The sequence below is a fragment of the Rossellomorea sp. QJM3NY_18 genome, assembly GCF_056173145.1.
Genome location: NZ_CM149659.1, coordinates 4,035,344 through 4,150,686, shown reverse-complemented (window position 1 = coordinate 4,150,686; position 115,343 = coordinate 4,035,344). Strand labels below are relative to the sequence as shown.

Genomic DNA, 115,343 nt, shown 5'->3' with positions numbered 1-115,343 from the left:
GTACAAGCCCAGATGGCCGCCTTGTGGAAATCATCGAGCTGAGCGACCACCCATGGTTCGTCGCATCTCAATTCCACCCGGAATTCACATCACGCCCGACACGCCCGCAGCCTCTATTCAGAGACTTCGTGGAAGCGTCACTTGCGTATGGTGAAAAATAAGATTTGATTGAAAGCTCTCCCTGGTTTGGGAGGGCTTTTTTGTGTTTGAATAATCCCAAACCAACCCCATCAAAAAAAGCCCATCCCCAAAAAGGGAACAGGCTCCATTCATTACTCCTCATACTCCTCCAGCATTTCACGGATCACAAACCCCAACGCGAAATAGAGATAAAGAGCAGCCATGCTTGACGGGAAGCTCACGCGCTCACCGATTTCATCGCCGGGGAGCATTCCTTTGATCACTTTTGTATCCAGGTGAATGTCGGCAAGGTCCAAAAGACTCTCTTCCCCTTCCACCATACCGGACACCGCTACAAATGGTACACCGTCAGCAGAAAGCTTCTTCGCGAACGCAACGGCGTCTTCATCCGTGGAATAGCGGGTGACGATCAGCACACGATCCGCTTCTGTCAGTTCAATGGTAGAATCATATCGTTTAGCGGATGGAAGGGGCTCGGCACCGAAAAGGGCTTCAGCGGTTACGGCTTCCATTTCCCGGTAGCCTTTTATGTAGATGCTTCCTTGTCCGATGGCGGCCTGGGCAAGGAGGCGTGCGCCGTCCTCTATTTCGAATTCCTGTTTATCATAAATCCGTTTGAACAGTCCCGTTAACTGAGTGGTGAACATTTTAATCATTGAGTTCAGTTCTCCTTCCATATTCATCTTCGACATTTCTCATCATAACGCTTATTATAAAGGGGAAAAAGGTCTCTAGCAAAATCTTAAGAATAAGCAGGATTTTTTTACAGAAAAAGAGAATAAGTAATAAATATACAATTATTTACCGTCGGAATACATAATTTATTAAAATGTGAAGGGGACTGAGGTATATGAATGAGAAGATTCTGATTGTGGACGATCAATTTGGTATTAGGATTCTATTAAATGAAGTGTTGCAAAAGGAAGGCTACCAAACATTTCAAGCTGCCAACGGCATCCAGGCTCTTGAAATCGTAGATAAGCATTCCCCTGATCTGGTTTTACTTGATATGAAAATTCCTGGAATGGATGGAATTGAAATCCTGAAGCGGATGAAGCAGAAAGATGCGGATATCCGCGTCATTATCATGACCGCATACGGAGAACTCGACATGATTCAGGAGGCAAAGGACTTGGGAGCGCTTACCCATTTTGCGAAGCCGTTTGATATTGACGATATCAGACAAGCCGTCAGACAGTATATTCCAGTATAAGGAAGTTATTTGAATAGTAAAAATAGTAGTATTTTTAACATTTCGCCTCTGCAGTTGGTAAAATCAATTCTGTTTTGGTATGATACAAGTGAATTTGTTAACTATGTCACAAGGTGTTATCCATAACGCCGCCATTTATACCAAAATGGTCGACTGACTGAATAAAAGGAGGAAATAACTATGCCTTTAGTTTCAATGAAAGACATGCTTATTCAAGCAAAAGAAAAAAGCTACGCGGTAGGTCAATTCAATCTGAATAACCTTGAGTTCACCCAAGCGATCCTGCAAGCGGCTGAAGAAGAAAAATCACCTGTCATCCTTGGTGTATCTGAAGGTGCTGCCCGTTACATGAGCGGCTTCAAAACAGTTGTGAAAATGGTTGAAGGTCTTATGGAAGACTTAAACATCACAGTTCCTGTTGCGATCCACTTGGACCACGGTTCAAGCTATGACAAATGTAAAGAAGCCATCGATGCAGGATTCACTTCTGTTATGATCGACGCTTCTCACGGTCCTTTCGAGGAGAACATTGAAATCACTTCTAAAGTGGTTGAGTATGCTCACTCTAAAGGTGTTTCTGTTGAAGCTGAGCTTGGAACAGTTGGTGGACAAGAAGATGACGTCATCGCTGACGGCGTTATCTATGCAGACCCTAAAGAGTGTCAAGAACTAGTAGAACGTACTGGTATCGATACACTTGCACCTGCTTTAGGTTCCGTTCATGGTCCTTACAAAGGTGAACCAAACCTAGGATTCAAAGAAATGGAAGAAATCGGAGCTGCTGCCGGAGTACCATTAGTACTTCACGGTGGAACTGGAATTCCAACAAAAGATATTCAAAAAGCGATTTCTTACGGAACAGCTAAAATCAATGTAAATACTGAAAATCAAATCACTTCTGCTAAAGCAGTACGCGAAGTATTAGCGGCTGACACAGAAGTATACGATCCACGTAAATACATGGGTCCAGCTCGTGAAGCAATCAAAGCAACAGTAATCGGTAAAATGCGCGAATTCGGTTCTTCTAACCAGGCGTAAGAGACAGGTAATGTTTGGAAAGACCTAGCTGGTAGATTAGGGGCTTTCCTTATGTGGTAGAAAAAGAATGAAGCTGTAGGATGGGACTGGCACCGGGAGAGGTTTGATACCTTTTGGGTCAGTCCCTTCCGTTCATTAAAAGATGATTGAAAATTTTGTCGAAAATGGGGTAGAGGAAATGAAATTTTTCATAGACACAGCAAACATGAGTGAAATCAAGGAAGCATTTGAATGGGGTATTCTTTCAGGAGTGACGACGAATCCGTCCCTTGTAGCAAAAGAGAAGGGCGTAACATTTGAGGACCGATTAAAAGAAATCACGGATCTTGTTCCTGGTTCTGTAAGCGCTGAAGTCATCGCATTAGATGCTGAAGGCATGATTAAAGAGGGAAGGGAGCTTGCGAAGATTGCGCCTAATATTACGGTGAAGCTTCCCATGACACCCGACGGTCTGACGGCTGCATCTACTTTTGCTAAAGAAGGAATCAAGACAAATGTCACGCTGATTTTCAGTGCGAACCAGGCGCTTTTAGCGGCTCGTGCTGGAGCGACGTATGTTTCGCCTTTTTTAGGAAGATTGGATGATATCGGTCATGACGGACTGGAGCTGGTTTCCCAGATTGCCGAGATCTTTGCGATTCACGGCCTGGAAACGGAAATCATCGCGGCATCTACCCGTCATCCGCAGCATATTACGGAAGCAGCGCTCCGAGGGGCCCATATCGCAACCGTCCCTCTTAAAGTATTGAAGCAATTATTCCAGCATCCCCTAACGGATAAAGGAATCGATGCCTTCTTGAATGACTGGAACAATCGCTGATTTTAGGTCAATCGGTCTAAAGGAAAAAAATTCGTTTATCCTATACATGTTTTGACGAATTATGTATACACTAGTAGACAATACTTCTTAGAACGTCTTCTAATGGAAAAATAATCCTTTTTGTTTGAGGTATAGGGAATCATGCCCTAAATCGATGAACAGTGGAAGGGAGTTTAATATGGAAAAGCTAAAAATTGCAGGAGGGTATCCCCTTGAAGGTACCATTAAAGTCAGTGGGGCCAAAAATAGTGCGGTAGCCTTGATCCCGGCAACCATTCTTGCGGATTCTCCGGTCACAATCGAAGGGTTACCGGATATCTCTGATGTAAGAACGCTGAAAGATCTCTTAGAAGAAATCGGTGGTTCCGTCTCATTGGAAGATGGGGATATGAGTGTAGATCCAAGTCAAATGGTGTCCATGCCTTTACCAAGCGGGAAGGTGAAGAAGCTTCGTGCTTCCTATTATTTAATGGGTGCGATGCTCGGACGTTTCAAAAAAGCGGTCATCGGATTACCGGGTGGATGTCACCTCGGGCCGCGTCCGATCGATCAGCATATTAAGGGCTTCGAGGCTCTTGGAGCAGAAGTCACAAATGAACAGGGCGCGATTTACCTCCGTGCCGATGAATTAAGGGGAGCCCGCATTTACCTTGATGTCGTGAGTGTAGGCGCAACGATCAACATCATGCTTGCAGCCGTTCGCGCGAAAGGCAGAACGATCATTGAAAATGCGGCAAAAGAACCTGAGATCATTGACGTTGCCACATTACTGAGCAATATGGGTGCAAAGATCAAAGGGGCAGGAACAGACGTGATCCGTATCGATGGAGTGGACGAGCTTCACGGCTGCCGTCATACCATCATCCCTGACCGCATTGAAGCAGGAACATTCATGATCCTTGCAGCAGCAGTCGGTAAAGGTGTGCTTGTCGACAATGTCATCCCGTTACATATGGAATCGGTTATTGCCAAGCTCCGTGAAATGGGAGTGCCGGTTGAAACAAACGATGATCAGATCTATATCGGCAGGGCGGACAAGCTCAAATCGGTGGATGTGAAAACACTCGTGTATCCAGGTTTCCCAACGGACCTGCAGCAACCCTTCACCACGTTATTGAATCGTGCAGAAGGTTCTGCCGTCGTAACGGACACGATTTATTCAGCCCGCTTCAAGCATATCGATGAGCTGAGAAGAATGAATGCCACGATCAAAGTCGAAGGACGTTCCGCCATCGTCAACGGTCCTGTCCAATTGCAGGGCGCCAAAGTGAAGGCAAGCGACCTCCGGGCAGGGGCCGCCCTCGTCATCGCCGGCTTAATGGCCGAAGGAATCACAGAAGTCACCGGCCTCGAACACATCGACCGCGGCTACAGCGACCTCGTAGCCAAACTCGAAGGCCTAGGAGCCACCATCTGGCGCGAAAAAATGTCAGCTGAAGAATTGGAACAGATGAAGTCGTAAATTCTTGAGAATATGGTAAAGATGTTTGTTCAACTTGTCTTTTAGATTAAGTGAAAATATCTAAGTTGATTGAAGCGGAAGGTGCTCGACTCCTGCGGGAAACGCTGGACAGGTGAGACCCCACAGGGCTTTAGCCCGAGGAGGCTCACCGCCAGCCCCGCGGAAAGCGAGCACCTGCAGCGGAAATCAACAACTACTGGCTTTTTTTAACATTTTGTTAGCGCTTTTCTACTCAAACAAACCATTATGTCCTACTTTTTTCGAAAAAAAGTCTCTCCAACCGCCTTAATGTGTTACAATAAATCTGTCAATATGTTATACAATTTAAGAATATTGTAAAACAAAAGGGAACACGGGAGGCTATATACATGGAAAGAAGTTTATCAATGGAGCTAGTTCGAGTAACAGAGGGGGCTGCCCTTGCATCGGCCCGTTGGATGGGTCGCGGAAAGAAGGATGAAGCGGATGACGCTGCAACTTCTGCCATGCGCGATGTATTCGATACCGTACCGATGAAAGGAACGGTCGTCATCGGTGAAGGGGAAATGGATGAAGCTCCAATGCTTTATATTGGTGAAAAATTAGGGACAGGCTACGGTCCACGCGTCGATGTAGCCGTCGATCCGTTGGAAGGAACGAATATCGTTGCTTCCGGAGGCTGGAATGCACTGGCGGTACTCGCAGTGGCAGACCATGGAAACCTACTGAATGCACCAGATATGTATATGGATAAAATCGCAGTCGGACCGGAAGCAGTCGGGGAAATCGACATCAACGCTTCTGTCATCGATAATCTGAAAGCCGTTGCGAAAGCAAAAAATAAGGATATTGAAGACGTGGTGGCGACAGTCTTGAATCGTCCACGTCATGAACATATCATCCAGCAGTTGAGAGAAGCGGGAGCCCGCATCAAGCTGATCAATGATGGAGACGTGGCAGGCGCCATGAACACAGCATTCGATCATACGGGTGTAGATATCCTGTTTGGATCCGGCGGTGCACCAGAGGGAGTTCTTGCAGCCGTTGCCTTGAAGTGCCTAGGCGGAGAAATCCAAGGGAAACTTCTGCCGCAGAACGATGCAGAGCTCAAGCGTTGCATCGGAATGGGGCTGGATGTGGACAAGATCCTTCGAATGGAAGACCTTGTATGCGGTGACGATGCCATCTTTGCAGCAACAGGTGTAACCGACGGAGAACTGTTGAGAGGTGTTCAGCTTAAAGGGACATACGGCCTCACTCATTCTGTCGTTATGCGTGCGAAGTCCGGTACCGTCCGATTCATCGACGGGCGCCACAGTCTTCAGAAAAAACCAAACCTGGTCATGAGATAATAGAACCAAGCAATACAGAGAGAGAAACCAACTCCTCTTAAATAAGAGTAAAGGATGGGCAGGACTTCTGCCCGTCCACGCTCTTATCACTCACTTTTTTTCTTCATAGCGGAAAAAATGCTGCCTATCTACCAAATCTACCTTCCTTTTTTTACCCAGTCATTGATTCTTAATGAAAAGTATGGTTACAATAGATAAGGTTTTTATCTTCAGCGTTTTTTCTATATATATGCTTCAACTATTTCTTCATTTTTAAGAAAATCTACCCGATTTTGCCTCTTTTCTAAAAGAGAGACAATGACAGTTTTTTCAAGTAAGACAAATTAATAAAGCGTGGTGTCATAATGGAAGAGTTAACAATCTCTAGCTTAGAAAATATGAAGCTGAAAGAGCTTTACGAGCTAGCCAAACAATACAAAGTTTCTTATTATAGTAAATTAACAAAAAAAGAACTGATTTTTGCCATCCTTAAAGTTCGTGCAGAACAAGAAGGCTTCTTTTTCATGGAAGGTGTCCTTGAGATCATCCAATCAGAAGGCTTCGGTTTCTTACGTCCGATCAACTATTCTCCGAGCTCTGAGGATATTTATATTTCTGCGTCACAGATCCGTCGTTTCGATCTACGTAACGGGGATAAAGTATCGGGAAAAGTACGTCCTCCGAAAGAAAACGAGCGTTATTTCGGACTGCTTCATGTTGAAATGGTGAACGGGGAAGAGCCTGATTCGGCGAAAGAGCGCGTGCATTTCCCAGGATTGACGCCTTTATACCCTGACCGTCAAATGAAGCTTGAAACAGAACCAAATAAAATTTCTACACGTATCATGGATCTCATTGCACCGGTTGGATTTGGACAACGTGGTCTGGTCGTGGCACCGCCTAAAGCCGGTAAGACGATGCTGATCAAAGAAATCGCCAATTCGATCACAACGAACCATCCTGAAGCAGAACTCATCATTCTTCTGATTGATGAGCGTCCAGAGGAAGTAACGGACATCGAACGCTCGGTAGAAGCAGAAGTCGTCAGTTCGACATTTGATGAAGTGCCGGAAAACCACATCAAAGTGGCCGAGCTCGTGCTTGAGCGCGCCATGCGTCTGGTTGAGCACAAGCGTGACGTCATCATCCTGATGGATAGTATCACTCGACTCGCACGTGCGTACAACCTCGTCATCCCGCCAAGTGGACGGACTCTCTCCGGTGGTATCGATCCTGCTGCGTTCCACCGTCCGAAACGATTCTTCGGGGCGGCCCGTAACATTGAAGAGGGCGGAAGCTTGACGGTTCTTGCAACGGCCCTTGTCGACACAGGATCACGTATGGATGACGTCATTTATGAAGAATTCAAAGGAACAGGTAACCTTGAACTTCACTTGGACCGTTCCCTTGCAGAGAGACGCATCTTCCCGGCCATCGACATCCGTCGTTCCGGAACGCGTCGTGAAGAACTTCTCATCAAACCGGATCATCTTGAAAAACTGTGGGCGATCAGAAAAGCGATGTCCGATCAGCCTGATTTCGCTGAGAAGCTTATGCGCAAGCTGAAGCAATCGAAGACGAATGAAGAGTTTTTCAATGTGTTGACAGAAGAGTCCAAGAAGCGTTAATCTAATAATCGAATGATTTTTCAAGGAAAAGGGAGACTGTAATTTCCAGTTTTACAGGTTGCAAAAATACCTTGTCCTTGTTATAATGATATCAATGTGTTTTTTAAAAACTGGATGTGGTAAGGGGCTGGCTATTACTCTCATGCTTATGCTCATATCACATATATCTTCGTAATAAATTACTCTGTCTCAGATGATTCAGGGCGGAAGGAGATGAAAGAAATGAAATCAGGAATTCATCCTAAGTACAACACGATCAAAGTTAGCTGTGCTTGCGGTAACGAATTTGAAACTGGTTCTGTAGCGGAAGAAATGCGCGTTGAGGTATGTTCTGAATGCCATCCATTCTACACAGGACGTCAGAAATTCGCTGACGCTGGTGGACGTGTTGACCGTTTCAACAAAAAATACGGTCTTAAAAATCAACAACAATAATGAAGAGCCAGAAGGCCGCATCGTACGCCTTTGTGCGTAGATGCCATTCCTTCTCTTCTATTAGAAAAACAGGCAAGGATCTTCATGCTTGCCTGTTTTTTATTACGTTTAAAGCAAATGGTTGAAGAAATAGAGGCAGTTCCAATTGAGCTGTGCCTCTTTTTTTCTGCCAAATTACCGGATTTTAAGCATTATTCCCGTACATAAAGGAATGCTTTATACTAATGAATCGTCCGTTCTCACTAACAGCCAGGCTGTTTTTTTATAGATCAATGTGTAAGGAAGGAGAGGCGCTTTCGTGTATGTCATGAAACAAACGGGTTGGGTAGAAGTCATTTGCGGCAGCATGTTCTCAGGAAAATCCGAAGAACTGATCCGCCGGGTCCGACGCACTCAATTTGCCAAACAAGAAATTGCTGTGTATAAGCCAAAACTAGATAATCGCTACAGCGATGAGTCGGTTGTATCTCATAATGGTACCTCTGTCATCGCCAAAGCAGTCGAGGAGTCAAGTGTGATCCTTGATGACCTGAATCCGGAGGTGGATGTCGTTGCCATCGATGAGGTTCAATTTTTTGACGAAGGCATCGTCGACGTCGTACAGAAGTTAGCGAACAGCGGATACCGTGTCATCCTCGCAGGACTTGACCAGGATTTCCGCGGAGAACCATTCGGCCCGATGCCGGACTTGATGTCCATCGCTGAGCAAGTGACAAAGCTTCAAGCCGTTTGCGCCGTCTGCGGCTCTCCGGCAAGCCGCACGCAGCGCCTGATCAATGGTGAACCGGCTTGTTACGACGACCCGGTCATCCTAGTCGGGGCATCAGAAGCCTACGAGCCAAGATGCCGCCATCACCATGAAGTACCGACCGGAATGAGCGTCACTCCGGATATGGTGAAGGAAGTTTAAATTTGGAACAAAGTCCCGAGATTGGGGCTTTGTTTTTTTATGTTTTTAAGGAAAATGGAGAGAAAATCCGATATTTGTGCTCATATGCAGTCGTGTGAAGCAGGATTTAGCTGTGCTTTTTTTGAAAAGGTGTCTGCGGGCTAGAATTGCGTCATTTTCGACCGGGATTGCGTCATTTTATGATTTATTGCGTCGTTTTCAAAGTAATTGCGTCATTTTTTTGGTTAATTGCGTATTTTTACAAATATTCCCTCTAAACTTATTTACTTCTTAAATCTGCCATGTGCATAACCACCATCCTCCAGGAAAGCCTAAAAGCAGGAGGTGTGAAAGTATGAAAAAAGTAGCATTAGCTTTAACTTTTACCGTTTTCTTTCTTTTGATTACAGCATGTGGTGTGAATCAAGAGTCGGAATACGGTGTGCATAATGACAGTGGCGGGACCCGTTTCATCGATAATCGAAAGGCGGAAATGGATAAGCGCCAGGATAAAAATGTGCGGGAAATCACTGATCAAAATCCCAATTTCCCTAACCTGACCAATTCTCAAGGTACGACTTCCACGACAACCGGTGTGTATGAAGACAAAGCCCGTGAAGTGGTAAGGGATTATTCAAAATTCCAGCCTGATGAGGTATGGATCAATGGGAATCAAATGTGGGTGACGGCCCACACGAAGAAGGAAATGACCATGGCGGAGACCGATAAAGAGGAAGCCATGCTGAAAGACAAGTTGCAAAGAGCGATTCCCCGCTATGATATCAATGTGAAAATCACCGAAAGATAATGAAAAGGGGGAGCATATGGGCTGCCCCTTTTCACGTGAAATCCTCCCCTCTCAATTCCCGCTCCTCCTTGTGTTTACATACACCATATAATATAATTGTACTGTTATGGACTAAAATTGAGGTGAATAGCTGTGTTCGATCGTTTACAAGCAGTGGAAGATCGCTATGATAAGTTAAATGAACTATTGAGTGATCCAGAAATTGTGAATGACCCAAAGAAGCTAAGAGATTATTCAAAGGAACAATCAGACATCCAAGCAACGGTAGAAGCATATCGAGAATATAAAGAATTGACCGGGCAGTATAAAGACGCGAAGGCGATGCTGGATGATAAGCTTGATGCTGATATGCGTGAAATGGTGAAGGAAGAAGTTTCCGAGCTTGAAGAGCAAATCGAAGCGTTGGAAGCCCGTCTGAAAATATTATTGATCCCGAAAGACCCGAACGATGATAAGAACGTCATCATGGAGGTTCGTGGTGCTGCAGGTGGAGATGAAGCAGCCCTGTTTGCCGGTGATTTATACCGCATGTACAGTCGATTCGCAGAAGCACAAGGCTGGAAGATCGAAGTCATGGAAGCGAACTCCACTGGTGTCGGTGGATACAAAGAGATCATCTTCATGATCAACGGAAATGGCGCATTTTCCAAAATGAAGTATGAAAACGGGGCACACCGCGTGCAGCGTGTACCTGAAACAGAATCCGGCGGACGGATCCATACGTCGACAGCAACGGTTGCCTGCCTGCCGGAAGCGGAAGAAGTCGAAGTCGATATCCACGATAAAGATATCCGTGTCGATACGTTCGCATCCAGTGGCCCGGGAGGACAAAGTGTTAATACCACCATGTCTGCCGTGCGTCTGACGCACATCCCGACAGGTGTCGTCGTGTCATGTCAGGATGAAAAATCGCAAATCAAGAACAAAGAGAAAGCAATGAAAGTATTGCGTGCCCGCGTGTACGATAAATTCCAGCGTGAAGTCCAAGCGGAATACGATGCGAATCGTAAATCTGCCGTTGGAACAGGTGACCGTTCTGAACGTATCCGTACGTACAATTTCCCACAAAACCGCGTCACGGATCACCGCATCGGCCTGACCATCCAGAAGCTTGACCAAATCCTTGAAGGAAAGATGGATGACGTCATCGATGCATTGATCATCGAAGATCAGTCCAAACTTCTTGAAAGACTGGAAGAATAGTCATGGTGACGGTATTTGAAGCCCTGAAATGGGCTTCTTCTTTTTTAGTCGAAAATGACCGCGATGAGAATGTGGGAGAAATCTACTTGCGGCATTTGCTGGGCATGTCACGTTCCCACCTGCTGGCAGAACAGCGGAGGTCCGTCCCTCAAGAAAAATGGGACGAATTTCAGGAGGGGATCCGTCGGCATGTCAGGGGCGTCCCGATTCAGCACATCATCGGGTCAGAGGAGTTTTATGGCCGGGAGTTTGTGGTGAATGAGCATGTTCTGATTCCGAGACCGGAGACGGAAGAACTCATTTATTATGGTCTGCAGAAGATGAAGGATTTGTTTAGTTATTCGGCCGCTCCTTTGCAGGCAGCCGATGTCGGGACGGGAAGCGGTGCGATAGCGGTGACGCTGAAACTGGAATCGGAGCGGGTACCGGTTGAGATGATGGCTGTCGATATTTCTCCGGAAGCACTGGAGGTTGCCAGGGAGAATAGCAAAAGACTTGAGGCAGATGTGTGCTTTTTTGAAGGAGATTTGATACAACCTTTGATCCAAGCCGGAATGAAGCTGGATATTCTTTTATCCAACCCTCCATACATCCCGCTGACAGACCGTGAAACTCTATCCGATGTCGTAATCGGACACGAACCTGAACTCGCATTATTTGGCGGAGAAGATGGCTATGATTTATACAAACGCTTTATGGAAGAACTTCCTCTTGTCATGAAGGAAAGATGCCTGATCGGTTTCGAAGTCGGCGTCGGCCAGGGAGAAACGGTTGCGGATCTGCTGCGAGCGACCTTCCCGGAGGCAGAAACAGAAGTCGTCCATGACATCAACGGGAAAGATCGTATGGTGTTTTGTGTAAGAAAATAATAGTGTTTAGCCCCCGATTATGGTGATTGGGGGTTTTTTTTGAAGAAATGTAGCCGATTTAGAATGAATCTGTGCGAATATTTAGCCTCGTACCTGTTCCAATCTACTAATGATCACGTTTATTCTCAAAACCGACTAACTTATTTTCAAAACTAAAGATTTATTTTCAAAACCACCCCGTTTATTATCAAAAACAAGATTTTATTTTCAAAAAGCCCCACCAACCAATTTTCCAAAACAAAAATGTTATTTTACTAGTTTAAGATTTCCCCCTTTTGACCACACTGTTTACCAAGGGGGAGAGGACATGAAAACAAAACACACAGTACTATTGTATATCTTGATTCTATCATTAGGAACGATTCTAAGTTTATATATACCGAAGCAGGAAATGGCGGCACAGGAGACGATGGTGATTCCGGAAGAAGCGATTCGCCTGCGGATCCTGGCCAATAGTGATCTGGATGGGGATCAGAACGTGAAGAGACTTGTCCGGGATGAAGTCAACAAAGAGATCACAAATTGGGTATCGAATCTGACGTCACAAGACGAGGCGAAAGCAGTCATCAAGGAAGGATTGCCGCAGCTTCAGAAGATTGCGGAAGATGTCGTCGCGGCAGAAGGTATGGATCAATCAGTGAAAGTGGAGTTTGGTAAAGTGGACTTTCCGACGAAACTATATGGTCAGTATCTTTATCCGGCTGGTGAGTACGAAGCGGTGTTGATCACACTTGGTAAAGGGGAAGGCGCAAACTGGTGGTGCGTCCTGTATCCGCCATTATGCTTCCTGGATTTCTCTACTGGAAATGCAGTAAGAAGTACGGGCTTTGAAACGAAAGTGGCGGCTAGCGGGAATGAGGTAACGGAAGTGGATCCTGAAGATGCAACTCAGGTGAGCGAAGATGAATCTGTAGATGACGTGATTGCGTATAAGCAAGTCGAAGTGGATGCAGTAGAAGCCGGTGTAATCGATGAGGAAGAAAAGGTAGAGGTGCCGGTTGGAGAAGAGGTGAAAAAGAAGGAAGTACAAGTTGAGGAAAAGGTAGAAAACCAAGAAGAACCGGTCTTCGTTGAAGATCAGAAAGAGGAAGAAGTCGAGGTCCGTTTCTTCGTAGTCGATCTTTTCAAGGGGTTATTCAATAAATAAAGTAAGAAGCTTCATCCGCTTAGGATGAAGCTTTTTCTTATTTCAAGAAAGTCTATCTTTCTAGCATTTTTTGTTCTATTCTCCTTCTCCTCTCATACATTGATACTAGAGGATGATAGAAAAGGGAGGATGAAAGGATGTTGAAAGTGATCCGCCAGGCAACGAGTGAGGATATTCATGAAGTCGTGGCCTTCTTGATGAAAGCAGGATTAAGCACGGAAGGCATTAAACATAGCATTGATTGTTTTTTAGTAGTGGAAGATTCGGAAAACCGGTTGATTGGGACACTCGGAATCGAGGTGAAGGAGAAGATCGGCCTCCTTCGGTCACTCGTGGTCACGTCATCTTTTGAAAGCGAAGAGTTATTTGCCCTTTTTCAGGAGATTTTAAAGCTTGCGAAAGAAAAAGATCTGACGCGTCTATATTTGATTTCCAATCGGAAAGCGTCCCTCGCGTTCTTTGATCTATTAGGTTTTAAGCAGGAGACAGATTCTGTTGTGGATGAGTTGAAGCATTTTATTCATGCGAAAAAGTTATCCACTGTGGATAACTGCATCACCATGAAATTGGATTTATAGATTTTTCGACAAGAATATTGTCGGTGAATTCAGGACTGAACCATTCTCAAATAAATGGTTCAGTTTTTTCGTTGGGAATTCGACAAAATAAGAGAAAGCGGTAACTATTTCTTTTTTCAGAATTATTCACATCATCCACAGGTTTATCCACAATTCTCGACGTTTTATCCGCAGTTTGTGGATAATACTTGAGAATTTACAGAGTTTCTTTTATACTTTCAAAAGAAAAGGAACTCGTCAATTCAGTATTTGTACACAAAAAGTGAACAGATTTAGTTTGGATAGATAAAGGTGGATGACATAGATGATGAAACATTGGATTGTGGAAAGTGATGTGGATAAAAACAAAAGTTATCCACAAATTGTGGATGCAGCGAAGATTCTTCAAAAGGATGAGGTGGTAGCCTTCCCCACGGAGACGGTTTATGGACTGGGGGCAAATGCCACATCGGATCGTGCGGTGGAAAAAATCTTCAAAGCGAAAGGCAGACCGTCGGATAATCCACTGATTGTCCACATATCAAATAAAGAGCAGTTAGAGGGACTGGTGGAAGAGATTCCGGCGGATGCCGTGAAGCTCATTGACGCTTATTGGCCGGGGCCTTTAACGATCATTTTTAAAAATAAGGAAAACGTATTTTCCGGAAAGGTGACCGCTGGACTCGATACAGTGGGAATCCGGATGCCGGACCATCCCGTGGCGCTCTCCATTATCGAGGCAGCGGGACTGCCGATTGCTGCCCCGAGTGCGAATCGGTCGGGTAAACCGAGTCCGACAACGGCTCAGCACGTCATCGATGACCTTGAAGGCCGGATCGCCGGAGTGGTGGACGGTGGCGAGACGGGAGTCGGGGTGGAGTCGACGGTGGTGGATTGTACGGGAGAAATCCCGGTCATTTTGCGTCCCGGGGGCATCACGAAAGAGCAGCTCGAAGTTGTCGTCGGGAAAGTGGAAGTGGATCCTTCCTTAAAAGATGGCAAGGGTGCCCCGAAATCACCCGGGATGAAATATACTCACTACGCACCGGATGCCCCTGTTTATCTAGTAGACGGGACGAGGGAAGATGTGCAGCGATTGGTGGATGAAAAAAAGGCAGCGGGGCTCAAGGTGGGGGTTTTGACGACGGAAGAATTCGCGGGGGAGTATCAGGCGGATATCATTCTTTCCGTCGGAAGAAGAGATGATTTGAAAACCGTAGCCCAGCATCTCTACGACACGCTGCGTGCTTTTAATAGAAGTGATGTGGATATTATTTTTGCCGAGATGTTTCCGGAAGAAGGAGTCGGGCTTGCGATCATGAATCGGCTTCAGAAGGCTGCCGGTTACCGCGTGATAAAAGGATGAACGCTTTCCCCTATGGTCTTTCATAGGGGTTTTTGTTTTGTATTCTAAATCTCTTTGGACGTGCATAAGTTGTTTTGTAGGCATGTCCGGAGGGGGAAATTACAAAATGACAACGATTATCGGCGAACTGATGACCTTGATGTTAATGGCATTTGCTCTTGGGATGGATGCCTTTTCGATCGGGATAGGAATGGGGATGTTCCAGCTGAGATTAAAGCAGGTCTTTTATATAGGATTGGTTGTCGGGGTCTTTCATGTATGGATGCCGCTGCTCGGAATGATGGCGGGGAAATTTTTATCGGAAACGTTCGGGTCCTTTGCCGCATACGCAGGGGGTGTGCTGCTTATCGTACTTGGAATCCAGATGTTCGTGTCGAGCTTTAAGGATGAGGAAACGACCCTCATCTCACCCGTGGGATTTGGATTGATCCTTTTTGCGTTAAGTGTGAGCCTGGACAGTTTTTCAGTCGGATTGACCCTCGGGATCTTCGGGGCACGAACGGCCGTCGCCCTCTTCTGTTTCGGGATCGCCGCTACCGTGCTGACGTGGGCGGGATTACTCATCGGCCGGAAATTCCAGGGTGTGCTTGGAACGTACAGCGAGGCACTTGGGGGAAGTATACTGTTTGCGTTTGGTGTGAAGCTTTTGTTGCCGATTTGATTGGAGAGAAGGTCCGTCCCTCGGGGGGGCTTTTTTTGTCTGGCTACGGCAGGTTGTCGCCCGATGACGAGCCGGGCTAGCCTTTCTTTTTGTATTCTTTGTGAATGGTCTATGGTCGGATTGGAAAATATTTTATAATAGGTGGTAAGGAGGATGACGTGATGAATATTTTGTTTGTTTGTACAGGAAATACGTGCCGGAGCCCTATGGCTGAGGCGGTTTTGAAGCATAAAGGGGCAGATAAGTTCGATGTGAAGTCGGCGGGTGTTTTTGCCATGGAGGGAAATGATGCGTCATTTCAGACTAAAGAAGTGCTGAAAGAGAACGATATAATACATAGACATCAATCAAGTTCGCTCTCAAAAGAGAACCTGGATTGGGCTTCCTATATTTTTACGATGACATCGAATCATAAGCGGTCGATTGTGGATCAGTATCCACATGTGGCGGACAAAACGTTTACACTGAAGGAGTTTGTCCTTGAAGATCCAGCTGATTTGGATGTAACGGATCCATATGGTGGAAGTGTGGACCTCTATAGACATACATACAGAGAGTTGGATTCATTGATTGAGGAGTTAATGAAAAAGTTGGGCTAAAGACAGGGAGAGAGAAAGATGGGGAAAGTGAAGAGCTACAAGTCAGGTCTTAGAAAAAAATTGGTCTTCTTTATCACGCTTCTGGCGTTGGTAACGTATACCACAAGTGCCTTTTTTATTTATGTGATCAAACCTGCTTTTGCGCCTGATATGAATGAGCTGTGGTTCACGATCATGACCCTTGGCATGGGTGTATTCTGGTCGGCGGTTCTGGCCTTTTTTGCAGCGGGATTCATCGTCAAACCGCTGCAGCGCTTGGAGCAGGTTGCACTGAAAGCGGCGGAAGGGGACATCGCCATCGAAGTGGATGTACCGAAGTCCGATGACGAAATCCGTTCACTGGCACTGGCGTTCAACCGCATGCTGCATAATTTGCGTGACATGGTATCAAGCATCGATGACAATTTTAACAAAACCAATCGTAATGTCATCGAGCTGTCGAAATCATCGGAAATCGCTTCTACACAAGCGGATTCAATTTCCAAAACGATCAGCGAAATTTCAGCGGGTGCCGAAAGCTCTGCTACGGCGATTCAATCGACGGCTGAATCCGTGGAGGATGTCATCAGGATTGCCCGTGAGGTACAGGATCATTCCAAGTCATCCGAGCATATGTCGAAAAACATGGTGACGGAGCTTCAGGGAAGTAAAGAAGTGATCCATTCCCTTGTTGAAGGCATCAATCGACTGGCAAAAGGGAATGAAGATTCGTTGGACGCCGTGCGCCGACTCGAAGACAACGCGAAAAAAGTGGAACAGATCATTCAATTGGTAGGGGATATCGCGAATCAGACCAATCTTCTCGCCTTGAATGCCTCCATTGAAGCGGCACGTGCCGGGGAACATGGAAAAGGGTTCGCAGTTGTCGCAGAGGAAGTCCGGAAACTTGCCGATGAAAGTGGAAAAGCGGTTCAAGGTATTTCGGAACTGATCAAGAATATCCAGACTGAAGTCGGGAACGTGGTTGGACAGATCACGACCCAGGTTGATTCTGCTAATTCCGAAGCACAAAAAGGAACGCAAACCAATGAAATGATTGAAACCATGACGACAACGATTCATGAAGTGGCGGACGCAGTCCAAAATATCTCGGTCCTCGTCGATCAGCAGATGGACAGCATTCAGCTCACTTCCCAGCAATCACAGGAAGTCGCCGCCATTGCTGAAGAAACTTCAGCGGGGGCCATGGAAGTATCGGCTTCAACGAAAGAGCAGGCGGTCGTCATGAATGACGTCGAGAAGCTTGCCCTTAACCTGAAAGAACAGGCAGAAGCACTAAAAAGCACGATTACACGTTTTCATTTATAAAAGATAAGCGGGCATGAGGGACGGACCTCATGCCCGCTTTTTCATGCTGAAATGCTTTATATAATGAAGAGGATGTGGCAAAATAAACGTATCAATGGTTATGGGGGAGTGGGAGAATATGAAAATTGCGATTGCGTCGGATCACGGCGGAGTGAATATCAGGGAAGAAATCAAGTCATTAATGGAAGAAATGGGTCTTGAATATGAGGATTTCGGCTGTGAATGTGGCACATCCGTCGACTATCCGGACTATGCCGTTCCCGTTGCAGAAAAAGTGGCAAGCGGTGAATTTGACCGGGGGATTCTGATCTGCGGGACGGGAATCGGCATGAGCATCTCGGCTAACAAAGTAAAGAGGATCCGGTGCGCCCTTGTGCATGATGTATTCAGTGCTAAAGCGACCCGCGAACACAATGACAGCAATATGCTTGCCATGGGTGAGCGCGTAATCGGTCCGGGACTGGCACGCGAAATCGCCAAAACGTGGCTTGGAACCCAATTCGAAGGCGGACGCCATGCAAATAGAGTAGGAAAGATCACGGCATACGAAGACAAACAATAAGGAGTGGGTTTCATGGAAATCGCTCAATTGAAAGATGAACTGCAGACGATCCTGCATGATTTCAGCCGTCAGGTTACGCTAAAAAAAGGACAAGTATTTGTCGTCGGCTGTTCAACCTCTGAAGTAATGGGAGAACGGATCGGCACGGCGGGGACCATTGAAGTGGCGGAAATGATTTATGACGAGTTGAAGGGCTGGGCAGATTCTCTTGGCGTTTCGTTGGCGTTTCAATGCTGCGAGCATTTAAATCGTGCCCTTGTCCTTGAAAGGGAAGTCGCGGAAAAGAGGGGACTCGACGAAGTCACCGTCGTTCCTGTCCGGAAAGCAGGAGGGGCCATGGCGACGAAAGCCTATCAATCGTTCGACGACCCGGTCATGGTCGAGCACATCAAAGCCGATGCCGGGATCGACATCGGGGACACCTTCATCGGCATGCACCTGAAACACGTAGCCGTCCCGATCCGAGTATCACAAAAAAGCCTTGGCGAAGCCCACGTCACCCTCGCCAAAACCAGACCAAAACTTATCGGCGGAACCAGGGCCGTATACGAATAAACCATTTGAATTGGGTCCGTGCCTTTTGTGAGGGACGGACCTTCATTTTGGTTCTGTCTCTAAACCGGTTGTCAAACCCGAACGATTAACGGGGACAAGGGGGAGATGATTCCCTTGGCAGTGTGTCGAATAGGTGGGGAAGCAGAGAAAAGGGTTTGCCGGCTTCTTCTGGAGTCGATAAAAGCGGGGTGTAGTGCTCCTTCGTTGTGATTGGCGTAGGGCGGAAACTGTTTGTGAGCAGTGTCACAAGAGGTCCGTCCCTCGAGTGAGGTCGAAAACACGAACGTTACGTTTTGACTAGAGGTTTTTATTTCGCCTTTTGATGAATCGTGTTAGAATGGGAGTGAATGAATCAATGGGGCGCCGCAAGTTGGGCCTATGAATTAAAGGGGGATATGTATGAGTAAGATTGCCAAGCAAGATCCGGAAATTTATGCAGCGATTCAAGATGAATTAGAGCGTCAACGAACAAAGATCGAATTAATTGCATCTGAAAACTTTGTCAGTGAAGCCGTTATGGAAGCACAAGGCTCTGTTTTGACAAATAAGTATGCTGAGGGGTACCCAGGTCGTCGCTATTATGGTGGCTGTGAGCATGTGGACGTAGCCGAGAATCTGGCCCGCGACCGTGCGAAAGAGCTTTTTGGAGCGGAGCATGCCAATGTTCAGCCTCACTCAGGAGCTCAAGCCAATATGGCAGTCTACTTCACCATCCTTGAACAGGGCGACACGGTTCTTGGAATGAACTTATCTCATGGGGGACATCTGACTCACGGAAGTGCGGTCAACTTCAGTGGAATTCAATATAACTTCGTCGAGTACGGTGTGGATGAAGAAAAGCACCTCATCAACTACGAAGATGTTAGACAAAAAGCATTGGAGCACAAGCCGAAGCTGATCGTAGCGGGGGCAAGTGCGTATCCAAGAGCGATCGATTTCGCGAAATTCCGTGAGATCGCAGACGAAGTGGGAGCTTACCTGATGGTGGATATGGCTCACATCGCCGGTCTTGTAGCGGCTGGACTTCACCAGAACCCGGTTCCGTATGCAGACTTCGTAACGACAACGACTCACAAAACATTGCGCGGACCACGCGGCGGGATGATCCTTTGTAAAGAAGAGTTTGCGAAGAAGATAGACAAGTCTATTTTCCCTGGTCTTCAAGGTGGCCCACTCATGCACGTCATTTCAGCTAAAGCTGTGTCATTCGGTGAAGCTCTGCAGGATTCCTTCAAAGAATATGCACAGAACATCATCGACAATGCGAAACGCTTAGGAGAAGGTTTGGTGAAAGAAGGGATCGATCTTGTATCGGGCGGTTCTGATAACCACCTATTACTGATTGACACTCGTTCATTAGGCTTGACTGGTAAAGTTGCTGAAAAGGTTCTTGATGAGATCGGAATCACCGTTAATAAAAATACGATTCCATTTGATCCGGAAAGCCCATTTGTCACAAGCGGTGTCCGTATCGGAACAGCAGCGGTCACGTCCAGAGGATTCGGACTCGGAGACATGGACGAAATTGCTTCCATCATGGCATTGACATTGAAGCACCATGAAGACGAGGCTAAACTGGAAGAAGCACGCAAGCGCGTGTTGGATTTAACAAGCAAATTTGAATTATATCCTGAAAGATAATCGATGTTGACCTCTTCATTAGGGACGGACGTTCCTGGTGGGGAGGTTTTTTTAGTTGGAGGGTTTCCATATTTTGTTAAAAAACGCAATTGATTAGTAAAATGACGCAATTAACGAAAAAACGACGCAATAAAAATAAAAATGACGCAATTACAACGAAAAATGACGCAATAATCATGAAAACGACGCAATCACCTCCACCCCAAGCCTCCTGGGCAGTACTCACTCAGTCAAAATAAACAAAAACCTCATTGAAGAGATCTATCTCAACTCAAATCTTCTCAATTCTAACGATTCCATTACACTTCCCAACTCATGTTGCTCTTAAATTGTCTTTTATGTACAATAGTCTGAGGTGTAAATGAAGTGGACAAACCATTTTTACATAAAACTGAATTAAAAGGAGAGAGTCGTATGGGCAAAGTATATGTATTTGATCATCCGTTGATCCAACACAAATTGACGTTTATCCGTGATAAAGAAACAGGAACAAAGGAATTTCGTGAGCTGGTAGACGAGGTTGCAACACTGATGGCCTTTGAGATCACACGTGACCTTCCTCTTGAGGATATCGACGTTGAAACGCCGGTAAGCAGCGCTAAAGCGAAAACCCTTGCAGGAAAAAAATTAGGGATCGTCCCTATTTTACGAGCTGGCCTTGGAATGGTCGATGGAATCCTTAAATTGATCCCGGCTGCGAAAGTGGGACATGTCGGGTTATATCGCGACCCTGAGACTCTTAAACCGATTGAATATTACGTGAAGCTTCCAAGTGATGTGGAAGAGCGTGACTTCATCCTGGTTGACCCGATGCTTGCAACGGGGGGATCTGCTGTTGAAGCCATCAACTCATTGAAAAAGCGCGGTGCTGTAAGCATCAAATTCATGTGCCTGGTTGCTTGTCCTGAAGGTGTGGACGCCATCAAAGAAGCGCACCCTGATGTTGATATCTTCATCGCCGCTCTTGATGAGAAGCTGAATGAAAAAGGCTACATCGTTCCTGGACTTGGGGACGCGGGAGATCGTTTGTACGGAACGAAATAATCAATGAACTCCAAAAGCCGGATTATCGAAAACGATAATCCGGCTTTTTCTATTTGACTGGAAGTATTTACATTTAATTCAAGGGTTACTGAGTAAGGGATTCTTCTATATAATGGAGGGGCATGCGAAGTAGGATATCTATGAATTTGTTAATATATTTCAAAGTTGTGCGTGTGGGGTGGGCAGTCGGATGGGCTTTTCGACGGATCCAGCTCCGGGGGCTTGGGGCTCGAGGTCATAAGTCAAGCCAACCAAAAAGGCAAAGGACGCCTTTCCAGTCCATTCATCTTATGCTTGTCGCCTCTGCCCAACCCGCCTCCGCTTTTCTGGTAATTGTGTTGAAAATGTGAACAATCTGGAAACGCGTGGATAGGTTGTGAACTTTTTAACTTGAACGCATTGACATAGATTAAGCCCTATTGTATGCTTACAAAGGATGTAAAATGATAAGGTTTTCACAATGCGGAAACCCTTATGCAATCGGTTTTACATCATGTCTGAAATGCTTGCCTCATGTTCAAATTTCGTTTGAATGGGAGAGGTTGAAATGGGTCAAAAAAACGAAAGCCCATATAAAGCGATGGCGATTTATTCTGCCATTCTAGCACAGCTTGTCGGGTCTATCTTAGTCGGGATTTTCCTGGGGAGATGGATTGATCAGCAGGTTGATTCAGCACCACTCTTTTTAATCATCGGTTTGCTCCTCGGCCTTGCCGCAGGGATTTATGCGATGCTTCGAACAGTACGACATTTCTTCTTAGGAGAATAATAAGATATGCCGGAACTCCATCAAATGTTTAATAGACAGCGGAAATACATAATTTACGTGCTTTCTATTTACGTCCTGGGTTGGGGATTCACCACCCACAAATCAGTATTCTTAGGGTTAATTTTAGGGACAGTTTTAAGTCTTTATATGCACTGGGGCATGACCAAGCGGGTCTCGAAGTTCGGGGACGCCGTTGTTGAGGGGAAAAAAGTGAGATCACTAGGAACCACTTCCCGTATGGCCGCAGCCGCCCTTGGAGTCATCATTGCCACACGATTTCCAGAAACATTTCATCTCCTAAGTCTTATTATTGGATTAATGACGACCTATATTGTCATTATGATAGATTATTTTTTCAGCAGCTTCAAAACTAATAAATAGCGGGGAAGAGAGGTGAAGTATTTTGAATCATGGAGCACCTACAGCCCATTTTCTGGGTTTGACTTTTAACCTTGCGAACGTTTTGATGATCACGGTCGCAACGGCCATAGTGTTTATAATAGCCCTCTTATCTACACGTCGCTTAGCCCTGAAACCGACCGGAATGCAGAATTTTTTCGAGTGGGTGATGGACTTCGTCAAGGGGATCATTAAGAGCAACATGGACTGGAAGACGGGTGGCCGTTTTCATATCTTAGGTCTCACGATTATCATGTATATTTTTGTATCGAATATGCTGGGTCTTCCATTTTCTGTCGTATATGACGGCGAATTATGGTGGAAGTCGCCTACAGCCGATCCTGCCATCACGATGACCCTGGCGGTTATGGTCGTGGTACTATCCCATTTCTATGGAATCAGGTTGAAAGGGTTTGGCGAATATGGGAAAGACTTTTTCAAACCTATGTGGTGGTTATTCCCGCTAAAAATCATTGAAGAGTTTGCAAACACTCTTACATTGGGTCTTCGACTTTACGGTAACATCTATGCCGGTGAAATCCTGCTTGCACTACTTGCGGGTCTTGCCGTTAACGGTGGTATCGGCGGAACGATCGGAGCAATCGCACCAATGCTTGCTTGGCAAGGATTCTCGGTATTTGTCGGATCGATCCAGGCGTTCATTTTCTGTATGTTAACAATGGTTTATATGGCTCACAAAGTTAGCCACGACCATTAATATATACCTGTTCATTACGGTGGACAAACATATATGTAAAAAATATTTTTCTTATACATTAAAGGAGGAACTTTAGAATGAGTCTTATCGCAGCAGCAATTGCAGTTGGTTTAGCAGCACTAGGAGCAGGTATTGGTAACGGTCTTATCGTAGGTCGTACAGTAGAAGGAATTGCACGTCAACCGGAATTACGTGGTACTTTACAAACAACAATGTTCATCGGTATCGCATTAGTTGAGGCACTTCCAATCATCGGTGTAGTTATCGCTTTCATCGCACTGGGAAGCTAATAAAACGGACAGGTTGAATGGCGAAGTTCGTCTTGACGATTATCTTCGCCATTCCTATGTATTAGAGAATAGATTCTTTGCAAGAACGGTTCATTTATAAAAAATACGATCCAATCGATTCTTGAAGGGAGTGAGTCGAGTATGTTTACTAACGCATTCGTTATAGGTGAGGCAGCAGGTCACGGCGGCCTTAACACAGGGGATATTGTCTTTCAGCTGATTATGTTCCTGGTCCTTATGGCGCTACTAAAGAAATTCGCCTGGGGTCCATTAATGGGAATCATGCAGCAGCGTGAAGACCACATCGCCGGTGAAATCACGGCAGCCGAAAAGAGCCGCACTGAGGCAAACAATATTTTAGAAGAGCAAAAGAAACTTCTGAAAGAAGCTCGTCTTGAAGCTCAAACAATGATTGAAAACTCTAAGAAACAAGGTTCTGAACAACGTGAAGAGATTATCGCAACTGCTCGTCAAGAGGCAGAGAGATTGAAAGAATCTGCAAAGCGCGAAATCGAAACTCAAAAAGAACAAGCTGTTGCAGCACTACAGAAACAGGTTGCATCTTTATCAGTACTTATTGCTTCTAAGGTCATTGAGAAAGAACTTTCTGCTGATGATCAACAGAAGTTAATTAACGATTATATTCAAGAGGTAGGGGAAGAGCGATGAGCTACTCTACAGTTGCAAAACGCTATGCGTTAGCTCTTTTCGAGATTGCCCAGGATCATAATCAGCTTGAAGGAATCGAAGGAGAGCTGCGTACAGTGAGAGCGGTTTTCCTTGAGAACACCGAATTAGCGGTTCTCTTTGAAAATCCTAAGCTTACGTTAAATAAGAAGAAGTCATTGATTCAGGAAGCATTTTCCACGGCTTCCCCTTATGTCTTGAACACATTGATGCTGATGACGGACCGTCACCGTACGGGCGAGATCACAGGGATGGTTGAGGCATTCATCGAATTGACAAACGAAGCACGCGGGATTGCAGATGCGACAGTGTATTCTGTACGTCCTTTAACAGAAGATGAGCAAACAGCATTGTCGTCTTCTTTTGCTAAAAAAGTCGGAAAACAATCATTAAGAATTACCAATGTGACAGACGAAAATTTACTGGGCGGCATCAAGGTCCAAATCGGGACCCGCATCTATGATGGAAGCCTGCAAGGTAAATTGACTCGTCTTGAGCGTGAACTAATTCGTTAACTTTCGTATAAATGAGGGGTGAAATTCATGAGCATCAAGGCGGAAGAAATCAGCGCGCTGATAAAAAAGCAAATTGAAAACTATCAGTCTGAGATGAAAGTAAGCGACGTAGGTACAGTTATCCAAATCGGTGACGGTATCGCTCGTGCTCATGGCCTCGACAATGTCATGGCTGGAGAGCTTGTTGAATTTTCTAACGGTGTCATGGGTATGGCACAGAACTTAGAAGAAAACAACGTTGGTATCATCATTCTCGGACCATATACTGACATTCGTGAAGGCGATGAGGTTCGTCGTACTGGACGTATCATGGAAGTACCAGTAGGACAAGAACTAGTTGGTCGTGTAGTAAACTCACTTGGACAACCCGTTGATGGATTGGGTCCAATTGCAACAACAAAAACGCGTCCGATTGAAAGTGGGGCACCTGGTGTCATGGATCGTAAATCCGTACACGAGCCACTTCAAACGGGTATCAAAGCGATCGATGCGTTAGTTCCAATCGGTCGTGGACAACGTGAATTAATCATCGGTGACCGTCAAACAGGTAAAACATCTGTTGCCATCGATGCGATTCTGAACCAAAAAGACCAGGACATGGTATGTATCTACGTTGCCATCGGTCAAAAAGAATCAACAGTACGTAACGCGGTAGAAACATTGCGTAAGCACGGTGCATTAGATTACACAATCGTTGTAACGGCATCAGCTGCTTCACCGGCTCCGATGCTATTCTTAGCACCATACGCCGGTATCACAATGGCTGAAGAATTCATGCACAGTGGCAAGCACGTTCTTGTCGTGTACGATGATCTTTCCAAGCAGGCTTCTGCTTACCGTGAGCTTTCCCTATTATTACGTCGTCCTCCAGGCCGTGAAGCATTCCCTGGTGACGTATTCTACTTGCACTCTCGTCTACTTGAGCGTGCGGCGAAATTGAGTGATGCAAAAGGTGGAGGTTCCATCACGGCATTACCATTCGTTGAAACACAAGCAGGAGATATCTCCGCTTATATCCCGACAAACGTTATCTCCATCACGGACGGACAGATTTTCTTACAATCTGACCTATTCTTCTCCGGTGTACGTCCGGCGATCAATGCAGGTCTTTCCGTATCACGTGTTGGTGGATCCGCACAAATCAAAGCAATGAAGAAGGTTTCCGGTACGCTTCGTCTTGACTTAGCCGCTTACCGTGAACTAGAAGCATTCGCTCAGTTCGGATCGGATCTTGATAAAGTGACACAGGCGAAACTGAATCGTGGTGCGCGTACAGTAGAAGTACTGAAGCAGGATCTTAACAAACCACTTAAAGTTGAAAAACAAGTCATGATCTTCTATGCACTGATTAAAGGTCATTTAGATGATATTCCAGTTGTAGATATCCGTCGTTTCGAGTCTGAACTTCTAAGCTGGTTAGATCACAACCATACTGAACTGTTAGACCATATTCGTACGACTAAAGGTCTTCCTGAAGATGATGCAATGAAAACCGCGATCAATGAATTCAAGAAGACATTCATCAAGTCTGAATAAGGGAATATAGGGGGAAGGGCTTATAAGCATGCTCCCTATACTTAACAATATGTAAAGGGTGGTGAGAACCAGTGGCATCGTTACGCGATATACAAACTCGTATTACTTCTACCAAAAAGACAAGTCAAATCACCAAAGCAATGGAAATGGTATCGGCTTCTAAATTGAATCGTGCGGAGACGAATGCTAAGTCATTCGTACCTTACATGAATAAAATTTCTGAAGTGGTGACATCCGTTGCAGCGGGCAGTCAAGGTGTGAGGAATCCGATGCTAGTCTCCCGCCCCGTTAAAAGAACCGGGTATCTGGTCATTACATCAGACCGTGGTTTGGCGGGGGCATATAACAGCAGTGTAATCCGTGCTGTTAGCAATCGAATTAAAGAGCGTCACAGCTCAAATGATGAATTTGCCATTATTGCTCTGGGCCGTGTCGGTGCTGATTTCTTCCGTAAAAAAGGCTTTAATGTCCTTGAGTCGGTAACGGGTCTTCCGGATCAACCGAATTTCGCAGACATTAAAGATATCGCAAACAAAGCGGTGGGTATGTTCTCTGCAGAGGCATACGATGAACTGTATATGTTCTACAACCACTATGTAAGTGCGATCCAACAGGATGTTACGGAGAAAAAAGTGTTACCATTAACGGATCTGACTCCTTCAGGAAAGCTTGCTTCATATGAATTCGAGCCTTCTGCAGAGGAAATCCTTGAGGTATTGCTTCCTCAATACGCTGAAAGCCTGATTTTCGGGGCTCTCCTTGACGGGAAAGCAAGTGAGCACGCCGCCCGTATGACAGCGATGAGAAATGCAACCGATAATGCAAAAGAAATCATCGGTGACCTTACACTGAAATTTAACCGTGCGCGTCAAGCAGCGATCACTCAGGAAATCACGGAGATCGTCGGCGGGGCAGCGGCACTCGAATAGAACATTAACGGTATTTAAACCGTTTATACTTCATAAAGTTTTTGTCAAAAGCTAGTTAGGAGGGAAAGAGATGAACAAAGGACACGTTCTTCAAGTAATGGGTCCAGTTGTTGACGTCAAGTTCGCCAGCGGGCAACTTCCTGATATCTACAACTCTTTAAAGATCCAAATTGCAGATAGAGCTGAACTTACATTAGAGGTTGCCCTTCACCTAGGTGATGATTCTGTACGTACGATCGCAATGGCATCTACGGATGGTTTACAACGTGGAGCCGAAGTACTCGATACAGGAGCACCAATCTCTGTACCAGTAGGGGATGTAACGTTAGGTCGTGTATTCAACGTTCTGGGTGAATCAATCGATTTAGACGAGCCTCTAGCAGCAGGTATCCGTCGTGATCCGATTCACAGACAGGCACCTACATTCGATCAACTTTCTACAGAAGTTGAGATTCTTGAAACAGGTATCAAAGTAGTAGACTTACTTGCTCCATACATCAAGGGTGGTAAGATCGGTCTATTCGGTGGTGCCGGTGTTGGTAAAACCGTATTAATCCAGGAGCTTATCAATAACATCGCCCAAGAGCACGGTGGTATCTCTGTATTCGCCGGTGTTGGAGAGCGTACTCGTGAAGGAAATGACCTTTACCACGAGATGAGCGATTCTGGCGTTATCAAGAAAACAGCGATGGTATTCGGACAAATGAACGAGCCGCCTGGTGCGCGTATGCGTGTTGCCTTGACGGGTCTTACAATGGCTGAATACTTCCGTGATGAGCAAGGTCAAGACGTACTTCTGTTCATCGATAATATCTTCCGTTTCACACAAGCAGGTTCAGAGGTTTCTGCCCTACTAGGCCGTATGCCATCTGCCGTTGGTTACCAGCCGACACTTGCGACTGAAATGGGTCAACTGCAAGAGCGTATCACGTCAACAAACGTAGGTTCTGTAACATCGATCCAAGCGATCTATGTACCTGCCGATGACTACACGGATCCGGCTCCTGCAACAACTTTCGCTCACTTGGATGCAACAACGAACCTTGAGCGTAAGCTTTCTGAAATGGGTATCTATCCTGCGGTAGATCCATTGGCATCGACTTCCCGTGCTCTTTCTCCAGAGATCGTTGGAGAAGAACACTACAATGTTGCACGTAACGTTCAACAGACGTTACAGCGGTATAAAGAACTTCAAGATATCATCGCGATCCTTGGTATGGATGAGCTTTCTGATGATGATAAGCTGACAGTACAACGCGCACGCCGCGTACAGTTCTTCTTATCTCAAAACTTCCACGTTGCAGAACAGTTCACCGGCCAAAAAGGTTCTTACGTAGAAGTGAAGGACACAGTTAAAGGCTTCGTTGATATTCTTGCAGGTAAATACGACCACATTCCAGAAGATGCATTCCGTCTTGTAGGTCCGATCGAGGACGTACTGGCTGCAGCTAAAGAAATGGGCGTAGAGGTATAATTAGGGACCAGGAGGGAAGAAAATGAAGACATTAAAAGTCAATATTGTCACTCCCGATGGCCCAGTGTACGATTCAGAAGTGGAAATGGTGAGCACGAAAGCTCAAAGCGGTGAGCTTGGAATCTTACCTGGACACATTCCGATGGTTGCTCCACTACAAATCGGTGCGGTTCGCCTGAAAAAAGGTGGCAACACTGAGCTTGTAGCTGTCAGTGGCGGATTCTTAGAAGTACGTCCTGAACAAGTGACAATTCTAGCACAGTCTGCTGAAACAGCAGAAGCTATCGATGTACAACGCGCGAAAGAAGCAAAAGGCCGTGCTGAAGACCGCATGCAGGCACAACAGGACGACGTAGACTTCCGTCGTGCCGAACTCGCTCTGAAGCGTGCCATGAACAGAATTAACGTTTCCGAACGTAATTTCTAATAACGAAGAAACCACCTTTCCTTTGGAGAGGTGGTTTCTTTTTTTATGGTAAATGGACGGTTTGAATATGCTGCATATTCAAGTAGGTCGATTCGCCCTTGGCTGTGATCAATTCCATGATATTATCTGACACTCTCTCGATCTTGCCTATCATTTCTTCCTGGACTCCAAGGTTCAAGACGACGAGGTGCCCGCTCAATTTTTCAAGTTGAACCTCGAAGCTTCTGGCCAGTGTGATGGAGTTCGACGGATTAACAGGCAGATTTTCCTTGCTCAAGCGGTAGGGAGAAAGATTGGTAGAATAGGGGATGAGCCATTTTAAATGTTGCAGGGAGATGAACATCGTTTTGTAAACGGGGGAGTAGAATGCGAAGTAATTGTTCATGATCCCTGTTATATAACCGTGTATCGGCTGATTGCCCGTTGTGTAGATTTCTAGGAATACCCCCTTGGCCGTGGTCAGGATTTTTCGCAGGGATAATTGATCTTCCTGTTCGAGCTGTGGACTCACAGACGGTTCATCGATCCCGATGGAGTCTTTCGATACAACCGACATGTTTTTAATATGAGAAGTGGAGATATAAATATAGTCGACTCCGTTATAGACGATCAGGACCTCGCTGCCCACCTCGATCAAATATCCATTAATGGTTTTTTTTCCGGTCAGTTCGATGATGACTGCTTCACCGGTAAATGCAGAATAAACATTTTTCATAAGCTTTGACACTCCTTCCTAGTTTAAAATAACCACTCTATCCAAAGGTACAAACTGTATAATCCGACTAATAGGCTGACTGGGACAACGAATATGGTCACCCTCAGATAGCGGCTCCAGGAAATGGTGATTCCGTGGGTCTTTAAGATGAACATCCAGATCAATGTGGCAAGCGTGCCCACTGGTGTCAATAAAGCACCAATGTCACTCCCCATCACGTTGGCTAAATAAGCGATCTGCAAAATGTGGGGGTCCAGTCCCATCTCCGTAATGGATAAGGTGCCGATCATCACAGCCGGCAGATTGTTAAAGAGATTGGAAATCACGGTAAGAAAGATTCCCATCAAGATACTGGCATTGAAGGGCTGTCCGACAATATGATCCCTGAATTGCTCGACGATGAAGTCGCTTAACCCGACATTTTTCAGTCCATACACGAGCACGTACATATTGAAAGCGAATAATAGAACATGCCAAGGCGTCTTTCGGATAATATCCATGACCCCCATCCTGGTCCGGGTGTACCGGAGGAATATCAGGGTGACGGCCCCGACCATCCCGATGATTTCAAGTGGTACGCCAAAAGGGGTCAGGGCAAAAAAGGCGGCCCGGGTGAGAACGACGATCAGCAAACAATACTTGATCAGGGTAAAATCGATTTCTTTCTTCTGCTCATTCGAGGAAAGAGGATGGGAGTAAGAGTAGGCTTGGGCATCTTTTTTCCAATTGATCGAGACATCCAGGATTTTTTTCGGGATTGATTTGCGGAAGTAGAGGTAGAGCAGATAAGCGATGACGAGGATGGCGACCATGGAAGGCACAAACATCATCTGAACGTAGTCCTGCAAGGTGAGACCGACGATTTTCAGTGCTATGAGATTTGAAATATTGCTGACGGCGATGGGCGCACTGGCTGCAGTGGCAATAAGGGCACCTGATAGAAGATAGGGGATTTTCTGATGATTCTTGAGCTTCAATAGGGAAGTCATATGGATGATGATCGGAGTGGTGATGAGGATGCTGCCGTCGTTATTAAAGAACATGGTCATCATAAAACATAATATCATCACATAGATATACAGCCTGAGCCCCGACCCCCTCGACCTGTTGACGATATTCACGGCCACCACCCGGAAGAAACCAATACTCTCAAGGACGATGGACATCATAATCGTCGATAATATGGTAAGAGCCGCCCCGCTCACAATATCCACGATGGTAAACACATCGCTGAAGGGAACGATTCCTATAAGAAGGACGATGGCAGCCCCGATGGATGTAGGGATGGTTTCATTGATCCCGAACGGTCTCCATAACATGACGATGATGGTAAGGGAGAAAATGATCGTCATAAACCAAAACATATTATCGGGCATGTGATTTCGCCTCATTTGTGATAGAAGAAGGCGAAGCATCTAAATGCTCAAAGAGTGGATGTTTGTCCACCTTTTTAGAAATAGCGGGTTTAATAAAAAGAAGATGAAAGATACTTCCCAAAAGTACAAAATAGATGATCAAGAACATGATCATTCCTCCTTTCAAATCGCAATTCTTTATGAATCACCCCAGCATCTTCTTCAACTGCAACAATCAATCAGGAGGATGCTGAGATTTTTCATGAATATCATTAGCCTGTTCATCCGTTATGACCAACTTTTACTCAGATTCTGCCGTCTTTACTTGGAGGTTCTCTTTTTTGAGGAAGGGGATTTTGCCCCTTCAAGTTCATCGTAATAGAAAGCAGGCTGTTGTTTTTTCTTCGTATTTTTAGAGGAGGATTTTGTAGAAGATTGGTTTTTAGAACGTTGCTGTGATGATTTTTGGTTTGAATTGCTCTTGTTGGATGATTCCTGGTTCTTTGAAGAGTCTTGTTTCTGTGAGGAACTATCTTTACTGGATGAGTTGTCTTGACTATCCGAAGTCGTTTTCTTTGTTCCGTCATAAATGTTCAGAACGGAGGCATGCTGCAGATACACCCTGTCCTTCCCTTGAGTCAACACGATGTGGTCTTCTTCCACGGCTGAAAGGATCCCTGAGTAGGAAGCCTTTCCGGATCCATTGATCGTCACCCAGCTGAGTAAGCTCTGGGACAAAACATCGGACATTTTTTCACCCTTCAGGTGGTCGTCCGTAATAGGCAACGCTTCTACATCCTTGGAATTCTTCGTGACTGCCTGGATTTGTGAAATCGGGTAATATAATGTTTCGTTTTGACTGGAGTAGACCGTCAGATAATCCGTACTGACCTCCGCTAATTGACCTGACAGTTTTGTACCGTCATTGAGAATGATATTGACCTGATAACCTGTTAATCCCTTTAATGAATCGGTGAAATTACTCATTCATGATTCTCCTTTCCTTATATAGAAGATTACTTCTCTTCTTCTGTTTTCTCTGCTTTTTTAGCCTTCACGCCGTAGCTGATGCTTTTGACATGGAATGCAGCCAGGCGGACAACCTCTTCATTCAATACGAGTGTGATGAATTCATCATTCGAATTCTCAAGTATTCCCTCGAGTTTCTCAGGACCACCGCGGTTGATGCTCACCCATTGATATTTCAAACTGGTGAGTAAAGCTCCAAACGTGTCTTCCTTCATAAACTCCAGACCTTCTTCAGAAAGCACCTCCACATCAAACGGAAGACCGGATTTAATGTTCTGGGAAATGCTCTTAACATGGGATGTATTGTAGTAAATCACACCATCTTTCTCTGTTAAAAGAGCGAAATGATCATCCCCTCCATAAAGAAGCTTTCCGGTACGCGATTCAGGACCGCCGCGATTCACCTTGACAACCTTCCCGACTAGCGAAGACATTAATTCTTTATTCATACCTGTTCCCTCCAGTTGTATATAAACATTTTCACTATATGTATATGTGACATGCCGTGACGTCGTACTACTACAGACGCCCTTTTTAGTGGACTAGTTGCCATTGGAGGCGAAATGGGCGGGGGATTGAGGGGAAACGTACATGATGATGGGAACAATGACGGTTCTTTTCCTATTGGGGTTTAAAAATAGGCTCTGATTTAGGCGGGGACAACCCAAACGCGGGAGGGGAAGGGAGCGTAGACTATAGGAAAGGACAAAAGGAGGATGGGAAAATGAGTTCGAAAAAAGGACAAGGAAAAGGGAAGCAGGAGTGTAAAAACTACGGCGAATATCAGTGGATGATCGGTGATATGGGTCAGCAGGATGCCAAAGGCGGCAAAGAGAAACAAAAGGGCCAGGGCAAACAGGCAAAATGCGGCTGCCAGGGATACTACTACGAATGCATGGAAAAAGGACAAACAGGCAAAAAGAAAAAGAAATAGAAATAGAAATAGAACCTCCAACCAACACCTCCCCGGTACACCTCACGTACCTAATGGAAACCACCCATTACAATCCTCAGTAATGGGTGGTTTTGTTGAGGGACGGACCTCTGCAAAAAATTTGCAAAATACATATATAGTTACTGAATAATGTGTTAAAATGGTCTATGTGTGTCGAATTTGGTCATTTGAAGGAGTGAGAAGAGTGGTGGAAAGCTTTGGTCAACAGGCCCTTGTCAGCATGCTTGTGCATCTATTTGTATTCGGGATTACGTTCTGGGCATTGCAAGCCATTCAGCTGGACAAGCTCCTGAAGAAGAATCGAGTCGCACAAGGGAGACTATTGTATATCCTACTAACGGTCGCAATCGGGTCAGCCGTCAGCCGTTTTTTACTGGATTATTACCTATGGTCTCAGAGCTTGCCGGTTTTCTTTGAATAAGTAGAGATCTGACAAAAAATAGGCCTTCCAGCATGTTTTCAAGGGGCACTGTTTTGAGTAAGATTAATTTTGTGTTCGTGCCTTTGTGAAAAAGTTTCAAAGTGAAACCCTTTTCATAAGACTCGCTTGAAAGCTCAATAATTGTAAAAAGATGACGACAATTTTCAAGTATGTTCTCCCCCTATTCGGACAGACTTTTAGTAAGGGGAGGAATGAAAAATGGGTCGGTATTTTTACATTATTTTAATCTTTTTGGTTGGATTAGGTTTTCTTCCTGTCATTAATGGGAACAACACTATCGTAGCCAAGCATTTATTAGACATTGAAAAGCTTGATCAAGCCATTGTTCATTCTCAAGGTCAGATAACTGAATGGTCTCTATATGCAAGAGAAAACAAAAAAAGCTTCACGAATAAAGGGTTTGCCAAATATAGTACTACTATGCAGGAAACATTTTCTGATTTTGACTGGGTGACAGAAAAGTCAGCTGAAGGAGTAGTGGTTGTGGGACAACGTCAGACGTCTCACGGGGAAGAAACCATTAAATTGCAGCATACCCCCACAAACGGGCATTCGGTATCGTACATTATGTATGAAATGCGCGGAAATCAGAAAACGTTGGGAGAAAAGACCAAGCAGCATATCAAGTCTGAATTTATCCCAAATATGGAAATCATTTTCACTTCTAAACCTATGATTTTCTCTTGTATAAAAGGCGAATTCAATGATAAGCTTGAGAAAGTTTTGTCGAATCAGGCTGTCGAACTAATGTCGAAATTAGACGCGAAAGAATTGGAATCACTTAAAGAAGAAGACTTTTATTCCATTTCAGCTTACTCGGAACAAATGTCACGGACTATACCAACAAAAAATGATGATATGAACATACAACTAGGTCTACGGAAAAGCGGAATGGGCGCTAAGACAACCTTTGTGATTGGCACACCCATCCTAATTATTGAATATTAATATAGAGAAATTGGACGCGGAGGGGAATACTCTTGGAAAAAATTATCGTCCGCGGCGGTCAGCGTTTAAGCGGTACAGTGCAAGTTGAAGGAGCAAAGAATGCCGTTTTACCAGTCATCGCTGCTACATTATTAGCAAGTGAAGGAAACAGTGTCATTAAAAATGTACCACCACTCTCCGATGTATATACGATTAATGAAGTATTACGTCATTTAAATACAGATGTAGAGTTTAACAATGGTGAAGTCATCGTGAATGCATCTAGAGAGTTGTTTGTAGAAGCACCATTCGAATATGTACGTAAAATGCGTGCATCCGTTCTTGTAATGGGTTCACTCTTAGGCCGTACGGGTAAAGCGCGTGTCGCTCTTCCTGGTGGCTGTGCGATTGGATCAAGACCGATCGACCAACACTTAAAAGGCTTTGAAGCAATGGGAGCCAAAGTGAAGGTAGGAAATGGTTTCATCGAAGCTGAAGTAGATGGAAGACTGAAAGGTGCCAAGGTGTATCTGGACTTCCCAAGTGTTGGGGCAACAGAAAACATCATGATGGCAGCCGTTCTTGCAGAAGGAACAACCATCCTTGAGAACGTAGCAAAAGAACCTGAAATCGTCGACTTAGCGAACTTCCTGAACAAAATGGGAGGAAGCGTGGTAGGTGCGGGAACCGGCACGATCCGTATCGAAGGTGTTGAACGCCTATACGGTGTCGAGCACAGCATCATCCCTGACCGTATCGAAGCAGGAACCTTCATGGTAGCTGCAGCAATCACTCAAGGTGATGTCCTTATAAAAGGTGCGATTCCTGAACATCTATCTTCATTAGTGGCGAAGATGGAAGAGATGGGCGTTACGATCATCGATGAAGAAGAAGGTCTTCGTGTCATCGGACCGGAGAAACTGAAATCCGTCGATATCAAAACAATGCCTCATCCAGGTTTCCCGACAGATATGCAATCCCAAATGATGGCATTGCTTCTGGCAGCTGACGGTACCAGCGTCATCACGGAAACCGTATTTGAAAATCGTTTCATGCATGCGGAAGAATTCCGCCGCATGGGAGCAGATATCAAGATCGAAGGACGCTCTGTCATCATGAACGGACCAACACCTCTTCAAGGGGCAGAAGTGGCTGCAACGGATCTTCGCGCTGCAGCAGCACTTTCCATCGCTGGTCTAGTGGCAGACGGATATACTCGCGTAACAGAACTGAAGCATTTAGATCGTGGATATGTGAACTTCCATCAGAAGCTTGCAGGCCTTGGAGCCGATATCGAGCGTGTGAAAGAAGCGGAAGAAACTCCTGTTTCTGAGCAGCAAGACATGATCAAGGATGCGTAAATAGATAGTGGAAAAGGTGAGCTCTTTTTGGAGGGCTTGCCTTTTTTGTTTGGGGTTTTTGGTGTGGAGGGCGACGGGTATTTGGTAAAAAAAGGAATTTGACTGGATTAATGATTGTTTCGGCTGGATTATGTTCGGAATCGGCCGGTTTTTTCAGGAAAGTGGCTGGATTGTACTGGGGAACTGCTCTATTTCAGAAGAAAACGGCTGGATTCGGAAGTTGAGAGACCGAGATCCGGGTGTCACCAGTATATATTTTCAAAAGCACCACACTTATTTTTAAAAACCCCATTTTATTATCAAAACCACACCATTTATTTTCAAAAACCAAAGTCCCCCTGCACGCTATCATTCCCTGCCCCAAAACTCTCCCAATTCACACTCATAATTGCTTGTCCACTACCATACATATGAAAGAGAGTGGAGAAGTGTGCTAGGACATTCTCCTATTTAATCTTTCATTGGAGGCCGCGAACATGAAGCAGTTGAAACCCGTAGTGATCATCTTCTCAATCTTTATCAGCATCATCTTTATTGTACCTACTCTGCTGGTACTCCCATTTTCATCAGACAAGGAAACGGCCAACCTGGACGAAAAACTGAAAAACTCACTATCCGTTGAAGAATTGGCAGACTCGGTCGAGGTGGCGGTGTATCGATCCAGTCAGGATCTCATCGAAAAGCTCCCCCTTGAGCAGTATGTCGTAGGGGTAGTGGCGGGTGAAATGCCGGCCGATTTTGAAAAGGAAGCATTGAAGGCACAGGCCCTTGCAGCAAGGACGTATATGGTCAATCAGCTTCTGTCAGATGACCCTTCTGTGCCGAAGGGAGCCGATGTGACGGATACGGTATCCCATCAGGTGTATAAAAACCATAAGGAACTGGCCACTCTATGGGGCTCTGACTACGACTGGAAAATCAAGAAGATTTCAGAAGCGGTCCTTGAAACGAAGGGGAAAGTTCTCACATATGATGATAAACCGATTACGGCCGCCTTCTTCTCGACAAGTAACGGCTATACGGAAAACTCAGAGGCATACTGGACAGATGATATCCCGTATTTACGGAGTGTGGAGAGTCCTTGGGACAAAGCATCACCCAAGTTTGAAGATCAAAAGATCATCCCGATCAATGAATTCAAACAGAAGCTAGGTGTCACACTGCCTAAGGACGGGTCGGTGGGAACGATCACATCAAGGACCGAAGGCAAAAGGGTGGCGAAAGTAGAAATCAATGGGAAAGAATTCACCGGGCGGGAGATCAGGGATAAATTAGGCCTCAGATCGTCGGACTTCACCTGGTACTTGAAGGATGACCACATCGTCATTGCCACAAAAGGGTTCGGCCACGGAGTCGGAATGAGCCAGTACGGGGCAAACGGGATGGCGAAGGAAGGGAAGAATTATAAAGATATCGTGACCCATTATTATAAGGATGTAAAAATAACGGAATCGAGCAAACTCCTGCAGAAGGTGACGGCACAAAGATAAGAAAAAGGATTGAGTATGGTCAGGGTGACCGACTCAATCCTTTTTTACATAAGCTTCAAACCTCTTCATCGCCTTCGTCAACCTGTGATCCGGATTTCGGAAATAAGTGCGGTTTACGATCCAAAACAGGACCGTGACCCCGATCAGATCCTTGGCGGCATCAATCATCGTGGAGGACCGATACGGAACGAAGGACTGATGGATCTCATCTATGAATCCATAAAAGATGGCTACTAGTGCAACAGTGAAATTCAATGTGAACCGAAGCCTTCCGTGTGCGAGCAGTGCGACGACAAACAATGCATATAAAATCCCGAACTCCACCAAGTGGAGGGATTCCTTGATGAACCGGTCCACCCCATCATCAGGAAACCGCAGCACCGCATCATCGGGATTGCTCGACATGATCCAAATCAGAATCATATAAAGGAAAGGTGCAGCCGTCAGCACATATTTAAGTAACGTTTTCATATTGGACCCGTCCTTTCAGTTTATAGTATTGTACCATGGGGGACCGGGATTTCGTTATCATCACTCTATAGTTTCGAAGTTTGCCATATTTTTTTCGAGGAAAATCTATAGTTCATACATATTCCTCCCCACTTTGTCGAAACATAAGAAATTAAAATTTTTTTGCCAATGTGTATATATTTTCAGAATTCTGTTCAGAATGATTGCTGAGGTGATGAAAATGAGAGAGGAAGAAAAGAAACAACCTTCTCAAAACTTTTTGAAAAGACGTTGGGCATACCCAGCAATCTATTTAGCAAGTGCAGCAATCATTATCACGGGGATTCTGTGGTACCAGGCAGGAAATGATGTAAACGAGAAAGCCAAGGATTACAGCTATGATGGAGTTCCTACTGACAATGAGTTCAACCAGCCTGCAGAAGAAGTCAATCGTTCATTGGAAAACTTTGTAATGCCTGTTTCAAGCCCTGAAGATACAGTGATCGAAAAACAATTCTACGACACTGAAGCTTCAGCTGAAGAACAGGAAGCTGCCCTAGTCGTGTATGGAAACATGTACTACCCGAACCAAGGAGTCGACATCTCGAAAGACGGGAAGGAATTCGATGTTCTGGCTGCCATGAGCGGTACAGTCACAAAGGTTCAGGAAGATTCCTTACTTGGTAATACGATTGAAATCGAGCACAGCAAAGGCATCGTGACTCGTTATCAATCAGTGAAAGATTTTGAAGTCGCGGTTGGAGATGTAGTCGATCAAGGACAAGCCATTGCGAAATCAGGAAAGAGCTTATTCAATGAAGAAGCCGGCGTTCACGTACACTTTGAAATCCGTAAAGCGGATGTTGCCGTGAATCCAATGGAATACTTCAATAAGTCTCTTGCCACTCTTCAAGAAGCACAGCTTGAAGACAAGAAAGTTTCAGGTGAACAGCCGGATGCAGAAGCTGCTGAAGAAAATGCCGTAGAAGACCAAGCTAGCGAAAACAAAGCTACCGAGGACAAAGCTACGGAAGAAAAAGACGCAACTGAAGAAAACAAGTCCACTGAAGAAAAACAGGACCAGGCCAAGCCGAAACAAGAAAGCAAAGACAGCGCTGACGTAAAAGACGAAGAGTAACACCTATAAATGAGGGCTGACCGAAATAACGGTCAGCCTTTTTGCTTGTCCAAAAAAATTTCCTTGGAAATTCGACAGGGAGGAAGGTTTACTGGAAAAGCATTTCCAGTGTCATTCTATTAATCAATCTAACCATATGTTCAAATATCTTTATTTTAGAAAAATGAATGGGGAACATATGTCGCATGGTTGTCGTTTTTTCTTTATTGACCAGGCTTTTTTCAGTAAAGATAATGATGGCATGAATAAAATTTCAGAAAATTAAGTCTTTGTAGAGCGGGAGGTGAAACGTTGATCTACTTCATGCTGTTTTTACTCATCACAGGAGGGTGCATCATCCTTGCCCTGAGAAAGAAGCGGGCATTCTTTCTGACCATACCATTCGTGTCTTTATTCATTTATTTTATTGTGCAGATTGCCATTGTCCCGGTGCCGTTCTTTGAAACAGTGAAATTTATTTTCAGTTTAAAATAATGAGCTAGAAAAGGGGTTATGTACATGAAGAAGATTGATAGAGCGAAAGCCGATCAGTATTTTAAAGAAAAAAATCGATATATGGCACTGTATTTAGTAATCTGGCTCCTTTCCTCCTTTGGTATCGTGCTGTTTGCCGAAAGCTTCTCCACCTTCACCATTAACGGATTTCCGTTCCATTATTTCATGGGCGCTCAAGGATCGATCATCATTTTCATTGTTTTGCTTTATGTGAATGCGAAGGTGAGTGACGGGATCGATAAGAAATATGGTCTGGATGAAAGCCGGAATGAGCAGATCAGCTACGGAAAAACGCTGGATCATTAAATCAAATAGAGAAGAACTAGGGGGAAAGAATGAATGGATACTCAGTTTATCGTATCGACGTCTATTATACTGTTGACGTTTGCGTTATATATCGGAATAGCGGTTTATAACAAAGCGAAAGCGACATCGGATTTCTATGTAGCCGGTCGCGGGGTGCCGCCGATCTTTAACGGGATGGCAATCGGGGCTGACTGGATGAGTGCGGCATCGTTCATTGGACTGGCTGGTACTGTCATGATTCTCGGTTATGACGGGCTTGCTTATATAATGGGGTGGACAGGAGGATATTTATTGTTGACCTTCCTCCTCGCACCACAGCTCAGGAAGTATGGACGATATACCGTGCCGGAATTCATCGGGGACCGGTATAACAGTCATACAGCCCGGGTTATCGCCGCGATCTGTACGATCATCATCAGTTTCACGTACTCGATCGGTCAACTGTCAGGTTCGGGTGTGGTCATCGGCCGTCTATTTGAAATCGATGCCAAGGTCGGAACGATGATCGGGGTCGTCCTCATTGCCTTTTACGCTGCCTTCGGCGGCATGAAGGGGATCACGTGGACTCAGGTAGCTCAGTATATCGTATTGATCATTGCGTACTTGATCCCGGTCATCTTCATGTCCCTGCAAATAACAGGAAACCCTGCTCCGTGGATCTCTTACGGGGAGCTGGTCGGGAAAATCGGTGAACTCGACCGTGAGCTCGGTGTGTCGGAATACTTCGCTCCTTTTACAAACGGGACGAAGTGGCAGTTCATGGCCCTCATGTTCACACTGATGGCCGGTACCGCCGGGCTTCCCCATGTCATCGTCCGGTTCTATACCGTTTCCACGATGAAGGCGGCGCGCTGGTCAGGTGCGTGGGCACTCCTTTTCATCGGGCTTCTTTATCTATCAGCGCCAGCTTATGCAGCCTTCTCCCGGTTTATTTTGATGACAAAAGTAGCGGGAAGCAAAATCAGTGATTTGCCTGCCTGGACGGCCTCATGGGTCGACACGGGGAAACTGCAGGTGGCTGATGCGAATGGAGACGGGATCCTCCAATGGAAGGAAATCATCATTTCGAATGATATCGTCGTCATGGCGACACCGGAGATCGCGAACCTTGGCGTATTCGTCATTGGGCTCGTGGCGGCAGGTGCCATGGCAGCGGCGTTATCAACGGCAGGCGGATTGATGATCGCGATTTCGTCTTCCTTTGCACACGATATTTACTACCGCGTATTCAAACCGAATGCGACCGAGCGGAATCGTCTGGCGGTTGCACGCTGGTCGATTGTTGTGGCTACTGTCCTGGCCGGAGTGGTGGCGCTGAATCCTCCAGGGGTCATCACCCAAATCGTCGCCTGGGCCTTCGCCCTGGCGTCAGGGACGTTCTTCCCGGCCCTCTTACTTGGAGTCTGGTGGAAGCGCTCCAATGCCCAGGGGGTGATCGCAGGGATGCTTGTGGGGCTGGCGGTGACTCTCACCTACATCTTCCTGGCGCGATCAGGCATTACCCTGTTCGGAATCATTGACACAGGAGCAGGTGTGTTCGGGGCAGCCTCAGCGGCCATTGCCAATATCGTCGTGTCCCTCATGACGAAGGCACCTTCACAGAAGATCCAGGAAGAAGTAATGGACCTTCGATATCCGGAACAGATGACCTTTAAAGACGGGGAAGTCTGGGTGGATGATGAGGTTGATTTTAAAGCATGATGGATGGAAGCCTTAGAGGGGTGTAATATTGAAAATAAGCGGAAATTTTCCGGTTAAGAGTTTAAGAATGGAGCTTTGTTCGGGATATAAGCGGAGTTATGAGACCGTCGATTAACTACTTTTAATAAATGCTCCATATTTTAGACAAATAAAAATTTAAAATTTCGTTAGGTTTCAATGATCAATTTAGTATTACCCAGAGTATCTTGACCCCTTTTTTAGCCTTAACTGTCTGAAAATCGATTTAAATGCGTCTCAAGGGGATTTTTGTAAACGATCGTGACTCTCTAGTGCATTAAAATAGCAGTTGAGATTCAGTGAGGTCAAGTAAAAGTTTCACATTTTAATTAATCGACAGTCTCGTTATTCCGGTTAAGCAAAGCAAAATGGAGCATTTTTACGTTTATCGAGTAAATAGCCGGAATCTTCGGCTATATAAGATATTTTCAGTTCTATTTGATAAATAACCGGAATTCCTCCGCTTATTTATCAAACTGGCTTTAGCATCTATTGAACATGTATAGAAGAAAATTCGAAAAAGGCTTAGGGATATTTGCATCTCTAAGCCTTTTTGATTGTGATATAAACTGTAGATTATGCTGTGGAAGTGTATGTGATTGCTATAACCGTTTTGCACCTCAAGTAAATCCGTTCGGGGAATCCCGGTACGGATTTTTCCTTTGAACAGAGAAAATTAGACATTTTCACAGATTCATCGACTCATTTCTCAGGAAATAGTGAGGGAAGGGGAAATGATTCAGATGATGTCGAATGGCATCGGATCATTCGTCATGTCAGGAATTCGGGTCCATTTAACCATGTAGAGGTCCGTCCCTCACAGTCATTTTTCAGAAAATTCAATCGAAACCTTGTCCTTATTGTGTTTTTTGTGCATATATGTGGGCACAAGCTAATAAAATGAAACAAACCTATCAAAAAGAGAGTGTTTGAGGTGAGGAATCGTCATTACACCATTGATCATTAGCTGAATAAGTTGTTTATACGTTGTAACATCAGGAAGCTGCCGTCCTAAATAAGGCTTTCTGCCGCTTGCCCATGAGCAAGGGGTCTATACTATATCATTGATGCGAAAGCGAGTCTCATTTCACACTTCTCACATCCAATTTAGGGAGGTCGAGTGGTGTGCACGATTACATCAAAGAGAGAACAATCAAGATTGGTAAGTATATCGTGGAGACGAAAAAAACTGTTCGTGTAATTGCGAAGGAGTTTGGCGTATCCAAAAGTACTGTCCATAAAGATTTAACAGAACGACTGCCAGAAATCAATCCGGATCTCGCAAATGAAGTCAAAACCATACTTGATTACCATAAATCAATCCGGCATCTACGAGGTGGAGAGGCAACCAAGCAGAAATACAAAAAAGAAGAGCTCCACAGTTAACACAAATACGCCAAGCCCCAGAATGATGGGTTGTGCTTGGTGTGTTTTTGTGTTTGGGTGAGTGGTTGTTTGGTGTACCATGTGTTGTTGTACCAGGTACAAATGGTTAAAAGTGTACCAGGTACAAGAAGAAGTTGTTGTACCAGGTACAAAAAGAAGTTGTTGTACCAGGTACAAAAAACCATGAATGTACCAGGTACATTTTATGCATCCGACTGATTTTTGACTGCTGATTTCAAGATGAAATTCACCTGTCAAAAAACCAGAAAAAATCAGCAGGTGAAATCACTTAACTATTCAGCAGCTGAACCCCAAAATCCCCCCCCACCAACACCCAATTTAACACTCTTGTAACATCCCTCTCCAAAACGCCTATCTTTTTCCAAAATAATAACAATATCAATACATTTTTTTGACAAAGAATATCGCCATTCGACATATTTATGGTAAAATAGTTAATTAGGTGAAAGTTTTACCTTAACGTTTTTGCGTAATGACATAAAGATGAAACCATAGATGAAATACAATGTTGAAATTGTAAAAGTAGAAGGGAGAAACATAAGATGTTCGCGAAAGATATTGGGATTGACCTTGGTACGGCTAATGTATTGATTCATGTTAAAGGAAAAGGAATTGTCTTGAATGAGCCATCCGTCGTGGCACTGGATAAGAATACGGGTAAGGTACTAGCTGTAGGTGAGGAAGCGCGCCGCATGGTTGGACGTACTCCTGGAAATATTGTGGCGACTCGCCCGCTGAAAGATGGAGTCATCGCAGACTTTGATGTGACAGAAGCGATGCTGAAACATTTCATCAATAAACTCAATGTAAAAGGATTCCTTTCGAAACCGCGCATTTTGATTTGCTGCCCGACGAACATCACGAGCGTTGAGCAAAAGGCGATCAGGGAAGCGGCTGAAAAGAGTGGCGGGAAGAAGATTTATCTGGAAGAAGAGCCTAAAGTGGCGGCGATAGGTGCCGGAATGGACATCTTCAATCCGACTGGAAACATGGTCGTGGATATCGGTGGAGGAACAACGGATGTAGCGGTTCTTTCCATGGGTGACATCGTGACGAGTCAGTCCATCAAAATGGCCGGGGATAAATTTGACCACGAAATTCTGAATTATATTAAAAAAGAGTACAAGCTTCTGATCGGGGAGCGTACAGCTGAGGATATCAAGGTGAATATCGGGACGGTATTCTCTGAAACACTTGACGAAGATCGCAAGGAAATGAGCATCCGCGGACGTGATATGGTATCAGGACTTCCACGTACGATCACTGTGACGTCCAAGGAAATCGAAGGGGCTCTTCGTGAGTCAGTGGCGGTCATCGTACAGGCAGCGAAAAATGTCCTTGAGAAGACGCCGCCGGAATTATCAGCGGACATTATTGACCGCGGAGTTATTTTAACAGGTGGTGGAGCCCTTCTTCACGGAATGGATACGCTTCTTGCAGAAGAACTGAAAGTACCGGTATTGATTGCGGAGAACCCGATGGATTGTGTAGCAATCGGAACGGGATTGATGCTTGAGAATATCGATAAGATTTCGAGAAGAAGAATCGGGTAAAACCCATGCGCCATTGATCCGATATAACGGTTAAGAGGTGAAAGTAGATGTTTCGAGGATTTTATACAGTAGCATCCGGCATGCTTTCTCAACAGCGGAAGACCGAGATGCTGACGAACAATATGTCGAATGCCAATACACCGGGCTACAAAGCGGATCAGGCTTCGATGCGGGCGTTTCCTGAAATGCTGATGGATAGGATGGATTCCACATCGATCCCGACTGAAAAAAAGCTGTCGCTTCCTTTTAATCAAAGAGTGGGGGCACTCAATACAGGTGTGTATATGCAGGAAACGATCCCTTCCTTTGTGCAGGGTGATCTTCAGGAAACGGGTCGCGGCTTGGATGTGGCGCTTCTGGATGGTTCCATGCCTGTTGATGAAGAGACAGGAATCCGTGGATCGGTGTTCCTGACGGTGGAAGGAACGGATGGATCACCACGCTATACGCGAAACGGAAATCTGACAGTGAACGGCAACGGTTTCCTCACCACGAACAGCGGTTTTTATATGCTGGATGAAAATGGTGACCGGATTCAACTGGCAAGCGATCAGTTCACGGTCGGGGAAAATGGTCAGATTGTCGTGGATGGGAATGCCGTCGCAACATTGGGAGTAGGTTACTCGGATAACCCGAACCTGTTAGTCAAGCAGGGAGATGGGCTGTTTGCCACAGAAGGTACTGCAGTTCTTCCGGACGCGTATGAAGAAGAGAATGTTTCTTTTGCTGCCAAGCAGGGCTTTCTGGAGCGATCCAATGTCGATGCTTCCCGTACGATGACCGACATGATGTCGGCGTACCGGGCTTTCGAAGCCAATCAAAAAGTGCTTCAGGCGTATGACCGGAGTATGGAAAAGGCAGCCAACGAAATCGGCAGGGTCAACGGATAGTAAGTATTGTAAATGAATTTCGTCACTGAATACCTTATAATAGGGGAGAACGTGTCATGAATCGGACGATGATTACAGCAACCAACACATTAGGCCAATTGCAGAAACAGATGGATATGATTGGTCATAATCTTTCGAACGCAGATACAAATGGATACAAGCGCAGGGATGCAACTTTCTCCGAGATGCTTGTGCAACAGGTGAAAAATCAGAGCGTAGACAAGTTCGAAACAGGCAGGTTAACCCCTCTTGGAGTCAGGGAAGGGAACGGTGCCAAACTTTCACAGGCGCAGCTGATCCTGAATCAGGGGTCGTTGAAAGCTACAGGCCGCTCCCTGGACTTCGCGTTGACCAGCGACCGTCAGTTCTTCAAGGTGCTGGCGGCTGATGAAGACTCGAGTGCCGTACGCTACACGAGGGACGGAGCATTCTCTGCGAGTCCTACCGGGAACGGGGAAATGATGCTCGTGAACGGAAGCGGGCTGCCGGTACTGGATGAGAATGATAACTATATTACGTTTTCTGAGGATGCCTCTTCCTTTCAGCTTGGTGATAACGGGGTTCTGACCGTTACAGGTGCCGGTGGGGGAGAAGAACGATTTAACCTCGGCGTTGTGACCGTTGAAAAATCTCAATTTCTGGAGCAATTTGGCGGGAACCTGTTAGGTTTTGCAGACAACCTGGATGAACTAGGCGTCACGGAAGATGAAGTGGTGACCAACGTCACGGGTGGAGCACGATCTGATATTTCCATGGTTCAGAATTCGTTAGAAGGATCGAACGTGGATATCAGCAAAGAAATGACGGACATGCTGAGTGTTCAACGATCATATCAATTCCAGGCGCGATCCATCTCCCTTGCAGATCAAATGATGGGCCTTGTAAATGGGATACGCTAAAAGGAGTTAAATGCTATGAGTGAAAAAGAGCTACTGCAAGAAAAAGTGACAAGAGAATCAGTAAAAACAGAAAAAAAGGCAAAGCAAAAGGACGAAACTAAGCCATCACGCTGGGTGCGTGTTCGCATGCTTCCCATCTGGCTCAGAATCCTTCTGTTCATCCTTCTTCTTGCAGGAAGCCTCGTCCTCGGTGCCGTCATCGGCTTCGCTGGCATCGGCAACGGCAACGCTGCCGACGTCTTCAAAGCAGAAACCTGGCAGCATATCATTGATATCGTAGTGAAGAAATAATTTTTGAGGGACGGACCTCGAAATCGTTAGCTTTTACGACAGTGAACCTTGATATAAAAGGGTTTCGTTGCGAATGGAGCTTGTGATTCGAGGTCCGTCCCTTTTTTTACGTAGATATCGTTGCAAATTTGGAGTTGGGAGGGACGGACCTCGAATTTGATGCCTTTTTTGAGGGGAAATGTTGATTTAAAGGGATTTCCTTGGGGGATTAGGGCGGATTTCGAGGTCCGTCCCTCCCATCCTGTTGCTATTACAACCACAGTTTCTGTACAATAAAGTGTACATACATATTGGTAGGAGGAATTATTTATGCTTGATATTAATGAGATTAAAGAGATTATTCCCCATCGTTATCCGTTTTTGCTGGTGGATCGGATTTTAGAGGTGGAGGAAGGCAAGAAAGCGGTCGGGATCAAGAATGTGACGGCGAATGAGGAGTTCTTCAATGGTCACTTTCCTGATTACCCTGTGATGCCGGGCGTGCTGATTGTCGAGGCGCTGGCTCAGGTCGGAGCTGTGGCGATGCTGAAGGTCGAGGATAACCGTGGACGTCTGGCGTTCTTCACGGGCATTGACAAATGCCGTTTCAAGCGTCAGGTAAAGCCTGGTGATCAGCTCCGACTTGAAGTGGAAATGATCCGCTTTAAAGGACCGATCGGTAAAGGAAAAGGTGTTGCAACCGTTGATGGTGAAGTTGCTTGTGAATTAGAGATGATGTTTGCTCTTGGGGATAAGCAAGAGTAATCAGGTATAATGCGGCCGGGTTTGATGTGATTCATTTCACGTCAAATCCGGCTTTTTTTACCTTGAAAAAATGATTCCATATGCAAGTTAATTCATTTTCCGGGAAAGCTAACAAAAGACCAACGTAACGGTCTTACATTAACCAACATAGAAAGGAGTCATACATCATGAGCAAAAAGTTACTATCGATCCTTGGTGGATCTGCACTTGCCGCTTTCCTTCTTGTAGGATGTAACGCCAACCAGGAGCCTCCTCCGGAAGACGAAGCACCAGTGGAAGAAAACGACAACATGGATGAGAATAACGATATGAACGACAACGGGGACATGAATGAAGAGAACTACCCTGAGTCAGAAGACAAGAACAAGCAAGGCGACAAAGATGCAGCGAAGGATAACAACACACCTGAAGAAGACGCTGTAGAAGATGATATTGATATGAAGGATAAGGATAATAAGGACGAGTAATGGGGTAAGACAGAGGCGACTATGAGTTGCCTCTGTTTTTTTATAAAATAAAAAATCCAGACTTTCATTTTTATGGAAATTAGACTATAGTTAATTTATAAAGTTCTTTATAAAGAACAAAACGAATATATTAATAAGAACGAAGTGATCATAACATTAGAGAGGTGGATAAATGTATAAAAAAGTTTGCAATCGATGTACTCGCTCTTCATTCAGTAGCACTGAAACAGGTGATTGGATTTGCCCATCTTGCGGTCATGACTTAACTGAAGCACCATTTTATACGCCCTTCTTAAGGCATAGTGATTTTATCCCACTCCGAAAAAAGTTAGAAGCTTATGAAAAGAATATGAACAAAAAATATCTTTGAATTTCGACAAATATCTTTATGCTTATGAAGAATACAACAATTTATTTAGTAATAAACTTGGATAATGTCGAATAAAGCATTCACTTGTAGGAAAAAAGTGTAAAAATTTTCTTTGAATAGACAAAAAATTTTGAAAAAAGATGGTACTATTGATATAACGAAAAGCGATGAAGAGTGAGGGCAGAAAAAGGCAAACCCATTGAAAAATGGGGACGCAAAGTCACAGGTCTAAAGTATTAATAGTAAATCAATTTCCTGGAAGACTACATATGAAAGACATCAACGTGAATTTGAAACGCATATTAATACGATGGCGGCTGGATTGCCTGGAATACGTTTACTGTATTTTAGGAGGGAAACAATTTGGGGAATAGAGAATTGGACCAAGAATGGGTTGAGCTAGTGAAAGAAGCCTTGGAAGCAGGAATATCTAAGCAACAAATCAGGGAGTATTTACAAAAGCAATCCCAGGAAGTAAAGGCCGGATATAAAATAATGTAATATAAATAAAGTCTTGCGAACTCTTCGCAAGACTTTATTTATTGCCTAATTTCCATTTATTAAATTCAATGAACTCCCGGAACTGTTCCTTGGTGATTCCAGAATCCATTGCTTCTTCTGCAATCTTCATCCATTCGTGATCAATGTTTTGATCCTCGGGTTGATCGTATAATAGAGCATCCATAGGAATTCCTAAAGCCGCTGAAACTTTCTCCAGAAACTGAATGGAAGGGTTTTGTTGAAGGTTACGTTCAATTGAACTCAAATATGACTTAGCTACGCCTGCTTTTTCAGCGAGCTCCGTCATGGACATTCTTTTTTCTTGTCTGTATTTCTTAACTCTCTCTCCAATCATCAGGGACACCTACCTAAAGACTTCATGTTTGAAGTCACAATATTAAATATAATTATATCATAAATAATTCGACAAGAAATTACATATTTTCGTATTATTAAATGCTCGGTTTTGCCGTTGCCGGAATCCTTGGCTTAGACACCATCTTCTCACGGAACTCACGAACAAGTTCATCCCCGGAGTACCCTTTCTGGACCAAGTCATCAAGCAGTATTTCCGCATATTCATTCCGTTGTTTCTTCAATTTTCCTTCAAACATAATGCTGATATGTTTATCCATTTCTTTGATACAACGGATGGATGTCATGAAGGCAGCAGGATCATTGGCTGCATGGGAAATCACGACCTGGATTTCCAAGTCTTCTTTGCTTTGCTGAGCCTTTTGGAAAAATTCGATGTATTCATTCGACATATACGTTTCGACAAGCCATGTTTTCTGACCGTCTTCTTTATTGATGATCAGACCGTCCACAAGCTCGAAGTCATGCAGTTCCTCGTTCTCCACTACTTGAAGGGAAATCACTTTAAAGGTTTTCATGAACGAACATCTCCCATTTAAAGGTTTTATCAAATTATATCACAGGGGGGATTTGTTTCCCTAATACATTTATAAATGAAAAAAATGACGAAAGATGCAATTTTGTGTTTTTGACCATGATTTTAATGAAAAAGAGGAAAATCTCCCTAGGCGAATTTCCGAAATTCAAGCCGTTTTTGCCTCGAATTTCGGAAATTCACGATTTTACAAGATTTGCACATAGAAGTAAGATGATATCACCTTAACAGAAAGGAGGAGATGAACCCAAGTGATCAACCAAGTGACCCTGGTGGGAAGACTGACGAAAGATCCGGAAGCGAGAAAAACAACGGAGGGAAAATCAGTACTTAGCGTGACGATTGCCGTGAACCGGCCTTATAAGAATCAGCAAGGCCAAACTGATGCCGACTTTGTACTCTGTACGATGTGGAACCGTGCAGCGGACAATACGGAGAAGTACTGCAGGAAGGGTTCCGTCGTTGGGGTGACCGGCCGCATCCAAACACGTTACTTTGAAAATGATCAAGGGAAGCGGACGTATATCACCGAAGTCGTCGCTGAAAACGTCCGTTTCCTGGACAGTAAGCACGCATCCCCGGTTACACCTGAACCGAGCAAGAAAGAACCAATCGAATTGCCGTTCTAATTTTTTAAAAGGGAGATGGAGTTTTGGTCACACTGCAAGAACTTGAACAAAGAATCGATCGACTGGAAAAAATGACGGAAGATCTCATTAAAAAAGTAGCAAGAGTCAATGTCGAAAACTTCTACTTATCTCAACGGGTAACCGCCCTTGAACAAGGATACGAATATCCAAACCCGGTTTTGAAAACCTCATCTTGATCTTTTATAACCCTCAACCAGATTTCTTTCCATAAGCGTTAATCCAACCTATAAGTACTCTGTCTCAAATTCCAATGGTCACCCGCACGATGCCCCTGATTTGCCTCATTAGACATAAATATGTATAGCGGTTAGTAAGTGAAATATTCCCCTTTTTGTCTTCATATTGAGCCGGTTTCCTTGAGGGGAGGCTGGTGTTTTTTTTATTAGTTATGGTTGTTCACGATTTGGAACGAGTTTCACAGTACAAAGGAGAAAAAGCATCACTTTTTAAATGGAAATCCTATTATATTTGTACAAAACACTGATTTGTCCAACCCCTTTTAAAAAAAACCCCTTTCCCATAAAAGGAAAGAGGCAACAACAACATCTATTCCAACACCAGCAACGATTCCAGATCCTGATCCGACAATTCCGTTACCCACTGGTCACTGCGGATGATTTCGTCGTTCAGAGCCTGCTTTTTCATGAGCATGGCATCGATTTTTTCTTCAAGGGTGCCTGATGAAACGAGCTTGTGCACGTGGACGAAGCGTTTCTGGCCGATCCGGTAGGCACGGTCGGTGGCCTGGTTCTCGACGGCCGGGTTCCACCAGCGGTCGTAGTGGACGACGTGGTTGGCAGCGGTCAGGTTCAGACCGGTACCGCCTGCTTTCAGTGACAGAAGGAAGACAGGGAAGTCGCCGTTTTGGAATTTCTCGACGAGTTCATCCCGTTTTCCTTTAGCCGTGCTTCCGTTCAGGAACGGGACATTAACATCGAATTCTTCCTTCATCACTTCCTGGATCATCTCGCCCATTGAGATATACTGGGTAAAGATCAGGCAGGCTTCGCCAGATTCTAGGGCGGTTTCAACGATGTCCTTCAGTTTCTGCATTTTTTCAGAGCGGGACAGGATCGACTTCGGGTCCGGTTCTTTTAAATAGAGAGCCGGATGGTTACAGAGCTGCTTCAGCTGGTTAAGCATTTGCAGGATCAATCCTTTGCGCTCAAATCCGCTCAGTGTTTCTATTTTAGCGAGCGTGTCTTTCACAAGCTGCTCATACAGGGCCGCCTGCTCGGCAGTCAGATGACAATATTCTTTCTGCTCGAGTTTTTCAGGCAGATTCAATTCGACTTCAGGGTCTTTCTTCGTACGACGCAGTAAGAACGGTTTGATTTTGGCCTGAAGCTCTTTGACTTTTTCTTCGTTCTCGTCTTTTTCGATGGGAGCGATGTAATTTTTCTGGTACTGGGTGAACCCACCGAGATAGCCGTGGTTCAGGAAATCAAAGATCGACCACAGTTCTGACAGACGATTCTCCATCGGGGTCCCGGTGAGAGCAATATGATGCTTGCCGCTCAGCTTACGGATCGCACGGGACTGCTTCGTATTGGCATTCTTGATATTTTGGGCCTCATCAAGAGAAATCGATGTCCATTCGACGAGTGATAGCTCGTCATAATCGATATGGGACAAGCCGTAAGAGGTGAGCACCACATCGACATCTTTGATCGCAGCAGCAAAATTTTCTCCCTTTGCACGGGTTGGACCGTAATGTAGATGAACCTTCAAGTCCGGAGCAAATTTCTCCAACTCACGCTGCCAGTTTCCGAGCACGGAGGTAGGGGCAACGATCAGGGAAGGGGTTTCCGGTTTTTCGGTATCCCTCACATGTTGCAGATACGTGATCAGCTGTACCGTTTTCCCGAGTCCCATGTCATCAGCAAGACAGGCGCCAAAGCCAAACTTCCGTAAAAAGAGCATCCAGCTCATCCCCAGCTGCTGGTAGGGACGGAGCTCACCGATAAAACTATCAGGCGTTTCCGTAAGCGGAATCGATGACACATTCGTCAGCTGATGAACCATTTTTTTCATGGAGCGGTTGAGCTCGAGTTGGATCCGAGCGTATTGATAAGGATCATGCTCATCGTCATTGGGGTCCGTTTCCGACTCATCGTCCTCACGGGGGACAAGCTCCTGTTCGAGCATATCCTGGATCGAGATTCCTTCCTGTTTGGCTTTCGTCATCATCTGTTGAATCCGGCGAATCATGGCAGGATCGAGCTTCATCCACTGACCGCGGATTTTGACCAATTGGCGTTGATCATCAACGAGCTGATTGAAGTCATCCTCAGAAAGATTGACACCGTTCATGGAGAGACGCCAGTCGAAATCGAGCATGGCGTTGAGTCCCACGAAGGATTTACGATAGCTCGTATCCGTGTTTTTTAGCTTTGCTTTCACGAGTACTTGGGCATCCTTCATCGCTTCCCACCAGGATGGGAGGAGGATCTCAATGTCGAGATCGATGAGCTTCTCACTGAGCACGGATAGAAAATCCCATGCGTCGTGTTCACCAAGTGAGGTCCTGAGAGAGCCATCCGTGTCACGGAGGATCGGCAGCATTTTCATCCAGCGTTTCTGTTCAGCAGATACGTCGTTCAGATGTTTTTTCCAGGAAGGGGGAACCGTGTCTTCAGCAAGGGATATGATCCGATTCTGTTTCTTTCGGTCTCGTAAAATCGTTTCTAGTTCCCAGGACTCATCCTCATCGAGGGGCTCTGTAATCCGGAGTCCGATTGAAAAGGGCAGCTCTTCATCGCCGCCAGCGATCCATTCACTCCAACGCTTCTCATCAAAGTACGCATCAAGCTCCTCAGACGTCAGCGTACTCTCCTTCAGCTTCTGAATCCGCTTCATCGCACTCGATCCACCAGACGCCATCGCCTCATTCAACGCCCCCTGAAACCAGTTTTCCGTTAACGTTTTGAGGGACGGACCTCCACCGGGCAGCTCTTCCTCCCAGAATTCGTCGTTGAAGTTCGACCAGACTTCATCGGGGATGTGAAACTGGAGTCCCTTTTCCTGCCATTCTTCAAAGCGAGGCAGCCAGCGTCCGGCTTCAACGGCCTCATAGATCACCGGTGCAATCGCAATGCATGCCTGCCCGGTTTCATCCCAGTCCCACTGGATCATGCTGCTGAAATGCTCGCCGGCAAGAAGGGTCAGGAACTGCCATTTCGTGACGGGGACTCCCTCGTTCGATTCCTCGATAAGGGTTCCGTAGTAACTTTCTTCATGCCAAAGAAACAGCTGCCCCTTCCATTCTTTCGTGGGAAGGAGTTCGCCTTCATCGTTTTCCGCAGTGATGTAGAAACGGTCTTCATATTCAGTTGTATGGACATTGATTTTGACGGAAGACAGTTTAAGCATCGATTAACTTACCCTTTCTGCACTCTTCTTGGAACGCGCGTAAACGCTTATATTTCTCCAGAATATAGGGGAGATACACATCCCACTTATCGGTTTTCTTCGTTTTTTTATAAATCGTCCTGATCTTCTTCATATAACGGACCGCGAGCTTGTAGCTGTCGCGGTTCTTCTGATCGATCGCGGTGATGACGCCGGCGTAATAGATGGGAAGGGCGAGTTCGGGTGCTTCCTTCGTCACGTCACGGAGACCCATGCCTTCCATTTCCGCAATGCTGTAGCTCATATATTTCTGCAACTCAACCCACTCTCGGTAAGCTTTCGCCGTGATGAGATACTCGTTGTATGAGAAAAAGCTGTACGGAAGCATGGAGAGGAGAAGCTCGTTCACTAGCGTGCTGTCCTTTTCCATCAGCCAATCCATCGGCAGAATCCGCACGAACCAGCGGACGAACCGGGTCGCTTCATAATAATCAAGGGTCTCGAGATGGTCCGGCATTCTCGACAAGATATTCCGCACCAGAAAGAAGCCGACTTCATACCGCTTTCCGACGAAGAATTTTCGAAGCCAGAATTCGCTGTAAGCGACGAGTTCCGTCCCAAGCTCATCCACCACTTCACTCGCTTTATTCAAATCTTCAAGGAGGAGGTATTGATGAAGGATGGCCACGTTGTGAAAAGTGGGATCCTGGACTTCTTCCGCTTCCAATCGCGTGACTTCTTCGCGGCGCCAAGACTTCTGCTTGAACAAGTAGTACCATAGGAAGCGGTACACCTCAGCCTTCATCATCGTACTGTTCTCCGTGGAATCGCTCATCTCGATCGTCTGCTTTTTCAAAAAAGCAATATACGGATCGAAGCTGAACGGCATGGCATGGATCGACAGCTTCTCTACGGCGTCTTCCATTTCGCCCAGGAGAAAATCGTACATGCTATACTGCTCACGGCTCAGCTCGACATTCCGTTTTTGTAGAAAAAGGTCGATTTCAATCGAGAGGTAAAAGGTCGCAAACAGCTGATAAAGGGGCTTCCATTCCCGTTCGAACGGCGCTTCCTTCATAAATCGCTTCGTGATATTCTGAACGAGGACGTCCATTAAATAGGGCTGTCTTTCCAGTAACTCCAAGTCTTCTTTTTTTAGAAGAGAGTCAAAGAACTGCCACCATTCCTCTGGGCTGTTGCCCCGTGTTTTCCGTTCGTTCAATAGATCGCTTGCCTTCTTTAAGGCACCGTGTTTTTTCATTAATTCATCCAGTGACTGTGCTTCCTGACTGGCAGGCTGAGATTGACTCCGCCAACTCTGGATCCACTCACTGACCCGTCCAACTTTGTTATAGAGCATAAAAAAGGTCGCCATTTGATGCCGGCACCATTTGTCCTGAGGGCATGAGCACTTGCTTAAAAGGGGGAATAATAAATTCAGCTCTAGGGTCACAGGCGTCACATCCTGGACCTCCGCCGTCACTTCATCTTCCCGGACCTTTACGTTCGAAACCAGATTCTGACGGAACAATAGAAGGCCCTTCGAAACGACATTCTTGCTCTCGTCCTGATTCGGGTCCAGCTCACCCTGTATCGACTGACTCATGGGAAGCAACTTATCCTTCAACTCCTGAATACGAATCGACATCAACCAACCTCTCCAATCTATAAAATCGCATTCTTTTATTATAACGCAAAAGGAGGGGGAAAAGGAACTTGGGGGTGGGGGAAGTGGTGGAAAGGGGATGTTGGGTTTGTCGAATTGTGTGGTTTGGGGAGGTGGTTTGGTGGCTCGGATCGCGATTTGTAGGGGAAGCGGGCGGCGGGATAGGTCGATAATATAATTGAGGACTGTTAAAAAGATCCCTGGTGAGGTGCCAGGCACCGGCCGCTGGAAGTGGTTTTGAAAATAAATCTATGGATTTGAAAATAAACTCAAGGGATTTGATAATAAATCATCTAAATTGAAAATAAATCACCCATTATTGAAAATAAACCCAACGTTCCCCTTTCAAAACCTGCCCAATCCCCACCCTACTCCTCCACATGCACATAAAACGTCTCCCCATCATACACATTCACGCTCTTCAACCCCACTTTTTCATCATTTCTCCAATAAAAATCCTTATTTTCCGGAAAACGAAGTACCAAATCATCACGCTTCGCCACCATCACAGGATTTTTAGAGGTCCGTCCCTCAAACGACACCTCATAGCCTCTATCCCGGTAATATTTCACTCCATCCACATACCATGAAGCAAACGTGCCGTTCCTTAGGGGAAATCCCATATAAGTAGAAATCATCCTTGGGATGTCGGTGTTTTCGATCAGTCCTACCGGCTTACCTGGTCCATAAGAGTATAAAAAGACGTCTTCACCGGTATGGCCTTGGGTGGTGAAGCCGAGATGTGCCCGCTTCGCCATCAGTTTCACCATTTCATTCTCAAGATTTTCAACGCTCTTTGCGGCTTCCATCGTGCCAAATTCTTTCTCGCTCAGTTCACCCAACCCATAGCTTGAAAGAACCTCTTTTAAATTCGAACGATCCTTCTTCAGCTGTGATGTAGCGCCCTTGACGGTAAGCCTTGCTTTCTTCAGTGGCTTGATGAACCTATCGGCAGGCATATTTTTATAATCACCGTTTGTCCCGTGATTCCCAAGCGACAATCCGCTATTCCCATGATCGGTCACGGCAACCACCATGGTGTTTCCGTCCTTCCGGGCAAACTCGAGAGCCTCACTTACTGCATCGTCAAAGCTCAAGACCTCACTGATCATGCCGACCGGATCGTTCTTATGAGCGGCCCAGTCTACCTTGCTTCCTTCGACCATGAGGAAGAATCCTTTTTTACCTTGAGAAAGTCGGTCAATGGCTGCACGGGTCATCTCTGCAAGGGAAGGCTCATCGGGATTCAGCTGGGGACGGTCCAATTCATAGGAGATATCTTCATCAGCGAACACTCCCCACAGCTTTGGTGATGATGTCCCCCTTAGAAGGCCATCCCTCTTCAGAACCAGCTCATATCCTGAAGTATGGATCTCTTTAAAAAGGTTTTCTCCGTCTTCACGGCTGATCTGTTTTGTTTTCAGCATGCCGTCATCGTCTTTGGTGGGTTCCTTGGTTTGCGGCTTTAGCCATGCGCCGCCCCCTCCCAACACAACATCAAGCCCTTGGTACACCTGCTGTTCACCGATATCCCCGAACTCATTCCGGTTCAATACATGGGACGTGAAGGCAGCGGGGGTGGCGTGCTGGATGGGGGAGGTGGACACGATGCCAGTGTTGTATCCGGACAGTTTAGCGCCTTCAAGGACGGTCAAGACGGGATGTCCATCGGGGTTCATCCCTATAAAATCGGCTTTCGTCTTCACACCTGTCGCCATGGCGGAACCTGCTGCAGCGGAATCGGTTATCGCGGACTGGGCGGAATACGTCCGGACGCCGCCTCTGAGAATCGTATCAAGCTTGAGGTCCGTCCCTCGATACCAGCGGGAGAGGGTGAGGATGTCGGAGTTGGTGCCGTCCATGATCATGAGGATGACGTTTTTGTGGGGTGGTGGGGCGGCTGTTGTGGAGGAGGCGGGCAGGGTGAGTGTTAGTAGGGATAGGAGGATGGTGAGGCGTTTGAGTGTTTTCATGGTGGATTTCGTGCTCCTTTTCTTTTGGTGTAGGTATAGTATTTGTTGGTGGGGGAGGAGTATGTATGAAGAGCTAAATGAATTAAAAAAGCGACTCGTCAGTTAAACGAATCGCCTAAAATAATGTTCCGGTAGAATGCTATTTCTGCTCTAATACTCCAACCAAAAGGTTCTCTAATACAGTTGCACGGTCCAATTTTTTTAATCCCTTCAAGTTGATCCTGCTCCAATCAATTCCTGTTATGAATGGCGTCCCATGTTTCAATGCCGTGATGTCATCAGGATAAACAATATAAAATTCACCGGCTTTGACGCCTGTTATAATTTGCTGCTGACCATTAACTTTCAGTCCTGTTTTGATTTTTCTCTTTTCAACTGTTCCGTTCTTTGTAAGGAGCCAGACAAATTTTCCCGAACTGTCTTTGTCAACGGCTGTGACAGGGAGCACAATGGATCCGTTAATATTCTCTGTAATGATGGATAAAAACACATGATGCCCAGGTAGAAGGTTATTTTCATTATCCTGAAGCTTTACCTCAACAGGATACATACTGTCTGTTTGCAAGTGCGGATCATTTTTGGGAAGGGTGGAAACCTTTGTGACGATGCCTTTTAGGGTTGCTTTCTCCACATCCGATTGGACAGTGGCACTCATGTTTTCTTTCACTGTGACGATTTCTTTCTCAGTAAGATCGGTCGTAACGATGGTAGACTCTGAAGCGATCGTGATTAAAGGGTTGTCGATCTTATGTGAGAGATGTTTGATCGTCCCATCCACGCTGCTTTGAAAGGTCAAGGTCGTTTCATACGAATCAATATCCGAAATTTGCCGTTCCAAATTATCAATCTGACTTTCATTTCGTTCCACTTCAAGCTCTTTTGCAGCGATTTCTTTCTTTAATTCTACTTCGGACTGAAGTGCGCTTGCCGCCATGGGAATCTCCTTTTCATCGGATGATACCGACGGGAGTGAAGATTGCAGGGCTTTTAAGTCGCCGATAGTATCTTCAATACTATCGATCTCATCCTCCAGTTTTTCCACTTCGGATTCTAATACACTTTTTTGTTGTGTTTGATCGGTTACTTCATATTCGTAAAGGGGGGTTCCGCTCGTAATCTGATCTCCTTCCTTCACTAAGAATTTCTTGAAGGATCCAAACTCGTCATTAAAATAGATGTAGCTCTCATTTTCGGCTGTAACGACACCGGGCTTGGGGAGCTCTTTGACCAAATCATCTTTTCTGCTGACTTCCCAGTTGTCCACATGCACTTCACGGTCAACCTTGCTATTTGCTTTTTCGATCAAATAGGTGTTTGTACCAATAAACAATAGAGAGAACGTCAGTGTGCTATAAAGTATGGTTCTTTTCTTCATTTATGTTTCACAGCCTTTAGAAAGTTAAATTAGGGTTGATATGTTTAAAAAAGCTAATAACGCATTTAGAGCCCATAAGAATAAATTGGTCAAAAGAATGACCAGCCAGATGATCCAGTTTTTTTGATTGGTTAAACGTTTAATTCCTTTGTATTGAATATAGAAAACCCATATTTTAAAAAGAGAGAAGCTCCCCATTAAATAAATCACATACGATTTTGATGTTAAATATTGGATAAGTACCCCTAACGAAAGCGGGGAGGAGTACCATTCAAGGGAAAAGAAGAGTGATAATGGTATGTAGGTCAGTTTTTCAAGTAATAAAATGATCAGGACCAGACCTTGAGTGATAACCAGTTTCCGGTACTCACCGTCGTTTGAGATGGTCCAGAAAATAAGTGATGAAAAAAAGAGAATAATGGCTGCATAAAGCAATCCGGCTATTAGTCTGCCTAAGAAAAATAAAAATTTCTCCAACTCGAATGCAGTCGGGGGCAGCTTCGTCAATTCTTTAGACAAAGGGTCCATTCCTATTCCGAAAGACGAAATCAAACCAAAAATGATAATGGACATTAAGAAGAGAATTGAGACTCTTTTCTTGTATCCGTTTAGTGCCTCCATCTCGTTAAGTTGATAAAAGAAGGTTGATGGATGTTTCAAACCCTTGAAAAGTCTGACTTCTCTATGCATAAAATGTTGTCCTCCAACTTGAATAGATTCCATCTATTATTCTATCGAAAATCATCGAACTTTTCCATAAATTGTAGAACGAATTAAGAAATAAAATAAAAAAAGCGTCGAATGGACGCTTTTTGGTCAGTTTATGCTTGATAGGTTAAGTAGGTGGTTCCTGCTATTAGTAGAATCGTAATAATAACGAAACTTACATATGTAATTACTTTCTGCGTTTTCTTCTTTTTCATTGCCTCTTCCGGTGTTAAAAATGCCATTCTAAATTTCCCCCTTTTCCTGACTTGAAGCTGCTGGACAATAACGAACGTATGTATTTTATTTTTATCGATCGTTAAGTATTTCCCCACACCATCCTATTATCGGAAATATATGCTGATTGTTAATGGGCTAAAAGTCCTATTCATTTAGGAGGATGTCGAAAAATATTTTGTTGAAAATTGTATTAATATGGTAATATACCTAGTAATTGATGTTTGAACTTTCGTATAATAGTGTAATAAAGTGATAGAAACTGTTCGATATTGTAGGAGGTTGTCTGTTTGAAAGGAAATATAAGCAAGGATCAGCATGTACTCTCTGTAATCCAGAAAGCATATGACAAAGGTCAGCAGGGCAATATGGATACGGATAAAATGATTGATTGGTTGAAGCAAGAGTTGCAGAATGGTTTTTCATTAAATCAAAGCGAAAAAGCGCTGTAGAATCCTTGATGGGGAGTCACAGCGCTTTTTGGTTTTAGTGCTTTAAAATCGGAACGACACCAATTCTTTTCTTTTTTGAATCAATGATTGAATGATATGATCCAGTTCTTTTATTTGAAGGGTGAGCGTTTTGTTTCTGATTTGAATCATTCTTGTTACTTCGTCAGGGCTTGGACCTCCTTGGATATCCCTTATTTTAATGAAATATTCAGGTGAGATGATTTTCTTCCATTCTTTATCGGTCAATGAAATAGTGGCATGTTCCTGAATTATTTTATTGATTTCTTCAACATTCCAGTCGTAAAGTTCTTTTCTTTCCAGAATCGTTTTTCTGGAAATGAAACTGGCGATGGAATGTGCTTTTCGGAATGGGATGCTGTAATCCCGGGACAGGGTGTCGGCAAGCTCAGTAATCGTAATACTGGATTTCTTGGACATTTCTTTGGCATGATCTTTGTTGACTTTTAATGTGGCGATGACGGCATACATAAGCTTTAAGACACGGTTTGCGTTGTTGAACGCACGATAGAGGTGTGGCTGCAGATCATCCTCAGTATCGACGATGTCACCGAACGGGGTGTTATGCACCATGTTCATCGCGGCAAGGGCATCTCCATAAGCGCTGCTTGCGATGGAGCGGGAATGTTCGATGGACACCGGGTTTCTTTTTTGGGGCATGATGCTGCTTACCTGTACATATGGATCGGCCACCAGAAATGTTCCGAACTCCCTTGTGACATGTTGGAGGAAATCCTGGATCCATCTTCCGGTGTTGACCATGCATGTCATCAAGGCGGTAGATGTTTCCAAGAGGTAATCAGCTCCTCCTATCGAATCATAGGAGTTTTCTATGATTCGATCAAATCCCAGTAATTCACGGGTGCGCTCCCGATTGATGGGAAAGCCGGTTGTGGTCAGGGCAGCGGCTCCCAAAGGTGACTGATTCACTGTTTCATATGCTGATTGAAGCCGTTTAATATCTCTTTGCAGGACATCGTAAATGGCTAAGAAATAATGTCCCAGTGTGGTTGGCTGAGCGGGCTGGGTATGCGTATACCCTGTCATGACTGTTTCTGTATGCTGATCGGCTTGAGCGAGTAATACTTCGCTTAATTGGTTGGAAGTCTGCAGAAGCCGCAGGAGGTGTTCTCTTAGTACAAGCCGGTACATGGCAACCCCCATGTCATTTCTGCTCCGGCCGATATGGATTTTCCCGGCTAATTCGTCTCCGATTTCCTCACCGATTTTGGCTTCCATCATAAAGAACAGGTCTTCAAATTGTGGCTGGTAGCATACTCCGACTATATCCGTTTCTGCTACACGATTGATCCCCTCTAACATCTTTTCGGCTTCGGGCTTTGATATGATATTTTGTTCGGACAGCATGATGACATGGGCCCTGTGAATATCGAACATGACATGAAATAGATAGTCCCTTTGATCATTGAACACAGGCATCAGCAGCTCTTCAGCATAGGTCTTACCAGGGAAAGAACTGCCTTCACTTTTAATGAAATCGTCTAAATTGACCATTCTTTCAACTCCGATTCTAAGATAATGATCTTTCAGCTTTCACACCGAAAAACTTATTTGAAATGAACAGAATGATGGCGATGATCGCGATTTGAATCATTCCGTAAGCAGCAGCCTGCCCCATATTAAACATGCGAAGCTGGTTCATGATTTCAATGGAAATAGGGCGGTTGGATAGGGTGTAAAGTAAGACGGACGTTGGAAACTCCCCGACGGATTCCACGAAAGCAAGGAGTGTCCCGGCAAGCACGCCCGGCATGATGATCGGCAGGATGACTTTCCTAAAGGTATAGAACCATTTAGCCCCCAAGCTCCTTGCAGCTTCCTCAATCGAGTCATCAAGCTGTTCAAGTACTGCATTCGTTGAACGGACCACCAATGGGATATGCCTGATGAAGTAGGCGAGTGGCAGAATCCAGAACGTGCCGACAAGAATATTCCCGAAAGAAAAGATTGTCGGCTCGTTAAAGGCGAAAATCAGGTTCATCCCGATAACGGTTGCCGGAAGTGCCCAAGGGATCATCACTAAAATATCAACAAAGCTTTTTCCGACAAATTTGCGTTTTACTAATAAGTAAGATGTCAGAACCCCGAAAACGAGGTTCCCCGCTGTTGCAATGAAAGAAAGGATCAGACTGTTTTTGAGCGGTTTAAATATATTCGGGTCCTCAAAGAGTAACCGGTAATTTTCGAAATTAAACACCGAAGGGTACGTTTGCCATGTCCAAGTACCATCCGGAACGAGTGAAAGAAGCAGGATGGTGAAGTGGGGGAGGAGAAGGATGATCACCCCAATGATACCTGCAGCGACCAATGCCCACTTCATAAATGGATTTTTTACTTCACTTCGATGGGCACCGATCCCCTTCGAAGCCATGCGATAATCTTTGCGATTTTGATACCATCTCATGAAAAGTAAGAAACTGATTGATACAATCGATAGAATGACAGATTGTGTAGCGGCGACTTCCATATCACCGTTGATTTTGGAAAAATAGATTTGTAAACTCAGGACGCGATATCCGCCCGCTAATAGAAACGGGGCACTGAAGGATGCCATTGAAATCATAAATACGAGCAATGAAGCAGCGACAATCGCTGGAGTCAATAATGGAAAGGTTACCTTCCAGAATACCTTGAATCGGTTGGCCCCCAAGTTAAAGGCAGCTTCCTCCAGGGATGGATCAATTTTATTGATGGCTGAGGAGACAGTCATATAGAAATACACATACATGGTGTATGCGTGGACAATCAAGATACCTGATACCCCGCCGATTTTAAAGGGTACGTCCTTTAATCCGAACAAATCTTTGATGGCGTTCGGAATTAATCCCGTCTCACCGTATAAAAACATGAATGCCATGACCCCGACCAGGGAAGGGAGGACGATGGGCATAATAGCTGCCGTTGAAAAGAAATTGCGACCAGGAAAATCATAGCGATTAAAAATAAACGCCAATGGAATTCCGATCAGGGCAGCAACGAAAACACTTAACACTGAAATATAAACGGAGTTCCATAGAGCTTCCAGATTGGTTTTCGATTCTTGAGTGAAAAAGTCTGAGTAATTTTCAAATCCTATGCTGCCGTTTTTGTTCAAACTTTCCAGGAATGTCCGCAAAGAAGGATAAAGTACGTAAGCAATCAACACCAGGAGGACAGGGAGAAGCAACCATAAAGTCAAACGATGATCACGGTTTTTGATCATGGGGCATCACCGCTGATCACTGGGATGATACGCATATGTTCTTTAGGTAATTCAATCCGGATTTCATCACCCGGTTGAAGTTTACTGGAAAGAAGTGTATTCAAGGTGTGCACTTGTAAGAGTTGTTGCTCTACTTCAATTTGTACATTGATGACGGACCCAAAGAAGTGAACTTCCTTTATAGTTGCTCTGAAAACATTTTCCCCTTCGTTATCCACAAGTTTAATAGCTTCTGGACGAATCGAGAGGGCAATGTCACCTTGCTCATTCATTTCACCGATGTCAGGGTGGTTATGTACAGCGATTTCTTGGGTGATGGTGCCGTTTTTTGCGGAGACATACACGCTGTCTTCCTCGACACGGTTGAGGGAAACGGGTAATAGATTAATCTCCCCGATGAAACGTGCGACAAAGTCATTGGCGGGTGAATTATAGATTTCAGTCGGTGTCCCTATCTGATGGCATACACCGAAGTTGAAAACGGCAATCCTGTCACTCATGGAGAGGGCTTCTGCCTGATCATGAGTCACGTAAATGGTGGTGATATTATATTCTTTCTGTAACCTGAGGATCTCGCTTCTCATTTCGTCACGAAGTTTCGCATCCAGATTACTCAGTGGTTCATCTAACAGAAGGATTTCAGGCTCGATCACCAATGCACGGGCTAACGCGACACGCTGTTGTTGACCTCCACTTAATTGACTCACTTGACGGTCGGAATATTGTTCAAGTCTGACTTTATTCAAAACCTCTCGAACCCGGGCCTTTACTTCTTTAACAGCCAGCTTCCGGACTTTTAAGCCGAAAGCAACATTTTCAAATACCGTCATGTGAGGAAAAAGGGCATAGTTCTGGAAAACCATGCCCGTATTTCTTTTTTCAGGAGGTACACGCGTCATGTCCTTTTCACCAAAACGAACGACACCTTTAGTAGGATAGTAGAATCCGGCAATCATCCTGAGGGTGGTTGTCTTACCACAACCGCTTGGACCAAGGAAGGTAAAGAATTCTCCGTCCTTGATATCCAAGTTTAATTGATCAACTGCTACAACCTTTCCAAAGGCTTTCTGGACATTATCTATTTTTATCGACGCCATACCGGTCACACTTCCTATTCTTTGATTTCTTTCTCTCCGTTTTTGATGTTTTCATCCCAATACTTCATCCACTCATCACTTTTTTCCTGGAATACTTTCCAGTCGATGTCCATACTCTTGATTTCAGTGTCCGTGATCCATTCAGGAAGTCCCTCGACATCATCCCTCGTCGGAATGCGGTAGAATTCTTCTGCCAGGATCTTCGCGGCTTCGGGAGTATTGACAAATTCGTAAAAGGCTTCGGCTGCCTTTGGATGAGGTGCGCCTTCAACAAGTGCGATACCCTCTGTCAGTACTGGTGTCCCGCTCTCAGGTATGATGAATTCAAAGGGGTAGTTCTTGTTTTCTTTTAACATGACGACATCCGGCATCGCCCAGACAGAAAGGGCCCCTTCGCCTTTTGCAACCTTGTTGTACATCATTTCAGGGTTTGCTGAATATTCTTTCGTATTCGCATCTAATTTCTCGAGCCACTCATATCCTTTAGCCGGATCATTTGAATCTTTGTAATCACGATAAATCATCGCCGAGAAAATCGTCCTCATCGTTCCGGAAGCGAGAGGGTAACGAATGATGATCTCGTCTTTCCACTTCGGATCCAGTAATTCATCCCAGTCTTTAGGGGCTTCTTCTTTTGTTATTTCTTTGCTGTTATACATGATGACTTCCGGAGTCTGGCTCGTACCGGACCAGTTCCATTCAGGATCGTGGAAGCCTTCATCCAGGCTGGACGCATAGGACGGTTCATAAGGTTTCAGCAGTCCTTCATCTTTCGCTTGATCAAAGTTTGTGGAAGGAGCCCCCCACCAGACGTCTGCCTGCGGGTTGTTCTTTTCCGAACGGATCCTGTCCAGGATTTCCTGTGACCCCATATCGAGCCACTCAACGTCGATATTGTATTTTGCTTCAAATTGCTGTTCGAATTTAGACAGGATGTCTTTTCCATGAGGAGAATACACAACAATCTTTTCTTCAAGTTTATTATCCTTTTCCCCAGAGCTGCTTGAACTTGACCCTTTCTCTGATCCACCACAGGCTGAAAGCAGTAAAGAAGCAGATAGAGATACCGTTGCCACCATCGATAATTTCTTGTTCAACTTCATGAAAAATCCCCCTTGTTTATCAAAAATTAATCATACCCTCGTGCTCGCGTAAAAAAAGTGAAACTGCACCTAAAACGCCCACATTTCCCCCTAATTGTGAAATCTTCAATTCAACTGAACTGGGAAGATACTGATCAACCATCTTCCGTAGTCTGGGAAGAATGAAATCGGATGACTTTAACACACCACCTCCTAAAATAATAACTTCTGGATTTAGTAAGCTTGCTGCATTGATGATCCCGTATCCCAAATGGTCAATCGCATCATGGACAACGGAGAGGGCAGTCGGGTCTCCGGATTTTGCCAGATGAAAGGCAATTTCCCCGGATAACTCTGATTGTTTCGCCTCATCATAAGCAGGATGCTCAGGGTTCTCCAATACGAGGGTTGTCAGTTTATGTCCAATGGACTTGCCGCCTGCTACACTCTCGAGATAACCATACCGATGAAACATCGGTTTGAAATCATTCTGGAGGTCATTTTTATCAGTCACCATATAACCAATCTCCCCGGCGGCATTGGAGTGCCCCCTGTAAAGCTGATTATTGATGATAATCCCGCTTCCGATACCAGTCCCGACAGCCATGAACAGGACATGGCGATTGTTTTTCGCGCTTCCGACCCACTGCTCCCCCAGTGCAGCAACATTGACATCGTTGTCGACGTGGATGGGGAAGGGGAAGTGCTTTTCAGCTTCTGAAAGGATCGGGTATCGGATCCAATTGAGGCTCGGGGCTTCAAGGACCACCCCATTCTGTGTGATTCCCGGAACACCGATGCCCATTCCTAATACATCACCGGTTGGAATGTCCAGATGATCAAGCATGCGGAAGACATCTTTTGCAATCTGATCCAAAAGGCCTGTCTGCAAATAATGTGATGTTGAAAAGCTTTTTGAATGAAGGACGTTTCCGCTTAGATCGGAAACAATCGTCTTCACCTTCGTACCTCCGATGTCCGTTCCAATCACATAGGCAGCTTTTTCATTGAAAAAGAGCTGGATCGGCTTCCTTCCTCCATGTGATGAAGAGGGTCCGATTCCTTTTTCATACACCCAATTTGTTTTTATCAATTCATCTACAATCAACGAGATGGTCGGCTTACTCAGGTTCATCTGTGCAGCAATTTCCGCCCTGGAAATAGGCGAGTTCTCTTGAATGCACTGAAGTACTCTCTTTTTATTCATCGATTTCATCTGCATAGGTGCCCCTCTCAAACTCATTGCATCACGGCCTTCTTTATTTTGGTTAGTAAACTTTACTAATTAACAAGAAATATACCTTATTATGGAATAAGTTACAATAGTTATTTTAATTTTATGAACATTTAAAAAAGTAATATGACAACAGTTTGAATTTTCTGTAAAACAATTATTTACATTATTATCCTTGTGTGATAATAATAAGAAGAGGTTGGTCGGTTTAGTTAGTTAGGTAATTTAACTAACATACTAAAGACCTATGACGAAAGGAGTGTTAGGGGCGTTTGAACGGTAAACCAAATTCCTGAAAAAATGAAAGGGGTTACACGATGAAGTTTATGAGCTATTTGCTTTCGCTGTTGTTGGTGCTTTCTTTTTTACCTTTTAGTGGTGTCGTTCATTCAGAAGAGCATGATGTAGAATTGTGGAATGCCGTTAAACCTTTGGCTACGACGGTAACGTTCTTGAACACAGGGGCTCATCCGGATGATGAGCGAAGCGATTTCCTTGCGTACTTATCCAGGGGCCTTGGAGTGAAGACCTCTAGCTTGATTGCGAATAGAGGAGAGGGCGGGCAAAATGAAATCGGCCAGGAGCTCGGGAACGCCCTTGGGATCATCCGCTCCAGGGAAATGATCGAAGCCGCCAAGATTACAGGCGTAAAAGCCTACCACCTCAGTGAAACCACCTCAGATCCGATTTACGACTTTGGATTTTCAAAGACCCCAGATGAAACGCTGGCAAAGTGGGGGGAAGATCTCACTTACGAAAGGCTCATCCGGTTCATCCGGACCTACCAGCCGGATATTCTAATGCCATCCTTCCGAAACTCAGACACCCAACATGGACATCATCGCGCCATCTCCATACTTAGTGAACGTGCGTTCGAGGACGCAGCAAATCCAGATGTTTTCCCGGACCAACTGAAAGAAGGATTGTCAGTTTGGCAGGTGAAGAAATTCTATTTACCTGCGGAATCAAAAGACACAGCCACCACATCCATAGAAGTCGGGGATTATGATCCCATCTATGAAATGTCTTACCCGCAAATCGGGGAACAATCCCGCTATATGCATAAGAGCCAGGGGATGGGGAGTGAAGTGGAGGTCGAGCCAAGACAGACACTACTTAACCTAGAGAAAAGTACTGTAGAAACGACAGGCACTGATGAACTTTTCGAAGGGATCCCGTATGATTTTAAAGAGTGGGCAGAAGAGATGCCTAAGGGAGAGAAGTCACTCAAAGTTCACTTCACTAAGTTCCAAAAGAGCTTAGAAGGGATCATTTCAAGCTATCCTGATCGAGGTGAAACATTCAATAAAACACAGAAAGCATTAAAAGAAGTAGAGAAACTTGAGAAGAAAACCGCAAAGGCAAAGCTTGATGATCAAATGAAGAAAGATTTGCTTCATAAGATTTCCTTGAAGAAAGAGCAGTTGAACACTGTGAGCTTTGTCGCTTCGGAATTAAGCGTGGAGGCTTCTTCAGAAACCAATGTTTTGACAAAGGGTCAAGATGTAGAGGTGACCGTCCAACTGGTCAACGAGGGAGAAAAGAAGCTGAAAAAAGCGAAAGTCGAGCTACTGACACCAGAAGGATGGAAAGTAGCCAAAAATGGAAAATCGGTAGACCTGAAACCTGGTGATGAGCGTGAAATGACCTTTACCGTAGGAGTACCGGAAGATGCTGACTATTATCACGCATACAAAGAACCGGCCATCCAGGCGAAAGTGAGCTTTGAATCTGCCGGGTCTAGATCGACCCACGTCCAAAATCTGGACGGAACCATCGCTGTCTTACCTGATGTAGGCATAACCCTTAACCCGGAGGATATCGTGGTTAACCGGGCTGAAATACAGGACGAAATCCCGGTGGTAGCGAAGGTGAAGAACTATCGCAATGGAGCTGCCTCTTCACAGGTGAAGCTATCGGCCCCTGAAGGTTGGGAGGTATCCCCTCAAGAGGTGACGGTTCAATTTGATAATTCACAGGAAGAGAAAGACGTTACCTTTACACTCACTCCGCCGGAAGACATCGGTGAAGGGAATTTCAAGGTGGATGCACAAGCCGTCGTCGACGGTGAAACCTTCTCTTCAACGGTCCAGGAAATAAGCTATGACCATATCGGGACGTTTTATTACTTGTATGATTCTAAAGTGAACGGAGTGGCGTTTGAATTGCTGACTCCTGAAAACTTGAAAGTAGGCTACATTGAAAGTGGCTTTGATAAAGTGGCAGATTATCTCCGCAATGTGGGAATGGACATTACATCCCTCACGGAAGAAGATTTGGCTTCGGGAGATCTCAGCCAATACGATACGATCGTGACCGGGATCCGTGCTTATTTATCCAGGGAAGACCTGGTCGCGAATAATCCACGCCTGAAAGAATACGTCGAAAACGGGGGCCATCTGGTTGTTCAATACCATAAACCGAACGACGGATGGGATAAAGATACGACAGCACCATATCCGTTAACCATTGGTAACCCGTCGATCCGCTGGAGAGTGACGGACGAAGATGCGGACGTGACGGTATTGCAGCCGGAATCACCATTATTCAATTACCCTAATACGATCACCGGGTCGGACTGGGATAACTGGATACAAGAAAGAGGCCTATACTACCCAATGGATTGGGATGAACGCTATGAAACATTCGTTCGCATGGCAGACCCGAACGAAGAGCCATTCGACGGAGGCATCCTAATGGCCGAATACGGTGAAGGAACCTACCTATACACCAACCTCGTATTCTACCGACAAATCCAAGGAGGAGTACCAGGAGGCTACCGAATCTTCACCAACCTCCTAAGCTACGGAAAAACCAACTAAAAGTAAGGTCCGTCCTTTGAGGGACGGACCTTACTTTTATGCATGAATTTCAAAAGGAATGCTGTTATATCAAGCTTTTTCCTTATCTCATAAGAGGAAATTTGAGGTCCGTCCCTCCCACGGGAGTTCTACCAGTCCTTCGTCGTCTGGTAGAAGTGGTTTACGTGTGCGATGAATTTTTCTTTGCGCTTTTCTGTGAAGTAGGAGAGGGATGACAGGGTTCGCTTGAATTTTGGATGCTCCTGGAGGGTTTTTAGGATTTCTTTTGTTTCTTCGTCTTCGAAGGTTTCTCTCAGAATCATGGGGTCGTGGCTTTGTCCAAGGCTGTCGCTCTCCTCCCCGTACATGATCCGGTTCATTTCATGGGTCGGGATTTTATAGACTTCCTTAAAGGTAAGCAGCATTTTGTAGGGGATGTCCCTTGCACCGGTTTCATAGTTTGATAGTGCCCCCTGGCTGATATTCAGGCGAAGGGCAGCTTCTCTCTGGGTCAGCTCTAATACATCATTGCGATAACGCTGTAACTCTACATGTAGATCCATTGTTTTCACCGACTATCCCTTTTTTCTTCAAGATAAAGGTTTTACGGGCAGGCATTAGGAAATTACACGTTTTGAAATATTTATTCTGATTACGTTTCAATATAATTTGGAAAAAGTATACAAATTTACAGTAAAACGTATTAAAATGTAAATATAATTGTGATTTTGTCGAATTGGGGGTAAAGGTGGAGATAGAATGGGGGAACAACATAATAGGGATGAGGCTGGCCTTTCTACGAAGGGAATAAAGAAAGTCATCACATGGATCCAGATGAAACCGGAATCCAACCTGGTGTTCAGCACAACGCATCACGGTAAACGGCGAATCATCTACTACACACCAAAAAGCATCACCAACCTAGACGACCACAGAAGAGATAGATAGAACGAGGGGCGGACCTCTCTACCCATTCCATTTACACGGTACTGTGAATGAATAGAGGTCCGTCCCTCAATAAAAAAGAGGATTTTATGCATTCGTGTCGAATAGATTTAATGTAAGATTATGAGATTGAGAGAAGGAGTGAGGGTATGGTTCGAACGCCTCGGAATTGGAGTCCGGGAACGACGTATCATGTGACGGCGAGAGGGAACCGGAAGCAGGATCTGTTTCATGATGATGACGATCGCAAGAAGTATTTAACGTATTTGCAGGAAACGAAAGAAAAGTACCCATTTACCATCCACGGCTACTGTTTGATGTCCAACCACATTCATCTGCTGATCGAAACCCACGATGTTCCACTGGAGAAGTCCATCCGTATCCTTCACACCCGATACGCCGTCTATTTCAATAAAAAATATGATTATGTCGGGCATGTGTTCCAAGGGCGGTATGGATCGACCAAGATCGATACACCATCGTATTTTATTAATGCCAGCAGATATATCCACCACAATCCAGTTGAAGCAAAACTCACCATTCACCCCGAGACATACCCCTGGAGCAGTTATCCTTTCTACATCCATTCCATTGATAACCCCTTACTTTCCAAGGAACGCACGCTCAATTATTTTCCGGCTCCTCAAATCAGCAGATATCAGGAGTATGTAGAAAAGGGCGTACAAAAAGTAGAACTCCATAAAAATACAATTAAAAAGTGAAACAATAGAAGTTTTTGGAAAAAATATAGAGGATTTTGGGTGTTGGTGTCGAAATTCATATTCAGTAGGACGAAATCCCTATTTTTAGGAGGAGGAAAGTATGAGAAAAGAATTTCTTTTAGTATTCGAGGATTTTCACATTTCCAAAAGAATCGTCAAGAAATCAAAAAAACATTTAGTCGTTTTTCAAGGGCAGCATTATTACAATAAGTTAGTCGTGGTGAACCGTCCGCCGGGATTCTCTCATGCGCTCGAGAGCATCATGTACTCGGATAAAATTCTCGAAACAGTCGGGTTCACGACATTGTTTGCCGTTCCCGTCGATCGGAATCACTCCATCCCATTCAAGTTTGTACGGATAGGTGACATCACACCAAAGGATTGTAAGATTGTACTCGAAAAGCGGGAGGGAACGGAGCGATTGAATATCCTGCCCTTGTACCCTGTAGACGGCCCACTTTCCAGCGAAGACAAACAGGATATCCTATCCTACTTAAGCCTGAAGTCCGATGACGGAACCGTCACCTACCTCATGAACAATCCCCAGATATTCAAAGGAAAAGGAAAAAAACAAGAAGAGTAAAGGAGGAATGAGGCGAACCTGAACAGGTACGTCTTTTTTTGAGGGACGGACCTCCACCAGCTCTTCTGCCGTTATCCTTCAAAAACCCTTTACCACGCTACCAAACTACCTCTCTAAGTTTCTAAAATCACTCTTTTTTTCGTTGACCTCTCCTGATTCAGACCATACAATAATAGTAGTTATTAGTATTTTTAGAATTTTCATGTAAGGTGCGAATGCCACTTGAATAAGACAAATCATACTCGTATCGGAAAAAATGCCATGCTTCTTCTCCTCTTAGACAGGGAAGAGGAAGAGTGGAATCGTCATTTCAATGAGCTGAATTGGAGTTACTGCACCGGTAAGGTCGGTTCCATGGACAGTCAGAAGATTGTAGCCGCGATAGAAACAGCGGCGAAGCGGAGTGACCTGGTCCGGGAAGATCTGTACCGGGAGATGCATGCCTTGTATCACGCCATCATGGAAGCACTGACAGGGGTCACCCGCGGTCAGACCCAATTGGGTGAAATCCTGCGGACAGTGGGCTTGCGCTTTTCGGTTGTGAGAGGGACTCCGTATGAAAGTGAAGAGGAAGGCGAATGGATCGCAGTAGCGTTATACGGGACGATTGGTGCACCCATTAAGGGATTGGAGCACGAAACGATCGGCCTTGGGATTAATCATATTTAAATAAGAGAGAGCCTAGAGATATTAGTTGAAAGGAGGCTCGACCAACGGCAGAAGTCTGTCGTTGGTCGAGCCTCCTTTTTGTGTGGGAACGCAGACACAGGGGTCCGTCCCGCAGTAGGTTAAAGCGTTAAAGAGAAAAAATCAGCAATAACAGCATAAAACAGTGGGAACGAGCCGAATTCAGGTGTTTTTCGGAGGTCCGTCCCTAAAGAAGGAGGAAATTAAGATGGTGGAGTTGACGGGTTGTAGTTTGAGTTTGGATGAGGCGAAGCGGGTGATTTATGGGAAGGAGCCTGTGGAGCTTTCGCCGCTTAGTATGGAGCGGGTGCGGAAAAGTCGTGAGGCGGTTGAGAAGATTGTGAAGGAGAAGCGTGTGGTGTACGGGATCAACACGGGCTTCGGGAAGTTCAGTGATGTGCTGATCGATGCGGATGATGTGGAGGAGCTTCAGCTCAACCTGATTCACTCCCATGCGTGTGGAGTGGGAGATCCGTTTCCGGAGAACGTTTCGCGTGCCATGCTTCTATTGAGATGTAACGCTCTGTTAAAAGGATATTCCGGAGTTAGACCGGTCGTGGTCGAGCGCTTAGCGGAATTCCTGAACAAAGGGATCCATCCAGTTGTCCCACAACAGGGTTCACTTGGAGCAAGCGGTGACTTAGCACCTCTTTCCCACCTGGCCCTCGCTCTGATGGGGGAAGGAGAAGTCCATTATCAAGGAGAGGTCCAACAAACTTTGCCGGTCCTGTCAAAAGAAAACATTTTCCCGATCCAGCTTCAAGCGAAAGAAGGATTGGCACTCATCAACGGAACCCAGGCGATGACGGCAATGGGTGTCATCGGGTACCTGGAAGCGGAAGAGCTTGCCTTCCAAAGTGAAATAATCGCCAGTCTGACCTTGGAAGGATTAAGAGGAATCATGGATGCCTTCGACGAAGATATTCATTTAGTAAGGGGATATCCTCAACAGGTCGCAACGGCTCAAAGAATCAGAGATTACCTGCAAGACAGCAAGCTCACAACGAAACAGGGTGAGCTCCGAGTACAGGACGCTTACTCCCTAAGATGCATCCCACAGGTTCACGGAGCCTCCTGGCAGGCACTGGACTATGTAAAAGAAAAACTCGAAATCGAAATGAACGCGGCAACGGATAACCCGCTCATTTTTGATGACGGAGAGAAGGTCATTTCAGGCGGGAACTTCCACGGGCAGCCGATCGCATTCGCCATGGACTTTATGAAGATCGCCATAGCAGAACTCGCCAACATTTCAGAACGACGGATCGAACGACTTGTGAATCCGCAGCTGAATGATCTGCCGCCTTTCTTAAGCCCACAGCCTGGGCTGCAGTCGGGAGCGATGATCATGCAATACTGCGCGGCATCACTCGTATCGGAAAACAAAACCCTTGCCCATCCGGCGAGCGTCGATTCGATTCCGTCATCCGCCAACCAGGAAGACCATGTCAGCATGGGAACGATCGGATCACGTCACGCCTATCAGATCCTGCAGAACACGAGAAGAGTCCTCGCAGTCGAGCTAATCTGCAACCTGCAGGCAGCCGAGCATCGAGGGACGGAGCTCTTGGCCAGCAAAACACGCCAATTTTACGAAGAAGCGAGAAAGATCATTCCTTCCATCACGAAGGACCGTATCTTCTCGAAAGACATAGAAAAAGCCAACCAGTGGCTGCAGCAAACAACCCTGAGCACATTGATCAAACCAACCAAAACAAAGGAGGAAACGACAAATGGTTAAGGCAGACAAACGAATCGTACAAGTGAAAAGAGGGACGGACCTCGAATGTAAAGGATGGGAGCAGGAAGCGGTCCTCCGCATGCTCTACAATAACCTCGATCCTGAAGTAGCGGAAATTCCTGAGGAGCTCGTCGTATACGGCGGAATCGGGAAAGCGGCCCGTAACTGGGAGTCCTTCGACGCCATCGTCCATACGCTAAGAAACTTGGAGAATGATGAAACCATGCTCGTCCAATCCGGTAAACCGGTTGGTGTGTTCAAAACCCATAAAGCGGCGCCAAGGGTCCTGCTATCGAACTCAGTCCTCGTGCCGAAATGGGCGAACTGGGAGCACTTCCACGAGCTTGATCAAAAGGGACTCATGATGTACGGCCAAATGACGGCGGGAAGCTGGATCTATATCGGGACTCAAGGGATTTTGCAAGGAACGTACGAAACGTTCGCGGCCCTTGCGAAGAAGCATTTCAACAATTCCCTTAAAGGAACGATCACCCTCACAGCCGGATTAGGAGGAATGGGCGGGGCGCAGCCACTCGCCGTCACGATGAACGGGGGAGTCGTGATCGCCGTTGACGTGGACGCAGAACGCATCCAGAAGCGCCTCGATACAAAATACTGTGACGTGAAAACCGATTCCATCGAAGAAGCACTGATGATGGCGTATGAAGCGCGGGATCAGGGCAAGCCTCTATCCATCGCCTTACTAGGAAACGCGGCTGAGATTCACCATGAACTCCTCAAGCGTGACGTCAAAATCGACATCGTCACCGACCAGACATCGGCCCACGATCCACTCAACGGTTATGTCCCAGAAGGATATACACTCGAAGCGGCAACAGACTTACGCAAACAGGACCCGAAAGCCTACACGGCCCTGTCACAAAAAAGCATGGCAAAACACGTGGAAGCGATGCTCGAATTCCAACACCGTGGATCCATCGTATTCGACTACGGCAACAATATCCGTCAGGTCGCGAAGGATGAAGGAGTCGACAATGCGTTTGATTTCCCTGGCTTCGTACCGGCATACATCCGCCCATTATTCTGTGAAGGAAAAGGACCATTCAGATGGGCAGCACTATCCGGAGACCCGGAAGACATCTACAGAACGGACCGATTGATCAAAGAGCTTTTCCCTGAAAATGAAGCCTTGAATCGCTGGATCAATATGGCACAGGAGCAAGTGGCATTCCAAGGGCTTCCTTCCCGCATCTGCTGGCTGGGCTACGGCGAGCGTGTGAAGATGGGCCTTGCCATCAATGAATTAGTGAAAAACGGTGAGTTGAAAGCACCGATCGTCATCGGTCGTGATCATCTGGACTGCGGATCCGTTGCGTCACCGAACCGTGAAACGGAAAGCATGAAGGACGGAAGCGACGCGGTGGGTGACTGGGCAATCCTGAACGCCCTCATCAACACCGCGGCAGGCGGCTCCTGGATCTCCTTCCACCACGGCGGCGGAGTGGGAATGGGCTACTCATTACACGCCGGAATGGTCGTTGTGGCAGACGGGACGGACCTTGCCGAGGAACGTCTTGAGAGAGTCCTCACAACCGATCCCGGTATGGGTGTCATCCGCCACGTCGACGCAGGTTACGATATTGCAGAAAAAACAGCCGAAAAACATAACATCCACATCCCAATGAACAAAGGAGGAGAATAAGATGACCACTACACAATTCGACACGATCATCGACAACATCGGCCAGCTCCTGACGATGGATCATGGGGACGGACCTCTGAAAGGGGAGGCGATGAGCAAGCTTCCCGTACTCGAGGATTCAGCCATTGCCATCAAGGACGGACTTGTCGCCTGGATCGGTACGCATGAGGAAGCGCAATCCCTCAAAGCAACGGAACGAATCGACGCAGAAGGGAAGCTTGTCTCACCTGGTCTCGTAGACCCGCACACGCACCTGGTCTTCGGAGGCTCCCGTGAACACGAAATGGCACTCAAGCAGCAGGGAGTTCCTTACCTGGAAATCCTGAAGCGTGGAGGCGGCATCCTGTCAACAGTAGGAGCCACCCGTGAAGCATCGGAAGAGGAATTACTAACGAAAGCCCGCTTCCATCTAAACAGGATGATTTCATACGGAGTCACAACAGTTGAAGCGAAGAGCGGATACGGTCTTGACCGCCAGACAGAACTGAAACAGCTAAAAGTCGCCAAACAACTAAACGAAACGCACCCTGCAGAAATCGTCTCCACATTCCTGGGAGCACATGCTATCCCACCGGAATTCAAAGGACGCCCCGATGAATTTTTAGAAGAAATGCTGGACCTATTAAACGACATCGAAAAAGAACAGCTCGCTGAATTCGTCGACATCTTCTGTGAAACAGGCGTATTCACCGTCGAGCAGTCACGAGGGTTCCTGAAAAAAGCAAAAGAAAAAGGTTTCTCCGTCAAAATCCACGCCGATGAAATCGACCCTCTCGGCGGAACGGAAATGGCAACGGAAATCGGAGCCACAAGCGGAGACCACTTAGTAGGGGCATCTGACAAAGGCATCCAGGCACTGGGCGAAACCGACACGATCGCCGTTCTCCTGCCAGGAACGTCCTTCTACCTGAACAAAGGGAAGTACGCCAACGCAAGAGGGATGCTCGAAGCGGGAGCGGCCGTCGCCCTATCCACCGACTTTAACCCGGGCAGCTCACCGACGGAGAACCTGCAGTTCATTATGAATCTGGCATCCCTGCAGCTGAAAATGACGCCAGAAGAGATCTGGAACGCCGTAACCGTCAACTCTGCTTACGCTATCAACAGGGGAGACTCGGCAGGAAAGCTGGTCAAAGGCCGTAAAGCAGATATCGTCCTTTGGGATGTCCCGAACTATCATTACGTTCCATATCACTACGGGGTCAACCATACCAACACCGTCATGAAAGACGGATGTATCATCTACCGTAAGGAGAAGCTTCATGAGCATATTTCAACACATTAAGCCGGCTGGAAAAGCACAATTCAAAGACCGTTACACAACGAAAGCAGGAGAACTCCTGACAGCTTGGGAAGAGGGAAAGAAAGGGGACATCGCCATCATCGGCGCCCCTCTCTCCAAACCCTCCATCTCCCACTCAGGAGCAAGCATCGCACCGGACGCCATCAGACGGTGCCTGAACTCGTTCACAACCTATAACATTGAAAGAGGGAGGGACCTCGCAGAAGACAAAAAAACGATCATCGACTTCGGCGATATCTCCATGCACCCGACGTCCATAGAAGAATCACATCAACGAATCTATGAATCAACGAAAGCAGCAGCGAATACCAACGCGGCACCCTTCACCATCATCCTGGGCGGCGACCATTCCATCACTACGTCTACGGTCAAAGCCATCAAGGAAACGAAGGGGACGGTCGGCATCATCCAATTCGATGCCCACCATGACCTCCGAAACACCGAGGATGGAGGACCGACCAACGGGACCCCTTTCAGGAGATTACTAGAAGGTGGACACATCCAGGGAGAGCATCTCATCCAAATCGGCATCCGCAACTACGCCAATGCGAAAGCATACCATGATTATGCCATCGAGCAGGGTGTAACGGTGTATACGATGAAGGACGTCAGACAACAACAGATAACCAAACTCATCCAAAAATCTCTCACCCAACTAGAATCCCAAGTCGACACCATCTACCTCTCCGTCGATATGGACGTCCTCGACCAGGCGTTCGCTCCCGGCTGCCCGGCAATTGGCCCAGGGGGGATGCATCCGGATATGCTTACTGAAGCGGTCCAGACTGCACTCGAGCACCATTTGGTCCATACCATGGACATTGTCGAAATCGACCCGACCCTCGACATCAGGGACATGACGAGCAGGGTGGCGGCCCATCTTATTCTTGAAACTCTATCAAAATAACAAAAAAGCTTTGGAAGCTCCCCGCTTCCAAAGCTTTTTCTATGGATGAGTTCATTTGGTGCAGAAAAAAGATAAAATTTCTGAGACACCCACCCTTCCACCTTCGTCTAATGGAAGAAAAAAGAAAACTTACAAAAATGTAAAATAATACATTACAATTAAACAGATAAAGGTCCGTCCCTCAAAGCGATGAGGGACGGACCTTGACGGGTGCGGATTATGCAGGGGCAACCGGATTATCAAGGGGGATGGAAGATGGAAGAAGCGTGGCAGCAGGAGAAGAGGGGAGTGATGCAGATGGAGGTAAGCAGGGAAAGGTTGATTGAAGATTTGATTGATGAGTATGAAATGCAGGTGACCAAATTGGCCTACTTGTATGTGAAGGACTGGTCAGCAGCACAGGATATTACCCAAGAGGTATTCATTAAGGCTTTCCATGCATTACAGCAGTTTAATCAACACTCTTCTTACAAAACCTGGATATACCGTATCGCAATTAACCAGTGTAAAGATTATAAGCGTTCAGCTTATTTTAGAAGAAATACAGTCGTACATACATTCCATAAGATTCTGAACAAATCGACGACCGTCACTCCGGAAGAGGAATTGATGTCAAACGAAGCAAATGACTCAGTCGCATCCCATATACTGGCCTTGCCCGTCAAGTACCGGGAAATCATTCTTTTATATTATTATGAAGAACTCACCACACAGGAAATCGGCGATATGCTTGGGATCAACCCTTCTACCGTCCGGACGAGACTGGACCGTGGGAGAGAGAAACTGAAGAAAACAATGGGGGGGAGGTTATCAAATGAATAAGGACCCATTCCAAAATATCAAAAATGAAATTGAAAGGGAAATTTTTCAGAAAATAACTCCTGTTAGTCAAAAAAGAACCATCATGACAAAAATCAGAAGTGAAAAACAACATCAACATAAATCTTCAATTAAAACGATATTTGTAAACATTGCAGCTCCCCTGTGTTTCATCGTCATTTTCTCCATTTTAACGAGCAGTTATCTATTCCAGGATGAAAAGGTGAAAGAGAACGAAACAGAAGAGACGGAAGATCAATTTACATTTATCCCTACTGACGAGTTAGAAGAGCAGATAAAAGATGAAAAAGCCTTGACAAGGAGGTCAGCAAACCCTATCGAAAAAATAGAAGAAAATGAAACAACGAAAGAATTTGAGGAAGAAGAAGTGCAGAACGAAGAAAAAGGAAAAGAAAAGGAAGAACAGAAAGAGACACCTGAAGCTGATAAAGTAGTGCCTTTAGCCCTCTATGACTTCACAGACCTTTTGAATCGTCCTGAAGTGTTCAAACAGGAAGCCGGGAAAGGAACATTCATGGGAACACCTTTTACAATAGGCGATTCAATGGATGATATCCAGGCGCAATATAAGAATAGGTATGAAGTCGGCAAAGACTATGACCGAGTGGAAAATTACCTCCTTCAATATCATGAGGAAGAAAGGAAGTTATCACAGATTCGAGCCAATATCAGCTCTGTATATACGCTAAAGCAGGTCATTGAATCTCTGGGAGAACCTTATTATGCGTATGATGGAACCCGTAATGTTTTTACCGCTAAGTATTATTATGGTGACTATATGGTGACATTGAATCTTGACGGACAAAATAAAGGGAAACCATATACAGAGGCAGGGGTACAAACCATTGATCGGAGCTCATTTATTACGTCCATTTCCTTAATGAAAAAAGATGGTTCTCCTGCTACGATCAGTTCAGATGTAAAGTACCTCGGTGATGAGGAAAAGGTGGTTTTCCGTACAGAGTGGTTTGATAAAGCGAGAGAAGAAGTGGTGAATAACACCAAGGCGATCGAGGTCCTCTTGCGATCTCAACAGGATCCATTGGAATTTAACATCGTCGTTCCACAAGAAACAACCGAAGAGGAAATGAAACACATCGCTCACACTTTCCTGAAGAAACTGACAGATGCTTCTAGTGAAGAGAAGGAAGAAACTCTATGGAATACCTTCTCCTATATTGTCCATATCGAGAATAGTATAGATGGGTATTACGATACGGGGGTAAGCTATGTGACCACAACAAATGAGCCTTCTCCCATAAATCAGTGGGGGTATCCAGAAATCATTTGGACGGATGGGCTGAAATCACCATAATAAGGTCCATTTCCATGAAAGAAGGTCCATCCGGGTAGGATGGACCTTTTTTGTTCTATGCGAAAAAATACTCGCAGTTACATACTCTCTTTTCTATTTAACTCATAACCGGCATGTATTTCTTTCATCCCAATGACTTTAAGGAAATGCTGGAGTTTTTTCATACAGAGATCTTCAAGGTCTCCGATAATATCGAACTGATCAATGACCGCACACTTATCAATTTTTGCTGCTGAAACATGTAGGGACTTTCGATAGGTTACACTGTTGTTCATGGAGTACGTAGACACCATGGCTTCCCCGACCTTACAATCACCTTTGGAAAATTCGAACTGAAATACAATCGACAAATCTACATCAGAATATAGAGGATTTACTTTCATGCTTATGCTTTTCATCATGAAGCCCCCTTTCTTTTATTGTACTTTTATCCTATCAAATTTTTACAGCTCGGGTATTTGGCACCACAAAGCAATACAGGGGATATTGGTTAAAAATTCTCCTCATTCATTCACTTTTCCACCATTTATATAACTACGGGAATATTCTCAAAAGAATATTTTGAGGAGTGGACTGATATGTTAATCTTAATATAGGGCAGTTTCCTCATTTGACAATGCCTGATCCTCATATTGATAACCCTTACAAATCCAAGTGTTTGGGTGATCAAAAGATTCCCCTAAAACAAAAAAGCCTCCAAACTTTGGAGACGTAACGAAGCTTAATATACAGGTGGTAGTTCTTTCTTAGCGTATACTGGTGGTAACTCTGCTGCTGTCTCAGAGCTCGACTTGGTATAAACAGGTGGAAGTTCAACAGCCAATTGTGCACTAGATGGAGAATATACTGGAGGCAACTCAGCAAATTGTGTAGAAGTTGCTTGAACAGCTCCAAATGCTCCCATCAATATGAAAGAAGCCGTAGCGAATGTGAGCAAACGTTTTTTCATAGGTATTTCCTCCCTTTTTAAATTTAAGTCATCTTAGGTATCATTGATTATATAGTTATAATATTATTAAATCATATTTTAAAAATCTGCTGAGAAGGATTCTGGGGGCATACGAACCATTTTTAGTAGGAATTGTTGGCTTATACGCTTTTTTTGAAAGAAAAATATAATTATAGGAATATTATTAGGAGAGATGCAAATGGACTTCAGTGTTGTTGGGCAAAAAATAAAAGAATTAAGAAAAAACATCGGTCTTTCCCAAGAAGAGCTGGCGGAGGGAATATGTACCCAGGCTCAAATCAGTAAGATAGAAAAAGGGGATGTTTTCCCTTACGCCTCAACACTATTCTTAATATCAAGGAAGTTGGGGGTAGATGTCAATTACTTCTTCGATATAGGAATGACACCCCGATTGGATTATGTACAGGAAGTAAGCAAACAGCTTCAGATTGCAAGAAGAAGTATGAACTATAAGGAAATGAAAGAGATTGTATCTGCAGAAGAAGAAAATCCCCTTTTCTTTAATAATAATCGGAATCTTCAGTTACTTCAATGGCATAAAGGCATTTACCAATATGAACTTAATAAAAAAGTGGAAAAAGCAGAAGAGATTTTAAGAAAGGCCATTTCTCTATCTCATACAACGGATAAAATTTGGTCTGAACGTGAAATTGAAATTCTCCTTACGATCGGTGTCCTGTACTCTGAAGAAGGGGATTGGGAGAAGGCTCTCGAAATATATCAAGAAGTGAAGACACATATTCTCGCCTTGCCTAACCTGCAGGACTTCACTCTAAGAACCAGACTCTTTTATAACATAGCCAGGGTCCTGACACGATTGAAAAATTTTGAGGAGTCGACCCAATATTGTAATGAAGCAATTGATTGGTGTGTTCATAAAGATAATATGTACCTTCTGGGAGAACTTCATTATCATATAGGCTATAATTTCGAGCTGCAAGGAAAGCTTGAGGATGCCAAAAAATATATGCAAAAAGCACTGATCGTATTTGAACTGCAGGCGGACGATAAGTTTATGCAATTTATCCGTCGCAAAATTGAAAACTTCACCCAATAAAAATTATGAATTAAGGATTTGAGTGACGATGAATGATAAAAAGAAAAAAGTTATAAGCGCATTCTTAGTGGTGATTGGAGTAATCATCTTAATTCTGATAGCTTTCTTCCTAATTCAATGCCTCCGAGAAAAATTCTATCAAACAGACTTTGATGAAAGGTACCAGACCATTTCATTAAAAGAAGATGGGATAATTGATCCGGTGCAAGTATTTCATGGGGTGAAATTACATACGTATGTTTTAGACGAAGACCAACCCAAAGAGATCATTTTTGAAATAAAAGATGAAGTTGAAAATGAACTTGAAGGGTATGAAATAAATTCCGATGGTGAAGGAATGGAACTATACTCAGACGCGATTCAATACAAACAAGTGAAGGATAAGCAAACGGGGGAAGAACAATTTATTGTCAGTGTCCAGAAATCCCCCGGCGGTGAAGGCTCACCAGCCTCCTTTCGCACGTATACAATTAATGAAAACGGTGTCATCAAGGTAAGTGATTTTACAATGGATACGAAATCAAAATTGGGTACTCAATGGATAAGGGGAATATCTGATGAAACGCATGGTTACTATACAGATTTACCTTATCAAGATGGTGCGATTGGATCTATCCTGTTTTTATCTTTGATTGGATTCTTTTTGGTAGCAAGTGGATTATGGTTAAGGCGTCCTGAATTTGAAAAAGGAAAGGGGGCAGTGGGGTAAACGCTTGTGTATTTCTCAGTAGCATAGTCCGAAAATGAAAAAACCCAGTCCCTTACTCCGGGACTGGGTTTTTAGAATTAATTCAAATCCAAATGATCCTTCAATTCACTCTGTACTTTTTGTCTTTCTTCCTCAGGCACAATATAGTAGTAAATGCCGCCAATTTTTGTACCTTCTCCTGCGATTTGGCTTTGAGAGATATTTTCGGTTGCACTCTTATAGTTCTTTTGAATTTCCACCATTTCATCCAACGTTAGGTTGGTCTTCACGTTCTCACCAATCGCTTCGAAGATATCTCCATAGTTCCAAAGAGAAGAAACGCTTGCACCCTCCCGGATTACGGCTTCTATCACCTGGCGTTGCCGTTCCTGCCTTCCAAAGTCTCCTCTAGGATCTTCGTAACGCATACGGGAATAGGCAAGGGCTTCTTTCCCGGTCAGTGATAAAGAACCTTCTTTAAAGTTATACCCACCGTAGTTAAAGGTGAATTTGTTTTGTACGTTTACACCGCCAACTGCATCTACGATATCTCTAAAGCCTTCCATGTTGATTTTGGCATAATAATCAATGGGAATATCAAGAAAATTTTCTACGGTATCTATGGACATTTCAACCCCGCCAAAAGCATAGGCGTGGTTAATTTTATCTTCTGTACCTTTCCCAACTATTTCTACTCTGGTATCACGAGGAATACTAAGCATTTTCGTTGATTTTTCATGAGGATTTACCGTTACGACAATCATGGTATCTGAACGACCCCTATCACCTGCTCTTTCGTCTACTCCAAGAAGCAGAACTGAAAATGGGTGTTTCTTCTCAAATTTCACTTCTTCGGTACGTTTATCCGATTTCGGTCGATCGATGTCTTCGTTCATCGTTTCAGCTGTTTTACTTAAAGAATGATAAATGGAATAAGCATATCCGGCACCTGCTACTAGAAGGAGGAGGAAGATGATGCCCACCACTTTCGGCCACTTGCGTTTTTTATGATGTCTATCCGCTCTCAAATTGTTTCCCACCTATAATATTAATTTTTTGCACATAAGAAAAATATACTAGAAAATGAGTGAAAAAGAAATACATTAGTAGAATTTTGTCTGTCTATGGAAAACAATCAAGAAAATACCAAATAATTGTCGTTTATGCTCAAGTGATTGGATTATTTTGGTACAATGACAGTAGACAACCGGAGGGAGAGGATACTTTGTTAAAAAAAGTCGGAATCACACTTTTGTTATTCTTTCTTGTATTCAGTCTGATTCAAATGGACCAGGCAAAAGCAAATACGAGTGTAAATCGAATATTTGGTGAGAGCAGGTATGATACAGCTGGAATGATTTCTCTAAGGGGATGGGATCAGGCGGAAACCGTTGTAATCGCGAGTGGGGAAACATTTCCCGACGCACTGGCAGGGGGCCCCCTTGCTTATCAATTGAATGCCCCTATCTTACTGACCTATAAGCATCGGTTGCCCACGGAGACAAGAGAGTTCATCAACATACTGGAGGCTAAGCAGGCATATATACTTGGCGGTGTAGGAGCGATTGACCTTTATGTGGAAAAGCAACTAAGAGACTTAGGCCTGAAGATTACGAGAGTCGGAGGAGATGACCGGTTTCAGACAGCTGCGAAAATAGCAGATTATCTCCCTTCTGATCAAGCCATCGTGGCAAACGGCCGGAACTTCCCGGATGCACTGGCAGTGGCAACGTATGCTGCGAAGAATGGCATCCCGATTGTTTTAACGGAATCTACAGACTTGCCTGAAAGTACTAAAAAAATAACAGATGAAAAAGAAGACACGATCATTGTAGGAGGGGAAGGCGTGATTTCTTCACATGTCGCATCAGACCTTCCTTCATCAACCCGGTATGGTGGTGCCAATCGTTATGAGACGGCAAAGAATATCATTGAGGGACTCCCAATGGGCAAGGAAGCGGCCTACGTCGCTACGGGCGAGAATTTCGCCGATGCACTGGCAGGGTCTGTTCTGGCAGCTAAAGCCAACGCACCGATTCTACTAGTGAAGAAAGATGATATCCCTTCTTCCATTGAAAGTCTAGTAAACTCCTATCCATCGTTTTCGATCTTTGGCGGGAAAAATGCAGTATTTTATAAAGTGGAAGAACAATTAATCGGCAGTACAGAAGAGTTTCAGTTCCAAGGAGTTCATATCAATGCGACAGAAGCATTTTTACGTTCCGTTTTAGGAGACCCTGACCGAATCGATGAGAGCCGGTTCAACTTTGATTGGTACGTGTATAACAAAGATCCGGAAACGTATATTCAATTTGGTGTATTTCACGGGATAGTGGTAGCGGTGTATTCAAATTCAGATAGCTGGACGTCGGAGTCGGGTCTTAAGCTTGGCATGAGTCAACCGGAAGTCGGGAACCTTATGGATCAAATCGGTGCTAAGTATGACCAGGGAAGCGACTACGTCTATGATGAGAAGCTCATCCGTTTGTATTATGATCAGAACGACGGTAATACATTAGCAGGGATTTTCATGGTAAGGCAGGACTTCACGATGACCAACCCTGATTTCAATCAAGAAAAAGTAAGAATCAGTATGGAAAATCAACTTCTCGATCAAGCCAATGCATTGCGTGCCCGTCATTTCCTCGAGCCGCTCCAGGAAGATTCAAGTGCACGGGAAGTGGCAAGGGCCCATAGTAAGGACATGGCAGTCAGAGACTTCTTCAGTCATGAAAACCCCGATGGCCTCACACCCTTTCAGAGAATGGAGCAGGCTGGTATTTCCTACTCATCTGCGGGGGAAAATATCGCAGCGGGGCAGTTGAATGCCATAGCCGTCCATGACGCATGGGTGAATTCAGCCGGCCACCGCAAAAACATCCTGAGCACCCTCTATAAAAGGCTTGGAGTGGGAACATACTATGGAGGAAAGTACGGAGTATACTATACCCAGGACTTCTACACACCATAAACAAATAGATCCCGATGACATCTTCGTCATCGGGATCTACTATTTTATAATTCATAAAATCTTTTAAAACCATCAAACTTGGATTTCCAGTAGGAGTTACTCAGGCTGGATATTTCGACTCCATTATCCCCTGCATGAATGAACTCATTATTCCCTACATAAATGCCTAAGTGAGAAATGCCTTTTTTATATGTATTTTCAAAGAATACTATATCTCCCGGCTGAGGAGAATTCACATAATAAGAACGGCTATAATACCCTTCACTGGAAAGACGCTTAACATCCTTTGCTCCGGCTTCCTTGAAAACGTAGTAAATGAAACCACTGCAGTCAAAGCCGCCAGCCGAAGATCCTCCCCATACATAAGGAGTTCCCATATGAGACGTTGCCTCACTTAATAATTTATTTACTGAGAAAGTGGATGATGAACTTGAGGCAGGAGGCTTAACGTCTGGAGCCGTCCCTTTTGTCCCCTTTACTTTCAACACCTGTCCAACAGACAGGAAGTCGCTCGAAAGTCCGTTCAAGCTCTTCAATTCGCTGACACTGACACCGAATGCTACACCGATATAAGACAATGTATCGCCGGACTTCACTTTGTAGTTAGTCACTGAACTATCTTGTTGCGGTTTAGCAGGAGCGGGTGCCGGTTTAGCAGGTGCAGGCTGAGATCCTGAATTCGATACTTTCAGAACTTGTCCAATAAACAGGAAATCACTTGATAAACCGTTCAGTTTTTTCAGTTCTGCCACAGTCACACCGAATTTTACCCCGATATGAGATAACGTATCCCCCGACTTCACCGAATAGCTTGAAGTGTGAGCAGCTTGAGTCGGCTGTGCAGGAGCTGGCGCAGCCGGTTTACTTGGAGCAGTCGGGGTTCCCGCTTTAGCCACCTTTAATACCTGCCCTGGATAGATCAGGTGATTACGTAAACCATTCCAGCTCATTAAATCATTCAGCGTAATAGAATGAGTAGCAGCAATCTGACCTAATGTATCCCCGGACTTGATCGTATACGTATTGGCGGATGTCTGCCCTGTAGTGTGCTTTGGTGATTCAGGTGCTTTAGGAGGTTGAGACCCGTTGGCGCTTACCTTCAATACCTGATTAGGAAAGATCATTTCCGACTGTAGCTTGTTCAAGCTCTTCAAGTTGGCGATGGTAGTGTCGTATTTATGTGCGATCAGCCAAAGGGAGTCACCTGATTCCACCTTATGGGTGCTTGCAGCGGCATAGCTAACAAACGAAGACGAGAGAACAGCCGTAGCTGCTACAGATACTAATGTCTTTTTCACATACACTTCTCCTTTTTTGTCATAGTTTGATAGATGATACCGTCATTTTATCACATAATTTGGTGAGAAAAGCTAAATAATTCCTTAATTAGTAAAAAAACATTACTTTTCTATCAGGAATTCAATGATCCCTTTAGCCCAAGCTTCGTGCCCTTTTTCATTTGGACTGCTTACTTCATCTAGATAAGACTTAATTTCCTCATCTTCGACATCTGGCCAGTTTGACCAATGATCGATATAGGGGATGTCGTTGTCCCCGGCGAATTCCTTGATCTCAGTAACTTGTGCCTCATAGTTTGCCGGCTGGTAAATGGGCTGGGGGGGAGTAAGAACAAATGAAGCCCCAGGGGATAATGTCTTTACTTCCTCCCGGATGGTTTCGATGTTCTGAAGCGTGTCTTCAATCAGGACGTTTCCGTTATCCTGGAAGACAAACGGCTCGAAGATGACCAGCCCTGGTTGTAATTCCCCGACCTCTTCATACTTTTCTTCCCGGACGAAATCAAGAGTATTGAGATCATAGGACAGACTTTCGACGGATATGGTGTCGCCGTATTCTTCTTCTAAAGCGCTCGTGACGAGGTCATTCCAGCCGTTTTCAACCGAATCCATTTCCGTAGAACCTAAGAGGACCACATTGAATGTCTCGCCGGCTTCAAGCTTTTCTTTATAAAGGGAACGGGCTTCTTCGGGCCAATTTCCCATCGCTGCCAGCTCTTTCTCATCGCTTTCAAGGGAATCGGAATTGTCATCAGTAACCGGTGAATCTTCTTTAGCCACAGTATCTGATTTCACATCTGCGGTGGACGTCATAGACTTCCAGTGCAGGTTTCCGTATACAATGACACCACCACATAATATAAGTAAAAACAAAATAAAGACCTTTTTCATTACGAACCTCCTAAATGTAATAAACATGGAAAATGGAACCAAATTCACAGGAACCCTTCCAATAATAAACAATCTATTGTTTAATAGATAAGTAACAAAAGATTTCAATTCTATTAAAATTATGACAAGATTCCCTAAAAATAACAAGAACTTATGATATAATATGACGAGATTTTTATTTTTGAAGAAATTTTAGGAGGATATCATGGAAGAAACCATCAGTTTAAAGGAGCTCATTCAGACGCTGAAAAAGCGCATGAGTCTCATCATCATACTGACCCTAATGGCAGTATTGGTAAGTGCCGCAATCAGTTATTTCGTCCTTACGCCAATCTATCAATCGTCCACTCAGCTTCTCGTGAATAAATCGAATGACGACCAGCAGTCATTTAATGTAGGGGAAGTGCAAACGAACCTGCAATTAATCAATACGTATAATGTCATTATGAAGAGCCCTGCTATTCTGGATATTGTGATTGATGATCTTAAGTTAGATATGACAACCGGAGCATTAAATGAAAAAGTGACGGTTCAAAGTGAAAAGGATTCACAGGTGGTGAACATCTCCGTTCAAGATGAAGATCCTAAACAGGCGGCGGCCATCGCGAATAAGATTGCGGAAGTCTTCCAAACTGAAATTGTGAAAATCATGAACGTCGATAATGTAAGCATCCTCGCAAAGGCTGAACTCGGGGAAAACCCTTCTCCCATTAAGCCGCAACCTCTATTGAATATCGCCATAGCGCTTGTAGTGGGATTAATGGCAGGAGTCGGACTTGCATTCTTATTAGAATTCTTGGATAACACAGTGAAAACAGAGCAAGACATAGAGAAAGGTCTAGAACTTCCTGTATTGGGAGTCATTCCAACGATTACCGATAGTGAATTTCAAAAGGTAGCTCATCGTCAGGAAAGAACGTCAAGACGCAGAGGTGAAAGTGTCGGTGTTTAATAAGCAGAAGAAATCAATGAACTCAAATATACGTAAGCTAATTGCAAAAGTGAACCCGAAGTCTCCTGTATCGGAGCAATACCGTACGATTCGTACAAATATTCAATTCTCATCCGTCGACCAGGAATACCGTTCGATCATGGTATCATCCGCAGGACCCGGGGAAGGGAAATCCACCACAGCAGCCAATTTAGCCGTAGTCTTCGCTCAGCAAGGTAAGACGGTACTACTGGTGGATGCAGATATGAGAAAGCCGACCGTTCACTATACGTTTAACTTCCCGAACACGACAGGATTGACGAATATCCTATCGAAGCAAATATCATTAAAGGAAGCAGTCAAAGACAGCGGAGTGGACAAGCTTCATATCCTTTCAAGCGGTCCGATTCCACCGAATCCGGCCGAGCTTCTAAGTTCAAGAGCAATGCAGAACTTCTTTGAAGAAGCTTATAAAGAATATGATTTGATTCTCTTTGATACCCCACCAGTACTGGTCGTAACCGATGCCCAAATTATGGCGAACCAGTGTCACGGAAGTATCCTTGTCGTTTCAAGTGGGAAAACAGAAATGGATCCGGCAAAGAAAGCAAAGGAACTTCTACAATCCACAAAAGGAAAGCTGCTAGGATGCGTCCTTAATAATAAGAAAGCTACCGAAACAGACTATTATTACTATTACGGAAATTAAGCTGCATTCGACAAAATTCACCCCTTTACAAATATACCTAGTGGTGTAAAATGGTAGTCGATGTAAAATTAAGTCGAAAGAACTAGAAAAGGAGGAGTTAGGAATGATTGATATTCATAGTCATATCCTGCCGGGAATAGATGATGGTGCCAATACGATTTACGACAGTATCGATATGGCAAAGCAGGCTGTCTCGGAAGGGATTCACACAATCATTGCGACTCCTCATCACCGTAATGGAAAATACAACAATGTGAAGTCGGACATCCTTCCACTTGTGAATGAAGTAAATGATCGATTTAAAGAAGAACAGATCAACCTGGAAGTTCTTCCGGGACAAGAGTGCCGCATTTATGGTGAGATTTTAGAAGATTACCAAAAGGGTGATATCTTACCTTTAAACCAAGTTTCCCAATACCTTTTTATTGAATTCCCATCGAGTTCAGTACCGAGATATGCGGAAAAACTTCTATATGACATTCAGGTAGAGGGTCTGACCCCTGTCATCGTTCATCCCGAACGGAACGCCGAGCTAATCGAGCGACCGGAAAAGCTTTACAAGCTTGTACAAGGAGGAGCGGTCACGCAACTGACTGCCTCGAGCCTGGTGGGATATTTCGGCAAGAACATCCAGAAATTCTCACAGCAAATGATCCAAGCCAACCTGACACACTTCATCGCATCAGACGCTCACAACATACGCAATCGCACCTTCAAAATGGAAGAAGCGATGGACTATATAGAGAAAAAGTACGGAATAGACATGGTTTATTACTTTACAGAGAACGCAGAGATGCTCGTCGATGGGAAAAATATATATAAAGAAATACCTGAATTGATTAAGAAAAAGAAGTTCCTTGGAATCTTTTAAAAAATCAAGATACAGGTAATCCTAAGGTACTATTGTCGTTGGTAAGTTAGACTAAATAAGTTGCACAAAGACAACAGTAGAATTTTGGAAATGTCTCCTTACCGTTATCATCGGAGGCACTCGGTCACACCGTGGGTGAAGAGGAAACTTTACCTTAGACGCACGTCGTCATTGGTGGGATGTGAGGAAGGGTTAGATGCCCAAAAATACTATAATAATAGAAGATAGTAAAGTTTTTAAATGAAAACGCTTTATGTAATTTATTCAAACAATGGGATGAAAAAGATTAATTGTAAAATCAAGGAGAAAAAAGAATTGAAAGATTTTAACACTTTGTCTAAAAGTATGAAAAAAGCCATAAGATACATATACCAGGACGCACCGATAGAGCGGCTGGAAGAAATAAGAACGCTAATCAATCAAGCCATTGAAAAAAGATTAAATGATCAAAAGTAAATCTAGATACCTAAGGAAAGGGTATACGGTTGTATCTTTTCCTTAGGTATTTAATTTGTCAAAATAACGTAGAAAAGAAGGGATTTATGTGAGTTATACAAAACGGGTATCATTGCTGATGCTTTTGGATTCATTGATCGTGTTAACAGCCATTTATTTCGGTTATTATCTCCTCCATCCAACATTCAGCCTGTACACGTTACCTACACTCGTCTTCAGCTCATGTGCATTACTGGTAAGTCACCATGTATTCGCATTTATTTATCGCCTTTATCAGAAAGCATGGGAATATGCGAGTGTTGGAGAGATGGTTGCCATCATACGAGCAATTTCATTTTCAATAGTGGCAACCGGAATTCTTCAGTTTATTGTGAACGGGGATATATATGTTCGAGTATTAGCGGTCACTTGGATGCTTCATATTATCTTAATTGGTGGATCACGATTCTCATGGAGAATGTACAGACATTATTACATAAAGCCAAAGCAGGAAAAGAAACGTGCTTTAATCATCGGAGCAGGTTCTGCAGGATCTATGCTTGTGCGTCAGTTAATAAAGAGCCAAGATACTGATTTGCTTCCAGTCGGATTTATTGACGATGATCCTAAAAAAATGAAGCTTCAAATTTATGGTGTAACAATACTAGGCCGTACTAAAGATATACCGACATTAGTTGAAAAGCATCAAGTTGATAATATCATCATTGCCATTCCTTCCCTTCGCAAGGGTCAAATACAAGAAGTATATCAACAATGCAGTAAAACTTCGGCAAAGGTACAGATCATGCCGATGATTGAAGATATCGTTTCCGGTAAAGTATCCGTCAATCAATTCCGGGAAGTGCAAGTAGAAGATCTGCTTGGTCGAGAGCCGGTAGAGCTTGATACTGACAGTATTTCAAAGAAATTATCAGGGAAAACTGTACTGGTTACAGGTGCTGGTGGTTCGATTGGGTCTGAGATCTGTCGTCAAGTTAGTAAATTTAAACCCAAGAAGCTTTTATTATTAGGGCACGGTGAAAACTCTATCTACACCATCGATATGGAATTAAGAAATAAGTATGGAACAGAACTGAAAGTTGTTCCTATCATTGCTGATATTCAAGATCGAAACCGCATTTTTGAAGTATTTGAAGAGCATGATCCTGAGGTTGTGTACCATGCAGCAGCACATAAGCATGTGCCATTAATGGAATATAATCCAAAAGAGGCGGTCAAAAACAATGTAATTGGTACGAAGAATGTGGCTGCAGCAGCCGATACATTTGGAGTGAAGACATTCGTGCTTGTCTCTTCTGACAAAGCTGTGAACCCGACCAACGTGATGGGATCGACGAAGAGGATCGCTGAGATGGTGATTCAGAACCTGGATAAAGAAAGCCAGACCAATTTCGTTGCCGTACGTTTCGGTAACGTACTCGGTAGCCGTGGAAGTGTTATTCCGTTATTCAAAAAGCAAATCCAGGCAGGTGGGCCGGTGACGGTGACCCATCCGGACATGACGAGATACTTTATGACGATTCCAGAAGCATCACGACTCGTTATGCAGGCGGGGGCTCTGGCACGTGGTGGAGAAATCTTTGTCCTTGATATGGGTGAGCCGGTCAAAATCGTTGATCTCGCGAAAAATCTGATTACTTTATCTGGTTATACAGTAGAAGAAATCGGGATTAAATATGCGGGGATTCGTCCTGGTGAGAAGATGTATGAGGAACTGCTTGGAGAGAATGAAGTTCATGGGGAAGCGGTGTTTCCGAAGATCTTTATTGGGAAGACGGTTGATTTTGAGTATGAGCGGGTTTCTAATTTGATTGTGAATCATACGGAGTTTGATGCTCAGTATTTGGCTGACTATGTGTTGGGGTTGGCTAATAAAAAATCAGAGATGCTAGTGGAAAGTGCAAACTGAAATAATTCATGTAGGAAACTTTATAAATTAGTGGGATGACAGATAGCTAAATTCCTCCTGCTAATTTCTCTTTAAATAAAATAACTGATAAATAAAGGGGTGACAATAATATGTATATGACTTTTAAAAGGTTTATCGACATCATACTTTCTTTCATAGGACTTACTATTTTATCACCTATTTTCTTAATTCTGGTCGTTGCGATAAAAATGGATTCTCGAGGTTCTGTCCTTTTTAAACAAAAACGAATTGGAATTAATAAAACGCATTTCAATATACTAAAGTTTCGCACTATGCGTATCGACACCCCCAAGGACACCCCGACTCATCTTTTAGAGAATCCTGAACAATATATTACTAAAATGGGGAAATTCCTAAGAAAAACATCTCTAGATGAGCTTCCACAAATATGGAATATTTTTGTGGGTCAGATGAGCGTTATAGGTCCACGTCCTGCTTTATGGAATCAGTATGATTTGATTGTTGAGCGGGATAAGTACGGTGCAAATGATGTGCCCCCGGGATTAACTGGGTGGGCACAAATTAATGGTCGGGATGAGCTCCCTATTGACATAAAAGCAAAATTGGATGGAGAGTATGTCGAGCGTATTAGTTTCTGGATGGATATTAAATGTTTCTTTGGGACGCTCATTAGTGTTATTAAAAGTGATGGAGTAATGGAAGGTGGACCAAAAGCATCAGCGAAAAAAGAAATCGCTAGTTCAAAAGAAAAAAGTTCTTCAAAAAAGGAAATTTCATAATAGAGGTGTAGAAATGCTATTAGTAACAGGAATCACTGGGCATACGGGTAGATATTTCTTAAAAGAACTTATTGATAATAAGTATGAAGATCCAATTCGATGTGTTGTTAGAGAATCATCTGAAACATCACTTTTAGATAATAGTGGGTTGAATATTGAAAAGGTTATTGGTGATTTAGATGATCCAAACTTTATTGATAGGGTGATGACTGGTGTTGAAATGGTAATGCACATTTATAATATCCACCATTCCCCATTGATAGTTAGGGCTGCAAATAAAAAGAAAGTAAAAAGAGCTATATTAGTACACACAACAGGAATTTATTCAGAATTCAAGTATGCTTCTGAAGGATATAAGAAAATAGAGAAAGAAATTCAAGAACTAATAAATAAACCTAACTACTCGACAAATATTACAATATTAAGACCTTCAATGATATACGGAGATCTTTGTGATAGGAACATGAGTAAGTTTATTAAGATGGTAGATAAACTGAAAATCATGCCTGTAATAAATGGTGGAAATAGTTTAATCCAACCAGTTAACGCCAGGGATTTAGGGAAGGCTTTTTATACTGTATTAATGTCTCCTGAAGCACCTAACGGAGAGGCTTATGATTTATCTGGAGAAAAGCCAATTAGTATGATTAATGCATTCAAAGCGATAAGCAAAGAACTCGATAAAAAAACAGTCTATATAAGCGTCCCGTTAGGTTTAGGAGTGTTAATGGCGAGAGTCATCAATACTATTACGTTAGGAAAAATTGATTATGTAGAACGTGTCCAGAGGATGGGAGAGAACAGAAACTATTCTCACGATCATGCGTCTCGTGCTTTCAATTATAAGCCCATGACTTTCGAAAAGGGTATTCAAATAGAAGTACGAGAGTACCTAGAGAAAAATCGAAATTAGTCAGATGAGTAGGTGTATTAAAAATGAAAATTGCTGTACTTTCAAGCCATACATCTTCTTTGTTTTGGTTTCGTATGGATATGATGAAAGGTTTTGTGAGAAGAGGACATACCGTTATTGCAATGGGTTCAGAGCCAGAAGCGGAATGGAAGAGTAAGTTCCAGGAGCACAAAATTGAATATAGACAGCTTTATGTTGAACGGAATGGAATCAATCCACTGAATGACTTAAGAACATTCAGGTCTCTACATAAGTTTATGAAAATGGAAAAACCCGATAAAGTATTTGCATACCAAGCTAAAACGGTTGTTTATGGCAGTTTAGCTGCCAAATTAAATGGTATTTCGGAGGTTTATCCGTTAATAGCTGGACTTGGTTCGATATTCAGGGGAAAAGGATTTAAAAATAGCATTGTAAAAACAATAATGAAAATGCAATACTGGGCTGCGTGTAAGTGCAGTAAGAAAATATTCTTTCAAAATCAAGATGATAAAAATGAATTCATTCAATCCAGTTTAATAAGGGATAAAAACACCGTTATTATTAATGGTTCCGGGGTCGATCTTGATAAATTTACACCAACCCCATTTCCGGAAACACCCGCCTTTCTTTTTATTGGGAGACTTATTAAAGATAAGGGGATCATGGAGTATTTAGAGGCTTGTAAAGAAGTGAAAGCTGTCAATCCTACTATTCGTTGTTTACTTGTTGGCCCATTTGATAGCAACCCCTCTGCATTAAAGCCAGAGGAGCTGAACCCATATATAGAGAGTGGAGTCATTGAATATTTTGGAGAACAAAATGATGTCAGGCCATACATCTCTCAATGTAGCACATATGTATTACCCTCTTATCATGAAGGTACTCCTAAGACTGTATTAGAAGCCATGGCAATGGGGAGATCTATCATTACGAGTGACGCTCCAGGTTGTAGGGAGACAGTTATTGAAGGTCTAAATGGATATTTGATAAAGGTCAAGGATGTTGAAGGGTTAACAAATAAGATGAACTATTTGATTTCTAACCAAGAAATAAATCAAGAAATGGGTAAAAAAAGTATTGAGTTGGCAAGAGAAAAATATGACGTAAAAATTATTAATCAATCAATAATGCAGACAATGGGATTATAAACAAAGGAGAATTCAATATGAATCTATATGAAAAGATCATTAATAGAGAAGAAAAAATTTCAATAGTGGGACTAGGGTACGTAGGTATGCCAATCGCTGTTGCATTTGCAAAAAAAGCGGATGTAATAGGCTTTGATGTAAGTAAACAAAAAGTTGAACTCTATAAAAATGGAATAGATCCTACAAAAGAAGTGGGGAATGAAATCATCCAAAAAACAACAGTGGATTTCTCTTCAGATGCATCAAGGCTTAGAGAAGCGAAGTTTCATATTGTTGCAGTGCCTACACCTGTAAAGGATGACCATACACCTGATTTAACTCCGATTGAATCTGCAAGCCGCACTTTGGGTCGGAATCTAACAAAAGGTTCGATCGTTGTTTTTGAATCTACTGTTTATCCAGGTGTAACCGAAGATATTTGTGTTCCAATTTTAGAAAAAGAATCCGGACTAACATGTGGTGTGGATTTTAAAGTGGGTTATTCACCAGAGAGAATTAATCCTGGCGATAAAGTTCATAGATTAGAGACTATTATAAAAGTTGTCGCTGGCCAAGATGAAGAAACGTTAGACAATGTAGCCAAAGTATATGAATTGGTTGTTGATGTTGGTGTGCATAAAGCAGCAAGTATTAAAGTGGCAGAAGCAGCAAAGGTTATAGAAAATTCACAACGTGATATTAATATCGCATTTATGAATGAACTTTCTATCATTTTTAATAGAATGGACATCGATACAAAAGCAGTACTTGAAGCAGCAGGAACAAAGTGGAACTTCCTTAATTTCTCTCCAGGCTTAGTTGGTGGTCACTGTATAGGAGTGGATCCTTACTACCTTACGTATAAAGCAGAGCAAATGGGATACCATTCTCAAATCATTCTTTCAGGAAGAAAAATAAATGACGATATGGGAAAATATGTTGCTGAAAGTACAGTAAAGAAAATGATTAAAGCTAATAAACAAATAAATGGCGCGAAAGTAGCTATATTTGGTGTTACGTTTAAAGAAAACTGTCCTGATGTTCGAAATACCAAAGTAGTAGACGTAATAAGAGAACTAGAGGAGTACGGAGTAGATGTAAAAGTTGTTGATCCTGCAGCAGATAAGGAAGATCTATGGAATGAATATAGAATTAACCTCTGTGAAGTAGAAGATATAAAAGAAATGGATGCAGTAATATTCGCTGTTCCACATGAGGAATTCAGAGAAATTAAATTAGAAGATGTAAAAAAGATGTTTGGACCAAGCGGATATCTAAATTCAGAAGCAATGAAAGAAGTAGCTGCTACATCAGAGTTTAAAGTAGATATTAATAGAAGAAAAGATTGTGTTCTAATGGACCTTAAAGGGATGTTTAATAGAAATGATGCAGAAGATAATGGGTTTGTATATTGGAGGTTATAAAGATGGGATATGAAAATATTAAATTTCCAGAGGGTAGTAAATTCTTAGTAACTGGGTCAGCTGGTTTTATTGGTTCTAATTTAGTAGAAGCCATTCTTAAATTAGGCTATAAAGTTAAAGGTCTCGATAATCTCTCAACTGGTAAAATAGAAAACGTGGAAGAATTTATAGGTAATCCCAATTATGAATTTATTGAGGGAGATATTCGTGATCTTGACATGTGTATGAAAGCATGTGATGGAGTAGATTATGTATTGAATCAAGCTGCATGGGGAAGTGTTCCAAGAAGTATTGAGATGCCTTTGTTTTATGAAGAGGTAAATATAAAAGGTACCTTAAATATGATGGAAGCAGCAAGACAAACTGGTGTAAAGAAATTTGTCTATGCTTCAAGTTCATCTGTGTATGGGGATGAGCCAAACCTTCCAAAAAAAGAGGGGAGAGAGGGTAACATATTATCGCCTTATGCACTAACCAAAAAAGTAGATGAGGAATATGGAAGACTTTATTCAAAAATGTACGGTCTTGATACTTATGGTATGCGTTATTTTAATGTGTTTGGTAGAAGACAAGATCCAAATGGTGCATATGCTGCAGTTATTCCTAAATTTATTAAACAACTATTAAATGATGAGCCGCCTACAATTAATGGGGATGGAAAGCAGAGTAGAGATTTCACTTATATCGAAAATGTAATTGAAGCCAACTTAAAAGCCTGTAATGCATCACATGAAGCAGCAGGACAAGCATATAATATAGCATACGGCGGAAGAGAGTATCTGATTGATATTTATAATCATCTGTCTAATGCATTAGGGAAAGATATTTCTCCAGTTTTTGGACCTGATCGTCAAGGAGATATTAAGCATAGTAATGCAGATATTAGTAAAGCTATAGATATGCTTGGATATAGTCCCAACTGGAGTTTTGAAAAAGGCATATTTGAAGCTATTCAGTGGTATAAGAATTTTTATGAGAAAAATTAAACAGCTCTAGAATTTATATTGAATCTAGACGCTGCTTAATAAATAGGTCACTATATATGTTTATAGAATCGCCTAGATTCTTCAATTTTATTGGAGTGCTTTTTGAATTTATTTGAAGAATATAATTCAAATAAACTACAATAATCTAAATCATATTATTCGGGAATGGTTGAATGTACAAAGTATTATTGCTAGTTTTAGGAAATGGCTTCTCACTATTAACTCAATTATCCATTGTTTTTCTCTTAGCGAAATTTTCAACTCCTGAAAATGTGGGATACTATGCTTTGTGTGTTTCTATAGTAAATCCATTATTTATATTCACAAATATGAAACTAAGATCTGTAATATCTACAGATATTACAGGTCAATTTAGCTTTGACCTCTATTATACTTATAGATTGATAGTCAGTTTTTTAAGTTTTTTGGTAGCTATATTTATAGTTTTTATGATTAATTCTAAACTTTTTGATTTCATACTTTTAATTGCAGCCATTAAATTTGTTGAATCCATTGCTGATTCTTTTTATGGAAGATATCAGTTAGAAGATAAAGACTTAAAAGTAGGATATTCATTAATATTTAAAAATTTGTTAAGTATAATTTTACTTGTATCCATATATATGATTTCAAATAATATAATTATAGGTCTATTATCTATATTAATTGTAAACATCCTTTTTTTAATTTTTTATGATATGAGAGAAATAAGTTTTAAAATCAATTTAGATAAAATTAAGTTATTGACAATATTCCGTGTGAGTATAGGCTTGGGAATTGCAGGGTTAATAGGATCGCTGGTTAATAATATTCCTAGATATGTACTGGAGTATACTAGTTCAGCATCTGATCTAGGAATTTATAGCGCATTAAGTTATTTCATTTTAACAGGATCAATATTTATTACTTCATTGTCGCAAATTATTACCCCTCGCTTGGCTAAATTATATGTGAGTGGGGAATTTATTGGTTTTAAAAAATTGTTATTAATGACAGTTGTAACTGGGTATTCAATCGGTTTAGTGTTAGTATTCATTGTGAAAAAGTATGGATACGAGATTTTAACACTTGTTTACAATGATACTTATGCAAATCATATAGATTCACTAATGTATTTAACAATAGGATTTGGTTTCTTATTTGGAACAGCTTTCTTTGGAACAGCTCTAAATGCAATGAGAGTATTCAATAAACAGCTAATAATACATCTGTTTTCTCTGATTACAATAATTTTTCTAAGCGCCGTTTTTATCTTCAGTAATGGCATACTAGGGGCAGCAAAAGCAGTTATGTATACTAATTGGTTGACTTCTATTGTGTATATACTGGTCTTCATTTACTTCTACAAAGCAAAAACAAAGGAGTTTTCCTATGCTAATTCAGAAAATTTCAAATGATGTATATTTCAAATTAAATCCGGTTAAGGCATCAAAAAAAATTGGAGTAAAAATAGGAAAGAATTGTCGCCTTCTTGGAGTTAATAGAAGGACATTTGGATCCGAGCCTTACTTAATTAAGATTGGTAATAATGTTACTATTACAGGTGGAGTACAGTTTATTAATCACGATGGAGGTGTATGGATATTCAGAGGAGAAGAACCGAATATAGACGTTTTTGGAGAAGTTGTCATAGGAGATAATTGTTTTATTGGAATGAATTCCATATTATTACCAGGTACAAGAATTGGGGATAATTCAATAGTTGCAGCAGGTTCAGTTGTAAAAGGCACCTTTAAATCAAACTCTGTTCTTGGAGGGGTGCCTGCAAAAATAATAAAAGATGTTGAAGAGTATAAAAAGAAAGTTTTTTCTCGAAAAATGATAATTAGAGACAAAGATTATCAGTCAAAAAGGGAAATTTTAGAAGAAGAATTTAAAAAGAAATTAATGTAAGAGGTTAAATTTATGATTATTTTCTACTGGTTTGTTGCATTAATTGGCATCACTTACTTTTTTTTAGTCAAGAAAAAATTAGACTTCTTCACCATTGGATTTCTATCGTCTCTAATATATTTTGTTCCTGGTTTAGTTGGGAAGGTTTTATATTATGATAGGAATGTAATGCTATTTATTTCTATAGAAAATAAAACCTATATTGTTTATATTATGGTACTTATAAACATTATATTGTTTTCAATAATAAATGATTTTTTTAACTTCAAATGTAAAAAAGTATATAGTTTAAAAGAGAATAACTATATACTTGTTTCTATATTTATAATTAATATTACTTCTTTTTTATATACATTAATTGATTTAGGATCAAATTTCTTCTTAGTCAAAAGTGACTTACTTAGTTCGCTTGGTTCATCGTACTTGATTTGGAGTATAAGTTCCATAATAAGTTTTGTATTAAGTTACCAAAATAAAAAAGAACACTATATAATATTTATATTTTCCACAATCTCAATTGGTACTCATTTTATATTAGGTGATAGAACTTCATTGATTATTGGATTATTATCAATAGTATTTATGATTTTATTATTAAAAAATCCATTAAAAGTTATTATCTCAAAAAAGTATATTTTAAACAGTGTATTTATTATAATATTTGGATTGATTTCAAAATCAATATACTCAAACTTGAAAGTTAATGGTATGGTCTATACTTTTAGGACGTTATTTGATAGCAATACTTATATTAATGGGATAGTCAAAAGTGAGCCTTTTATAACTCAACTTATATTAAATGAAGTTATTTCAAAAAACTTTCACATAGGAATAGCTCATTATTCAGATCTTATCTACCAACTTATGTTTACCCCCTCCAAGTTTAAAGAGTATGCAAACTTCAATGAATTATTCCAACCGGCATTATTCCCAAGTATAGATTATGGAATGGCATACAATTTTTGGGCAGAAGGATTAGCTTCTGGTGGATTATTTTTTGTCTTTTTCTTGTCAATAATTTATTGTATTGGCATTTTGACTTTCAATTTTCTATATCAAATGGTTGACAATTCACTTAAATCTATAACTATGATAATGGGTTTATATTGGTGTTTTTATATTCATAGAAATTCAATGGAATCTATTATTACAAGTGAAAGATTTGTAATATACATATATTTCATGGGATTATTAATATCTTTGTTTCTTAATTTAATAGTATTAAGGAAGTTCAAATCTATAAATCAATAATTTTGACGGTAGGATGGAGCAAATGAAAATAAAATTAACACATCTTATAATTGGGTTAAATAGTGGTGGAGCAGAACATATGCTTTATAAGTTATTAAAAGAATTAAATAAGGAGTTATTTGATATTAAAGTGATTTCTTTAACCACTAAAGGGTTTTACGGAGAGAAAATAGAAGAGCTAGGAATAGAATTAGAAGTGTTAAACTTGCAAGAGAATAAAAGAACACTTAAAAAAATATTCATGCTTTATAAACATTTAAGAAATACAGATGTTTTACAAAGCTGGATGTATCATTCGGACCTAATCGGATTTATTATAGGAAAATTAGCAAGAGTAAAAAAAATAGTTTGGGGGATTAGGAGAAGCGATCTTTCTTTAGAAAACACAAAAAAGCGTACAATTCAAATAGCAAAGGTTTGTTCATATATCTCAAAAAGAGTTGATAATATTATTAGCTGTTCAATTGTTGGTAAAGACAGCCATGTTAAATTTGGATATAATAAAGAAAACATGTTAGTTATTCCTAATGGATTTGATACTAATTATCTGAAATTCAAGGATAAAGCAGATGACAATTTACTCACTAAATACAATTTAACCGAAGCTAAAACAATTATATTAATGATTGCAAGATGGGACGCAATTAAAGATCATAAAACTTTTCTTCAAGCATTTAAGAGGGTAAATGATAGGCATCCAGAAACATTGGCGGTAATGTGCGGCGAAGGAATAGACTATAAAAATAAAGCATTAATTACATTAATAAAAAATTTAGAAATTGAAGATAAAGTTAGGCTCTTGGGAGTTATTAGAGATATACCTCAAATTTTAAATGTTTCAAAGCTTTTAGTGTCAACTTCTTTAAGTGAAGGCTTTCCAAACGTAGTGGGTGAAGCGATGTCATGCGGAACATATTGTCTAGTCACAGATGCAGGAGATAGCACTCACATTATAGGGGAATATGGCTCTGTAATACCAAAACGTCAGCCTCAAAAAATTGCAAATGAAATTAATAAAGTTTTAGAAATTGAAGAGCTGAAGTTTGAAAATATTTTATTAGATGCCCGAAATAGAGTTGAAGAAGAGTTTTCAATTGGCTCAATCACAAAAAAATACGAGCATATTTATACTTTAGGGATTACAGCTTCTAAAGAATGATTTGCAAACTTTAAATATTTCACTAAGACACTAAGATAAATGGGGATTTATATCAATAAAATTTATCCCTTTTAAAAAAACATTTATAAGGCTTTAATGAATCTGAATATAGATTGATATAAATGGTCACTATTTGGTTGTTCTCATATTAAAATGTTGTTTTTTCATGGGAAGAAGTCTATCGATTCCGGAGGAGCCGGTGGAAGGACATGTATTATTGTGAGGAAGTGGACTGTTGGATTGTTCTTTGGGAGGACTACAAGAGTTATATATAAGGTGCGCTGCGGTGAGCACTTTGATCTTCACCTTGGAGACGGGAGGAAACTAGCCTGCAGAATGGAACTAGGCAGGGAATGGTATGTCGTGGTCGGCCGAAATGACATGAAGTTTTATTTAAAATCTCACAATATATCAAGTGAATTTATAGTCAAAAGGGGAGCTTCATATTGGATCCTCCCTTTTGACTTGTGGACATGAAACTTGGAAGAGTTGAGACAAAAGTAACCGTCAATTTTCGGTCGTACAGGGCTGTCAGTAACAAGAAGGGTGGTCCTCTGCATGGCAGAGGTGGAACAAAAACTTGTCCTTAGTGGAACAAAAACATGGCAAGCCTGGTACAATTCAGTGGCTGTATTCACCCCGAGAAACCTAATGTGAAAAGACACAACCAGAATAGTACCCTAGCTGTGTCTTTTCTTGTTTATTAAAGTCATTCAATTTGGGATTTGTATTGAATTCTTGCGATTCCTGAGTCTTTGGTGTGGGTGTACCCTTCTCCAATAAGCACGTATTTATTATTAATTGAGTAAATCTGCGTGTATAAACCCGACATTTCATCGATGCCTGCATACTGTGGGGTTCCTAGCAGTGATTCCAAGTCTTTGAAAGTTTGTGGTGTGTTATTTACGTTATAAAGTATGGACACAAGCTGTTCTTCGTTCATTAAGTGGCTAAAGAATAAATTAGAATCTTTATACCCAAACGTAGGAGCGCCTTGATAATATTCTTCAACATCTGGAGTGCCTAATTCATTTTTAATTTCTTGAATATTGGTACCAAGAGGATATGGAATTCCTTTTAATCGTCCTTTAGTAAGTTCTTCCTTAAATGCCTTGTCAAAATATTGTTCGGTATCCATTAGCATAACGGTTCTATTTTGAGTTTTCAGTATCCAATCAGATTCGAATTCCCATAGTTGCTCAGTTTGCACATTGCCATTATCGTCAAGTATCTGCAGTGAAAATGCATTCTTATTAATTTGGACTTTATAGGGATTTTCGTTCGATATGGCAATGGTTGAAACAGATCGAATCTCTTGATTAGAGGGGTTATATTTAAAAATTTTTAAAGCGGAATACATATTGGTAGCACTTGCTACTGTTTGGCTTCCCACAAGGAATTTCTCTTTCTTCGTGTTTTCGATTACTCCGTGAAGCTGGAATTCATTCACCAGATCATCCTTATACTCCCCTGCTTTTTTCCAAGCTCGTGAAGAATCGTCCTGTTTAAAAATTGTTAAGCCGTGATTATTCTCAGTAAGCTGTTCTGAAAATGGACCATAATAAGCGGTGACTTCGGGTAAAGTGTCGTTATCAAGATCATGTACTATATATTGAACGGGACCTTCTATGCCGGCATTAGATAAGAACCCATCTGCTTTGCTTTCATCAATCCACTCCCTATCACTTTTCTTTTCTTTCTTTAAAAAGGTGGGATCATTCTTGCTCGCTTTCGCAATGTCTGTCGTAGAAGAAGTTTCCTCCGTCTTGGTTTCTGTGTTGTTGCTCTGGCAGCCTACAATGCCAGCCATTATAATAATGATGGAAATCGTGCTCATGAATCGTTTCATGGAATCCTCCAGATAGTGTTATTCTTTAATAAATCAATCCTACTTCGTATTAATATCCCAAAGCATGCCAGCGGTTCCGTAATTATGGGTATAAGCAGGATCTTCAATTGAATTTAGGTGGAATTTGAAAGGAAGGAATCTCAATACTTCCTTTCTATTAATGTCCCATTCTTTTTAATTGTGATAGCTTGTTATATGCGTTAATTATTCCGATCATCCACCCTAGGAGTAACGTAACAATAACCGAAAACGCAAGATTGATGGTGGTTATCATTAATGCGGTATATCCTTTACCGCCACCGCGTGCCCAATGTTCACGATCTGATCTTCTCATAGTGTTATATAAGTTCAGGATTTGACGCCAGCCATACACAATTCCAACTGGATAGCAAATAATCATGAATAAAATTAGGTAATCATTGACACCAAAACGTATAGTTGAACCGGAATATGTTGTGATGGCTTTAAATAGAAACACTGCAGCAAGAATAATCCCCACCGCAATGAGAACAAGGACCTTCTTTAATTCTTGTTTATACAACATGCTTCTGACCCCCTAATGCTTTCTGTTGGGAAGTGGATTACGCCACTTCAGATTGGTGTAATTTTTCAATTCGTTTAAATGATTCGGGATGACTGGACGCCCCCACAATCCTTTTCTGAAGCTCATTTCCATTTCATTGAAGCTGTTTAAAACTTGTATTAGTGGATCACCATAGCCTAGTTGGTAAGCAAAATGGTCGGCTTCATATTCATTTTTTCTGGAAGAATGCATAACGAGCATTGTGCCAAATTTCGTCCAAAGCCACATCATCGCGACTAGCATGAAGTCGATGAAAATAGTCATAATCAAAGTCCCGAAGCTGCGGTTTGCGATACTTGCCATAATGCCAACGGCTGACATTACCACACGATAGAGTACAAACATGGTGGAAACGATCATATTCCCTACTGATACAATTAGAATAAGGTCAGTATCCTTGTTGGAAAGATGTCCAAATTCATGTGCTAGAGTAGCTTTGATTTGTTCATCACTGTACTGCAATAAGCCGCTGGTAAGGCAGATGGTTTTACGGCCCGTGGCAAACGCATTGGGATTAGAATCGTTACTTATGAAGAGCTTGACGTGATCTGCAATGGATGGATCAAGCATTTTAGCTTTCCCATAAACTTCCTCAAATAATGGCATAAGACGGTCAATATATTCTTGTGAGAGCGGTTTGCATCCTTGTTGGACGCGGAGCATCCATTCACCAACTGGAGATAATGCGATGGTAAGAGAGACCAGATACAATGATAAACCAACAAAGATGTCTTGAAAAAGAGCCATGACAATCAGTGTATTAAGAATAAGATAAATAATAATTCCAGTGTTCTGCTTCTTAAATAGCCGTTTTGCGAAATCAACGAAATACATAGTTTTTTATCCTCCAATAATTATTTTTTATAAAAATCGTATTACCTCAGACCGGTTCCCTTAAATAAAAAAAGCTAAAGCAAACAGCCATAGCTCAATTTTTCTACGGCAACCTGACAATCATAGCGCTGAATAGCACCTTAGACTCATGGCTTTGCGTCCTCCCCTTTCAGAAAGTTTGCCTTTATCACTATTATAGGAAATTAGTAATATATTTAAATTGAGTATAAAGTAATAAGAAAAATATGTAAATGGTATAGAAAGAAAAGTCATTCAATCCAATTTGGCAAAACTATGGGCATGTCCAAACTTTAAAGGATTATATAGGTGAAAAGGCCCTAGAACCCGTCTACTCTATCATTGCCTTCTCGAAGAAAGCCACATTAAAATATGAATTTACATCAGCGAAGGTTATTAAATTTGGGCAATTAACAAAAGTTATCAAAGAGTGGTGTTTTGGAAGCAGAAGAACCGTCCCCTTGCTTCTTATCTTAAATGGAGTAAGGTATAATATACCATAAGACAAGTGAAATCGGCTTAATGTGAAGAAATTGAGGTGAGTTGGATGTTTGGCTTTTGGGTGATTGTGACGATATGTTTAGCTATTTGGGGTGGATATATTGCTTATAAATCTGAACGGTGAGGATGGTCAGTTCGTCCTCTCACGGCTATGAAAAATCCTCACTTATGAAAGTGAGGATTTTTTGTTTGAATTATCACCCTTGTTCAACCAGGTGTGAGGCAAATTCTCCGATGCTCCGCAGCATGTCTTCCCATTCTTTCTCATCGGCTAAATGGAAATGGACCGTCGCCGAATCATCGCTGTATTCGCTCAGCCAAATGCCTTGGGTGGATGGAAGGAATAATAGGATATTCTCCAGATACATTTCATCCTCCAGTGACACGATTCCAAAGTTGGATATATTGAATAATGTCCATTCAAAGCGTTTTAAATCCTCAGTAAACAGGTCGAAGCTGACCTCTTCTTCAGGTGTGAATTTCGAGCTTTTTCGGACCTTTTTTAGTTTTTCCGGATTGCTTAAGCGGTCGAAGTTCTTCTCGCTCAGAATGAAGGATCGCTGCTCGTTCGTATGAAGCTTCTGGATGCCATAGTATTCTTTCATATAATGCTCCATCTCATTTGACGAAATAATGGAGAATTCATGGATGATATCCTTTTCAATGAGGTGAAGCAGCCACTCATCGTTCTCGTAGTGATGGATCATCAACACAGACTGAGCCGGTGTATTGGAACAGCGGATCATCCTCTTGGATTGTACATAGTTCCCGATGAAGTGGAGCATTTCCTCCGTTAAAGGATTCTCTCCTCTTGCGTCCCGCTCTTCATCCAGGATGCTCTTCATGATCAGCTGTTTACTCGTCGCCTCCATGATGGCGATCCATTCCTGTTCGGTCTTCTTCCCGATCGCTGCCTCTGCAATCCCCTTTGCTACACTGTCGTAGCCTGATAAGCTGACCATTAAGGCAAGTTCTTCGGATGTGCAGGTTAGTATATGGTTCATGGGCTCACTCCTATAGTTATGTATTTTGTTGAGGTGTAACATACTTCTCCAATACCATTGACCCTGTCTATGGTTGAATGGGAATATATCCTCTTCTAACCAAAAAAGATGTAATCTACGATCATAGAGAGAACGGTATAAAGGGTGACCGAAAGAATTCCCTGAACGAGGAGGGCAACTAGAAATAGAATTTTTCGTAAGAACCAATTGTATTTTTCGATTTTCGTATAGATATAGGGTCCGGAACCCAGCATCCCCTTCTGGAAAGCGTTTGTTATTTTTTGAAATAACGTAGTGGGGGGATCAAAGATCGCCACTTCGTAGTAACCTAACATCGTTTTTTCTAGAATGAATATTGTACACCCGTAGGCAAATTGAGTAGATAGTACAATACCAATCGCTAATAATAAGAAATCAACGGCACTATACAGTGTCAAAAACATATTTTCCTTCCTCTCAAATAGGCTTTAGTTGAACCAACTCGCAACAGAATTCTTTACATTTACGATGGCTTCCGTTGCTTCTTCGCCGACTTTTTTACCTATTTTACCTGTAAAATCTTTTACTTTGTCTCCATACTTAGAACTTGCAAGACCACCAACTAATCCACCAACAGACGCTCCAATGACAATACCTAACGGGCCACCCATACTCCCGATCGTAGCCCCGATTCTAGCCCCGGCACCTATGGCCATCATATCTGTACCTACTCCACCTGCAAATCTACCGAATTTCTCCATCCTTCCCATGTGTGCATTCTCTTGAGCAGTAAATTCTCCAAAGTTTGCAATGTATGAAATGGCATTTCCCACTAAAGGGATCCTTTTCCCGATGGTGGTAAGTCCTTTGACTCTTGCTGCGTTTCCAACGATTTCTTTCGTACCTGTTTTCATGCGCCCGACAATACTATTTCTTAATTGCGCTCCCGTTGTCTTGTTGAAATTCTTCGGGAAGCCGGCTGCATGTTTATATAAGTGAGCTGGACTTTCATAACTTTTAACGAACTTATGCATGTACTTTAGGAGAGGGTTACTAGGTGTTTCTGCTCTAGAGAATGTAAGAATACTCTTTGCCATTTTCGAACTGTGTTTTCCTTTACTCGTCCAGGAAGGATCTGTCCTGACGCTGAATTCGTAATTCCCTTTCAGCTTTTGCCACAACGTGGGGGTGTTGCCCAAATAGTGGACTGATAGTTTGGACGAGAACACTCCAGTAGAAAGAACAGCAAGTGTTTGATAGCCTGCCAGAAGATTATCACCCCAGCTCATCTTGCTGTTTAACATATCGAATGGTGATAGGAATATGTCACCTAATCTTGTATACCTGTTACTTTGTTGAAGAGCAACGATGTCTTGATAGTGGTCTGTTTTCCGGAGTTCGGAGCTTTGGTAGCTGCCAATATTCAACTTCTCACTCTCGAACATTCCGCTCACTTCAAGTAGAAAATCTCTTACAATTTGAATATCGTGTTCAACCGAATCAAGTATCTTCGTTTGAGCAGAATCGAATGCAGCCAGATCTTCAATAGTGTGCGCAATCTTCTTATGAGCTTGTTGTTGATGACTGATAAAACGATTGTCTTCAAGGGGAGGTGCATAGACAATATCACTCACCTTGCTGATAGCGGAGTTTGCTTCATCCACGAAATCCATTGTCAGGGTCTCCGCTTTCCGAAGACCGTTTGTCAGATCACCCGTAAGGAATGCCTCATGAATATAACCGGTTTGATCGGGTTCTAAGTCGTCAGCGGCACTTTTAATATTTTTAAGAATTTGCTCGTATTTTTTTATTGTGGACAAGTAAGTGGAAAGAATCAATTGATGCACATCCTGGTAGAAGGAACGGATGGCCTTCCCCCCATGACCTTCAAATGAATCCTTCAGATGGGTGAAAGCCTTGATCTCATTTTCAAGCTTTTCAATCTGCTCTAATTCAGTAGAAAGCATGTTTGTCAGTTCATCGATTCCATTATGCAGTGACTGTGAATCCAATATCTTCACGACGTATCGCTCCTTAACGCAATTTGATGGAGGAGGATAATTCGCGATCTGCTTCCTCCATGCTGATTAATGATTGCTTGACTGATTGATTATTCTTTGCCAGAAGTTCTTTATACATCTTCCTGATTTCCGACAATTGGTGGTTCAGTTCATTGATTCGTTTCGTGACGTCCAACCGATTGCCGTTGGCAATAGTGGTTGGGATGTCTGTTGTAAGGGACTCAGACGCATTGTCGATATCTGTAACAGCTTGTTCCACAGCACTGTAGCGTATTTTCAGTTCTTCACCCAACGTGATTGTCTCCTTTCCTCTTTTCCTCGTTTATTCTGGAAACCTCTTGAGAGATATTGTACTGCAATGTCTGTATTTCAGAGTGAAGCGTGTTGACTTTATTTTCAAAGATCGTAATAGCCTCAGTTAATTGAAAGTGGTAAAGGTCCCTGTAGCTCAATGAAATATCATCACGAACTTCTTGAAAGGCATTGGCTAACTGGCCCTTCCACGTATGTGGGGTGAGCTCAGGATCCTCTATGGAATGTCGGTTGTGAACGAACTCATTCTGTATATTCTCTAATGCTCGTATATTCGATTCTAAGCGGTTGACCTGCTCTTTTTTTTCAGCGAGTTGAGATTGCAAGTATGATAGGTAAGACAGCGGATTCATCTCCTTACAAAAAAATGTCGTAATTCCTCCAGTATAAATGGTATCAAATGGAAAGGAAGATAGTAATAGGAAAATAAACACATATTTACGGACATGAACTAAGGCTTTTGTCCTCCCAAAGGATATGTACAATGAAGATTTACCCATAAAATGCATAATATATTCCATTTTATTGAAGAAAAGGAAGCGCGGGGACGTTTCTTGTGCTTCTTTTTTTTGTTTGGAAGCAGCAGAACCGTCCCCGTGCTTACAAATGAAATGATAGTATAAGTAGGAGAAATCTTTCTAGTTTAATGAAAGGGTGATTAGACATGATCATTGGAGCAATTGAAGCGGGAGGAACCAAGTTCGTATGTGGAATCGGGAATGAGAGGGGGGAAATCCTGGAGCGAGTTACGATTCCGACGACCACTCCAGGTGAGACGTTAAAACAGGTAGTGGAGTTCTTCGAGGATAAGAATATCGAAAAACTGGGAGTAGGTTCTTTCGGGCCCATCGACCTTAAACCAGAAAGCGAGGGGTATGGTTCGATTACAAGTACCCCAAAACCGCATTGGAGTCATTTCAACCTGATCGGTGAGTTGAAGAAGCATTTCCACGTTCCGGTTGCATTCGATACGGATGTAAATGCTGCTGCCCTTGGTGAAAGTGTTTGGGGGGCGGCCAAGGGCTTAGACAGCTGTCTCTATATAACGGTTGGTACAGGCATTGGTGTAGGAGCTTTAACAGAAGGGAAACTTGTGCACGGATTGACTCACCCCGAAATGGGTCACATCATGGTCCGCCGTCATACTGATGACACATACGCAGGTCGTTGTCCGTATCATGGTGATTGTTTAGAAGGATTGGCATCCGGCCCTGCGATTGAAGCCAGATGGGGAAAGAAAGCCGTTGAGTTGGTGGACAACCCTCAAGTATGGGAAATGGAAGCCTATTATCTCGCTCAGGCGATTGCCAATTACATTCTGATTTTATCACCGAAGAAAGTCATTCTTGGTGGCGGAGTGATGAATCAGATGCACTTGTTTCCTCTGATAAAAGAACAGGTGATTACCATTCTGGGTGGGTATGTTCAACATAAACAAATCCTTGAAGAGATCGACACATATATCGTGCCGCCTGGATTGGGAAATAATGCCGGGCTAGTGGGAGCACTAGGATTGGTCCGCTAATACGTAGTAGGCAGAGGACCGCATTCTAATTCGTCCTTGAAACTTTATCCCTTATGTAAGACAATCAGTGGACAAGAATATTCAACTGAATTCAGGAGGCTGTCATGAATCAACCACTATTTCTACAACCCGTATTCCAGGAAAGAATCTGGGGAGGTACGGCATTAAAAGACCAATTCAACTACGAAATTCCATCGAATCATACAGGTGAATGCTGGGCTATATCCGGTCACCCGAACGGACAAAGTACAGTAGTAAACGGTGAGTTTGCCGGTAAGACGATTGATGAGCTTTGGAATGACCATCGTGAGTTATTCGGAAACCATGTTTCGCCGGTGTTTCCATTACTGACAAAAATATTGGACGCCAACGCCGATCTTTCTGTGCAGGTACACCCGAATGATGCGTACGCAAAAGAACATGAAAACGGTGAACTGGGTAAGACTGAATGTTGGTACATCATTGACTGTGATGAAGATGCCGAGATGATCTTCGGACATACCGCTCAAACGAAGGAAGAGTTCGTGTCGATGATTAAGAAAGGCGAGTGGAATGATCTATTGCGTCGCATCCCGGTGAAGCCTGGTGACTTCTTTTATGTCCCAAGCGGTACGATTCATGCCCTTTGTAAAGGGACACTGGTGTTAGAAACACAGCAAAGTTCGGATACGACGTACCGTGTGTATGATTATGACCGTACGGATGCGGAAGGGAATACCCGTGAGCTGCATATCGATAAGTCGATTGAAGTGACGACGATTCCACATAAGGCTGAAGCAGTTGAACCGGCTGTAGAAACCCGTGAAGGAAACGAGTCTACGAAGTTTGTGGAAGCGGAATACTTCACCGTGTACAAATGGAAAGTCGACGGTCATTCTTCATTCGTGCAGGATCAACCCTTCCAACTGGCAAGTGTATTGGAAGGGACCGGAGTATTGAAGGTGCAAGGGGAAGAGTATTCTCTCACAAAAGGGGATCACTTCATCCTGACTGCCGATGTTGAGACATTTGAGATTGAGGGACAGGTTGAGTTGATTGTTTCGCATGTATAAAAAAAGCACGAAGCTCCTATTACGTAGGGAGCTTCGTGCTTTTCGTTTAAACAAACGTTTGATTAGTTATAAGAAACCCCCAGAACATAGGCAGAATCCCACTAACCACTTGTTTAGTGATCATTTCATCACTTTCTTCAAATAAAACTCAAAAATCAAATCAATTAAAATGACCATCGTAGACCGAGGCGTCAAATCATACCCGGCAAACTGTACTTTTTGTACATCGGCACTGATTGCATTCCGGGTGATTTTCGCTAACGTGCTATCTGCTGAATTGGTGATTGCCAGTGAGTCTGCATTCTTATAACGGATCTTCTCAGCTGCCCCGACAATGGTTTTCGTCTCGCCGCTGGATGAAATGAAGACGATGAGGTCGTCCTGCTGCACCATATTCGGAAGCAGGTCGATGATATGTGATTCATATACGTAGGACGTTGGTTTATTGACCTGCATAAACAGTTTACTGAAATATTCTCCAGCCATCTTCGTCAGTCCCACGGCGACAATCATGACGCGATTCGCCTTCAATAGCTGTTCGCTGATTTTCTCCAATTCTTCCACGCGCAACGATTCCAATGTCCGATTCGTATCCTGGCGGTAACGGTCCAGCATATTCTCCGACGGACCTACGTTTTCATCGATGCTCTTTAGGTTAAACTTAAACTCAGAGAAGCCGCCGAGCCCAAGCTTGTGACACATGCGGATGATCGTGGTCGTGCTCACGCTATTGCTTTCGGCCATCGCGGTCAAAGACTGATTCTTTGCCGTCTCCAAATTCTCCTCTACATAATAGAGGACGTGCTTTTCAGCATATGTTAGTTCTCCGATAGAAGAAGAAAACCGATCCAATACTTTCCCCATACCATACTCCTTTGTAAACCGTTTCATTATTTATCATTCATTATATCATTGATTCCTATGCTCTTTGGCATACTCCTTTTAAAGAAAAGGTTTTCATTCTGTACAATTGTACGCTCTATGTACAAAAGTCCCGATTCTTTCTGTGATATAACTACATTGTAAGGGATTTCATAAACCTAAATTATTACTTGAGAGGTGAACCTCATTGGAATTAAGACACATGACAGATGAACAACTGGTCATATTTAATATTGAAGCAAACACGAAACAAGAAGTTCTTGAAACGATGGTTGATGCGTTATATCAACAGGACGTTCTAACATCGAAAGAAGAGTTTTTACAGGCAGTTCTTGAGAGGGAAGAGATTTCTCCTACTGGGCTTGAGGCAGGACTTGCGATTCCTCATGGAAAGAGTAAAGCAGTAAAGAAAGCGAAGTTTGCTGTCGCGAGACTACGAAACAGCCTTGATACATGGGAAAGCATCGATCCGATGAACAAAGTACAGCTCGTGTTCTTGCTGGCCATTCCGGATGCGGAGGCAGGATCTACTCATTTAAGCGTCTTGTCTGAACTGAGTACAAGATTGATGGACAAGGGGTATATCGATAACTTGATGAACGCTTCTTCTCCTTCCGAGTTCTTAGCATTATTGGATCAAAAAGAAACCGTTATCGACACTCCACAAGAGTATACAAAAACCGTACTGGCGATCACGGCCTGTGCTTCGGGTATCGCTCACACGTATATGTCTGCTGAAGCTTTGGAGAAGGCAGGGCGTGAGCTGGGTGTCCGTGTTCTCACTGAGAAACAAGGTGCGAATGGAATTGAAGACGAGCACCGCGGGGCGATTTTGAAGGAAGCGGACGCCGTTGTCTTTGCAACCGACATTGCGCCAAAGAATAAAGAGCGTTTTGCAGGTAAGCCTTACGTGCAGACACGTGTGGCCGAACCGTTAAAGCATGCCAAAGATATCATCAACCGAGCATTGACGAATCCTGATGGTACGGTTGCAGGAGACAGCAGTGAAGACGAGGTTTCCACGAATGGAAGTAAGCAGGGTCTCATGTCCGAGATCACTCAAGCGGTCATGACGGGTATTTCGTATATGATCCCTGTCCTTGTGGCAGCGGGTCTCATGATGGGAATCGCGAAGCTTGCGGCTATGCCACTCGGGCTCGTAGATACCATCAATGATATTAAATATGCTACGGATTCAAATGAACTATTAGTCATTCTCCATCATCTCGATAAGTTCGGTGGAATGATCTTTAAATTCATGTACCCGATCTTCGGTGCATTCGTCGCTTACGCCATTGCCGATCGTGTCGGACTCGTGTCCGGTTTTATCGGAGGGGTATTCGCCGCCGGTCTTCACTATACGTTCTGGGGAATCGAAGGCGGGATACCATCAGGTTTCCTCGGAGCATTGATCCTTGGACTGACGGCTGGTTATGTTTCTAAATTCTTAAATGAAAAAATCAAGCTGAATAAAAATCTGATCGCAATGAAGCCGATGCTCATCATTCCAGCGATTTCCGTATTAACGATTTTCTTCTTGAATTTTTACATCGTAGATCCTGTATTTGGTGGGTTGAATGCCCTTCTAAGTGAGTGGATCACAGCGGCTCAAGGTGCAGGGAATGTCGTACTCGCCAGTATCATCGCTGCAGCTACAGCTTTTGACTTAGGTGGACCGATCAATAAAGCAGCCGGTGCCATTGCCATCGGACTTGCAGCGGATCAAATCTATCCATTGACTGCCCGAGTGTTGGCGATTGTCATCCCGCCGATCGGGTTGGGACTTGCAACGGTTATCGATAAGTATGTTGTTGGTCGACGCGTGTTCGATGCGAACCTGCGTGTGGCAGGGAATACGTCACTTTTACTAGGATTTATCGCCATCAGTGAGGGAGCGATTCCATTCATGCTTCGGAACCCATTGATTACGATTCCAATCAACATCATCGGAGCGATATTAGGATCTGTAACGGCAGTCGTACTTGGAGCCGTTCAGTGGTATCCGCTTCCGGCTGTTTGGGGATGGCCGCTTGTTGAAAATATTTGGGCATATCTCATTGGACTTGCAGTCGGGGTATTGTTCATCGCTTTCGCAAACATTTTCATCCGCTTTGCCATCTTGAAAAAGAACGAAAAATAATCACAAAAAAGGGGGCCGGATCGTCAGTGATCCGGAACCCTTTACCTATTATTTGGAGGGAACATCCATGAAAAAGCGTGTTTATGTCGTACCTCATTCCCACTGGGATCGTGAATGGTATTTTACAATAGAAGATTCGAATGTGTTGCTTGCAGAAAACCTGGATCATCTCTTGGATGTCCTTGAAACAGATGAAGACTATACGGGCTATGTATTTGATGCCCAGGCGAGCATCGTCGAAGAGTACTTGAAAGTCCGTCCTGAAAACAGGGACCGTTTGAAGCAGCAGGTGGAAGAGAGAAAGCTGTTTATCGGGCCTTGGTATACGCAGACGGATTCCCTGCTTGTGAATAAAGAATCCATCATCCGCAACCTGCTATATGGAACGAAGATTTCAAAGAGTTTTGGTCAC

Annotated in this window: 119 protein-coding genes and 2 riboswitches (2 of these 121 running past the window's edge); of the genes, 84 read left to right on the top strand and 35 right to left on the bottom strand. The window is 43.4% G+C overall.

Translation table 11 applies throughout. The features are described 5' to 3' along the window. On the top strand, positions 1 to 161 hold the 3' portion of the coding sequence (locus tag AC0VXY_RS21300; RefSeq protein WP_435988955.1) for a CTP synthase. 1,444 nt of this gene lie to the left of the window's left edge; the window shows 161 of its 1,605 coding nt (coding positions 1,445-1,605); its start codon lies off the left edge, out of view; it ends in the stop codon at positions 159 to 161. A 111-nt stretch (positions 162 to 272) separates the two neighbouring features. Here AC0VXY_RS21300 and AC0VXY_RS21295 read toward each other — a convergent pair whose 3' ends face one another. Further along, complete coding sequence (locus AC0VXY_RS21295; RefSeq protein WP_475526474.1) at positions 273 to 797, bottom strand: DUF2529 domain-containing protein; 525 nt, start codon at positions 795 to 797, stop codon at positions 273 to 275. A 194-nt stretch (positions 798 to 991) separates the two neighbouring features. On the opposite strand from AC0VXY_RS21295, the gene AC0VXY_RS21290 reads away from it, so the two are divergent. The 31 genes from AC0VXY_RS21290 (at position 992) to AC0VXY_RS21140 (ending at position 29,000) form a co-directional block, all read left to right on the top strand. Then, complete coding sequence (locus AC0VXY_RS21290) at positions 992 to 1,354, top strand: response regulator (protein ID WP_034765110.1); 363 nt, start codon at positions 992 to 994, stop codon at positions 1,352 to 1,354. A 180-nt stretch (positions 1,355 to 1,534) separates the two neighbouring features. After that, the gene (locus AC0VXY_RS21285; protein ID WP_138780838.1) at positions 1,535 to 2,392 is read left to right on the top strand and encodes a class II fructose-bisphosphate aldolase; all 858 of its coding nucleotides are present in this window, start codon (positions 1,535 to 1,537) and stop codon (positions 2,390 to 2,392) included. A gap of 178 nt (positions 2,393 to 2,570) precedes the next feature. After that, complete coding sequence (gene fsa / locus AC0VXY_RS21280; RefSeq protein ID WP_258264583.1) at positions 2,571 to 3,212, top strand: fructose-6-phosphate aldolase; 642 nt, start codon at positions 2,571 to 2,573, stop codon at positions 3,210 to 3,212. A gap of 178 nt (positions 3,213 to 3,390) precedes the next feature. Beyond that, complete coding sequence (locus AC0VXY_RS21275; RefSeq protein ID WP_435988957.1) at positions 3,391 to 4,674, top strand: UDP-N-acetylglucosamine 1-carboxyvinyltransferase; 1,284 nt, start codon at positions 3,391 to 3,393, stop codon at positions 4,672 to 4,674. Positions 4,675 to 5,042: 368 nt separating this feature from the next. Beyond that, positions 5,043 to 6,005: a class II fructose-bisphosphatase gene (gene glpX / locus AC0VXY_RS21270; RefSeq protein WP_258264551.1), complete on the top strand. Its 963-nt coding sequence runs from the start codon at positions 5,043 to 5,045 to the stop codon at positions 6,003 to 6,005. A gap of 344 nt (positions 6,006 to 6,349) precedes the next feature. Beyond that, positions 6,350 to 7,612 (top strand): transcription termination factor Rho, encoded by a 1,263-nt coding sequence (gene rho, locus AC0VXY_RS21265; RefSeq protein ID WP_060674356.1) that lies wholly within the window; start codon positions 6,350 to 6,352, stop codon positions 7,610 to 7,612. Between the two features lie 222 nt (positions 7,613 to 7,834). After that, complete coding sequence (gene rpmE / locus AC0VXY_RS21260; protein WP_034765123.1) at positions 7,835 to 8,047, top strand: 50S ribosomal protein L31; 213 nt, start codon at positions 7,835 to 7,837, stop codon at positions 8,045 to 8,047. Between the two features lie 298 nt (positions 8,048 to 8,345). Next, positions 8,346 to 8,957: a thymidine kinase gene (locus AC0VXY_RS21255; RefSeq protein WP_060674359.1), complete on the top strand. Its 612-nt coding sequence runs from the start codon at positions 8,346 to 8,348 to the stop codon at positions 8,955 to 8,957. A 334-nt stretch (positions 8,958 to 9,291) separates the two neighbouring features. Next, on the top strand, positions 9,292 to 9,744 hold the full coding sequence (locus AC0VXY_RS21250) for a hypothetical protein (RefSeq protein ID WP_475526473.1): 453 nt from the start codon (positions 9,292 to 9,294) through the stop codon (positions 9,742 to 9,744). 132 nt (positions 9,745 to 9,876) lie between these two features. Next, positions 9,877 to 10,947, top strand: coding sequence for a peptide chain release factor 1 (gene prfA, locus AC0VXY_RS21245; protein ID WP_435988959.1), 1,071 nt, complete (start codon positions 9,877 to 9,879; stop codon positions 10,945 to 10,947). A 2-nt stretch (positions 10,948 to 10,949) separates the two neighbouring features. Beyond that, the gene (prmC, locus tag AC0VXY_RS21240) at positions 10,950 to 11,816 is read left to right on the top strand and encodes a peptide chain release factor N(5)-glutamine methyltransferase (RefSeq protein ID WP_475526472.1); all 867 of its coding nucleotides are present in this window, start codon (positions 10,950 to 10,952) and stop codon (positions 11,814 to 11,816) included. A gap of 307 nt (positions 11,817 to 12,123) precedes the next feature. After that, on the top strand, positions 12,124 to 12,963 hold the full coding sequence (spoIIR, locus tag AC0VXY_RS21235; RefSeq protein WP_475526471.1) for a stage II sporulation protein R: 840 nt from the start codon (positions 12,124 to 12,126) through the stop codon (positions 12,961 to 12,963). A 137-nt stretch (positions 12,964 to 13,100) separates the two neighbouring features. Then, positions 13,101 to 13,541, top strand: coding sequence for a GNAT family N-acetyltransferase (locus AC0VXY_RS21230; protein ID WP_475526470.1), 441 nt, complete (start codon positions 13,101 to 13,103; stop codon positions 13,539 to 13,541). Positions 13,542 to 13,845: 304 nt separating this feature from the next. Next, positions 13,846 to 14,886, top strand: a complete 1,041-nt coding sequence (locus AC0VXY_RS21225; RefSeq protein WP_475526469.1) for an L-threonylcarbamoyladenylate synthase — start codon at positions 13,846 to 13,848, stop codon at positions 14,884 to 14,886. Positions 14,887 to 14,992: 106 nt separating this feature from the next. After that, positions 14,993 to 15,547, top strand: a complete 555-nt coding sequence (locus AC0VXY_RS21220) for a manganese efflux pump MntP (RefSeq protein WP_475526468.1) — start codon at positions 14,993 to 14,995, stop codon at positions 15,545 to 15,547. Positions 15,548 to 15,708: 161 nt separating this feature from the next. Then, complete coding sequence (locus tag AC0VXY_RS21215; protein WP_435988966.1) at positions 15,709 to 16,146, top strand: low molecular weight protein arginine phosphatase; 438 nt, start codon at positions 15,709 to 15,711, stop codon at positions 16,144 to 16,146. 18 nt (positions 16,147 to 16,164) lie between these two features. Next, positions 16,165 to 17,454: a methyl-accepting chemotaxis protein gene (locus AC0VXY_RS21210; protein ID WP_475526467.1), complete on the top strand. Its 1,290-nt coding sequence runs from the start codon at positions 16,165 to 16,167 to the stop codon at positions 17,452 to 17,454. 118 nt (positions 17,455 to 17,572) lie between these two features. Continuing rightward, on the top strand, positions 17,573 to 18,016 hold the full coding sequence (gene rpiB, locus AC0VXY_RS21205) for a ribose 5-phosphate isomerase B (protein ID WP_475526466.1): 444 nt from the start codon (positions 17,573 to 17,575) through the stop codon (positions 18,014 to 18,016). Positions 18,017 to 18,028: 12 nt separating this feature from the next. After that, positions 18,029 to 18,571, top strand: coding sequence for a TIGR01440 family protein (locus AC0VXY_RS21200; RefSeq protein ID WP_475526465.1), 543 nt, complete (start codon positions 18,029 to 18,031; stop codon positions 18,569 to 18,571). Between the two features lie 399 nt (positions 18,572 to 18,970). Next, positions 18,971 to 20,212 (top strand): serine hydroxymethyltransferase, encoded by a 1,242-nt coding sequence (locus AC0VXY_RS21195; RefSeq protein ID WP_435988970.1) that lies wholly within the window; start codon positions 18,971 to 18,973, stop codon positions 20,210 to 20,212. Positions 20,213 to 20,626: 414 nt separating this feature from the next. Beyond that, on the top strand, positions 20,627 to 21,256 hold the full coding sequence (gene upp, locus AC0VXY_RS21190) for a uracil phosphoribosyltransferase (RefSeq protein ID WP_435988971.1): 630 nt from the start codon (positions 20,627 to 20,629) through the stop codon (positions 21,254 to 21,256). 547 nt (positions 21,257 to 21,803) lie between these two features. After that, positions 21,804 to 22,025 carry an AtpZ/AtpI family protein gene (locus AC0VXY_RS21185; RefSeq protein ID WP_098438721.1) on the top strand — a complete coding sequence of 74 codons (222 nt, stop codon included), beginning with the start codon at positions 21,804 to 21,806 and terminating at the stop codon, positions 22,023 to 22,025. A gap of 6 nt (positions 22,026 to 22,031) precedes the next feature. Beyond that, entirely contained in the window at positions 22,032 to 22,406 is a 375-nt protein-coding gene (locus AC0VXY_RS21180; RefSeq protein WP_229595906.1) for an ATP synthase subunit I, read from the top strand. Between the two features lie 22 nt (positions 22,407 to 22,428). Further along, positions 22,429 to 23,142 carry a F0F1 ATP synthase subunit A gene (gene atpB / locus AC0VXY_RS21175; protein ID WP_034765155.1) on the top strand — a complete coding sequence of 238 codons (714 nt, stop codon included), beginning with the start codon at positions 22,429 to 22,431 and terminating at the stop codon, positions 23,140 to 23,142. A 77-nt stretch (positions 23,143 to 23,219) separates the two neighbouring features. Beyond that, a complete protein-coding gene (atpE, locus tag AC0VXY_RS21170) occupies positions 23,220 to 23,432 on the top strand; it encodes a F0F1 ATP synthase subunit C (RefSeq protein ID WP_032086923.1) in 213 nt (70 codons plus the stop codon). Between the two features lie 141 nt (positions 23,433 to 23,573). Further along, positions 23,574 to 24,101: a F0F1 ATP synthase subunit B gene (gene atpF, locus AC0VXY_RS21165; protein ID WP_435988973.1), complete on the top strand. Its 528-nt coding sequence runs from the start codon at positions 23,574 to 23,576 to the stop codon at positions 24,099 to 24,101. After that, entirely contained in the window at positions 24,098 to 24,634 is a 537-nt protein-coding gene (locus AC0VXY_RS21160; RefSeq protein WP_435988974.1) for a F0F1 ATP synthase subunit delta, read from the top strand. The genes atpF and AC0VXY_RS21160 overlap by 4 nt, the downstream gene beginning before the upstream one ends. A gap of 27 nt (positions 24,635 to 24,661) precedes the next feature. Next, positions 24,662 to 26,170 (top strand): F0F1 ATP synthase subunit alpha, encoded by a 1,509-nt coding sequence (gene atpA, locus AC0VXY_RS21155; protein ID WP_435988975.1) that lies wholly within the window; start codon positions 24,662 to 24,664, stop codon positions 26,168 to 26,170. A 71-nt stretch (positions 26,171 to 26,241) separates the two neighbouring features. Beyond that, positions 26,242 to 27,099 (top strand): F0F1 ATP synthase subunit gamma, encoded by an 858-nt coding sequence (locus AC0VXY_RS21150; RefSeq protein ID WP_435988976.1) that lies wholly within the window; start codon positions 26,242 to 26,244, stop codon positions 27,097 to 27,099. 70 nt (positions 27,100 to 27,169) lie between these two features. Next, positions 27,170 to 28,573 carry a F0F1 ATP synthase subunit beta gene (atpD, locus tag AC0VXY_RS21145; protein WP_336201464.1) on the top strand — a complete coding sequence of 468 codons (1,404 nt, stop codon included), beginning with the start codon at positions 27,170 to 27,172 and terminating at the stop codon, positions 28,571 to 28,573. A 22-nt stretch (positions 28,574 to 28,595) separates the two neighbouring features. Further along, the gene (locus tag AC0VXY_RS21140; RefSeq protein WP_034765168.1) at positions 28,596 to 29,000 is read left to right on the top strand and encodes a F0F1 ATP synthase subunit epsilon; all 405 of its coding nucleotides are present in this window, start codon (positions 28,596 to 28,598) and stop codon (positions 28,998 to 29,000) included. A 43-nt stretch (positions 29,001 to 29,043) separates the two neighbouring features. Here AC0VXY_RS21140 and AC0VXY_RS21135 read toward each other — a convergent pair whose 3' ends face one another. The 5 genes from AC0VXY_RS21135 to AC0VXY_RS21115 form a co-directional block, all read right to left on the bottom strand. Then, entirely contained in the window at positions 29,044 to 29,715 is a 672-nt protein-coding gene (locus AC0VXY_RS21135; protein ID WP_435988977.1) for a DUF2642 domain-containing protein, read from the bottom strand. A gap of 23 nt (positions 29,716 to 29,738) precedes the next feature. Then, the gene (locus AC0VXY_RS21130; protein ID WP_475526464.1) at positions 29,739 to 31,091 is read right to left on the bottom strand and encodes an arsenic transporter; all 1,353 of its coding nucleotides are present in this window, start codon (positions 31,089 to 31,091) and stop codon (positions 29,739 to 29,741) included. Then, the gene (locus AC0VXY_RS21125) at positions 31,081 to 31,239 is read right to left on the bottom strand and encodes a hypothetical protein (protein ID WP_435988979.1); all 159 of its coding nucleotides are present in this window, start codon (positions 31,237 to 31,239) and stop codon (positions 31,081 to 31,083) included. The genes AC0VXY_RS21130 and AC0VXY_RS21125 overlap by 11 nt, the downstream gene beginning before the upstream one ends. Before the next feature lie 152 nt (positions 31,240 to 31,391). After that, complete coding sequence (locus AC0VXY_RS21120; RefSeq protein ID WP_435988980.1) at positions 31,392 to 32,057, bottom strand: hypothetical protein; 666 nt, start codon at positions 32,055 to 32,057, stop codon at positions 31,392 to 31,394. A 29-nt stretch (positions 32,058 to 32,086) separates the two neighbouring features. Beyond that, the gene (locus AC0VXY_RS21115; protein WP_475526463.1) at positions 32,087 to 32,548 is read right to left on the bottom strand and encodes a hypothetical protein; all 462 of its coding nucleotides are present in this window, start codon (positions 32,546 to 32,548) and stop codon (positions 32,087 to 32,089) included. Positions 32,549 to 32,823: 275 nt separating this feature from the next. Between AC0VXY_RS21115 and AC0VXY_RS21110 the strand changes: the two genes are divergently transcribed. The 5 genes from AC0VXY_RS21110 (at position 32,824) to spoIID (ending at position 37,274) form a co-directional block, all read left to right on the top strand. Beyond that, positions 32,824 to 33,033, top strand: coding sequence for a hypothetical protein (locus AC0VXY_RS21110; RefSeq protein WP_475526462.1), 210 nt, complete (start codon positions 32,824 to 32,826; stop codon positions 33,031 to 33,033). Between the two features lie 205 nt (positions 33,034 to 33,238). Further along, the gene (locus AC0VXY_RS21105) at positions 33,239 to 33,475 is read left to right on the top strand and encodes a DUF1146 family protein (protein ID WP_060672855.1); all 237 of its coding nucleotides are present in this window, start codon (positions 33,239 to 33,241) and stop codon (positions 33,473 to 33,475) included. Positions 33,476 to 33,694: 219 nt separating this feature from the next. Then, positions 33,695 to 34,444, top strand: a complete 750-nt coding sequence (locus AC0VXY_RS21100; RefSeq protein ID WP_475526461.1) for a YwmB family TATA-box binding protein — start codon at positions 33,695 to 33,697, stop codon at positions 34,442 to 34,444. Between the two features lie 32 nt (positions 34,445 to 34,476). Further along, on the top strand, positions 34,477 to 35,784 hold the full coding sequence (murA, locus tag AC0VXY_RS21095) for a UDP-N-acetylglucosamine 1-carboxyvinyltransferase (RefSeq protein ID WP_435988984.1): 1,308 nt from the start codon (positions 34,477 to 34,479) through the stop codon (positions 35,782 to 35,784). 476 nt (positions 35,785 to 36,260) lie between these two features. Then, positions 36,261 to 37,274 carry a stage II sporulation protein D gene (gene spoIID / locus AC0VXY_RS21090; RefSeq protein WP_475526460.1) on the top strand — a complete coding sequence of 338 codons (1,014 nt, stop codon included), beginning with the start codon at positions 36,261 to 36,263 and terminating at the stop codon, positions 37,272 to 37,274. Positions 37,275 to 37,307: 33 nt separating this feature from the next. Here the strand turns inward: spoIID and AC0VXY_RS21085 are convergent, their stop codons facing one another. Beyond that, positions 37,308 to 37,745 (bottom strand): VanZ family protein, encoded by a 438-nt coding sequence (locus AC0VXY_RS21085; protein WP_475526459.1) that lies wholly within the window; start codon positions 37,743 to 37,745, stop codon positions 37,308 to 37,310. A 220-nt stretch (positions 37,746 to 37,965) separates the two neighbouring features. Between AC0VXY_RS21085 and AC0VXY_RS21080 the strand changes: the two genes are divergently transcribed. The 12 genes from AC0VXY_RS21080 (at position 37,966) to AC0VXY_RS21025 (ending at position 48,504) form a co-directional block, all read left to right on the top strand. Next, positions 37,966 to 38,862: a peptidoglycan DD-metalloendopeptidase family protein gene (locus tag AC0VXY_RS21080; protein ID WP_475526458.1), complete on the top strand. Its 897-nt coding sequence runs from the start codon at positions 37,966 to 37,968 to the stop codon at positions 38,860 to 38,862. 291 nt (positions 38,863 to 39,153) lie between these two features. After that, positions 39,154 to 39,336: a hypothetical protein gene (locus AC0VXY_RS21075; RefSeq protein WP_061808920.1), complete on the top strand. Its 183-nt coding sequence runs from the start codon at positions 39,154 to 39,156 to the stop codon at positions 39,334 to 39,336. A 24-nt stretch (positions 39,337 to 39,360) separates the two neighbouring features. Beyond that, a complete protein-coding gene (locus AC0VXY_RS21070; protein WP_229595929.1) occupies positions 39,361 to 39,663 on the top strand; it encodes a DUF4212 domain-containing protein in 303 nt (100 codons plus the stop codon). A gap of 33 nt (positions 39,664 to 39,696) precedes the next feature. Next, entirely contained in the window at positions 39,697 to 41,364 is a 1,668-nt protein-coding gene (locus tag AC0VXY_RS21065) for a sodium:solute symporter family protein (protein ID WP_435988990.1), read from the top strand. Between the two features lie 1,143 nt (positions 41,365 to 42,507). Continuing rightward, positions 42,508 to 42,768, top strand: coding sequence for a sporulation transcriptional regulator SpoIIID (gene spoIIID, locus AC0VXY_RS21060; protein WP_034765200.1), 261 nt, complete (start codon positions 42,508 to 42,510; stop codon positions 42,766 to 42,768). A 563-nt stretch (positions 42,769 to 43,331) separates the two neighbouring features. Continuing rightward, positions 43,332 to 44,342, top strand: a complete 1,011-nt coding sequence (gene mreB, locus AC0VXY_RS21055) for a rod shape-determining protein (protein WP_098438738.1) — start codon at positions 43,332 to 43,334, stop codon at positions 44,340 to 44,342. Positions 44,343 to 44,389: 47 nt separating this feature from the next. Further along, on the top strand, positions 44,390 to 45,232 hold the full coding sequence (locus AC0VXY_RS21050; protein WP_435988991.1) for a flagellar hook-basal body protein: 843 nt from the start codon (positions 44,390 to 44,392) through the stop codon (positions 45,230 to 45,232). A gap of 56 nt (positions 45,233 to 45,288) precedes the next feature. Beyond that, complete coding sequence (locus AC0VXY_RS21045) at positions 45,289 to 46,131, top strand: flagellar hook-basal body protein (RefSeq protein ID WP_435988992.1); 843 nt, start codon at positions 45,289 to 45,291, stop codon at positions 46,129 to 46,131. A gap of 15 nt (positions 46,132 to 46,146) precedes the next feature. Further along, positions 46,147 to 46,422, top strand: a complete 276-nt coding sequence (locus AC0VXY_RS21040; protein WP_034765204.1) for a DNA-directed RNA polymerase subunit beta — start codon at positions 46,147 to 46,149, stop codon at positions 46,420 to 46,422. Between the two features lie 309 nt (positions 46,423 to 46,731). Next, positions 46,732 to 47,166: a 3-hydroxyacyl-ACP dehydratase FabZ gene (gene fabZ / locus AC0VXY_RS21035; RefSeq protein WP_098351529.1), complete on the top strand. Its 435-nt coding sequence runs from the start codon at positions 46,732 to 46,734 to the stop codon at positions 47,164 to 47,166. A 167-nt stretch (positions 47,167 to 47,333) separates the two neighbouring features. Then, complete coding sequence (locus tag AC0VXY_RS21030) at positions 47,334 to 47,633, top strand: hypothetical protein (RefSeq protein ID WP_435988995.1); 300 nt, start codon at positions 47,334 to 47,336, stop codon at positions 47,631 to 47,633. A 549-nt stretch (positions 47,634 to 48,182) separates the two neighbouring features. Further along, positions 48,183 to 48,333: riboswitch (cyclic di-GMP riboswitch) on the top strand. Positions 48,334 to 48,366: 33 nt separating this feature from the next. Further along, positions 48,367 to 48,504: an anti-repressor SinI family protein gene (locus AC0VXY_RS21025; RefSeq protein WP_435988996.1), complete on the top strand. Its 138-nt coding sequence runs from the start codon at positions 48,367 to 48,369 to the stop codon at positions 48,502 to 48,504. A gap of 34 nt (positions 48,505 to 48,538) precedes the next feature. Here the strand turns inward: AC0VXY_RS21025 and AC0VXY_RS21020 are convergent, their stop codons facing one another. Both AC0VXY_RS21020 and AC0VXY_RS21015 read right to left on the bottom strand, forming a co-directional pair. Continuing rightward, entirely contained in the window at positions 48,539 to 48,859 is a 321-nt protein-coding gene (locus AC0VXY_RS21020) for a helix-turn-helix domain-containing protein (RefSeq protein ID WP_034765209.1), read from the bottom strand. Between the two features lie 97 nt (positions 48,860 to 48,956). Then, positions 48,957 to 49,397 (bottom strand): YwpF-like family protein, encoded by a 441-nt coding sequence (locus tag AC0VXY_RS21015; RefSeq protein ID WP_435988997.1) that lies wholly within the window; start codon positions 49,395 to 49,397, stop codon positions 48,957 to 48,959. A gap of 268 nt (positions 49,398 to 49,665) precedes the next feature. On the opposite strand from AC0VXY_RS21015, the gene AC0VXY_RS21010 reads away from it, so the two are divergent. Together AC0VXY_RS21010 and AC0VXY_RS21005 are read left to right on the top strand one after the other, a co-directional pair. After that, entirely contained in the window at positions 49,666 to 50,043 is a 378-nt protein-coding gene (locus tag AC0VXY_RS21010; RefSeq protein WP_475526457.1) for a single-stranded DNA-binding protein, read from the top strand. Between the two features lie 23 nt (positions 50,044 to 50,066). Next, positions 50,067 to 50,240, top strand: coding sequence for a hypothetical protein (locus AC0VXY_RS21005; RefSeq protein WP_430339893.1), 174 nt, complete (start codon positions 50,067 to 50,069; stop codon positions 50,238 to 50,240). A gap of 370 nt (positions 50,241 to 50,610) precedes the next feature. Here the strand turns inward: AC0VXY_RS21005 and AC0VXY_RS21000 are convergent, their stop codons facing one another. The 6 genes from AC0VXY_RS21000 to AC0VXY_RS20975 all read right to left on the bottom strand — a co-directional run bounded on the left by AC0VXY_RS21000 (position 50,611) and on the right by AC0VXY_RS20975 (position 59,469). After that, entirely contained in the window at positions 50,611 to 53,436 is a 2,826-nt protein-coding gene (locus AC0VXY_RS21000; RefSeq protein WP_475526456.1) for a DEAD/DEAH box helicase, read from the bottom strand. Continuing rightward, positions 53,429 to 55,063 (bottom strand): hypothetical protein, encoded by a 1,635-nt coding sequence (locus AC0VXY_RS20995; RefSeq protein ID WP_475526455.1) that lies wholly within the window; start codon positions 55,061 to 55,063, stop codon positions 53,429 to 53,431. The genes AC0VXY_RS21000 and AC0VXY_RS20995 overlap by 8 nt, the downstream gene beginning before the upstream one ends. A gap of 386 nt (positions 55,064 to 55,449) precedes the next feature. Then, the gene (locus tag AC0VXY_RS20990; protein ID WP_475526454.1) at positions 55,450 to 57,054 is read right to left on the bottom strand and encodes an alkaline phosphatase; all 1,605 of its coding nucleotides are present in this window, start codon (positions 57,052 to 57,054) and stop codon (positions 55,450 to 55,452) included. A gap of 139 nt (positions 57,055 to 57,193) precedes the next feature. Beyond that, positions 57,194 to 58,384: an efflux RND transporter periplasmic adaptor subunit gene (locus AC0VXY_RS20985; protein ID WP_475526453.1), complete on the bottom strand. Its 1,191-nt coding sequence runs from the start codon at positions 58,382 to 58,384 to the stop codon at positions 57,194 to 57,196. Positions 58,385 to 58,453: 69 nt separating this feature from the next. Beyond that, the gene (locus AC0VXY_RS20980; protein WP_475526452.1) at positions 58,454 to 59,002 is read right to left on the bottom strand and encodes a hypothetical protein; all 549 of its coding nucleotides are present in this window, start codon (positions 59,000 to 59,002) and stop codon (positions 58,454 to 58,456) included. Between the two features lie 248 nt (positions 59,003 to 59,250). Beyond that, positions 59,251 to 59,469, bottom strand: coding sequence for a hypothetical protein (locus AC0VXY_RS20975; protein ID WP_475526451.1), 219 nt, complete (start codon positions 59,467 to 59,469; stop codon positions 59,251 to 59,253). A gap of 192 nt (positions 59,470 to 59,661) precedes the next feature. On the opposite strand from AC0VXY_RS20975, the gene AC0VXY_RS20970 reads away from it, so the two are divergent. Beyond that, the gene (locus tag AC0VXY_RS20970) at positions 59,662 to 59,823 is read left to right on the top strand and encodes a YwzD family small protein (protein WP_475526450.1); all 162 of its coding nucleotides are present in this window, start codon (positions 59,662 to 59,664) and stop codon (positions 59,821 to 59,823) included. A 42-nt stretch (positions 59,824 to 59,865) separates the two neighbouring features. On the opposite strand, the gene argH is transcribed toward AC0VXY_RS20970, so the two are convergent. The 5 genes from argH to AC0VXY_RS20945 are packed head-to-tail and all read right to left on the bottom strand — an operon-like array spanning position 59,866 to position 66,450. Further along, the gene (gene argH / locus AC0VXY_RS20965; RefSeq protein ID WP_475526449.1) at positions 59,866 to 61,356 is read right to left on the bottom strand and encodes an argininosuccinate lyase; all 1,491 of its coding nucleotides are present in this window, start codon (positions 61,354 to 61,356) and stop codon (positions 59,866 to 59,868) included. A gap of 16 nt (positions 61,357 to 61,372) precedes the next feature. After that, positions 61,373 to 63,064: an ABC transporter permease gene (locus AC0VXY_RS20960; protein WP_475526448.1), complete on the bottom strand. Its 1,692-nt coding sequence runs from the start codon at positions 63,062 to 63,064 to the stop codon at positions 61,373 to 61,375. Then, on the bottom strand, positions 63,061 to 64,161 hold the full coding sequence (locus AC0VXY_RS20955; RefSeq protein WP_475526447.1) for an ABC transporter ATP-binding protein: 1,101 nt from the start codon (positions 64,159 to 64,161) through the stop codon (positions 63,061 to 63,063). Before AC0VXY_RS20955 ends, AC0VXY_RS20960 begins: the two co-directional genes overlap by 4 nt. A 14-nt stretch (positions 64,162 to 64,175) precedes the next feature. Further along, on the bottom strand, positions 64,176 to 65,264 hold the full coding sequence (locus tag AC0VXY_RS20950; RefSeq protein ID WP_475526446.1) for an extracellular solute-binding protein: 1,089 nt from the start codon (positions 65,262 to 65,264) through the stop codon (positions 64,176 to 64,178). Positions 65,265 to 65,283: 19 nt separating this feature from the next. Continuing rightward, positions 65,284 to 66,450 carry an ROK family transcriptional regulator gene (locus tag AC0VXY_RS20945; protein WP_475526445.1) on the bottom strand — a complete coding sequence of 389 codons (1,167 nt, stop codon included), beginning with the start codon at positions 66,448 to 66,450 and terminating at the stop codon, positions 65,284 to 65,286. A gap of 344 nt (positions 66,451 to 66,794) precedes the next feature. Between AC0VXY_RS20945 and AC0VXY_RS20940 the strand changes: the two genes are divergently transcribed. Beyond that, entirely contained in the window at positions 66,795 to 69,299 is a 2,505-nt protein-coding gene (locus tag AC0VXY_RS20940) for an NEW3 domain-containing protein (protein WP_475526444.1), read from the top strand. A gap of 128 nt (positions 69,300 to 69,427) precedes the next feature. On the opposite strand, the gene AC0VXY_RS20935 is transcribed toward AC0VXY_RS20940, so the two are convergent. Next, positions 69,428 to 69,841, bottom strand: coding sequence for a helix-turn-helix domain-containing protein (locus AC0VXY_RS20935; RefSeq protein ID WP_475526443.1), 414 nt, complete (start codon positions 69,839 to 69,841; stop codon positions 69,428 to 69,430). Positions 69,842 to 70,037: 196 nt separating this feature from the next. Here AC0VXY_RS20935 and AC0VXY_RS20930 point away from each other — a divergent pair, with 196 nt between their 5' ends. The 10 genes from AC0VXY_RS20930 to AC0VXY_RS20885 all read left to right on the top strand — a co-directional run bounded on the left by AC0VXY_RS20930 (position 70,038) and on the right by AC0VXY_RS20885 (position 79,984). Next, the gene (locus AC0VXY_RS20930; protein WP_475526442.1) at positions 70,038 to 70,226 is read left to right on the top strand and encodes a hypothetical protein; all 189 of its coding nucleotides are present in this window, start codon (positions 70,038 to 70,040) and stop codon (positions 70,224 to 70,226) included. Positions 70,227 to 70,372: 146 nt separating this feature from the next. Next, complete coding sequence (locus AC0VXY_RS20925; protein WP_475526441.1) at positions 70,373 to 70,945, top strand: transposase; 573 nt, start codon at positions 70,373 to 70,375, stop codon at positions 70,943 to 70,945. A gap of 100 nt (positions 70,946 to 71,045) precedes the next feature. Then, positions 71,046 to 71,528, top strand: a complete 483-nt coding sequence (locus AC0VXY_RS20920) for a hypothetical protein (protein ID WP_435989009.1) — start codon at positions 71,046 to 71,048, stop codon at positions 71,526 to 71,528. Between the two features lie 222 nt (positions 71,529 to 71,750). Beyond that, the gene (gene hutP / locus AC0VXY_RS20915) at positions 71,751 to 72,197 is read left to right on the top strand and encodes a hut operon transcriptional regulator HutP (protein WP_475526440.1); all 447 of its coding nucleotides are present in this window, start codon (positions 71,751 to 71,753) and stop codon (positions 72,195 to 72,197) included. 226 nt (positions 72,198 to 72,423) lie between these two features. Further along, positions 72,424 to 73,956 (top strand): histidine ammonia-lyase, encoded by a 1,533-nt coding sequence (gene hutH, locus AC0VXY_RS20910; RefSeq protein ID WP_475526439.1) that lies wholly within the window; start codon positions 72,424 to 72,426, stop codon positions 73,954 to 73,956. Next, positions 73,949 to 75,619 (top strand): urocanate hydratase, encoded by a 1,671-nt coding sequence (hutU, locus tag AC0VXY_RS20905; RefSeq protein ID WP_475526438.1) that lies wholly within the window; start codon positions 73,949 to 73,951, stop codon positions 75,617 to 75,619. The genes hutH and hutU overlap by 8 nt, the downstream gene beginning before the upstream one ends. Position 75,620: 1 nt before the next feature. Next, positions 75,621 to 76,904 (top strand): imidazolonepropionase, encoded by a 1,284-nt coding sequence (hutI, locus tag AC0VXY_RS20900; RefSeq protein ID WP_475526437.1) that lies wholly within the window; start codon positions 75,621 to 75,623, stop codon positions 76,902 to 76,904. Beyond that, complete coding sequence (hutG, locus tag AC0VXY_RS20895) at positions 76,882 to 77,829, top strand: formimidoylglutamase (protein WP_475526436.1); 948 nt, start codon at positions 76,882 to 76,884, stop codon at positions 77,827 to 77,829. Before hutI ends, hutG begins: the two co-directional genes overlap by 23 nt. A gap of 255 nt (positions 77,830 to 78,084) precedes the next feature. Further along, positions 78,085 to 78,651 (top strand): sigma-70 family RNA polymerase sigma factor, encoded by a 567-nt coding sequence (locus AC0VXY_RS20890; RefSeq protein ID WP_475526435.1) that lies wholly within the window; start codon positions 78,085 to 78,087, stop codon positions 78,649 to 78,651. Next, entirely contained in the window at positions 78,644 to 79,984 is a 1,341-nt protein-coding gene (locus AC0VXY_RS20885) for a hypothetical protein (protein WP_475526434.1), read from the top strand. Before AC0VXY_RS20890 ends, AC0VXY_RS20885 begins: the two co-directional genes overlap by 8 nt. A gap of 77 nt (positions 79,985 to 80,061) precedes the next feature. On the opposite strand, the gene AC0VXY_RS20880 is transcribed toward AC0VXY_RS20885, so the two are convergent. Together AC0VXY_RS20880 and AC0VXY_RS20875 are read right to left on the bottom strand one after the other, a co-directional pair. Further along, positions 80,062 to 80,385, bottom strand: a complete 324-nt coding sequence (locus AC0VXY_RS20880; RefSeq protein WP_475526433.1) for a hypothetical protein — start codon at positions 80,383 to 80,385, stop codon at positions 80,062 to 80,064. 320 nt (positions 80,386 to 80,705) lie between these two features. Beyond that, entirely contained in the window at positions 80,706 to 80,933 is a 228-nt protein-coding gene (locus AC0VXY_RS20875; protein ID WP_475526432.1) for a hypothetical protein, read from the bottom strand. A 199-nt stretch (positions 80,934 to 81,132) separates the two neighbouring features. Here AC0VXY_RS20875 and AC0VXY_RS20870 point away from each other — a divergent pair, with 199 nt between their 5' ends. Then, on the top strand, positions 81,133 to 82,011 hold the full coding sequence (locus AC0VXY_RS20870) for a helix-turn-helix domain-containing protein (RefSeq protein WP_475526431.1): 879 nt from the start codon (positions 81,133 to 81,135) through the stop codon (positions 82,009 to 82,011). A 28-nt stretch (positions 82,012 to 82,039) separates the two neighbouring features. Next, complete coding sequence (locus AC0VXY_RS20865; RefSeq protein ID WP_475526430.1) at positions 82,040 to 82,720, top strand: hypothetical protein; 681 nt, start codon at positions 82,040 to 82,042, stop codon at positions 82,718 to 82,720. A 77-nt stretch (positions 82,721 to 82,797) separates the two neighbouring features. Here AC0VXY_RS20865 and tagU read toward each other — a convergent pair whose 3' ends face one another. Further along, positions 82,798 to 83,727, bottom strand: coding sequence for a polyisoprenyl-teichoic acid--peptidoglycan teichoic acid transferase TagU (gene tagU, locus AC0VXY_RS20860; RefSeq protein ID WP_475526429.1), 930 nt, complete (start codon positions 83,725 to 83,727; stop codon positions 82,798 to 82,800). A 197-nt stretch (positions 83,728 to 83,924) separates the two neighbouring features. On the opposite strand from tagU, the gene AC0VXY_RS20855 reads away from it, so the two are divergent. Beyond that, the gene (locus AC0VXY_RS20855; RefSeq protein ID WP_475526428.1) at positions 83,925 to 85,670 is read left to right on the top strand and encodes a cell wall-binding repeat-containing protein; all 1,746 of its coding nucleotides are present in this window, start codon (positions 83,925 to 83,927) and stop codon (positions 85,668 to 85,670) included. Positions 85,671 to 85,714: 44 nt separating this feature from the next. On the opposite strand, the gene AC0VXY_RS20850 is transcribed toward AC0VXY_RS20855, so the two are convergent. Both AC0VXY_RS20850 and AC0VXY_RS20845 read right to left on the bottom strand, forming a co-directional pair. Next, positions 85,715 to 86,968 (bottom strand): C40 family peptidase, encoded by a 1,254-nt coding sequence (locus tag AC0VXY_RS20850; protein WP_475526427.1) that lies wholly within the window; start codon positions 86,966 to 86,968, stop codon positions 85,715 to 85,717. Between the two features lie 102 nt (positions 86,969 to 87,070). Next, a complete protein-coding gene (locus AC0VXY_RS20845; RefSeq protein ID WP_475526426.1) occupies positions 87,071 to 87,859 on the bottom strand; it encodes an SGNH/GDSL hydrolase family protein in 789 nt (262 codons plus the stop codon). A 205-nt stretch (positions 87,860 to 88,064) separates the two neighbouring features. On the opposite strand from AC0VXY_RS20845, the gene AC0VXY_RS20840 reads away from it, so the two are divergent. From AC0VXY_RS20840 to AC0VXY_RS20775, 14 genes are all read left to right on the top strand, one after another. After that, positions 88,065 to 88,811 carry a YveK family protein gene (locus AC0VXY_RS20840; RefSeq protein WP_475526425.1) on the top strand — a complete coding sequence of 249 codons (747 nt, stop codon included), beginning with the start codon at positions 88,065 to 88,067 and terminating at the stop codon, positions 88,809 to 88,811. Between the two features lie 16 nt (positions 88,812 to 88,827). Beyond that, positions 88,828 to 89,499, top strand: a complete 672-nt coding sequence (locus AC0VXY_RS20835) for a CpsD/CapB family tyrosine-protein kinase (protein WP_475526424.1) — start codon at positions 88,828 to 88,830, stop codon at positions 89,497 to 89,499. Between the two features lie 103 nt (positions 89,500 to 89,602). Continuing rightward, positions 89,603 to 90,370 (top strand): tyrosine-protein phosphatase, encoded by a 768-nt coding sequence (locus AC0VXY_RS20830; RefSeq protein ID WP_475526423.1) that lies wholly within the window; start codon positions 89,603 to 89,605, stop codon positions 90,368 to 90,370. 544 nt (positions 90,371 to 90,914) lie between these two features. Next, complete coding sequence (locus AC0VXY_RS20825; RefSeq protein ID WP_475526422.1) at positions 90,915 to 92,735, top strand: polysaccharide biosynthesis protein; 1,821 nt, start codon at positions 90,915 to 90,917, stop codon at positions 92,733 to 92,735. Positions 92,736 to 92,845: 110 nt separating this feature from the next. Continuing rightward, positions 92,846 to 93,496: a sugar transferase gene (locus AC0VXY_RS20820; protein ID WP_475526421.1), complete on the top strand. Its 651-nt coding sequence runs from the start codon at positions 92,846 to 92,848 to the stop codon at positions 93,494 to 93,496. Positions 93,497 to 93,509: 13 nt separating this feature from the next. Then, on the top strand, positions 93,510 to 94,409 hold the full coding sequence (locus AC0VXY_RS20815) for an SDR family oxidoreductase (RefSeq protein ID WP_475526420.1): 900 nt from the start codon (positions 93,510 to 93,512) through the stop codon (positions 94,407 to 94,409). Positions 94,410 to 94,432: 23 nt separating this feature from the next. Further along, positions 94,433 to 95,539 carry a glycosyltransferase family 4 protein gene (locus AC0VXY_RS20810; RefSeq protein WP_475526419.1) on the top strand — a complete coding sequence of 369 codons (1,107 nt, stop codon included), beginning with the start codon at positions 94,433 to 94,435 and terminating at the stop codon, positions 95,537 to 95,539. Between the two features lie 17 nt (positions 95,540 to 95,556). After that, positions 95,557 to 96,942 (top strand): nucleotide sugar dehydrogenase, encoded by a 1,386-nt coding sequence (locus AC0VXY_RS20805; RefSeq protein WP_475526418.1) that lies wholly within the window; start codon positions 95,557 to 95,559, stop codon positions 96,940 to 96,942. Between the two features lie 2 nt (positions 96,943 to 96,944). Beyond that, a complete protein-coding gene (locus AC0VXY_RS20800; protein ID WP_475526417.1) occupies positions 96,945 to 97,928 on the top strand; it encodes an SDR family oxidoreductase in 984 nt (327 codons plus the stop codon). 173 nt (positions 97,929 to 98,101) lie between these two features. After that, positions 98,102 to 99,325 carry a lipopolysaccharide biosynthesis protein gene (locus AC0VXY_RS20795; RefSeq protein ID WP_475526416.1) on the top strand — a complete coding sequence of 408 codons (1,224 nt, stop codon included), beginning with the start codon at positions 98,102 to 98,104 and terminating at the stop codon, positions 99,323 to 99,325. Further along, positions 99,300 to 99,821, top strand: coding sequence for an acyltransferase (locus AC0VXY_RS20790; RefSeq protein ID WP_475526415.1), 522 nt, complete (start codon positions 99,300 to 99,302; stop codon positions 99,819 to 99,821). The genes AC0VXY_RS20795 and AC0VXY_RS20790 overlap by 26 nt, the downstream gene beginning before the upstream one ends. Positions 99,822 to 99,833: 12 nt before the next feature. Beyond that, positions 99,834 to 101,072 carry a hypothetical protein gene (locus tag AC0VXY_RS20785; protein ID WP_475526414.1) on the top strand — a complete coding sequence of 413 codons (1,239 nt, stop codon included), beginning with the start codon at positions 99,834 to 99,836 and terminating at the stop codon, positions 101,070 to 101,072. A 22-nt stretch (positions 101,073 to 101,094) separates the two neighbouring features. Further along, positions 101,095 to 102,231 carry a glycosyltransferase gene (locus AC0VXY_RS20780; protein WP_475526413.1) on the top strand — a complete coding sequence of 379 codons (1,137 nt, stop codon included), beginning with the start codon at positions 101,095 to 101,097 and terminating at the stop codon, positions 102,229 to 102,231. 153 nt (positions 102,232 to 102,384) lie between these two features. Beyond that, complete coding sequence (locus AC0VXY_RS20775) at positions 102,385 to 102,708, top strand: DUF5348 domain-containing protein (protein WP_475526412.1); 324 nt, start codon at positions 102,385 to 102,387, stop codon at positions 102,706 to 102,708. A 232-nt stretch (positions 102,709 to 102,940) separates the two neighbouring features. Here AC0VXY_RS20775 and AC0VXY_RS20770 read toward each other — a convergent pair whose 3' ends face one another. The 8 genes from AC0VXY_RS20770 to AC0VXY_RS20735 form a co-directional block, all read right to left on the bottom strand. Beyond that, the gene (locus tag AC0VXY_RS20770; RefSeq protein WP_475526411.1) at positions 102,941 to 104,080 is read right to left on the bottom strand and encodes a DUF4309 domain-containing protein; all 1,140 of its coding nucleotides are present in this window, start codon (positions 104,078 to 104,080) and stop codon (positions 102,941 to 102,943) included. A gap of 157 nt (positions 104,081 to 104,237) precedes the next feature. After that, a complete protein-coding gene (locus AC0VXY_RS20765) occupies positions 104,238 to 104,624 on the bottom strand; it encodes a hypothetical protein (RefSeq protein ID WP_475526410.1) in 387 nt (128 codons plus the stop codon). A 12-nt stretch (positions 104,625 to 104,636) separates the two neighbouring features. Then, a complete protein-coding gene (locus AC0VXY_RS20760) occupies positions 104,637 to 105,497 on the bottom strand; it encodes a M48 family metalloprotease (protein ID WP_475526409.1) in 861 nt (286 codons plus the stop codon). A 104-nt stretch (positions 105,498 to 105,601) separates the two neighbouring features. Continuing rightward, a riboswitch (cyclic di-GMP riboswitch) is annotated at positions 105,602 to 105,690 on the bottom strand. 523 nt (positions 105,691 to 106,213) lie between these two features. Beyond that, positions 106,214 to 107,020, bottom strand: coding sequence for a hypothetical protein (locus AC0VXY_RS20755; protein ID WP_475526408.1), 807 nt, complete (start codon positions 107,018 to 107,020; stop codon positions 106,214 to 106,216). A gap of 95 nt (positions 107,021 to 107,115) precedes the next feature. Beyond that, complete coding sequence (locus AC0VXY_RS20750; RefSeq protein WP_475526407.1) at positions 107,116 to 107,463, bottom strand: hypothetical protein; 348 nt, start codon at positions 107,461 to 107,463, stop codon at positions 107,116 to 107,118. 24 nt (positions 107,464 to 107,487) lie between these two features. Beyond that, positions 107,488 to 109,020 carry a T7SS effector LXG polymorphic toxin gene (locus tag AC0VXY_RS20745; protein WP_475526406.1) on the bottom strand — a complete coding sequence of 511 codons (1,533 nt, stop codon included), beginning with the start codon at positions 109,018 to 109,020 and terminating at the stop codon, positions 107,488 to 107,490. Between the two features lie 13 nt (positions 109,021 to 109,033). After that, the gene (locus AC0VXY_RS20740; RefSeq protein WP_475526405.1) at positions 109,034 to 109,312 is read right to left on the bottom strand and encodes a YwqI/YxiC family protein; all 279 of its coding nucleotides are present in this window, start codon (positions 109,310 to 109,312) and stop codon (positions 109,034 to 109,036) included. Continuing rightward, on the bottom strand, positions 109,305 to 109,658 hold the full coding sequence (locus tag AC0VXY_RS20735) for a YwqH-like family protein (RefSeq protein WP_475526404.1): 354 nt from the start codon (positions 109,656 to 109,658) through the stop codon (positions 109,305 to 109,307). The genes AC0VXY_RS20740 and AC0VXY_RS20735 overlap by 8 nt, the downstream gene beginning before the upstream one ends. A 338-nt stretch (positions 109,659 to 109,996) precedes the next feature. Between AC0VXY_RS20735 and AC0VXY_RS20730 the strand changes: the two genes are divergently transcribed. Continuing rightward, positions 109,997 to 110,857 (top strand): ROK family protein, encoded by an 861-nt coding sequence (locus AC0VXY_RS20730; RefSeq protein WP_475526403.1) that lies wholly within the window; start codon positions 109,997 to 109,999, stop codon positions 110,855 to 110,857. Positions 110,858 to 110,961: 104 nt separating this feature from the next. After that, the gene (gene manA, locus AC0VXY_RS20725) at positions 110,962 to 111,909 is read left to right on the top strand and encodes a mannose-6-phosphate isomerase, class I (protein WP_475526402.1); all 948 of its coding nucleotides are present in this window, start codon (positions 110,962 to 110,964) and stop codon (positions 111,907 to 111,909) included. Between the two features lie 120 nt (positions 111,910 to 112,029). Here manA and AC0VXY_RS20720 read toward each other — a convergent pair whose 3' ends face one another. Beyond that, positions 112,030 to 112,773 carry a MurR/RpiR family transcriptional regulator gene (locus tag AC0VXY_RS20720; protein WP_435989091.1) on the bottom strand — a complete coding sequence of 248 codons (744 nt, stop codon included), beginning with the start codon at positions 112,771 to 112,773 and terminating at the stop codon, positions 112,030 to 112,032. A 205-nt stretch (positions 112,774 to 112,978) separates the two neighbouring features. On the opposite strand from AC0VXY_RS20720, the gene AC0VXY_RS20715 reads away from it, so the two are divergent. Beyond that, positions 112,979 to 114,931: a fructose-specific PTS transporter subunit EIIC gene (locus AC0VXY_RS20715; RefSeq protein ID WP_475526401.1), complete on the top strand. Its 1,953-nt coding sequence runs from the start codon at positions 112,979 to 112,981 to the stop codon at positions 114,929 to 114,931. Positions 114,932 to 114,998: 67 nt separating this feature from the next. Continuing rightward, on the top strand, positions 114,999 to 115,343 hold the 5' end (the start) of the coding sequence (locus tag AC0VXY_RS20710; RefSeq protein ID WP_475526400.1) for a glycoside hydrolase family 38 N-terminal domain-containing protein. The gene runs 2,295 nt beyond the window's last position; the window shows 345 of its 2,640 coding nt (coding positions 1-345); its start codon is at positions 114,999 to 115,001; its stop codon lies beyond the right edge, outside the window.

What these genes read in the sequence shown, in the direction of transcription:
- AC0VXY_RS21295 (WP_475526474.1), bottom strand. Translation starts at nt 797, where the DNA reads ATGATTAAAATGTTCACCACTCAGTTAACGGGACTGTTCAAACGGATT.
- AC0VXY_RS21290 (WP_034765110.1), top strand. Translation starts at nt 992, where the DNA reads ATGAATGAGAAGATTCTGATTGTGGACGATCAATTTGGTATTAGGATT.
- AC0VXY_RS21285 (WP_138780838.1), top strand. Translation starts at nt 1,535, where the DNA reads ATGCCTTTAGTTTCAATGAAAGACATGCTTATTCAAGCAAAAGAAAAA.
- fsa (WP_258264583.1), top strand. Translation starts at nt 2,571, where the DNA reads ATGAAATTTTTCATAGACACAGCAAACATGAGTGAAATCAAGGAAGCA.
- AC0VXY_RS21275 (WP_435988957.1), top strand. Translation starts at nt 3,391, where the DNA reads ATGGAAAAGCTAAAAATTGCAGGAGGGTATCCCCTTGAAGGTACCATT.
- glpX (WP_258264551.1), top strand. Translation starts at nt 5,043, where the DNA reads ATGGAAAGAAGTTTATCAATGGAGCTAGTTCGAGTAACAGAGGGGGCT.
- rho (WP_060674356.1), top strand. Translation starts at nt 6,350, where the DNA reads ATGGAAGAGTTAACAATCTCTAGCTTAGAAAATATGAAGCTGAAAGAG.
- rpmE (WP_034765123.1), top strand. Translation starts at nt 7,835, where the DNA reads ATGAAATCAGGAATTCATCCTAAGTACAACACGATCAAAGTTAGCTGT.
- AC0VXY_RS21250 (WP_475526473.1), top strand. Translation starts at nt 9,292, where the DNA reads ATGAAAAAAGTAGCATTAGCTTTAACTTTTACCGTTTTCTTTCTTTTG.
- prmC (WP_475526472.1), top strand. Translation starts at nt 10,950, where the DNA reads ATGGTGACGGTATTTGAAGCCCTGAAATGGGCTTCTTCTTTTTTAGTC.
- spoIIR (WP_475526471.1), top strand. Translation starts at nt 12,124, where the DNA reads ATGAAAACAAAACACACAGTACTATTGTATATCTTGATTCTATCATTA.
- AC0VXY_RS21230 (WP_475526470.1), top strand. Translation starts at nt 13,101, where the DNA reads ATGTTGAAAGTGATCCGCCAGGCAACGAGTGAGGATATTCATGAAGTC.
- AC0VXY_RS21225 (WP_475526469.1), top strand. Translation starts at nt 13,846, where the DNA reads ATGATGAAACATTGGATTGTGGAAAGTGATGTGGATAAAAACAAAAGT.
- AC0VXY_RS21220 (WP_475526468.1), top strand. Translation starts at nt 14,993, where the DNA reads ATGACAACGATTATCGGCGAACTGATGACCTTGATGTTAATGGCATTT.
- AC0VXY_RS21215 (WP_435988966.1), top strand. Translation starts at nt 15,709, where the DNA reads ATGAATATTTTGTTTGTTTGTACAGGAAATACGTGCCGGAGCCCTATG.
- AC0VXY_RS21210 (WP_475526467.1), top strand. Translation starts at nt 16,165, where the DNA reads ATGGGGAAAGTGAAGAGCTACAAGTCAGGTCTTAGAAAAAAATTGGTC.
- rpiB (WP_475526466.1), top strand. Translation starts at nt 17,573, where the DNA reads ATGAAAATTGCGATTGCGTCGGATCACGGCGGAGTGAATATCAGGGAA.
- AC0VXY_RS21200 (WP_475526465.1), top strand. Translation starts at nt 18,029, where the DNA reads ATGGAAATCGCTCAATTGAAAGATGAACTGCAGACGATCCTGCATGAT.
- AC0VXY_RS21195 (WP_435988970.1), top strand. Translation starts at nt 18,971, where the DNA reads ATGAGTAAGATTGCCAAGCAAGATCCGGAAATTTATGCAGCGATTCAA.
- upp (WP_435988971.1), top strand. Translation starts at nt 20,627, where the DNA reads ATGGGCAAAGTATATGTATTTGATCATCCGTTGATCCAACACAAATTG.
- AC0VXY_RS21185 (WP_098438721.1), top strand. Translation starts at nt 21,804, where the DNA reads ATGGGTCAAAAAAACGAAAGCCCATATAAAGCGATGGCGATTTATTCT.
- AC0VXY_RS21180 (WP_229595906.1), top strand. Translation starts at nt 22,032, where the DNA reads ATGCCGGAACTCCATCAAATGTTTAATAGACAGCGGAAATACATAATT.
- atpE (WP_032086923.1), top strand. Translation starts at nt 23,220, where the DNA reads ATGAGTCTTATCGCAGCAGCAATTGCAGTTGGTTTAGCAGCACTAGGA.
- atpF (WP_435988973.1), top strand. Translation starts at nt 23,574, where the DNA reads ATGTTTACTAACGCATTCGTTATAGGTGAGGCAGCAGGTCACGGCGGC.
- AC0VXY_RS21160 (WP_435988974.1), top strand. Translation starts at nt 24,098, where the DNA reads ATGAGCTACTCTACAGTTGCAAAACGCTATGCGTTAGCTCTTTTCGAG.
- atpA (WP_435988975.1), top strand. Translation starts at nt 24,662, where the DNA reads ATGAGCATCAAGGCGGAAGAAATCAGCGCGCTGATAAAAAAGCAAATT.
- atpD (WP_336201464.1), top strand. Translation starts at nt 27,170, where the DNA reads ATGAACAAAGGACACGTTCTTCAAGTAATGGGTCCAGTTGTTGACGTC.
- AC0VXY_RS21140 (WP_034765168.1), top strand. Translation starts at nt 28,596, where the DNA reads ATGAAGACATTAAAAGTCAATATTGTCACTCCCGATGGCCCAGTGTAC.
- AC0VXY_RS21135 (WP_435988977.1), bottom strand. Translation starts at nt 29,715, where the DNA reads ATGAAAAATGTTTATTCTGCATTTACCGGTGAAGCAGTCATCATCGAA.
- AC0VXY_RS21130 (WP_475526464.1), bottom strand. Translation starts at nt 31,091, where the DNA reads ATGCCCGATAATATGTTTTGGTTTATGACGATCATTTTCTCCCTTACC.
- AC0VXY_RS21125 (WP_435988979.1), bottom strand. Translation starts at nt 31,239, where the DNA reads ATGTTCTTGATCATCTATTTTGTACTTTTGGGAAGTATCTTTCATCTT.
- AC0VXY_RS21120 (WP_435988980.1), bottom strand. Translation starts at nt 32,057, where the DNA reads ATGAGTAATTTCACCGATTCATTAAAGGGATTAACAGGTTATCAGGTC.
- AC0VXY_RS21115 (WP_475526463.1), bottom strand. Translation starts at nt 32,548, where the DNA reads ATGAATAAAGAATTAATGTCTTCGCTAGTCGGGAAGGTTGTCAAGGTG.
- AC0VXY_RS21110 (WP_475526462.1), top strand. Translation starts at nt 32,824, where the DNA reads ATGAGTTCGAAAAAAGGACAAGGAAAAGGGAAGCAGGAGTGTAAAAAC.
- AC0VXY_RS21100 (WP_475526461.1), top strand. Translation starts at nt 33,695, where the DNA reads ATGGGTCGGTATTTTTACATTATTTTAATCTTTTTGGTTGGATTAGGT.
- spoIID (WP_475526460.1), top strand. Translation starts at nt 36,261, where the DNA reads ATGAAGCAGTTGAAACCCGTAGTGATCATCTTCTCAATCTTTATCAGC.
- AC0VXY_RS21085 (WP_475526459.1), bottom strand. Translation starts at nt 37,745, where the DNA reads ATGAAAACGTTACTTAAATATGTGCTGACGGCTGCACCTTTCCTTTAT.
- AC0VXY_RS21080 (WP_475526458.1), top strand. Translation starts at nt 37,966, where the DNA reads ATGAGAGAGGAAGAAAAGAAACAACCTTCTCAAAACTTTTTGAAAAGA.
- AC0VXY_RS21070 (WP_229595929.1), top strand. Translation starts at nt 39,361, where the DNA reads ATGAAGAAGATTGATAGAGCGAAAGCCGATCAGTATTTTAAAGAAAAA.
- AC0VXY_RS21065 (WP_435988990.1), top strand. Translation starts at nt 39,697, where the DNA reads ATGGATACTCAGTTTATCGTATCGACGTCTATTATACTGTTGACGTTT.
- mreB (WP_098438738.1), top strand. Translation starts at nt 43,332, where the DNA reads ATGTTCGCGAAAGATATTGGGATTGACCTTGGTACGGCTAATGTATTG.
- AC0VXY_RS21050 (WP_435988991.1), top strand. Translation starts at nt 44,390, where the DNA reads ATGTTTCGAGGATTTTATACAGTAGCATCCGGCATGCTTTCTCAACAG.
- AC0VXY_RS21045 (WP_435988992.1), top strand. Translation starts at nt 45,289, where the DNA reads ATGAATCGGACGATGATTACAGCAACCAACACATTAGGCCAATTGCAG.
- AC0VXY_RS21040 (WP_034765204.1), top strand. Translation starts at nt 46,147, where the DNA reads ATGAGTGAAAAAGAGCTACTGCAAGAAAAAGTGACAAGAGAATCAGTA.
- fabZ (WP_098351529.1), top strand. Translation starts at nt 46,732, where the DNA reads ATGCTTGATATTAATGAGATTAAAGAGATTATTCCCCATCGTTATCCG.
- AC0VXY_RS21030 (WP_435988995.1), top strand. Translation starts at nt 47,334, where the DNA reads ATGAGCAAAAAGTTACTATCGATCCTTGGTGGATCTGCACTTGCCGCT.
- AC0VXY_RS21020 (WP_034765209.1), bottom strand. Translation starts at nt 48,859, where the DNA reads ATGATTGGAGAGAGAGTTAAGAAATACAGACAAGAAAAAAGAATGTCC.
- AC0VXY_RS21015 (WP_435988997.1), bottom strand. Translation starts at nt 49,397, where the DNA reads ATGAAAACCTTTAAAGTGATTTCCCTTCAAGTAGTGGAGAACGAGGAA.
- AC0VXY_RS21000 (WP_475526456.1), bottom strand. Translation starts at nt 53,436, where the DNA reads ATGCTTAAACTGTCTTCCGTCAAAATCAATGTCCATACAACTGAATAT.
- AC0VXY_RS20995 (WP_475526455.1), bottom strand. Translation starts at nt 55,063, where the DNA reads ATGTCGATTCGTATTCAGGAGTTGAAGGATAAGTTGCTTCCCATGAGT.
- AC0VXY_RS20990 (WP_475526454.1), bottom strand. Translation starts at nt 57,054, where the DNA reads ATGAAAACACTCAAACGCCTCACCATCCTCCTATCCCTACTAACACTC.
- AC0VXY_RS20980 (WP_475526452.1), bottom strand. Translation starts at nt 59,002, where the DNA reads ATGTCCATTATCATTTTTGGTTTGATTTCGTCTTTCGGAATAGGAATG.
- argH (WP_475526449.1), bottom strand. Translation starts at nt 61,356, where the DNA reads ATGGTCAATTTAGACGATTTCATTAAAAGTGAAGGCAGTTCTTTCCCT.
- AC0VXY_RS20960 (WP_475526448.1), bottom strand. Translation starts at nt 63,064, where the DNA reads ATGATCAAAAACCGTGATCATCGTTTGACTTTATGGTTGCTTCTCCCT.
- AC0VXY_RS20955 (WP_475526447.1), bottom strand. Translation starts at nt 64,161, where the DNA reads ATGGCGTCGATAAAAATAGATAATGTCCAGAAAGCCTTTGGAAAGGTT.
- AC0VXY_RS20950 (WP_475526446.1), bottom strand. Translation starts at nt 65,264, where the DNA reads ATGAAGTTGAACAAGAAATTATCGATGGTGGCAACGGTATCTCTATCT.
- AC0VXY_RS20945 (WP_475526445.1), bottom strand. Translation starts at nt 66,450, where the DNA reads ATGAATAAAAAGAGAGTACTTCAGTGCATTCAAGAGAACTCGCCTATT.
- AC0VXY_RS20940 (WP_475526444.1), top strand. Translation starts at nt 66,795, where the DNA reads ATGAAGTTTATGAGCTATTTGCTTTCGCTGTTGTTGGTGCTTTCTTTT.
- AC0VXY_RS20935 (WP_475526443.1), bottom strand. Translation starts at nt 69,841, where the DNA reads ATGGATCTACATGTAGAGTTACAGCGTTATCGCAATGATGTATTAGAG.
- AC0VXY_RS20930 (WP_475526442.1), top strand. Translation starts at nt 70,038, where the DNA reads ATGGGGGAACAACATAATAGGGATGAGGCTGGCCTTTCTACGAAGGGA.
- AC0VXY_RS20925 (WP_475526441.1), top strand. Translation starts at nt 70,373, where the DNA reads ATGGTTCGAACGCCTCGGAATTGGAGTCCGGGAACGACGTATCATGTG.
- AC0VXY_RS20920 (WP_435989009.1), top strand. Translation starts at nt 71,046, where the DNA reads ATGAGAAAAGAATTTCTTTTAGTATTCGAGGATTTTCACATTTCCAAA.
- hutH (WP_475526439.1), top strand. Translation starts at nt 72,424, where the DNA reads ATGGTGGAGTTGACGGGTTGTAGTTTGAGTTTGGATGAGGCGAAGCGG.
- hutU (WP_475526438.1), top strand. Translation starts at nt 73,949, where the DNA reads ATGGTTAAGGCAGACAAACGAATCGTACAAGTGAAAAGAGGGACGGAC.
- hutI (WP_475526437.1), top strand. Translation starts at nt 75,621, where the DNA reads ATGACCACTACACAATTCGACACGATCATCGACAACATCGGCCAGCTC.
- hutG (WP_475526436.1), top strand. Translation starts at nt 76,882, where the DNA reads ATGAGCATATTTCAACACATTAAGCCGGCTGGAAAAGCACAATTCAAA.
- AC0VXY_RS20890 (WP_475526435.1), top strand. Translation starts at nt 78,085, where the DNA reads ATGGAAGAAGCGTGGCAGCAGGAGAAGAGGGGAGTGATGCAGATGGAG.
- AC0VXY_RS20885 (WP_475526434.1), top strand. Translation starts at nt 78,644, where the DNA reads ATGAATAAGGACCCATTCCAAAATATCAAAAATGAAATTGAAAGGGAA.
- AC0VXY_RS20880 (WP_475526433.1), bottom strand. Translation starts at nt 80,385, where the DNA reads ATGATGAAAAGCATAAGCATGAAAGTAAATCCTCTATATTCTGATGTA.
- AC0VXY_RS20875 (WP_475526432.1), bottom strand. Translation starts at nt 80,933, where the DNA reads ATGAAAAAACGTTTGCTCACATTCGCTACGGCTTCTTTCATATTGATG.
- AC0VXY_RS20870 (WP_475526431.1), top strand. Translation starts at nt 81,133, where the DNA reads ATGGACTTCAGTGTTGTTGGGCAAAAAATAAAAGAATTAAGAAAAAAC.
- AC0VXY_RS20865 (WP_475526430.1), top strand. Translation starts at nt 82,040, where the DNA reads ATGAATGATAAAAAGAAAAAAGTTATAAGCGCATTCTTAGTGGTGATT.
- AC0VXY_RS20845 (WP_475526426.1), bottom strand. Translation starts at nt 87,859, where the DNA reads ATGAAAAAGGTCTTTATTTTGTTTTTACTTATATTATGTGGTGGTGTC.
- AC0VXY_RS20840 (WP_475526425.1), top strand. Translation starts at nt 88,065, where the DNA reads ATGGAAGAAACCATCAGTTTAAAGGAGCTCATTCAGACGCTGAAAAAG.
- AC0VXY_RS20835 (WP_475526424.1), top strand. Translation starts at nt 88,828, where the DNA reads ATGAACTCAAATATACGTAAGCTAATTGCAAAAGTGAACCCGAAGTCT.
- AC0VXY_RS20830 (WP_475526423.1), top strand. Translation starts at nt 89,603, where the DNA reads ATGATTGATATTCATAGTCATATCCTGCCGGGAATAGATGATGGTGCC.
- AC0VXY_RS20820 (WP_475526421.1), top strand. Translation starts at nt 92,846, where the DNA reads ATGTATATGACTTTTAAAAGGTTTATCGACATCATACTTTCTTTCATA.
- AC0VXY_RS20815 (WP_475526420.1), top strand. Translation starts at nt 93,510, where the DNA reads ATGCTATTAGTAACAGGAATCACTGGGCATACGGGTAGATATTTCTTA.
- AC0VXY_RS20810 (WP_475526419.1), top strand. Translation starts at nt 94,433, where the DNA reads ATGAAAATTGCTGTACTTTCAAGCCATACATCTTCTTTGTTTTGGTTT.
- AC0VXY_RS20805 (WP_475526418.1), top strand. Translation starts at nt 95,557, where the DNA reads ATGAATCTATATGAAAAGATCATTAATAGAGAAGAAAAAATTTCAATA.
- AC0VXY_RS20800 (WP_475526417.1), top strand. Translation starts at nt 96,945, where the DNA reads ATGGGATATGAAAATATTAAATTTCCAGAGGGTAGTAAATTCTTAGTA.
- AC0VXY_RS20795 (WP_475526416.1), top strand. Translation starts at nt 98,102, where the DNA reads ATGTACAAAGTATTATTGCTAGTTTTAGGAAATGGCTTCTCACTATTA.
- AC0VXY_RS20790 (WP_475526415.1), top strand. Translation starts at nt 99,300, where the DNA reads ATGCTAATTCAGAAAATTTCAAATGATGTATATTTCAAATTAAATCCG.
- AC0VXY_RS20785 (WP_475526414.1), top strand. Translation starts at nt 99,834, where the DNA reads ATGATTATTTTCTACTGGTTTGTTGCATTAATTGGCATCACTTACTTT.
- AC0VXY_RS20780 (WP_475526413.1), top strand. Translation starts at nt 101,095, where the DNA reads ATGAAAATAAAATTAACACATCTTATAATTGGGTTAAATAGTGGTGGA.
- AC0VXY_RS20775 (WP_475526412.1), top strand. Translation starts at nt 102,385, where the DNA reads ATGTTGTTTTTTCATGGGAAGAAGTCTATCGATTCCGGAGGAGCCGGT.
- AC0VXY_RS20770 (WP_475526411.1), bottom strand. Translation starts at nt 104,080, where the DNA reads ATGAAACGATTCATGAGCACGATTTCCATCATTATTATAATGGCTGGC.
- AC0VXY_RS20765 (WP_475526410.1), bottom strand. Translation starts at nt 104,624, where the DNA reads ATGTTGTATAAACAAGAATTAAAGAAGGTCCTTGTTCTCATTGCGGTG.
- AC0VXY_RS20760 (WP_475526409.1), bottom strand. Translation starts at nt 105,497, where the DNA reads ATGTATTTCGTTGATTTCGCAAAACGGCTATTTAAGAAGCAGAACACT.
- AC0VXY_RS20755 (WP_475526408.1), bottom strand. Translation starts at nt 107,020, where the DNA reads ATGAACCATATACTAACCTGCACATCCGAAGAACTTGCCTTAATGGTC.
- AC0VXY_RS20750 (WP_475526407.1), bottom strand. Translation starts at nt 107,463, where the DNA reads ATGTTTTTGACACTGTATAGTGCCGTTGATTTCTTATTATTAGCGATT.
- AC0VXY_RS20730 (WP_475526403.1), top strand. Translation starts at nt 109,997, where the DNA reads ATGATCATTGGAGCAATTGAAGCGGGAGGAACCAAGTTCGTATGTGGA.
- manA (WP_475526402.1), top strand. Translation starts at nt 110,962, where the DNA reads ATGAATCAACCACTATTTCTACAACCCGTATTCCAGGAAAGAATCTGG.
- AC0VXY_RS20720 (WP_435989091.1), bottom strand. Translation starts at nt 112,773, where the DNA reads ATGGGGAAAGTATTGGATCGGTTTTCTTCTTCTATCGGAGAACTAACA.